Origin of the sequence: Bariatricus sp. TF06-38A, assembly GCF_027690675.1 — a bacterium.
In the GTDB taxonomy this organism is placed as follows: Bacteria; Bacillota; Clostridia; order Lachnospirales; family Lachnospiraceae; genus Allocoprococcus; species Allocoprococcus comes.
This window is the reverse complement of record NZ_JAQFCE010000001.1, coordinates 213,307-328,649: the sequence shown is the minus strand read 5'-3', so window position 1 is coordinate 328,649 and position 115,343 is coordinate 213,307. Positions and strand designations below refer to the sequence as shown.

The 115,343-nt window shown below is 44.0% G+C and carries 125 protein-coding genes, 1 riboswitch and 1 other annotated feature (1 of these 127 running past the window's edge); of the genes, 12 read left to right on the top strand and 113 right to left on the bottom strand.

All coding sequences use genetic code 11. The features are described 5' to 3' along the window. Positions 1-29: the start of a radical SAM protein gene (locus PG418_RS01585; RefSeq protein ID WP_498836964.1), read on the bottom strand. It extends 865 nt beyond the left edge of the window; only the first 29 of its 894 coding nucleotides appear in the window; it begins with the start codon at positions 27-29; its stop codon lies off the left edge, out of view. Positions 30-196: 167 nt separating this feature from the next. Between PG418_RS01585 and PG418_RS01580 the strand changes: the two genes are divergently transcribed. Beyond that, a complete protein-coding gene (locus tag PG418_RS01580) occupies positions 197-643 on the top strand; it encodes a GatB/YqeY domain-containing protein (RefSeq protein WP_008369771.1) in 447 nt (148 codons plus the stop codon). A gap of 44 nt (positions 644-687) precedes the next feature. Here PG418_RS01580 and PG418_RS01575 read toward each other — a convergent pair whose 3' ends face one another. Then, on the bottom strand, positions 688-987 hold the full coding sequence (locus tag PG418_RS01575) for a type II toxin-antitoxin system PemK/MazF family toxin (RefSeq protein ID WP_055158410.1): 300 nt from the start codon (positions 985-987) through the stop codon (positions 688-690). Between the two features lie 3 nt (positions 988-990). Then, complete coding sequence (locus PG418_RS01570; protein WP_044998617.1) at positions 991-1,233, bottom strand: AbrB/MazE/SpoVT family DNA-binding domain-containing protein; 243 nt, start codon at positions 1,231-1,233, stop codon at positions 991-993. A gap of 160 nt (positions 1,234-1,393) precedes the next feature. Here PG418_RS01570 and PG418_RS01565 point away from each other — a divergent pair, with 160 nt between their 5' ends. Beyond that, on the top strand, positions 1,394-2,608 hold the full coding sequence (locus tag PG418_RS01565) for a DUF4317 domain-containing protein (protein WP_270246906.1): 1,215 nt from the start codon (positions 1,394-1,396) through the stop codon (positions 2,606-2,608). A 181-nt stretch (positions 2,609-2,789) separates the two neighbouring features. Here the strand turns inward: PG418_RS01565 and PG418_RS01560 are convergent, their stop codons facing one another. From PG418_RS01560 to PG418_RS01540, 5 genes are all read right to left on the bottom strand, one after another. After that, positions 2,790-3,488 carry a site-2 protease family protein gene (locus tag PG418_RS01560; protein ID WP_270246905.1) on the bottom strand — a complete coding sequence of 233 codons (699 nt, stop codon included), beginning with the start codon at positions 3,486-3,488 and terminating at the stop codon, positions 2,790-2,792. Positions 3,489-3,628: 140 nt separating this feature from the next. Then, the gene (locus PG418_RS01555) at positions 3,629-4,333 is read right to left on the bottom strand and encodes a TVP38/TMEM64 family protein (protein ID WP_055158415.1); all 705 of its coding nucleotides are present in this window, start codon (positions 4,331-4,333) and stop codon (positions 3,629-3,631) included. A 12-nt stretch (positions 4,334-4,345) separates the two neighbouring features. After that, entirely contained in the window at positions 4,346-5,032 is a 687-nt protein-coding gene (locus PG418_RS01550; protein ID WP_055158438.1) for a TVP38/TMEM64 family protein, read from the bottom strand. 164 nt (positions 5,033-5,196) lie between these two features. Then, a complete protein-coding gene (locus PG418_RS01545; RefSeq protein WP_082421164.1) occupies positions 5,197-5,481 on the bottom strand; it encodes an RpiB/LacA/LacB family sugar-phosphate isomerase in 285 nt (94 codons plus the stop codon). Between the two features lie 20 nt (positions 5,482-5,501). Next, positions 5,502-6,290: an SseB family protein gene (locus PG418_RS01540; RefSeq protein WP_211133978.1), complete on the bottom strand. Its 789-nt coding sequence runs from the start codon at positions 6,288-6,290 to the stop codon at positions 5,502-5,504. 180 nt (positions 6,291-6,470) lie between these two features. On the opposite strand from PG418_RS01540, the gene PG418_RS01535 reads away from it, so the two are divergent. After that, positions 6,471-7,859, top strand: a complete 1,389-nt coding sequence (locus PG418_RS01535; RefSeq protein WP_173685119.1) for an MATE family efflux transporter — start codon at positions 6,471-6,473, stop codon at positions 7,857-7,859. Between the two features lie 81 nt (positions 7,860-7,940). On the opposite strand, the gene PG418_RS01530 is transcribed toward PG418_RS01535, so the two are convergent. From PG418_RS01530 to PG418_RS01500, 7 genes are all read right to left on the bottom strand, one after another. Continuing rightward, a complete protein-coding gene (locus tag PG418_RS01530; protein WP_243269661.1) occupies positions 7,941-8,408 on the bottom strand; it encodes a 2'-5' RNA ligase family protein in 468 nt (155 codons plus the stop codon). Between the two features lie 58 nt (positions 8,409-8,466). Then, entirely contained in the window at positions 8,467-8,760 is a 294-nt protein-coding gene (locus PG418_RS01525; RefSeq protein WP_055249520.1) for a fatty acid kinase subunit FakA-related protein, read from the bottom strand. 400 nt (positions 8,761-9,160) lie between these two features. Continuing rightward, positions 9,161-11,587, bottom strand: a complete 2,427-nt coding sequence (leuS, locus tag PG418_RS01520; RefSeq protein ID WP_498836963.1) for a leucine--tRNA ligase — start codon at positions 11,585-11,587, stop codon at positions 9,161-9,163. A 118-nt stretch (positions 11,588-11,705) separates the two neighbouring features. Then, positions 11,706-11,943: a binding site (T-box leader), on the bottom strand. Positions 11,944-12,030: 87 nt separating this feature from the next. Beyond that, positions 12,031-12,573: a M48 family metallopeptidase gene (locus PG418_RS01515; protein WP_498836962.1), complete on the bottom strand. Its 543-nt coding sequence runs from the start codon at positions 12,571-12,573 to the stop codon at positions 12,031-12,033. Beyond that, entirely contained in the window at positions 12,564-14,399 is a 1,836-nt protein-coding gene (gene recQ / locus PG418_RS01510; RefSeq protein ID WP_498836961.1) for a DNA helicase RecQ, read from the bottom strand. Before recQ ends, PG418_RS01515 begins: the two co-directional genes overlap by 10 nt. After that, on the bottom strand, positions 14,392-15,333 hold the full coding sequence (locus tag PG418_RS01505) for a TIGR03943 family putative permease subunit (protein ID WP_008369798.1): 942 nt from the start codon (positions 15,331-15,333) through the stop codon (positions 14,392-14,394). Before PG418_RS01505 ends, recQ begins: the two co-directional genes overlap by 8 nt. A 15-nt stretch (positions 15,334-15,348) precedes the next feature. After that, a complete protein-coding gene (locus PG418_RS01500) occupies positions 15,349-16,611 on the bottom strand; it encodes a CobW family GTP-binding protein (protein ID WP_498836960.1) in 1,263 nt (420 codons plus the stop codon). Between the two features lie 201 nt (positions 16,612-16,812). On the opposite strand from PG418_RS01500, the gene PG418_RS01495 reads away from it, so the two are divergent. Further along, positions 16,813-17,235: a DsrE family protein gene (locus tag PG418_RS01495; RefSeq protein ID WP_008369803.1), complete on the top strand. Its 423-nt coding sequence runs from the start codon at positions 16,813-16,815 to the stop codon at positions 17,233-17,235. 122 nt (positions 17,236-17,357) lie between these two features. On the opposite strand, the gene PG418_RS01490 is transcribed toward PG418_RS01495, so the two are convergent. The 4 genes from PG418_RS01490 to PG418_RS01475 form a co-directional block, all read right to left on the bottom strand. Continuing rightward, positions 17,358-18,968, bottom strand: coding sequence for a hypothetical protein (locus PG418_RS01490; RefSeq protein WP_008371728.1), 1,611 nt, complete (start codon positions 18,966-18,968; stop codon positions 17,358-17,360). Positions 18,969-19,007: 39 nt separating this feature from the next. Beyond that, positions 19,008-20,453, bottom strand: coding sequence for a TrkH family potassium uptake protein (locus PG418_RS01485; protein ID WP_008371730.1), 1,446 nt, complete (start codon positions 20,451-20,453; stop codon positions 19,008-19,010). Between the two features lie 12 nt (positions 20,454-20,465). Further along, complete coding sequence (gene trkA, locus PG418_RS01480) at positions 20,466-21,827, bottom strand: Trk system potassium transporter TrkA (protein WP_022220724.1); 1,362 nt, start codon at positions 21,825-21,827, stop codon at positions 20,466-20,468. Positions 21,828-21,992: 165 nt separating this feature from the next. After that, on the bottom strand, positions 21,993-24,068 hold the full coding sequence (locus PG418_RS01475; RefSeq protein WP_022220725.1) for an elongation factor G: 2,076 nt from the start codon (positions 24,066-24,068) through the stop codon (positions 21,993-21,995). Positions 24,069-24,252: 184 nt separating this feature from the next. Between PG418_RS01475 and PG418_RS01470 the strand changes: the two genes are divergently transcribed. Beyond that, the gene (locus tag PG418_RS01470; RefSeq protein ID WP_022220726.1) at positions 24,253-25,350 is read left to right on the top strand and encodes a prephenate dehydrogenase; all 1,098 of its coding nucleotides are present in this window, start codon (positions 24,253-24,255) and stop codon (positions 25,348-25,350) included. Positions 25,351-25,529: 179 nt separating this feature from the next. Beyond that, positions 25,530-26,843, top strand: coding sequence for a 3-phosphoshikimate 1-carboxyvinyltransferase (aroA, locus tag PG418_RS01465; RefSeq protein ID WP_173686686.1), 1,314 nt, complete (start codon positions 25,530-25,532; stop codon positions 26,841-26,843). 75 nt (positions 26,844-26,918) lie between these two features. On the opposite strand, the gene PG418_RS01460 is transcribed toward aroA, so the two are convergent. Then, positions 26,919-28,271, bottom strand: a complete 1,353-nt coding sequence (locus tag PG418_RS01460; RefSeq protein WP_055246566.1) for an MATE family efflux transporter — start codon at positions 28,269-28,271, stop codon at positions 26,919-26,921. A gap of 231 nt (positions 28,272-28,502) precedes the next feature. On the opposite strand from PG418_RS01460, the gene PG418_RS01455 reads away from it, so the two are divergent. Continuing rightward, positions 28,503-29,522: a M42 family metallopeptidase gene (locus tag PG418_RS01455; protein WP_498836959.1), complete on the top strand. Its 1,020-nt coding sequence runs from the start codon at positions 28,503-28,505 to the stop codon at positions 29,520-29,522. Between the two features lie 140 nt (positions 29,523-29,662). On the opposite strand, the gene PG418_RS01450 is transcribed toward PG418_RS01455, so the two are convergent. The 35 genes from PG418_RS01450 to PG418_RS01280 all read right to left on the bottom strand — a co-directional run bounded on the left by PG418_RS01450 (position 29,663) and on the right by PG418_RS01280 (position 67,112). After that, complete coding sequence (locus PG418_RS01450) at positions 29,663-30,931, bottom strand: L-cysteine desulfidase family protein (RefSeq protein WP_008371747.1); 1,269 nt, start codon at positions 30,929-30,931, stop codon at positions 29,663-29,665. A 272-nt stretch (positions 30,932-31,203) separates the two neighbouring features. Further along, complete coding sequence (locus PG418_RS01445) at positions 31,204-32,400, bottom strand: glycine C-acetyltransferase (protein WP_022220729.1); 1,197 nt, start codon at positions 32,398-32,400, stop codon at positions 31,204-31,206. 26 nt (positions 32,401-32,426) lie between these two features. Then, on the bottom strand, positions 32,427-33,479 hold the full coding sequence (gene tdh / locus PG418_RS01440; RefSeq protein WP_022220730.1) for an L-threonine 3-dehydrogenase: 1,053 nt from the start codon (positions 33,477-33,479) through the stop codon (positions 32,427-32,429). Between the two features lie 271 nt (positions 33,480-33,750). After that, positions 33,751-35,133 carry an MATE family efflux transporter gene (locus PG418_RS01435; RefSeq protein WP_055246562.1) on the bottom strand — a complete coding sequence of 461 codons (1,383 nt, stop codon included), beginning with the start codon at positions 35,131-35,133 and terminating at the stop codon, positions 33,751-33,753. Then, entirely contained in the window at positions 35,114-35,614 is a 501-nt protein-coding gene (locus tag PG418_RS01430) for a GNAT family N-acetyltransferase (RefSeq protein ID WP_055246559.1), read from the bottom strand. Before PG418_RS01430 ends, PG418_RS01435 begins: the two co-directional genes overlap by 20 nt. 2 nt (positions 35,615-35,616) lie before the next feature. Further along, complete coding sequence (locus PG418_RS01425; protein WP_008371759.1) at positions 35,617-36,288, bottom strand: HAD family hydrolase; 672 nt, start codon at positions 36,286-36,288, stop codon at positions 35,617-35,619. Between the two features lie 226 nt (positions 36,289-36,514). After that, positions 36,515-37,315 carry an SDR family NAD(P)-dependent oxidoreductase gene (locus PG418_RS01420; protein ID WP_044998928.1) on the bottom strand — a complete coding sequence of 267 codons (801 nt, stop codon included), beginning with the start codon at positions 37,313-37,315 and terminating at the stop codon, positions 36,515-36,517. A gap of 274 nt (positions 37,316-37,589) precedes the next feature. Then, entirely contained in the window at positions 37,590-38,219 is a 630-nt protein-coding gene (locus PG418_RS01415; protein WP_022220732.1) for a precorrin-8X methylmutase, read from the bottom strand. After that, complete coding sequence (locus PG418_RS01410) at positions 38,216-38,617, bottom strand: bifunctional adenosylcobinamide kinase/adenosylcobinamide-phosphate guanylyltransferase (RefSeq protein WP_008371768.1); 402 nt, start codon at positions 38,615-38,617, stop codon at positions 38,216-38,218. Before PG418_RS01410 ends, PG418_RS01415 begins: the two co-directional genes overlap by 4 nt. Then, positions 38,614-39,165, bottom strand: a complete 552-nt coding sequence (locus PG418_RS01405) for a bifunctional adenosylcobinamide kinase/adenosylcobinamide-phosphate guanylyltransferase (RefSeq protein ID WP_008371769.1) — start codon at positions 39,163-39,165, stop codon at positions 38,614-38,616. The genes PG418_RS01410 and PG418_RS01405 overlap by 4 nt, the downstream gene beginning before the upstream one ends. Continuing rightward, positions 39,153-40,691: a cobyric acid synthase gene (locus PG418_RS01400; protein WP_173686689.1), complete on the bottom strand. Its 1,539-nt coding sequence runs from the start codon at positions 40,689-40,691 to the stop codon at positions 39,153-39,155. The genes PG418_RS01405 and PG418_RS01400 overlap by 13 nt, the downstream gene beginning before the upstream one ends. A gap of 1 nt (position 40,692) precedes the next feature. Next, the gene (locus PG418_RS01395; RefSeq protein WP_008371775.1) at positions 40,693-41,748 is read right to left on the bottom strand and encodes a pyridoxal phosphate-dependent aminotransferase; all 1,056 of its coding nucleotides are present in this window, start codon (positions 41,746-41,748) and stop codon (positions 40,693-40,695) included. A gap of 15 nt (positions 41,749-41,763) precedes the next feature. Then, on the bottom strand, positions 41,764-42,726 hold the full coding sequence (gene cbiB / locus PG418_RS01390; RefSeq protein ID WP_055157977.1) for an adenosylcobinamide-phosphate synthase CbiB: 963 nt from the start codon (positions 42,724-42,726) through the stop codon (positions 41,764-41,766). Continuing rightward, positions 42,723-43,328 (bottom strand): histidine phosphatase family protein, encoded by a 606-nt coding sequence (locus PG418_RS01385; RefSeq protein WP_022220734.1) that lies wholly within the window; start codon positions 43,326-43,328, stop codon positions 42,723-42,725. Before PG418_RS01385 ends, cbiB begins: the two co-directional genes overlap by 4 nt. Before the next feature lie 52 nt (positions 43,329-43,380). Beyond that, entirely contained in the window at positions 43,381-44,157 is a 777-nt protein-coding gene (locus PG418_RS01380; RefSeq protein WP_195508750.1) for an adenosylcobinamide-GDP ribazoletransferase, read from the bottom strand. After that, a complete protein-coding gene (gene cobT / locus PG418_RS01375) occupies positions 44,154-45,227 on the bottom strand; it encodes a nicotinate-nucleotide--dimethylbenzimidazole phosphoribosyltransferase (RefSeq protein WP_498836958.1) in 1,074 nt (357 codons plus the stop codon). The genes PG418_RS01380 and cobT overlap by 4 nt, the downstream gene beginning before the upstream one ends. A gap of 46 nt (positions 45,228-45,273) precedes the next feature. Next, positions 45,274-46,656, bottom strand: a complete 1,383-nt coding sequence (locus PG418_RS01370) for a cobyrinic acid a,c-diamide synthase CobB (RefSeq protein ID WP_498836957.1) — start codon at positions 46,654-46,656, stop codon at positions 45,274-45,276. Continuing rightward, positions 46,653-47,873: a precorrin-6y C5,15-methyltransferase (decarboxylating) subunit CbiE gene (gene cbiE, locus PG418_RS01365; protein ID WP_498836956.1), complete on the bottom strand. Its 1,221-nt coding sequence runs from the start codon at positions 47,871-47,873 to the stop codon at positions 46,653-46,655. The genes PG418_RS01370 and cbiE overlap by 4 nt, the downstream gene beginning before the upstream one ends. A 2-nt stretch (positions 47,874-47,875) precedes the next feature. Further along, positions 47,876-48,610, bottom strand: coding sequence for a precorrin-3B C(17)-methyltransferase (gene cobJ, locus PG418_RS01360; RefSeq protein WP_055157995.1), 735 nt, complete (start codon positions 48,608-48,610; stop codon positions 47,876-47,878). A gap of 1 nt (position 48,611) precedes the next feature. Next, complete coding sequence (gene cobM / locus PG418_RS01355; RefSeq protein WP_173686691.1) at positions 48,612-49,388, bottom strand: precorrin-4 C(11)-methyltransferase; 777 nt, start codon at positions 49,386-49,388, stop codon at positions 48,612-48,614. Continuing rightward, a complete protein-coding gene (locus PG418_RS01350; protein ID WP_498836955.1) occupies positions 49,385-50,122 on the bottom strand; it encodes a precorrin-2 C(20)-methyltransferase in 738 nt (245 codons plus the stop codon). The genes cobM and PG418_RS01350 overlap by 4 nt, the downstream gene beginning before the upstream one ends. A gap of 20 nt (positions 50,123-50,142) precedes the next feature. After that, positions 50,143-51,279, bottom strand: coding sequence for a cobalt-precorrin-5B (C(1))-methyltransferase CbiD (gene cbiD / locus PG418_RS01345; RefSeq protein WP_118217530.1), 1,137 nt, complete (start codon positions 51,277-51,279; stop codon positions 50,143-50,145). Positions 51,280-51,288: 9 nt separating this feature from the next. Beyond that, positions 51,289-51,816 carry a cob(I)yrinic acid a,c-diamide adenosyltransferase gene (locus PG418_RS01340; protein ID WP_270222886.1) on the bottom strand — a complete coding sequence of 176 codons (528 nt, stop codon included), beginning with the start codon at positions 51,814-51,816 and terminating at the stop codon, positions 51,289-51,291. Then, entirely contained in the window at positions 51,806-52,912 is a 1,107-nt protein-coding gene (locus tag PG418_RS01335; RefSeq protein WP_173699452.1) for an ABC transporter ATP-binding protein, read from the bottom strand. The genes PG418_RS01340 and PG418_RS01335 overlap by 11 nt, the downstream gene beginning before the upstream one ends. Before the next feature lie 2 nt (positions 52,913-52,914). Next, the gene (locus PG418_RS01330; RefSeq protein WP_008371797.1) at positions 52,915-53,952 is read right to left on the bottom strand and encodes a FecCD family ABC transporter permease; all 1,038 of its coding nucleotides are present in this window, start codon (positions 53,950-53,952) and stop codon (positions 52,915-52,917) included. 15 nt (positions 53,953-53,967) lie between these two features. Beyond that, positions 53,968-55,173, bottom strand: coding sequence for an ABC transporter substrate-binding protein (locus PG418_RS01325; protein WP_022220739.1), 1,206 nt, complete (start codon positions 55,171-55,173; stop codon positions 53,968-53,970). A gap of 31 nt (positions 55,174-55,204) precedes the next feature. Next, a complete protein-coding gene (locus tag PG418_RS01320) occupies positions 55,205-58,051 on the bottom strand; it encodes a putative sodium/potassium/calcium exchanger (protein WP_173689979.1) in 2,847 nt (948 codons plus the stop codon). A 276-nt stretch (positions 58,052-58,327) separates the two neighbouring features. Beyond that, positions 58,328-58,522, bottom strand: a riboswitch (cobalamin riboswitch). Between the two features lie 295 nt (positions 58,523-58,817). Then, positions 58,818-60,518: a [FeFe] hydrogenase, group A gene (locus tag PG418_RS01315; protein ID WP_173685205.1), complete on the bottom strand. Its 1,701-nt coding sequence runs from the start codon at positions 60,516-60,518 to the stop codon at positions 58,818-58,820. A 12-nt stretch (positions 60,519-60,530) separates the two neighbouring features. Further along, positions 60,531-62,399: an NADH-quinone oxidoreductase subunit NuoF gene (locus PG418_RS01310; protein ID WP_008371805.1), complete on the bottom strand. Its 1,869-nt coding sequence runs from the start codon at positions 62,397-62,399 to the stop codon at positions 60,531-60,533. Beyond that, positions 62,389-62,874: a complex I 24 kDa subunit family protein gene (locus tag PG418_RS01305; protein WP_022220742.1), complete on the bottom strand. Its 486-nt coding sequence runs from the start codon at positions 62,872-62,874 to the stop codon at positions 62,389-62,391. The genes PG418_RS01310 and PG418_RS01305 overlap by 11 nt, the downstream gene beginning before the upstream one ends. Positions 62,875-63,127: 253 nt before the next feature. Then, the gene (locus PG418_RS01300) at positions 63,128-64,051 is read right to left on the bottom strand and encodes a LysR family transcriptional regulator (RefSeq protein WP_055157991.1); all 924 of its coding nucleotides are present in this window, start codon (positions 64,049-64,051) and stop codon (positions 63,128-63,130) included. A gap of 62 nt (positions 64,052-64,113) precedes the next feature. Continuing rightward, the gene (gene cobK / locus PG418_RS01295) at positions 64,114-64,875 is read right to left on the bottom strand and encodes a precorrin-6A reductase (RefSeq protein WP_055246534.1); all 762 of its coding nucleotides are present in this window, start codon (positions 64,873-64,875) and stop codon (positions 64,114-64,116) included. Next, positions 64,872-65,930: a cobalt-precorrin 5A hydrolase gene (locus PG418_RS01290; RefSeq protein WP_055261344.1), complete on the bottom strand. Its 1,059-nt coding sequence runs from the start codon at positions 65,928-65,930 to the stop codon at positions 64,872-64,874. The genes cobK and PG418_RS01290 overlap by 4 nt, the downstream gene beginning before the upstream one ends. A 5-nt stretch (positions 65,931-65,935) precedes the next feature. Further along, positions 65,936-66,274 carry a cyclic-di-AMP receptor gene (locus PG418_RS01285; RefSeq protein WP_008371815.1) on the bottom strand — a complete coding sequence of 113 codons (339 nt, stop codon included), beginning with the start codon at positions 66,272-66,274 and terminating at the stop codon, positions 65,936-65,938. A 151-nt stretch (positions 66,275-66,425) separates the two neighbouring features. After that, the gene (locus tag PG418_RS01280; protein ID WP_270202818.1) at positions 66,426-67,112 is read right to left on the bottom strand and encodes an ABC transporter ATP-binding protein; all 687 of its coding nucleotides are present in this window, start codon (positions 67,110-67,112) and stop codon (positions 66,426-66,428) included. A 218-nt stretch (positions 67,113-67,330) separates the two neighbouring features. On the opposite strand from PG418_RS01280, the gene PG418_RS01275 reads away from it, so the two are divergent. Beyond that, a complete protein-coding gene (locus PG418_RS01275; RefSeq protein WP_055246529.1) occupies positions 67,331-68,485 on the top strand; it encodes a double-cubane-cluster-containing anaerobic reductase in 1,155 nt (384 codons plus the stop codon). Positions 68,486-68,549: 64 nt separating this feature from the next. On the opposite strand, the gene PG418_RS01270 is transcribed toward PG418_RS01275, so the two are convergent. The 7 genes from PG418_RS01270 to PG418_RS01240 form a co-directional block, all read right to left on the bottom strand. Beyond that, positions 68,550-69,941 carry a peptide MFS transporter gene (locus PG418_RS01270; protein WP_055157953.1) on the bottom strand — a complete coding sequence of 464 codons (1,392 nt, stop codon included), beginning with the start codon at positions 69,939-69,941 and terminating at the stop codon, positions 68,550-68,552. A gap of 230 nt (positions 69,942-70,171) precedes the next feature. Beyond that, positions 70,172-70,861 (bottom strand): GntR family transcriptional regulator, encoded by a 690-nt coding sequence (locus tag PG418_RS01265; RefSeq protein ID WP_008371822.1) that lies wholly within the window; start codon positions 70,859-70,861, stop codon positions 70,172-70,174. A gap of 206 nt (positions 70,862-71,067) precedes the next feature. Next, positions 71,068-72,384, bottom strand: coding sequence for a M18 family aminopeptidase (locus tag PG418_RS01260; protein ID WP_008371823.1), 1,317 nt, complete (start codon positions 72,382-72,384; stop codon positions 71,068-71,070). A 27-nt stretch (positions 72,385-72,411) separates the two neighbouring features. Beyond that, the gene (locus PG418_RS01255; protein ID WP_022220746.1) at positions 72,412-72,561 is read right to left on the bottom strand and encodes a hypothetical protein; all 150 of its coding nucleotides are present in this window, start codon (positions 72,559-72,561) and stop codon (positions 72,412-72,414) included. A 107-nt stretch (positions 72,562-72,668) separates the two neighbouring features. After that, complete coding sequence (pepT, locus tag PG418_RS01250) at positions 72,669-73,886, bottom strand: peptidase T (RefSeq protein WP_008371827.1); 1,218 nt, start codon at positions 73,884-73,886, stop codon at positions 72,669-72,671. A gap of 203 nt (positions 73,887-74,089) precedes the next feature. Next, entirely contained in the window at positions 74,090-74,635 is a 546-nt protein-coding gene (gene yfcE, locus PG418_RS01245) for a phosphodiesterase (protein ID WP_022220747.1), read from the bottom strand. A 114-nt stretch (positions 74,636-74,749) separates the two neighbouring features. Beyond that, positions 74,750-76,987, bottom strand: a complete 2,238-nt coding sequence (locus PG418_RS01240) for an ATP-binding cassette domain-containing protein (RefSeq protein WP_498836954.1) — start codon at positions 76,985-76,987, stop codon at positions 74,750-74,752. 164 nt (positions 76,988-77,151) lie between these two features. Here PG418_RS01240 and PG418_RS01235 point away from each other — a divergent pair, with 164 nt between their 5' ends. The 4 genes from PG418_RS01235 (at position 77,152) to PG418_RS01220 (ending at position 81,111) form a co-directional block, all read left to right on the top strand. Further along, positions 77,152-77,973, top strand: a complete 822-nt coding sequence (locus PG418_RS01235; protein WP_173688577.1) for a transporter substrate-binding domain-containing protein — start codon at positions 77,152-77,154, stop codon at positions 77,971-77,973. A gap of 21 nt (positions 77,974-77,994) precedes the next feature. After that, positions 77,995-78,681 (top strand): amino acid ABC transporter permease, encoded by a 687-nt coding sequence (locus tag PG418_RS01230; protein WP_270475555.1) that lies wholly within the window; start codon positions 77,995-77,997, stop codon positions 78,679-78,681. 15 nt (positions 78,682-78,696) lie between these two features. Next, on the top strand, positions 78,697-79,482 hold the full coding sequence (locus PG418_RS01225) for an amino acid ABC transporter ATP-binding protein (RefSeq protein ID WP_022220749.1): 786 nt from the start codon (positions 78,697-78,699) through the stop codon (positions 79,480-79,482). Positions 79,483-79,764: 282 nt separating this feature from the next. Continuing rightward, positions 79,765-81,111: an MATE family efflux transporter gene (locus PG418_RS01220; protein ID WP_195412622.1), complete on the top strand. Its 1,347-nt coding sequence runs from the start codon at positions 79,765-79,767 to the stop codon at positions 81,109-81,111. A gap of 149 nt (positions 81,112-81,260) precedes the next feature. Here PG418_RS01220 and PG418_RS01215 read toward each other — a convergent pair whose 3' ends face one another. From PG418_RS01215 to PG418_RS00965, 51 genes are all read right to left on the bottom strand, one after another. Continuing rightward, positions 81,261-81,923: a Crp/Fnr family transcriptional regulator gene (locus PG418_RS01215; protein ID WP_055157412.1), complete on the bottom strand. Its 663-nt coding sequence runs from the start codon at positions 81,921-81,923 to the stop codon at positions 81,261-81,263. Between the two features lie 551 nt (positions 81,924-82,474). Then, positions 82,475-83,041: a hypothetical protein gene (locus PG418_RS01210; RefSeq protein ID WP_147324620.1), complete on the bottom strand. Its 567-nt coding sequence runs from the start codon at positions 83,039-83,041 to the stop codon at positions 82,475-82,477. 32 nt (positions 83,042-83,073) lie between these two features. Beyond that, positions 83,074-83,754: a hypothetical protein gene (locus tag PG418_RS01205; protein ID WP_117636105.1), complete on the bottom strand. Its 681-nt coding sequence runs from the start codon at positions 83,752-83,754 to the stop codon at positions 83,074-83,076. Further along, positions 83,738-84,208: a DUF1653 domain-containing protein gene (locus tag PG418_RS01200; protein ID WP_117636106.1), complete on the bottom strand. Its 471-nt coding sequence runs from the start codon at positions 84,206-84,208 to the stop codon at positions 83,738-83,740. The genes PG418_RS01205 and PG418_RS01200 overlap by 17 nt, the downstream gene beginning before the upstream one ends. 117 nt (positions 84,209-84,325) lie before the next feature. Continuing rightward, the gene (locus PG418_RS01195; protein WP_117636107.1) at positions 84,326-84,748 is read right to left on the bottom strand and encodes a YopX family protein; all 423 of its coding nucleotides are present in this window, start codon (positions 84,746-84,748) and stop codon (positions 84,326-84,328) included. Next, positions 84,748-85,512, bottom strand: a complete 765-nt coding sequence (locus tag PG418_RS01190; RefSeq protein WP_117636108.1) for a hypothetical protein — start codon at positions 85,510-85,512, stop codon at positions 84,748-84,750. The genes PG418_RS01195 and PG418_RS01190 overlap by 1 nt, the downstream gene beginning before the upstream one ends. A gap of 1 nt (position 85,513) precedes the next feature. Then, on the bottom strand, positions 85,514-85,717 hold the full coding sequence (locus PG418_RS01185) for a hypothetical protein (RefSeq protein ID WP_117636109.1): 204 nt from the start codon (positions 85,715-85,717) through the stop codon (positions 85,514-85,516). A 1-nt stretch (position 85,718) separates the two neighbouring features. After that, on the bottom strand, positions 85,719-86,060 hold the full coding sequence (locus PG418_RS01180; protein ID WP_207658712.1) for an ASCH domain-containing protein: 342 nt from the start codon (positions 86,058-86,060) through the stop codon (positions 85,719-85,721). Then, positions 86,026-86,244, bottom strand: coding sequence for a hypothetical protein (locus tag PG418_RS01175; protein WP_117636110.1), 219 nt, complete (start codon positions 86,242-86,244; stop codon positions 86,026-86,028). The genes PG418_RS01180 and PG418_RS01175 overlap by 35 nt, the downstream gene beginning before the upstream one ends. A gap of 16 nt (positions 86,245-86,260) precedes the next feature. Beyond that, a complete protein-coding gene (locus PG418_RS01170) occupies positions 86,261-86,797 on the bottom strand; it encodes a type II toxin-antitoxin system PemK/MazF family toxin (RefSeq protein WP_181974001.1) in 537 nt (178 codons plus the stop codon). A gap of 47 nt (positions 86,798-86,844) precedes the next feature. Then, the gene (locus PG418_RS01165; RefSeq protein ID WP_118515371.1) at positions 86,845-87,438 is read right to left on the bottom strand and encodes a hypothetical protein; all 594 of its coding nucleotides are present in this window, start codon (positions 87,436-87,438) and stop codon (positions 86,845-86,847) included. Beyond that, positions 87,395-87,670: a glutathione peroxidase gene (locus PG418_RS01160; RefSeq protein ID WP_117636112.1), complete on the bottom strand. Its 276-nt coding sequence runs from the start codon at positions 87,668-87,670 to the stop codon at positions 87,395-87,397. The genes PG418_RS01165 and PG418_RS01160 overlap by 44 nt, the downstream gene beginning before the upstream one ends. 2 nt (positions 87,671-87,672) lie before the next feature. Further along, positions 87,673-87,876, bottom strand: a complete 204-nt coding sequence (locus tag PG418_RS01155; protein ID WP_117636113.1) for a hypothetical protein — start codon at positions 87,874-87,876, stop codon at positions 87,673-87,675. Continuing rightward, a complete protein-coding gene (locus tag PG418_RS01150) occupies positions 87,873-88,796 on the bottom strand; it encodes a DUF8626 domain-containing protein (protein ID WP_117636114.1) in 924 nt (307 codons plus the stop codon). The genes PG418_RS01155 and PG418_RS01150 overlap by 4 nt, the downstream gene beginning before the upstream one ends. 3 nt (positions 88,797-88,799) lie before the next feature. Then, the gene (locus tag PG418_RS01145) at positions 88,800-89,327 is read right to left on the bottom strand and encodes a hypothetical protein (protein ID WP_117636115.1); all 528 of its coding nucleotides are present in this window, start codon (positions 89,325-89,327) and stop codon (positions 88,800-88,802) included. Positions 89,328-89,329: 2 nt separating this feature from the next. Then, on the bottom strand, positions 89,330-89,503 hold the full coding sequence (locus PG418_RS01140; protein ID WP_181974002.1) for a hypothetical protein: 174 nt from the start codon (positions 89,501-89,503) through the stop codon (positions 89,330-89,332). Next, complete coding sequence (locus tag PG418_RS01135) at positions 89,500-89,919, bottom strand: hypothetical protein (protein ID WP_117636116.1); 420 nt, start codon at positions 89,917-89,919, stop codon at positions 89,500-89,502. Before PG418_RS01135 ends, PG418_RS01140 begins: the two co-directional genes overlap by 4 nt. Further along, positions 89,906-90,178: a hypothetical protein gene (locus tag PG418_RS01130; protein WP_117636117.1), complete on the bottom strand. Its 273-nt coding sequence runs from the start codon at positions 90,176-90,178 to the stop codon at positions 89,906-89,908. The genes PG418_RS01135 and PG418_RS01130 overlap by 14 nt, the downstream gene beginning before the upstream one ends. Before the next feature lie 12 nt (positions 90,179-90,190). Continuing rightward, on the bottom strand, positions 90,191-90,493 hold the full coding sequence (locus PG418_RS01125; RefSeq protein ID WP_117636118.1) for a hypothetical protein: 303 nt from the start codon (positions 90,491-90,493) through the stop codon (positions 90,191-90,193). Positions 90,494-90,650: 157 nt separating this feature from the next. Beyond that, positions 90,651-91,016, bottom strand: coding sequence for a helix-turn-helix domain-containing protein (locus PG418_RS01120; protein WP_427565889.1), 366 nt, complete (start codon positions 91,014-91,016; stop codon positions 90,651-90,653). An 8-nt stretch (positions 91,017-91,024) separates the two neighbouring features. Further along, complete coding sequence (locus tag PG418_RS01115; protein WP_117636120.1) at positions 91,025-91,369, bottom strand: hypothetical protein; 345 nt, start codon at positions 91,367-91,369, stop codon at positions 91,025-91,027. After that, on the bottom strand, positions 91,366-91,635 hold the full coding sequence (locus PG418_RS01110; protein WP_117636121.1) for a LexA family protein: 270 nt from the start codon (positions 91,633-91,635) through the stop codon (positions 91,366-91,368). Before PG418_RS01110 ends, PG418_RS01115 begins: the two co-directional genes overlap by 4 nt. Further along, positions 91,629-91,919, bottom strand: coding sequence for a hypothetical protein (locus PG418_RS01105; protein WP_117636122.1), 291 nt, complete (start codon positions 91,917-91,919; stop codon positions 91,629-91,631). Before PG418_RS01105 ends, PG418_RS01110 begins: the two co-directional genes overlap by 7 nt. 2 nt (positions 91,920-91,921) lie before the next feature. Continuing rightward, on the bottom strand, positions 91,922-92,710 hold the full coding sequence (locus PG418_RS01100; RefSeq protein WP_117636123.1) for a hypothetical protein: 789 nt from the start codon (positions 92,708-92,710) through the stop codon (positions 91,922-91,924). Between the two features lie 11 nt (positions 92,711-92,721). Beyond that, on the bottom strand, positions 92,722-92,877 hold the full coding sequence (locus PG418_RS01095) for a hypothetical protein (protein ID WP_181980263.1): 156 nt from the start codon (positions 92,875-92,877) through the stop codon (positions 92,722-92,724). Positions 92,878-92,925: 48 nt separating this feature from the next. Further along, positions 92,926-93,438 carry a hypothetical protein gene (locus PG418_RS01090; protein WP_117636124.1) on the bottom strand — a complete coding sequence of 171 codons (513 nt, stop codon included), beginning with the start codon at positions 93,436-93,438 and terminating at the stop codon, positions 92,926-92,928. An 18-nt stretch (positions 93,439-93,456) separates the two neighbouring features. Continuing rightward, complete coding sequence (locus PG418_RS01085) at positions 93,457-93,972, bottom strand: hypothetical protein (RefSeq protein WP_181974003.1); 516 nt, start codon at positions 93,970-93,972, stop codon at positions 93,457-93,459. 10 nt (positions 93,973-93,982) lie between these two features. Continuing rightward, positions 93,983-94,192 carry a hypothetical protein gene (locus PG418_RS01080; protein WP_117636125.1) on the bottom strand — a complete coding sequence of 70 codons (210 nt, stop codon included), beginning with the start codon at positions 94,190-94,192 and terminating at the stop codon, positions 93,983-93,985. A 907-nt stretch (positions 94,193-95,099) separates the two neighbouring features. Then, on the bottom strand, positions 95,100-96,686 hold the full coding sequence (locus PG418_RS01075; RefSeq protein ID WP_117636126.1) for a phage tail tip lysozyme: 1,587 nt from the start codon (positions 96,684-96,686) through the stop codon (positions 95,100-95,102). A 43-nt stretch (positions 96,687-96,729) separates the two neighbouring features. Further along, a complete protein-coding gene (locus PG418_RS01070) occupies positions 96,730-97,050 on the bottom strand; it encodes a hypothetical protein (RefSeq protein ID WP_117636127.1) in 321 nt (106 codons plus the stop codon). Between the two features lie 24 nt (positions 97,051-97,074). Next, a complete protein-coding gene (locus tag PG418_RS01065) occupies positions 97,075-97,425 on the bottom strand; it encodes a hypothetical protein (protein WP_117636128.1) in 351 nt (116 codons plus the stop codon). Positions 97,426-97,554: 129 nt separating this feature from the next. Beyond that, positions 97,555-97,905, bottom strand: a complete 351-nt coding sequence (locus PG418_RS01060) for a serine/threonine protein kinase (RefSeq protein WP_117636129.1) — start codon at positions 97,903-97,905, stop codon at positions 97,555-97,557. A 43-nt stretch (positions 97,906-97,948) separates the two neighbouring features. Further along, positions 97,949-98,173: a hypothetical protein gene (locus PG418_RS01055; RefSeq protein WP_117636130.1), complete on the bottom strand. Its 225-nt coding sequence runs from the start codon at positions 98,171-98,173 to the stop codon at positions 97,949-97,951. After that, positions 98,170-98,604: a putative ABC transporter permease gene (locus PG418_RS01050; RefSeq protein ID WP_117636131.1), complete on the bottom strand. Its 435-nt coding sequence runs from the start codon at positions 98,602-98,604 to the stop codon at positions 98,170-98,172. The genes PG418_RS01055 and PG418_RS01050 overlap by 4 nt, the downstream gene beginning before the upstream one ends. Then, entirely contained in the window at positions 98,604-99,302 is a 699-nt protein-coding gene (locus PG418_RS01045; protein ID WP_117636132.1) for a DUF4376 domain-containing protein, read from the bottom strand. Before PG418_RS01045 ends, PG418_RS01050 begins: the two co-directional genes overlap by 1 nt. Then, on the bottom strand, positions 99,262-100,518 hold the full coding sequence (locus tag PG418_RS01040) for a Reverse transcriptase (RNA-dependent DNA polymerase) (protein WP_117636133.1): 1,257 nt from the start codon (positions 100,516-100,518) through the stop codon (positions 99,262-99,264). The genes PG418_RS01045 and PG418_RS01040 overlap by 41 nt, the downstream gene beginning before the upstream one ends. A gap of 383 nt (positions 100,519-100,901) precedes the next feature. After that, a complete protein-coding gene (locus PG418_RS01035; RefSeq protein ID WP_498836953.1) occupies positions 100,902-102,581 on the bottom strand; it encodes a hypothetical protein in 1,680 nt (559 codons plus the stop codon). Positions 102,582-102,593: 12 nt separating this feature from the next. Next, positions 102,594-103,448 (bottom strand): hypothetical protein, encoded by an 855-nt coding sequence (locus PG418_RS01030; RefSeq protein WP_117636135.1) that lies wholly within the window; start codon positions 103,446-103,448, stop codon positions 102,594-102,596. Continuing rightward, positions 103,449-103,865 carry a hypothetical protein gene (locus PG418_RS01025; RefSeq protein ID WP_117636136.1) on the bottom strand — a complete coding sequence of 139 codons (417 nt, stop codon included), beginning with the start codon at positions 103,863-103,865 and terminating at the stop codon, positions 103,449-103,451. After that, positions 103,831-103,962 carry a hypothetical protein gene (locus tag PG418_RS01020; RefSeq protein WP_276688758.1) on the bottom strand — a complete coding sequence of 44 codons (132 nt, stop codon included), beginning with the start codon at positions 103,960-103,962 and terminating at the stop codon, positions 103,831-103,833. The genes PG418_RS01025 and PG418_RS01020 overlap by 35 nt, the downstream gene beginning before the upstream one ends. An 11-nt stretch (positions 103,963-103,973) precedes the next feature. After that, on the bottom strand, positions 103,974-107,186 hold the full coding sequence (locus PG418_RS01015) for a phage tail spike protein (protein WP_117636137.1): 3,213 nt from the start codon (positions 107,184-107,186) through the stop codon (positions 103,974-103,976). Beyond that, the gene (locus PG418_RS01010; RefSeq protein WP_117636138.1) at positions 107,187-107,906 is read right to left on the bottom strand and encodes a hypothetical protein; all 720 of its coding nucleotides are present in this window, start codon (positions 107,904-107,906) and stop codon (positions 107,187-107,189) included. Between the two features lie 3 nt (positions 107,907-107,909). Further along, positions 107,910-111,398, bottom strand: a complete 3,489-nt coding sequence (locus PG418_RS01005) for a phage tail tape measure protein (RefSeq protein ID WP_242987417.1) — start codon at positions 111,396-111,398, stop codon at positions 107,910-107,912. Between the two features lie 243 nt (positions 111,399-111,641). Continuing rightward, complete coding sequence (locus PG418_RS01000) at positions 111,642-112,241, bottom strand: bacteriophage Gp15 family protein (RefSeq protein ID WP_498836952.1); 600 nt, start codon at positions 112,239-112,241, stop codon at positions 111,642-111,644. Next, on the bottom strand, positions 112,234-112,665 hold the full coding sequence (locus PG418_RS00995; RefSeq protein WP_117636141.1) for a DUF6673 family protein: 432 nt from the start codon (positions 112,663-112,665) through the stop codon (positions 112,234-112,236). The genes PG418_RS01000 and PG418_RS00995 overlap by 8 nt, the downstream gene beginning before the upstream one ends. Positions 112,666-112,701: 36 nt before the next feature. After that, positions 112,702-113,193 (bottom strand): hypothetical protein, encoded by a 492-nt coding sequence (locus PG418_RS00990; RefSeq protein ID WP_117636142.1) that lies wholly within the window; start codon positions 113,191-113,193, stop codon positions 112,702-112,704. Then, a complete protein-coding gene (locus PG418_RS00985; protein WP_117636143.1) occupies positions 113,172-113,624 on the bottom strand; it encodes a hypothetical protein in 453 nt (150 codons plus the stop codon). Before PG418_RS00985 ends, PG418_RS00990 begins: the two co-directional genes overlap by 22 nt. Position 113,625: 1 nt before the next feature. Continuing rightward, a complete protein-coding gene (locus tag PG418_RS00980) occupies positions 113,626-114,009 on the bottom strand; it encodes a minor capsid protein (RefSeq protein ID WP_117636144.1) in 384 nt (127 codons plus the stop codon). Continuing rightward, on the bottom strand, positions 114,009-114,491 hold the full coding sequence (locus tag PG418_RS00975) for a DUF6751 family protein (protein ID WP_117636145.1): 483 nt from the start codon (positions 114,489-114,491) through the stop codon (positions 114,009-114,011). The genes PG418_RS00980 and PG418_RS00975 overlap by 1 nt, the downstream gene beginning before the upstream one ends. Beyond that, the gene (locus PG418_RS00970) at positions 114,460-114,873 is read right to left on the bottom strand and encodes a head-tail connector protein (RefSeq protein ID WP_117636146.1); all 414 of its coding nucleotides are present in this window, start codon (positions 114,871-114,873) and stop codon (positions 114,460-114,462) included. The genes PG418_RS00975 and PG418_RS00970 overlap by 32 nt, the downstream gene beginning before the upstream one ends. A gap of 55 nt (positions 114,874-114,928) precedes the next feature. Beyond that, entirely contained in the window at positions 114,929-115,309 is a 381-nt protein-coding gene (locus PG418_RS00965; RefSeq protein WP_118110284.1) for a hypothetical protein, read from the bottom strand. Between the last annotated feature and the right edge of the window lie 34 nt (positions 115,310-115,343).

The following is a 115,343-nucleotide window of genomic DNA, read 5'->3' as shown; positions in this document are numbered from 1 at the left end:
ATCCGCGGACATAATGTACAGCCACTCATCCTATCGCGTAACCTCTCATCTATCCCTAATTCATTCCTATCAGTATACCGCACTTTTTGAAAAATAGCCACCCAAGTTTTCCTCTTCCAGAGATTGAAAATTCTTTTCCCATCTGCTACAATAAAGTGCAGACAGGCATTTTGCCTCAAGTTTGGAGGAATATACAATGAGTAAAATTGATGAAGTAAGAAGCGCTATGGTCGCAGCCATGAAAGCAAAGGATAAGGACACAAAAGAGACATTATCTGCTCTTCTTGCAGCCCTTAAGAACAAAGCCATCGACAAACGTGCCGATCTTACCGAAGAAGAAGAAGTTCAGGTTATCTTAAAAGAGATCAAACAGACAAAAGAAACTCTGGAGATGACTCCTGCTGATCGTACGGACATTATTGAAGAATGCGAGAAACGTATCGCTGTTCTTGAACAGTATGCTCCGAAGATGATGGACGAAGCTGAGATCAAAGAAGTGATCGCAGGTGTCCTTTCCGGTCTTGGAATTGATGCTCCGACACCAAAGGATAAAGGACGTATCATGAAAGAACTGATGCCGAAAGTAAAAGGAAAAGCTGACGGAAAGCTTGTGAATGATATTCTCACAGGAATGATGGCTTAATAACAGATATTATGAATGCAGGGTTCCGGATTGGTTCCCTGCATTTATATATAGTCGAATATACTCTGTATTGCGTCTGTTACATTAATTACATCTGCCATTTTTACACGATCTATTATTTTATACCCCCTGACTCTCAAGTCTAACATTTTCATTTGTTCACATTGGATATAACCTTTATTTTCATCCATTTCAACATAAATGTGAAGTGGGCTTTCTGTACTCTCTCCTAATATTGGACAGCCAATTATTTCTCCCGACTGATTAAAAAAATTTTTACTTGCAACAAATACAGGATCCTTAATTTTTTCCACTTTTAAAACATCCCCCTGCTGTATCTCCATTTTCTACCACACCTCTCTTCCTTCCGGCTTATCCCATTCATATTCTCCATCAAGATTTAACTTACCACCAAACTTTTCAGCTCTTTCTTCTAATTTTTGATGCCTGAAGGTCTTAACAAGCATAATCATACCATCCGATACTTTTACTTCCAGCATATCATTTATTTCTACATTGGCCTCTTGTAAAATATCTTTTGGAAGTCTGATTCCCTGACTATTTCCCCATGCTTTTACCTGTGTTTGCATAAAATTCACCTCCATATAATGTATATACTTAGTATATACATTGTTCTGGAAATAATCAAATATTTTTCTCTCCTAATCACACTCTTCCTCAAAATATGTTATAATTCATAAGCATCAGTCTTTTACAAAATCACAATTACCAAAAGGGGATTTACTTACTATGAATAAAAAAGAAGTTACTGAAATCAAAAAGCAGTTCACACCATCCAACTGTGCGATCACCCGTATCTGCGGATGCTATGTAGATGGTGAAAAAGAGAAAAAAACGGAGATGAAAGATGCTTTCCTTTCTCTTCCGGAAGAGGAAATGTTCAAGTATTTTGACATTTTCAGAAAGTCCTTGTCCGGTACGATCGGAAAAAATCTTCTGAATATGGAATTTCCTCTGGAGACCGAATCGGAAGGTGGTACACAGGAATTTCTTCTCAAATTAAGAAACAGCCGGCTTACTGACGACGCTCTTCTGGAAGAATTCTATAATCGCGTCATCGATTCCTATGATTATGCCGAGAACTATCTGATCCTGCTCATCCATGCAGCCTACGATATTCCGGGAAAATCAACGGACGGAAGTGAAATGTTCGATGCATCCGATGAAGTCTATGATTACATCATGTGTACCTTCTGTCCGGTCAAGCTTTCCAAGCCAGGACTCAGTTATCACGCAGAAGAAAACAGCTTCCATGAGCGTATCCGTGACTGGATCGTAGAGATGCCGGATGCCGGTTTCCTCTTCCCTGCTTTTAATGACCGCAGCACCGATATTCACAATCTGCTTTATTATTCAAAAAATGCAGAGAATCTCGGAAACGGTCTGACCGATCTGCTTCTTGGATGTGTTCCGCCACTCACCGCCGGAGATCAGAAGGATACTTTCCGTACACTAATCGAAGAAACGCTCGGTGATGACTGCGACTACGATACGGTCAAAAATATCCACGAAAACTTAAATGAAATGATTGAACAGAATTCTGAAAATCCGGAACCACTTGCCCTTGACAAAGCAGAAGTTAAATACCTCCTTGCCAAAAGCGGTGTCGAAGAAGAAAAGTTGGAAACATTCGATGAGCAGTACGATTCTGCTGCCGGAGAGCACAGTACACTCCTTGCCTCCAATATTGCAAACCTCAAAAAATTCGAGATCAAAACTCCGGACATCACCATTCAGGTAAACCCGGAATGCGCGGATCTTGTAGAAACACGTATTATCGATGGTCAGAAATGCCTGGTCATTGTCGTTGACGACCGCGTTGAGATCAACGGAATCAGTGCAAAGACTGCCGTATCCGGAGGACTTCCAAAGTCTTCCACCCCTGATGCGTCTGATGAATCCAAAAGCGATACATCCGAAAATGAAATGGATGTTCCATTCTAAATGCCTTACATATTATACGAAAGACATTTTTATTGAATGTCTTTCGTAATATTTCCTTATTTCTTTTCAGTTTTACAATGTATACAAAAAATGCAGGTAATCCTCTCGACTACCTGCATTTTCCTATACGCAATTTTCTATTTTCACTTACACCGTTTCCCGGCTCTTTTTCACCTTTCTCTTAAATCACCGTTCCTCCACCGGTCGTCACAAATCCAACTCTCAGAATTGCTTTCACAAAACTCCACATTCCATTGATTACTACAGAATTCAGCAGACTGATCGGCACATCCAGAATTCCTGTTCCAAGTAACAGAAGCAGAATCCACATACTATACGGTCGGATCTTCCAGTAAAACTCTGCTACCCTCGGAAAAATCTCAGCAAGAATATTCGATCCGTCAAGGGGCGGAATCGGAATCAGATTGAACACACCAAGTCCAATATTCAGCACTGCTCCATAATAAGTAAGCACATAAAGATAATTCAGAATCAACCCACTCGATCCATACTTATACAAAAGCCCGTGCAGAATCATACAGACAAACGCAAGCAGGAAATTCATGACTACTCCCGCTGCTGCCACAAGAATTGTATCTCTTTTTTTATTCTTATAATTCCTGGTATTGATCCTTACCGGCTTTGCCCATCCCACATGAAAGACAAGCAGACATAACGTTCCCCACACATCCAGATGCTTAAATGGATTCAAGGTCAGTCTTCCGTCATATTTTGGTGTCATATCCCCGAGTTTATATGACACATATCCATGTGCAAATTCATGCAGCGAAACAGCAAATAGTGTGGCAGGGGCAACGTAAATGAGTGTCTGAAAAAACTGATACATCGCCCTGGTCAGTCCTGTATTTTGAAACAGCATAGCATCCTCCAAATTTCCTTAATAACGTCCATTATAGTACCTGATGAAATGGGATTCAAGAAAGATTGTGTAAATTTTTTCTAAAGATTGTACAGAAAAAGTCATTATCCTATCCATAGATAATGACTTTTTTATATCATTTATTTTGCTTTTTTATTCTGTCTGTCCATGTAGATCTTTCTCCCCATAAAAATCAGTGCCGACAGAGCAAACAGGATCAGCAGTCCTGTCACCAGAAGCTTCGCTCCTCCTGTCAGCATTCCTCCAACATAAGAATATACAATCGTTGCCGGAAGCTGTCCTACACCAGTTGCCACAAAAAAAGATATAAACGACATCGAAGTAAGTCCTGCTGCATAACTTACAATATCAAACGAAACAAACGGAAGCAAACGACAGATCAGAACTGTATTCTTTCCATATTTTTCAAAAAATGTATCTATCTGCTGCATTCCAGCTTTACTCGTAAGCTTTTCTGCCACATCACGTCCAAGTATTCTTGCAATGAAAAAGCATACCGCTGCTCCTGCCATCGCACTGCTCCATGACAGAATAGCTCCCTGCCACCATCCAAAAAGATTCGCATTTGCAAATGTAATCAGAAATGCCGGAAGTGGCGCTGCAATCGACTGAAAAATCATAAGCAAAAATGAAATCAATGCCGCATATGCCCCATAAGATGCTACAAAGTCTCTGACCACTGCAAAGTCTCCACTAGCAAACATCTTAAATACCTGATTCATCACATGTTTTACGGACGGAAATACATAATAACTTCCGATTGATACAATAATCAAAACGATCACTACTATTTTCCCCACCCAAATATTTTTCTTTTTTTCCATACTTTTTACTCCTTATTCCTTATTTTCTTCCAGGTCATCTTTCAGGTAACATTTTTTCAGGATTATCCCGATTATCGTGACTACAACTGCCAGCACTACTGCTATTCCAATATAAAGCAACCTATTCTCCTTATCCGCAAGGCCTGCTGTACCAACCGTATACATCGCTGTACCAGGTAGCATAAATATCAACGAACCAATTGCATACGTACTAAAACGGATATCTGTAATACCATACGCAAAATTCTGCAGATTAAATGGAAATACCGGAACCAGACGTGTAATCATAAGAACAAATAATTCATTACAGCCAGTATCGTCAAACAACCATTTTTTCAAGATACGGTTTTTTGCAACCACTGGTCCAATACTGTCTTTCAAGAAAAAACGTCCTGCAATAAATGCAAGAACCGCCCCGATCGTTGTTGCCAGAGAACAACAAATCGTACCGATTACTGGTCCAAAGAGAAGTCCTGCCAGTATCGCAAACGTCACTCCCGGAAGCGCAAGCACCACACACCCAACAACTGTCAATACCATATACAATAGAATTGCCAGAGGAAGATTATTCTGCACTATCCGCTTCATAAATTCAAGATTTTCTGCAGTACTTATGTAAGAAGACCAGTCAAAAATATGATTCAGGATCACAATCAAAAGGATGATTCCCCCAAATATCCATAGCTTCTTGTTTTTCATCTCTTTTTCCTTTTCCCCTTTTTGAATTTTGCTATCTAATGTTATCACATTTTCCCTTCTATCTCAAATACATTTATACTATAATTGTATATCCTTATCGTGTTTTTCTATAGCAAAAAGCAGCCCTTGATGGACTGCCCTTTACGCTTTCTGAATAACTCAGATTATTTACCTTCTTTTTCGTATTCTGTAATTCTTGCCACCTTTGGCATAGAACGGGATTCCGGATCGAAAGTTACGCTTAAGTACTCTTTTACGAGGCATTTTGCGAGCTCAATTCCTGTAACCTGTGCACCAAGTGTGATAATGTTGGCATTATTACTGAGCTGTGCTCTCTGAGCCTGATATACATTGTTAACCAGTGCTGCATAAGCTCCCGGAACTTTGTTGGCAGCAATGCTTACCCCGATACCTGTTCCGCAGATCAGGATTCCTCTTGCAATTTTCATTTTTTCTTTTTTATTTTCGATTATTCTTGTGTTTTGTTTTCGTTTTCTTTCGTTTTCGCCGGTTTTCTGTTTATCTGCAACTGCAGGTTCACCCCAAACGGATTGACTGCAACGCCAAATGCTTCCGGTGAAAGAATTTCCGGAATCTTACTTCCTTCTACAACAGCAGTTTTCAATGTCACACCCTTGTTCAGGTTCTGGAATTTCTTAACTTCCTGCACATCCGTAAAGATTGGCTGATACACTTTCCCATCTTTCTGTTTCAGAATCGGAATTCCTTTGTCCTCCTGAACAGTCACAATATAACGCCCCTCCTGATAATGGGCAAGCATTTCTTCGTTCAGTTCTTTTAACTCATCCGTCATCTCCGGTTTATCCGGCTTTCTCATCTGTTGCATAAAATACGCTGCAGTCAGCACCAGTTCCGGATTCTCTACACGTATTTTTCCTTCTGGCAGTTCTTCATCCTTCGGTCTCGTGATCAATTCGTCAAGCTGCACAGTAATCTGTCCGTCCAAACCTTTGTCCACCAGAATACAGTTGACTCCCATTGGAAACAACCCGGTAAAAAATGACAGGCGGGAATTTTCATCCACCTTGACAAGCTGCATTGGATTTCCCTCCTTCTGAAGCTTCATAGCCTCTTCTTTCGCTTCCGCTTCTGTGTAGTAAAGAAGGATCTCATCATCAAATGTCTCCGGATCGCAGACCACATATGGCATTCTTGTACAGGATGACATCAGTACATAAATTGCCTCTACAGTACGCAGTTTATTTAAAGTTTCGATTTTCTGATTTGTATTACTCATTCTAGTATATCCCTTTCCTATTTCTCCATATAACAAGAATTATACCCGTCTGTCCAAAAGAAGTCAATTTATACTCTCTTATTCCACTTGATTATCTTCGTATTTTCCTATATCATATGTGTTTAGTGGCTGTTTTTACAATATTTTTACTCTTTTATCAGAACAGAAAGGAATAAGAAAATGAATCAGGAAAATACATCTGCACCTGCAGAAAACAAAATGGGTACCATGCCCATCGGAAAACTATTATTTAATATGTCTCTGCCTATGATGATTTCTATGCTGGTACAGGCTTTGTACAACATCGTAGACAGTATTTTTGTCGCTAAATTATCGGAAAATGCACTGACCGCCGTTTCACTTGCCTTTCCACTCCAGACACTGCTTATTGCAGTTGGAACCGGAACCGGTGTCGGCATGAATGCACTCCTTTCCAAATCACTTGGAGAGAAAAATTTCAAAAAAGCAAATGCAACTGCAAGCAACGCTGCCGTTTTATATTTTTTCAGCTATCTCGTATTTTTCATTCTTGGCTTTACGATTGTCCGTCCTTTTTACGCAAGTCAGATTGGAAATGCTGACCAGGAGATCATGGAACTCGGAATTGAGTACTTAAGCACCGTCATGATTTTTTCTTTCGGGCTGCTTGCACAGGTCTTCTTTGAGCGTCTTCTTACTTCAACCGGAAGAACCATCTTCAGTATGACTTCCCAGCTGACAGGGGCAATCACTAACATCATTCTTGATCCAATCCTGATCTTCGGACTTCTCGGAGCTCCGAAAATGGGTGTGACCGGAGCTGCTGTTGCAACCGTGATCGGACAATGCGTTGCCGCACTTGTCGCCGGATTTTGTAACCACCGGTACAATCATGATGTGAAACTGAAGTTTCATGGATTCAGACTCGATTTCCATATTATCGGCACCATTTATGCAGTTGGAATTCCAACGATTATTATGCAGTCCATCGGATCGGTTATGACTTACTGCATGAACCGCATCCTGATCGAGTTTTCATCAACCGCAACTGCTGTATTCGGCGTTTACTTTAAGCTACAGAGTTTCTTCTTCATGCCGGTATTCGGTCTCAACAATGGGATTACTCCGATCATTGCCTACAATTATGGTGCCGGTCAGAGAAAACGTATGCTCAAGACGATCAAGCTCAGTATGCTGGTTGCCTTCTGCCTCACCTTCATCGGATTCCTCTGCTTTGAAGGAATCCCACAGATACTTTTGGGTATGTTCAATGCATCGGACGAGATGCTCACCATCGGAGTTCCTGCCCTTCGGATCATCGGAATCCACTATCTGATCGCATGGTTCTGTATTGTATCAGGAACAGTATTTCAGGCTCTTGGAAAAGCATTTTTCAGTATGATCGTCTCCATTATGCGTCAGTTATTTGTACTGATTCCTGCCGCATATATCCTTGCAAAGCTTGGCGGTCTTCATGTAGTGTGGTGGTCATTCCCGATTGCGGAGGTCATTTCACTTATGGTATCCTCCTTCTTCCTGGTACGGATCAACCGGACGATCATTTCCAGGGTTCCAGAGGGAAAACTTTAGTAGAACTGTACTCGGATAGTTCCTCTGATAGCGAAAAAGAAGATTTTCACGTATCGATTCAGATCCGCGAAAATCTTCTTTTTATTTTAACTTTATCTTACATAAATCCCTGTATGGATTCGTCCTCGCAAGCCCAATCTCAACCGCTTCACCTGTAAACGGTGCAAACTGGTTCTGCATCACAACAAATGCCTCCCGCATTTCCGCCTGGTTCAGTCTTTTTCCCAGTGTTGTATGCGGGAACCAGGAAAACGGCTGGTATCTGATCTGGATCCGTACCTCCTCCAGATATCTGATCTTTGAGAAAACAGACTCTGACAGCTTTTGCAGATATGCATTTAAAACCGGTGACAAATAAATTGTATGTGGCAGAAACATCCCTACCGAGCACCAGAAAATCTGTCCTTTTTCAAATTCCTGTTCCATTGCCATAAAGCCGGCGATTGCTTTCTCTTCTTCTGCCATATCAAATGCCGACAAGGTAATATGTGGCGGAACCTTTCCGTCAATCATCGCCATATTGCCCGTTCTTTGCGCAATCTGTTCCATATATAACTGGATCTTCTTGTTTGTCCCTTCGTCAAAATAAAGCGATATGAGGTACATGCTATCCTTTCAGTCCCGCTGACTGCCGGATCATATCTTCCACTACAATATCGTAGATCTCGCCGATACTGTTACAATATTCCAGAATCTTCCATGGCTCGTTTGTATGGAAATGAATTTTGATCAGGTCTTCATCTCCTACCGCGATCAGGCAGTTTCCCTCAAAATGTTCGGATATATATTCTGCAATCTCATCTTCATCCAGATCTTCATCTCTTCTGTCAATCAAAAGCTGCGTATCATAACGGTATGCAAACTGATCCTCTTCTACGTCTATACTGTGTACATTTTCCATCTGTTTGTTCCTCCTTACTCAAAGTTCAAGAACAGTATAGCATATTTTTATTTGTTATCAAATGTAATATTTCTGACCATATTCCGGTTGATCAGCTGTATTCCCTTTTTCCCTGCATCCACTTTTGGAATCCGTAAAGGATTACCGGAAAATTGACGGACTTATACTTGAATGATTTACTTTGTCGCAGAATTACGGCAGTGCTCCAATCTTACGAACAAGTTCGTTCGATTGACGGGCGTACGCCTTGAATGGATTACTTTTGTCGCAAATTTACGGCAGTGCACAATCTCACGAACATAGTTCGTTCGATTGACGGGCGTACGCCCTATAAATAACTCAAGCCGAGGTCAAATTCCTGCTAGCAGGATTTGACCTCGGCTTTCCTTATTTGCACTGCCTATTTTTGCACAATGTTTATGATCTTCTTCGGAACGTAGATTTCTTTTACGATATTTCCTGTAAGTTTATCTGCGATTGCTTCTTTTCCGGCAGCGATTGCTTCTTCTTTTGTAGCCTCTACGGAAATCTTGATGACTGCTCTTGTTTTTCCATTGATCTGTACCGGAATTTCGATTTCATCATCTTTCATGGCTTCTGTATCGTATTTTGGCCATCCGGCACGGAATACGCTTTCTTTGTTGCCAAGTTCTTCCCAGATTTCTTCTGCCATATGTGGTGCAAATGGTGCCAGTAATACAGCAAGGGTATCCAGAGTATCTCTGTCTACTCCGCCTTCCTTCTTAGCGATCGCAACCAGTGTATTTGTATGCTCCATGAATGCAGAAATAACGGTATTCAGGCTGAAGCTTTCCAGACGGGTTGTGATATCATAAACCAGTTTATGACGTACTTTGATCATCTCTTTGGTTGGTTTAATATCTTTATCTTTGCTGTCCATAAGCAGGTTCCAGAGTTTCTTAAGGAAACGGTATACACCATCGATTCCTCTGTCATCCCACTCTGCATCCAGTTCCGGTGGTCCTACGAAGAGTTCATACATTCTTAAAGAATCGCATCCATAATCTCTTACAAGATCATCCGGAGACACGACATTTCCTTTTGACTTACTCATCTTGATACCATTCTTACCTGTGATCATTCCCTGGTTGAACAGTTTGACAAACGGCTCATCAAAATCGATCACACCGATATCGCAAAGGAATTTAGTATAGAATCTTGAATACAGAAGGTGAAGTACTGCATGTTCTACACCACCGATATACATATCTACCGGAAGCATTGCATCTGCTTTTTCTCTGGATACAAGTTCTTCGTTGTTGTGATTATCTACATAACGCAGGAAATACCATGAAGATCCAGCCCACTGCGGCATGGTATTTGTCTCACGTTTTGCCGGTTTTCCACAAACAGGACAGGTTGTATTTACCCATTCATCGATTCCCGCAAGTGGAGATTCTCCTGTTCCTGTCGGTTCATAAGATTCTACATCCGGCAGTCTCAGCGGAAGCTGATCCTCCGGTACCGGTACAGCGCCACATTCCGGACAGTGTACAATCGGAATTGGTTCTCCCCAGTATCTCTGACGGGAGAATACCCAGTCACGCAGCTTGTAGTTTACAGTTGCACGTCCGATTCCTCTTTCTTCGATGATATGTGGAGCTTCTTTCTTAAGGACAGAGCTTTCCATGCCATTCCATTCTCCGGAATTGATCATCGTTCCGGAAGCCTCTGTGTAAGCTTCTGTCATATTTTCGATTTCTTTACCGTCTTTTGCAATAACCTGGACGATCGGGATGTTGAACTTGGTTGCAAATTCAAAGTCACGGTCGTCATGAGCCGGTACACACATGATGGCTCCTGTACCATAATCAGCCAGTACATAATCAGAAAGCCAGATCGGTACCTTTGCTCCGTTCAGAGGGTTGATCGCGTAAGTTCCTGTAAATACACCTGTTTTTTCTTTGTCCTGCAGACGGTCTACATTAGACTTCATAGAAGAATCGAAGATATATTTTTCTACTTCTTCTTTGTGTTCCGGTGTTGCAAGCTCTGCTGCAAGCTTATGTTCCGGTGCAAGTACCATGAAGGTTGCTCCATGAAGCGTATCTGGTCTTGTTGTGTATACAGTGATCTTATCTTCTCTTCCTTCAACCGGGAAATCTACTTCTGCACCGTAAGATTTACCGATCCAGTCTGTCTGCATCTTTTTAACTTTTTCCGGCCAGTCAAGCTTATCCAGGTCATTTAACAGACGGTCTGCATATTTTGTGATACGCAGCATCCACTGACGAAGGTTCTTCTTTGTAACTTCAGCACCGCAGCGTTCGCATTTTCCGCCTACAACCTCTTCGTTTGCAAGACCTGTCTTACAAGACGGGCACCAGTTGATCGGGAATTCTTTTTCGTATGCAAGTCCTTCTTTGAACATCTTTACAAAGATCCACTGTGTCCATTTGTAGAAATCAGGATCTGTTGTATTAACTTCCATATCCCAGTCATAAAGCGCTGAGATCTCATTGATCTGACGTTTGATATTCGCGATGTTTGCTGCTGTCGATTTTGCAGGATGAGTTCCCATCTTGATCGCATAGTTTTCAGCCGGAAGGCCGAATGCATCCCATCCCATCGGATGAATAATGTAATATCCCTGAAGCAGTTTGTAACGGCTCCACACATCGGAGATAACATAGCCTCTCCAGTGTCCTACATGAAGACCGTTTCCTGACGGATACGGGAACATGTCCAGACAATAATATTTCTTTTTCGGGTTGCCGTTTTCATCCACTTTCGGATTAACCGGATTCTCAGCCCATTTTTCTTTCCATTTCTTTTCGATTGCCTTATGATTGTAAGGTACTGCCATTTTTCTTTCCTCCTGGTATTGTTTCAGTATGAAAAAAAGTGTCTTAACCTTTTATTTAACAGGAAATTCCATCAGGATTTCCTGTTAAATAAAAATCTTTCGCCTCTTTTGATAAATTCAAAGAGACGAAAGATTAAATTCCGTGGTACCACTCTTCTTCGCCGCATCCCGGTAACATAACTTACGGTGCAGCGCACTTGTGATTCTATAACGGGAATTCCCGCTTCTGCCTATCTGAAAACCGTTCAGCAGAAGAACTCAAAGGCGAGTTCAAAGATTTGATCTGCTGCCTTGCACCGCCCGGCAGTTCTCTGTACAGACTCTAATCTTTTACTGATCCTTATCCTTGTTTTTTTCATATACCTTGTTATTATAAAAATAAATACAAGTTCCGTCAAGAGATTCTTGATTGTTTTTTACGAATTCTTGATTATTTTTACCATTTAAAATTGATTTCCGTTATCTCTCAGCCATTTTCTATATTTTTTATAGTCCGGCATCCACGTCGCCACGACCTTCCAGAATGCAGCGGAATGATTCATTTCTCTACGATGTGCCAGCTCATGCACCACAACATAATCCAGAACTCCCGGCGGCATCAACACCAGCTTCCAGTTGTAATTGAGATTCCCTACGCTGCTGCAGCTTCCCCACCTGGTCTTCTGCTCCCGGATGGAAATACGCCCATAGGTCACACCCATTTTCCGGGCATAGTATCCGGTCCTTGCACCTAATACTTCTCTTGCAAGATTCCGGTAATATTTCTTTTCTGCTTCCGGCATCTCTCTCTTTTCCTGCCGCTTCATTGCATTTTCCTTCTGAAGCTTTACCTTCTGTCGGATCCAGTTCTCTTTTTCCAGAAGAAACCGGTCAATCCACTTTTTCTCACAGGAATAGGGTGCACGGACCGTCACCTTTCCTTCCCGGTCAACTTCGATTCCAATACTGCGCCTGTCTGACCGGATCAGATGATATTCTATGTCCACGACCGGATCACCTCCAGAAAGCGTTCTCCATATTTTTCAAACTTGAACTCTCCCACACCGGAAACTTTCAGCATAGCATTCTTATTTGTCGGTTTTTCGATACACATCTGCACAAGGGTCTTATCGGAAAATACAATATAAGGCGGAACTTTTTCTTCTCTCGCTATCTCTGCCCGCAGAGCGCGCAGGATTTCAAAAGACTCTTCCTGCTCTTTATTCAGAACCAGTCCGGCCGTTTTCTTCACTTTTTTCTTCGGTGTTGTCTTCGCCTCTTTCTCCGGTTCTTTTGCCATCTTCATTGTAAATGTCTCCTGCCCTGCAATCAGTGCTTCCGACTTTTCAGTCAGCTTCACAATCATATAAGAATCCGGCGTGGTCTTCAGATATCCTTCTGCCAGAAGCTGGTTGAATATCTGCCTGAGCTTCCACGATGGCGTCTTAGAAAGTACCCCGTAAGCCGGACTGGCACCCATGCCATACTGCCGGATCTTCGCATTATTTGCTCCATGCACCGTATCCAGAATCACATTAATTCCATAACGCTGATGACTTTCTTTTACACACATGGTAAGTATCCTTGCCTCTGCCGTCATATCCACGGTATCAAACTGCGTCTTACAGTTTGAACAGTTCCCACAGTAATTGCTTCCGTATTCCCCAAAATACCGCAGAATATAATCACGCAGACATTCCTTTGTAAAACAATAATAAGTCATCTTTTTCAAGCGCTCCTGATCCCGCTCTATCACGATCCGGCGCGTCAGTTCATCCAGTTCCTGATTGTCGCGGTTGTTCTCAATGAACATCTGGTTTGTGATCACATCCTGTCCGCTATATAAAAGCAGGCACTCCCCCGGCTCACCGTCTCGGGCGCAGCGTCCCACTTCCTGATAATAGGATTCCAAATTCTTCGGCATATTGTAATGTACGACAAAGCGGACATTGGATTTATCAATTCCCATCCCGAATGCATTCGTCGCCACCATGATCTGTTTCCGGTCATAAATGAAATCATCCTGATTATCACGCCGCTCCCGGTCTGTCAGTCCCGCATGATACCTGGTTACGGAAAACCCATCCATTTCCAGGAGTGCGCAATTTTCCTCCACCTGCTTTCTGGTCAGGCAGTAGACGATCCCGCATTGATCCGGATGCTCCTCAATAAATGCTTTGAGTGCGGCATATTTATTCTTTGGGAACTGTACCGCAAGGAACAGATTCGGTCTGTCGTAACCTGTCATTACTACTTCCGGATCCTCCAGCATCAGGATATCGATCATATCCTCTCTTACTTCTTTCGTCGCTGTTGCAGTAAATGCACTCACAACCGGCCGCTTTGGAAGATACTCTACAAACTCTGTGATCTTTAAATAACTTGGCCGGAAATCCTGTCCCCACTGGGAAACACAGTGTGCTTCATCGACTGCGATCATAGAAATATCCACGCTCATAGCAAAATCCATAAACTCTGCAGTTTCCAGCCGCTCCGGTGCCACATAGATAATCTTATATCTTCCTTCTTTTGCAAAAGCAAGTGCCTTCCGGTACTGCCCCATAGTCAGGGAACTGTTCAGATAGGCTGCATGAACCCCTGCCTGGTTGAGGGATGCCACCTGATCCTTCATAAGAGAAATAAGGGGAGATATCACAAGTGTAATACCTCCCATCATCAGCGCCGGAATCTGAAAACAGATGGACTTTCCGGCTCCCGTTGGCAGTATGCCGAGTACATCCCGGCCGGACAGGATCGCATCGATCAGTTTCTCCTGTCCCGGTCGGAATCCGTCATAGCCAAAAAATTGCTTTAATACTTGAAATTTATCCAAGATATACTACCTCTTCTTCCGGTTTTTCTGCGGATTCCATCTCCAGCATATAAAGAACCGGCTGCTTTGGAACCATCGGACGGTACGCTTCGTACTCGAACTTGACGGTTACTTTTTTCCAGCTTCTCTGTGTAATCTGCGCTGCCCTTCCAAGATTACATGGATATCCATAGAAACGGATATCATCTGCGCAGCAGGTCATGATCTGTCTTCCCGGAATCAGCATATTTGCCGGCATTCCCTTCGGACGGAAAAGCTGTGCAAGGAAGGTGATCTTCTTGTGCTCGTAGCGCTCCGGATGCTCATATGCATCCACATACCAGGTACCAAAGTCCACATCATCAATGAAGATATGGTCTGCTTTCAGATCATATGGCAGATCCTCTTCTGTCTGCGGGATAATATTGCCATCCACGCCTTCAAAGATCAGCTGTGCCTGTGGGTTCTGGATCTTAAGGGCACGTCTGAACGCACTTCGGTCTGTATTTTCCCCACAACGGTTGATGATGATCAACTCAGATTCTGTAAGCTGGTTCATCAGCATATTCCGCATATTCTTCAGGTACATGTCCAGCGTCTCACCGCTAACCGTTGAGTACACACCCTGAATCTCCCAGTTGCGTGGAAAATCTTCATCCAGGATTTCCTGGAGATCCCAGGTTCCATTGTACTCAATGATCACCTGGACCGGATGATAGATCTTCTCACAGTTTTCAAAGAAAGTTTTATTTAACTTTTCTCTTTCTTCTATATTGAAGAGGAACAGTCCGTTCTCATCCAGATATTTTTCCGAGTACTCTTCCTCTCCCTCTTCACACTGCAAAAGCAATGTCGGACCTTCTTCGATCCATTCCTGCTTCATCAGTGTGTCCTTGATAAATGTTGTTTTTCCACTGTCCAGAAATCCTGTACAGATATATACCGGTGTTGTCATCGCCGCTTGCTCCTCCTAGATATGGAATAACTTAATCAGATCCTCTTCTTTGAGATCTGTTCCGATCACGCATACACGTCCTGTGTAATCAGCCTGTCCCTCACGGACTTCATATTCTTCCGGAACCATATCAAACTGCTTCCAGGAACCGTCTGCCATCTGGATAATTCCTTTGGAACGAAGTACGGTTCCGTAAGCATCTGTCTCAGATAATGCTTTCAGCAGGTAATCCAGTTCTTCTTCTGTATACTTATGAGCAGTCTCCTTGCCCCAGCTTGTAAATACTTCATCTGCATGATGATGTCCTTCGTGTCCGTGGTGATGGTCATGGCATCCGCAGGTGCAGTTCTCATCATGTTCATGATGATGCTCATGCTCTTCATGGTCGTGATCATGATGGTGTTCATGGTCATGATCGTGGCATCCGCAGGTGCAGTTCTCATCATGTTCATGATGATGCTCATGCTCTTCATGGTCGTGATCATGATGGTGTTCATGGTCATGATCGTGGCATCCGCAGGTGCAGTTCTCATCATGTTCATGATGATGCTCATGCTCTTCGTGATCGTGATGATGGTCGTGATCATGATCATGACCGCAGCCACATTCGTCATCATGATGATGGTGATGTTCGTGGTCGTCATGCTCATGTGCATGTTCTTCCAGGATACCTTCGATCTCAGCACCATGCTGCAGGGCATGCAAAACGGCATCTTTTCCAAGTTCTTCCCAAGGTGTGGAAATAATGGTTGCCTCTGCATTTTTCTCACGCAGCATATGCACGCACTCTTCTACCTTTTCATCTGTCATCATCTGGGTACGGCTGATAACAATCGTAGATGCATGCTCTACCTGGTTATTGAAGAATTCTCCGAAGTTCTTGAGATAGATCTTTGCTTTCTTACCGTCAACAACTGTGATTCTTCCGTCAATCTCAATATCTGCCTCATCTTTGACACCCTCGATTGCTTTTACAACATCAGAAAGCTTTCCAACTCCTGAAGGTTCGATGATGACACGATCCGGTGTATAATCTACAAGTACTTTCTGAAGTGCTTTGCTAAAATCCCCCACCAGTGTACAGCAGATACATCCTGAGTTCATCTCTGTGATCTCAACGCCGGCATCTTTTAAGAATCCGCCATCAATACCGATCTCCCCAAATTCGTTCTCGATCAGGACCAGTCTTTCTCCCGGAAATACATCCTCGATCAGTTTCTTGATGAATGTTGTCTTTCCTGCTCCCAGGAAACCAGAAATAATATCAACTTTCGTCATTTTTCGTTCCTCTTTTCTTATTATTATAATTTCATAAATTAGCCTTTTCTAACTGCAAATTGTTTCCGAGCTATATCGTATCACATTTCTTTAAAAGATGCAAATAAATAGCTTGTTAATGCATTGTGATTAGTGTATAATAGTTTTATAAAATCTCGTACTTTTTTAGTACAAATTCATAAACAAAGGAGACTTGATAATATGGTTAATTTATTGACAGGCCCAAAAGGAAGCGGAAAAACCCAGCAAATGATCGAACGTGCTAACGAAGCTGTAAAGACATGTGAAGGAAACGTATTCTTCATCAAGAAGAGCCACAGAGATACATACAGCTTATCTTTCAACATCAGAGCGATCTGCATGGATGACTATGATGTAATCACCAATACCGATGAATATCTTGGATTTATTTACGGTATGTTAAGCGCAGACCATGATATCAAAGCAATCTTTATCGACGGTATTTTAAAGCACGCCGACATCACACTTGAGAACATTCCTTCTTTCATCGAAACACTGAAAAAGATCTCCAAAGAAAATGATGTAGATTTTTATGTCAGCATCAGTGCAACGAATGAACAGCTTGGTAATGTAGATTTTGAAGATTGTACACTCCTTAACTAAGATAGACATTATCCAAAAGGAGGGATGAAGATTTTCTGTAAATCTTCATCCCTCCTTTTATGGTTTTCCAAATGTGACAGAGCACATTCTTTTTATGCTATGATACCAGGGTCAAAAACATGCTATTTCAAAGACAAAACCGTATTTGCCTTATCCCCTTTTGCATACTCCAGTTTTACATCATCTCCCACATTGTACTTGATGATCTCAATAAAATCGACTACCGATACATCAAAAATCTCATCTGATCCTTCCAGCATAATGTAGTAATGAGAATCTCCATCTATAACGCCCTGGGCGATTTTCGTGATCTTTCCTTCGATCGTGCCGGTATCCATCTTCACTTCTTCTTTTTCCTTGATTCCATTGGTAAGAAGCAGATTATTGTAGGATTCTTCACATACACTTACCGTATCCCCGATCGCAACAACCTGGTACTTCTGGACATTGACCATTGCATACTTTTTCACAAGTCCTGCATCATCCTTAAGTGCCATAAAGTAAGTCGGCTCCCCGGAAATGTTAAGCAGCAGCGGGAAAGTCGCCCGATACTTCAGGTTCTGTACCTGTCCTTCTGCCGATGCCATCGCAGAATCCTCGATCGCACCTGCCACCGGATAATACTTTGTCTCCATAGTTCTCTGGTTCATCAGCACAAATCCCACATTGGACTGGTCACTGTTTACAGAAGTTACTCCCGTGTACACCCATACATCATCATCAATCGCCAGATAATTATATCCGTTTGTTGTCTTCAGACAATCTTTCTGGCTGAGTACACTGTTAAAATACCCATGCTTTAACGTGCCATAATAATCATAAAGCTGTACCAGAAGATCTGCCGAATAGGCTCGGTCGATCCATTCCGGGACTTCATCGATCCTGTAGTCCTGCATTTCGCCGGTGATCGCATTGCAGAGCACCACATGCCCTACCGTTTCTCCTCCGAAAAGACCGATATTATACTTTTTGACCGGTGCTACCCAGTATGGAACACCATTATCATCAATTTCAAAACTAAGGTCTCCGTAAATATAAGTCGGATGCGCAAAACGAAGATGACGGTAAATATTTCTTCCAAAATGCTCGCTGGTCGAATACTTCATTCCCTGCTCCAGCTTTACCATCTCCGTTGTCTGACTTGCCATATCGATCCGGATATATGCAGGAAGTCCATCTTTCCGATTGGTAAACCATTTGATTAGATTCGCATATTTCAAAGGTGACACACGGACCGGACGATCCTTGTAGTTGATCTGACTGTAGATATCGTCCACCTCAAACTGGGATACCATGTCTGACATGCTTCCCATCTTCCGGTCTCCTAAAAGCTGCGCAGACTCCTTATCCAGAAGCGGGATCTGGTCAAAGGAAAGCTCCTCGATATCTTTTGTGAATTCGCCCTCTTCTACCTTCAGAAGCTGTTGGTATTTCTTCGCATTCACAATCGGTGAAGAAAGAATGGTTCCAGCCAGATAAATCACTAACAAAAGAATAAAAAGACGGACACACCATTTGAAACCTTTGGATTCTTTCATCTCCTTCAGATCAATCGCTCCGTATCGCAAGCCTTTTTTTCCTGCAAGCACAAGACCGACCGCAAGCACCAGAACAAGCACAAAATACCACACTCCGGAAGAATGGATATTAAAAGCCGGCAGTGATACATAATACCAGATTCCTGCTGCCACTAAAAGCAGCAGAAAACTGATCGCTATATTTTTCTTTTTCATAAATTCTCCTTTTCATCGTTTTGCCTTACCAAAGCTGTCTTAGAATTTTCTACTCCAAAGTGACGGCGAGAACAGCATCAGGAACGGGAAGATCTCCAGTCGTCCGATCAGCATATCCACGCAGAACACAATCTTCGAGAAGTCTGAGAACTTCGCAAAATTTTCCACCGGTCCTACCAGATTCAGTCCCGGTCCTACATTATTAAGTGTAGTAAGCACTCCGGTAAATGAAGTAGTAAAATCAAAGTTATTGATCGAGATCAGAAGCACGGATACGATCAGGATTAGTATATACGCAATAAAGTATATATATACCCCCCGCATCGTCTCTTCTTTCACTTTTTTACCATTTACTTTTACGATATTGACTGCTTTCGGATGGATCATAGTTTTCAGCTCCCGGCGGATGCTTTTTACCAGGATCAGAAGTCTTGATACTTTGATACCACCGCCTGTTGAACCGGCAGAAGCACCGATTACCATCACAAGAAGCAGAACACATTTGGAAAGCTCCGGCCACTTGTTGAAATCTGCCGTCACAAATCCAGTTGTCGTGATCACGGATGCCACCTGGAACGCCGCATAGCGGAATGCCTTTAAAAGAGAATGATAACCTCCGGCGATATTGCAGGTGATCACAACGGTTGCTCCTGCAATGATTCCCAGGTAAGCACGCAGCTCCTCATTCTTAAATACACTCTTAAATTCTTTCAAAAGCAGAAAGAAATACAGGTTAAAATTGATACCAAACAGGATCATAAATACGGTGATCACACCATCAATATAGGCACTGTTGAAGTGTGCCACACTTGCATTGTAGCCGGAAAATCCTCCGGTACCGGCAGTACTGAATGCATGTGTCACTGCGTCAAACAGGTTCATCCCTCCTGCCAGAAGAAAAACTACCTCAATTGTAGTCAGTGCAAAATACATTCCATACAGAATCCTTGCGGTTCCTCTTGCCTTTGGAACCAGTTTATCTGCCTCTGGCCCCGGAACTTCCGCACGCATAAGATGCATGGAATTCTTCTCATCCAGAGAGGTAAGTACCATAACAAATACCAGCACTCCCATTCCACCAACCCAATGTGTCAGGGAACGCCAGAAAAGAATTCCTTTCGGAAGTCCTTCAATCTCAGTCAGGATCGTAGAACCTGTCGTCGTAAATCCGGATACTGTTTCAAAAAAAGCATCCACATAGCTTGGAATACTTTTACTGAGTACAAATGGAAGTGCACCTGCAAGTGACCAGAAAATCCAGGCCGTTGCAACAATGATCAGACCTTCTTTGGCATAAATCGTCATGTTCTCCGGGCATTTTCTGCCAAACAGCAGATAAATTGCCGTCAGGATCGCAGCTGTAATCAGAAAATAAACCGATGTGTGCTCGCCATAAATAATTCCAACCATCATCGGAAGCAGCATCAGCAGTCCCTCTGCTCCCATCATCTTACTGATGATATAGCGTATCATTTTCACATTCATTTCTTTTCACCCCTATTGCTCAGCCAGAATATCTGTGATATCCTTAACTTTCTTCTGGGTCGTAACGATTACAACACTGTCGCCCACCTGAATGGATTCATCCCCGTCCGGAATAATGATCTGCCGTTTTCTTCCGATACATGCGATCAGATTGTTCGGCTTCAGTTCCAGATCCTTAAACGGGATATCTGTATATTCTGTTTTTTCTTTGATAATAAATTCCAGTGCTTCTACTCTTCCGCCAACCAGCTGATACATAGATTCAACATTGACATTCTTGAGAGAATTCTGGCGTGCACGCACATAACTCATAATCGCATCTGCTGTTGCAGTCTTTGCCGATACGATCAGATCGATCCCAAGTTCCTCGACAAGCTGGGCACGTCCGTCTTCGTTGACCTTTGCCACGATCTTGTCCACACCTTTTGTCTTTGCAAAAAGTGCAAGGATAATATTCTCCTCATCCATACCGGTCAGGCTGACCAGGGCATCTGCCTGTTCAATTCCTTCTTCGATCAGAAGATCATGGTCTGCGGCATTCCCACAGATGATCGTCGCTTTCGGAAGCTGGTCGCAGAGATCTTCGCATTTCTTCCAGTCCTGCTCAATGATCTTAACCTGCATACCAAGTCCTAAAAGCTGTTTTGCCAGATAATATCCGACTTTTCCCCCACCACAAACCAGAATATTCTTCGGCTCTTTCCGCTTTCCGATCAGATGGAAAAATTCTTCAATATATTTGTGGGATGCAACAATATGAAGCCGGTCTCCATCATGGATGACAAAATCACCATTCGGGATGATCACTTCCGATCCACGTCTTACAGCACATACCAGAACTTTGATCTGGAACTTGCGGTAAAGCTCAGCAAGCGATACTCCGCCCAGATGGCTTCTTTCTTTGACAATGAATTCTACCATTTCGACTTTTCCCTTCATAAAAGTCTCTACCTTTGCAGTATCCGGAAGAAGGATCGATCTGGAAATCTCAAATGCAGCCGCAAGTTCCGGGTTGACAGCCATACTCAGTCTTAAGTCCTCTTTCAAAAGATCGATCTGCTGATAATAGATCGGATTCCTTACACGGGCGATCGTGTGCTTTGCCCCCAGTCTCTTTGCGAGCAGGCAGCTCAGCATATTCAGTTCGTCTGTCGATGCACATGCCACAACAAGATCAGCACCCGGCACTCCTGCTTCTTTCTGCACTTTCGCATCTGCACCATCTCCGGTAATGCAGAGAATATCAAGCTGATTCAGTGCTTCTTTTAATTTCCCCTCATTCTGGTCAATCAAAACCACATCGTAATTTTCTTCGGATAACTGTATGGTCAGTTTATGACCAACCTTCCCGTCCCCAATAATTACAATTTTCATTTTTCTTTTCCTCTACTTTTGCTCTTAATACTAAGCCTTTAATACTAAAATTGTATAAAATACCAATGGGACAGCCGAAGCTGCCACCATCATAATATGTATACCACTTTTAGTACGAAAGTACAATAGAAAAAACCGGGATTTTCTCCCGGCTTTTCCTTATTCTTATTCTTCAGCTGCACGCTTTTCAATTTCTTTTTCCTGTACATCTGCCGGAGCCTGTTCATAACGGGCAAATTCATACGAATAGCTTCCTCGTCCACCTGTCATAGAACGAAGTGTTGTGCAATATCCAAACATGCCTGTCATCGGTACATCCGCTTCAATTACCTGATATCCGCCTGACTGTGGATTCATTCCAAGAACACGGCCACGTCTCTTGTTCAGATCTCCCATAACGTCTCCGGTATAATCATCCGGAACGGTTACTTTCACAGATGCGATTGGCTCAAGAAGAACCGGTCCTGCTTCCATAAATCCTTTCTTAAATGCCTGGATCGTCGCAGTCTTAAATGCCATTTCAGAAGAATCTACCGGATGGTAAGATCCATCATACAGAGTTGCTTTCACACCAACTACCGGATATCCGGCGAGAGGTCCTTTTAATACAGATTCCTGCAATCCTTTTTCAACCGCCGGGAAGTAGTTCTTCGGAACAGCACCTCCGACTACTTCTTCCTGGAATACATACGGTGTATCCAGATCTCCGGATGGTTCAAAACGCATCTTAACATGTCCATACTGTCCATGTCCTCCGGACTGTTTCTTATACTTGGTATCTACATCCGAGTTCTTGCGGATCGTCTCACGGAACGCAACTTTTGGTGTCTCCAGTCTGATTCCGACTTTGTAACGCTCTGCCAGCTTGCTTGCTGTCACTTCCAGATGCTGGTCACCCATTCCATAAATCAGTGACTGGCGGTTCTCACTGTCATTTACCACTTTCAGTGTCACATCCTCTGCCATCATCTTCGCAAGAGCCTGTGATACCTTGTCCTCATCACCTTTGTTATTCACTACATACTTCATATATGTATACGGTTTGGAGTATTCGGTTCTTCCATAAGATACCGGTGTATTTTTTGTTGAAAGGGTATCCCCTGTCTTTGTACTTGTCAGTTTTGCAATCGCTCCGATATCACCTGCAAACAGTTCCTGAACTTCTACCGGTTTGTTGCCGGATAAGGTGTAGATCTTGCCGATCTTTGCTTCTGCATCTGACTCCGGATTGTAAAGGACATCATCCCCCTTTAATACACCGGAACATACTTTTACGAAAGAATATTTTCCGATAAACGGATCTACCATGGTCTTGAATACATATGCGGTCTTTGCGGCTGCAAAATCATGATGTGCTTCAAAGATCTCATTGGTCTTACGGTTGATGCCTACGCATTCACGGTATTCCGGACTCGGGAAAAATCTTACGATATCAGACAGTAAGTTTGCAACACCCTGTGCCTGAACATTGGATCCCATTGCTACCGGAACGATATCTCCGTCCATAACTTCTGTTCTCATGGCAGAGCGGATCTCTTCAACCGAGAATTCATCTCCCTCAAAATAACGTTCCATAAATGCTTCACTGGTCTCTGCCACTGCTTCAAGAAGCTTCTCTCTGTAAATCTGCAGGTTCGGCAGACAGTAATCCGGAATCTCACACTCTTCTCTCTGTCCAAGTCCGGTGTATCTTCTACCTGCATTCTTGATAACATTGACATAACCTACTAATTTCTCGTTCTCACGGATCGGTTGGAAATGTGGTGCAATCACTTTACCGTATCTTGCGGTCAGATCTTCAACAACCTGACGGAAGCTGGCATCATCCACATCCATCTCAGTAACATAGATCATACGCGGAAGATTATACTTATCACAGAGCTCCCATGCTTTCTCAGTTCCTACCTGCACACCGGCTTTTCCGGAAACAACGATAACAGCTGCATCGGCTGCGCTGACTGCTTCTTCCACTTCTCCGACAAAATCAAAATATCCAGGTGTATCAAGGATATTAATCTTTGCTTTTTCCCATTCAATCGGAATCAGACTTGTGCTAAGTGAGAATTTACGTTTCTGTTCTTCTTTATCAAAATCACTGATCGTATTACCGTTCTCAACAGATCCCATACGATTTGTTGCTCCAGATACATAAGCCATCGCTTCTGCCAGACTGGTCTTTCCGCTTCCCCCATGTCCTAAAAGGACCACGTTTCTAATTTCATCCGTTCTGTAAACCTTCATGCTTGCTGCCTCCTTGCTAAAGTTTCTCATGGATATATTGTACTAAACTTTCTATAAAAACACAACTATTTTATAGAATTTCAACAAAAACTTTCGCTTTTGCACTTTAAAGTATTGCTTTATTGACAGATAGCCTGTTTTCCTATATTATGAAAGGTAGACTATCACGAAAGGACGAAAAATTATGAAACAGAAAAAAATCGGATTTATCGGACTCGGACTCATTGGGGGCTCTATTGCAAAGGCGATCCGGCGATATTATCCGGATTATGAGATTGTCGCTTTCGACAAGAATAGAGAAACTCTGGCACTTGCCACACAAGAATCCATCATCAATGTGGCCTGTACCTCAATCGATGATAATTTCCGAGGTTGCAACTACATCTTCTTATGTGCCCCGGTTGCTTTCAATACTGCATATTTAAAGCAGATGATGCCTTACCTGCATGATGATATGATCCTGACTGACGTCGGAAGTGTCAAAACTCCGATCCATGACGAGATCATCCGGCTGGGACTGGAGGATTACTTTATCGGAGGACACCCGATGGCCGGTTCCGAAAAGAGTGGTTTTGCCAATTCCAAACCAATCCTGATTGAGAACGCTTACTTTGTTCTCACCCCTTCCGCCAAAGTAGCGAAAAAAAAGGTTGATGCATACGCATCCTTCGTAGAATCCTTGCGTGCACTTCCAATCGTACTGGATTATCATGAACACGACATCGTCACCGGCACGATCAGCCACTTGCCACATATCATTGCCGCAAGTCTGGTCAACTTTGTCAGAGACACCGACACCAAGGATGAGCTGATGAAAACCCTCGCCGCCGGCGGCTTTAAGGACATTACGCGAATCGCCTCTTCCTCACCGACCATGTGGGAACATATCTGTGCACAGAATCAGAGTAATATTTCCCAGATCCTTGGAAATTATATCGAAACATTAAATGAAGCGAAAAAACTGGTTGATGCCGGAGACTCCCAGGGAATCTACGATATGTTCGACCATTCCCGGAACTACCGCAATTCCATGCCAAACGGTTCTGCCGGCCCGATCAAGCGTGCATTCGAGATCTACTGTGACATCCCGGATGAAGCCGGTGTGATCGCCACCATTGCGACCATCCTCGCTTCTAATGCACTCAGCATTAAGAACATCGGAATTGTTCATAACCGTGAATTTGAAGAAGGCGTACTCCGCATCGAATTCTATGACAGCATCTCCTGCGAGAAGGCAGTAGCCCTTTTGCAGAAGCATCGTTATATTGTTTATGAGCGTTAATAATTAAATGATGATACCAGGGTCAAAAGGTCAGAAATCCGATGCAAGCTTGCTTGCAAGAGGACTTTTGACACTCACATCATTAAATGCAAGACAGTCCAAAAAATCTTTTCAGAACTTTGTGTAAATTGGTCACAATGCTTGAAAATAGAATTTTACGAATGAGAGGTTACTATATTATGCAAATCCAACCTGTTAAACAGCTTCGCGGGGAAGTATCTGTTCCCGGCGATAAATCCATCTCCCACCGTTCTATTATGTTCGGTGCACTGGCAAAAGGAACTACTGAGATCACACATTTTCTTCACGGTGCCGACTGCCTCTCTACCATCGGCTGCTTTCGTGCCATGGGAATCAATATCGAAGACACACCTGACCGTATCCTGGTTCACGGCAAAGGCCTTCACGGACTTTCCGAACCTTCTTCTTTTTTAGATGTAGGGAACAGCGGAACCACTACAAGACTGATTTCCGGTATTCTTTCCGGTCAGCCGTTTGCCACCACTCTTTCCGGCGATGCTTCTCTGAACTCCCGCCCGATGAAGAGGATCATGGAGCCTCTTGGGATGATGGGCGCTGATATTTTAAGCCAGAATGGGAACGGGTGCGCACCACTTTTGATCAACAGCCTGCTTCCTGCCGGTCAGAATCCATCCCTGCACGCAATCCACTATCACTCAAAAGTAGCTTCTGCTCAGGTTAAATCTTCCGTACTCCTGGCAGGACTTTATGCAGACGGATTAACCCTGGTTACAGAACCTGTACTTTCCCGTAATCATACAGAACTGATGCTGAATGGCTTCGGTGCCAACGTACAGACAGAAGTACATTCTGATGGCAGTGCAACTGCATCTATTCTCCCATGTGAGGAATTATACGGACAGAAGATCCTGGTTCCCGGAGATATTTCTTCTGCTGCTTACTTCATCGCTGCTGCCCTTCTGGTTCCAGGTTCTGAACTTCTGATAAAGAATGTAGGTACCAACCCGACCCGTGCCGGAATCCTTGAAGTATGCAGGGCAATGGGGGCAGACATTACCTATCTAAATGAAAATTGTGACAGTGGTGAACCAACTGCCGATCTTCTTGTACGTACAAGCACTCTTCACGGAACCACCGTAGAAGGTGCAATCATCCCTACACTGATCGATGAGATTCCGATGATTGCAGTGATGGCTGCTTTCGCCGAAGGAACTACGATCATCAGGGATGCTGCCGAATTGAAGGTCAAAGAGACTGACCGTATCAAAACAACTACAGAAGGACTTCTTGCCATGGGCGTTGATGTAACACCAACCGACGACGGCATGATCATCCGTGGCGGTAATCCGGTTCATGGAGGACAGATCAACAGTTATCTGGATCACCGGATCGCAATGGCCTTTTCCATCGCAGCCCTTGCCGCCGAGGGAAATACTGAAATCCAGGATAGTCAGTGTGTAGATGTATCTTATCCTTCATTTTTTACGGAACTTCATTCTCTTTCCCTGTAATTTCAGGAAAAAATACAAAAAAAGAAAGCCGCACACTACATAAGCAGTGTACAGCTTTCTTTTTTATGCGCCCTGTCACTGTTTCTCTAATCCGTGAATCCAGTCTGTCTTAAGAAACAGAATCAAAAATATCACCGAACTGATAAACCAGGTAAGTGGATATGCCCAGTAGATTACATTGATCACCGGAATAATCCTGATAACAATACTAATATAGGTTACCCGGACTCCGCACCATACAATCATCATAACAAACATCGGAACAATACTTCTTCCCGCCCCTCTCTGAATTGCTGCCATACAATGCGAAAACGCAAGCAGACAATAGAAAAGAGCGATCGTATGTGCCTCTGCAATTCCATATTCAATTGCTTTTTGATCTCCTCCAAACGCAGCGATCAGGTATGGTGAAAAGAAAAAAACTGCTATTCCGATCACTTCTGCTATCCCGATTCCACAAATGGTTCCAAACAATGCCCCTTTTTTTGTCCGGTCATACTCTTTTGCTCCCAGATTCTGTCCAATAAACGTCGTGAGTGCCTGTGAGAAGCAGGTAACCGGAATAAATCCAAATCCTTCAATTTTGGAATATGACCCACACCCGGCCATTGCCAGAGCCCCAAACTGATTAATATTCGACTGTACAAATACATTTGCAACCGCAATAATGGAATTCTGGATTCCTGCCGGTATTCCGTTTACCACGATCAGCCGCAGCATATTCCCATCCATCCGAAGTTCACGAAAAGATAACCGGAACGCCTCTGGTTCCCTGCGCAGTTTTCTGATACACAGAACCGCACTTAATATCTGTGAAACAATCGTTGCAAAAGCTGCTGCACCTACACCAAATCCTAAACCTCCGATCAGCACCAGATCCAGAATCACATTCAGACACGCTGAAATGATCAGATAGATGACCGGACTCTTACTGTCACCAAGTGACTGCAAAATCCCCATTCCAAAGTTATAAATTACAAATCCAAGTGAACCTGCAAAATACACCCTGAAATAAACCAGTGATTTCGGCAGTACCTCTTCCGGCGTACCAATCAGTTTTAAAATCTGCGGTGCAAGGATCAACGCGGCAACCGTAAGAAAAATTCCACATACGCCACCAAATGCCAGTGCCGTATGGATTGCTTTTTTCAGCTTCTCATATTCTCCGGCTCCAAAATACCTCGCAATGACAACACCGGCTCCCACGCCAATTCCCCCAAAAAATCCTACCATCAGGAATATCAGATTCCCTGATGAGCTGACAGCTGCAAGTGCATTATTCCCAAGAAAATTTCCCACGATCAGCGAATCCGCCACATTATACAACTGCTGGAATAAATTCCCCCATAGAAGCGGAATCGCAAACATAATAATCTTTTTCGGAATAGATCCCGTTGTCAGTAGATTAGCGTTTGATGTTTCCCCCATAATTAAACTTGTCCTCCTATAATATTTTAAGTCTATTATACTCCTGATACGGTTAATTCACCAGCAAATATATCGGAAACAATATTTGATTCTTTTTTAATAAATCATAAATCTATTTTTTCATCAATTATTATAACCTTTTTAAATTATCCTTCAATGTATATTGCATTTTCCATCCTCTTCTATTAAACTATTATGATATATACTATAAATTTTTTGGGGGAATTTTCTATGCAAAATTATCTTGAATTTATCGGAAACGAACTGAAAGCTTTAACTTCTATTCCAAGCCCATCCGGTTATACCAAAGATGTGGCTGCATACCTGATGAAGACTTTATCAGATATGGGATATGAACCACAGCTTTCTAACAAAGGCAACGTATTCGTAACGATCGGCGGAGAGGGGAATCCGCTGGTACTTGCAGCACACGTTGATACCCTCGGTGCCATGGTGCGTTCTGTCAAAGCAAATGGAAGACTGCGTCCGACTACTCTCGGTGGACACCAGTGGAGTACCGCTGATGGGGAAAACTGCACGATCCACACACGCGACGGACGCGTTTATACCGGTGTAGTACTAAATACTGAACCTTCTGTTCATGTTGCAGATTCTGCTGTTGAGACAAAAGAAGAAAATATGGAAATCCTTCTGGATGAAAATGTGGACACTAAAGAAGGAACTCTTTCACTTGGCGTACAGCCTGGAGATATCATCGCCATGGACCCGCGTACCCAGATCACACCGAGCGGTTATATCAAAAGCCGTTTCTTAGATGACAAGCTTTCTGCTTCCATCCTTCTCGGTCTGGCAAAATGCGTAAAAGATGAATCTATTGCGCTTTCCCGCAAAGTTTCTCTTCTTTTCACTGTATATGAAGAAGTCGGACACGGCGGAAGTTTTGTTGCCGAAGATACAACAGAGATGATTTCTGTTGACATGGGCTGCGTCGGATCCGATCTCGGATGTACCGAACGCATGGTATCTATTTGCGCAAAAGATTCCGGCGGTCCTTACAACTACGACGTAACATCTGCTCTTGCCGAAACTGCAAAAGAAGAAAGATTGGATTATGCGATCGATGTGTATCCGCATTACGGTTCTGATGTAGAGGCAACTCTTCGGGCAGGATATGATATCCGCCATGGTCTGGTTGGTCCTGGGGTGTATGCATCACATAACTATGAAAGATCCCATATGGATGGGGTAAAGAATACGCTTTTGTTGTTGAAGAAGTATATTCAAAAATAAAAAGTATAAATAGCTAACGTTCAAAAATAAAACATCTGCGATATGCATACCGCAGATGTTTTATTTTTTCAATATTAGTCATATTTTTCTTAAGTCCGTTAAATGCAAGTGCCTCTTCTACCAGTTCTTTTCTCTTTTTCTTATCTTGTCATGATCTGGATGATCGTTTTATCCGTCTCACGCATTCCCTTCTTTGCAAGCTCTCCAATATTACGGATCGTGTTTTCTACACCTTTTTCTACAAGTCCGTCTCCGCCATAGAACTGCTTTCCATTTTTCTGCATCTGAAGTCCCAGAAGCCCTGCTTCTACAGCTGATGCGATTTTTGCCGCGCAGCTTGCCTTCGCTCCATCACACACAACACCTGAGTTAATGGCAACTGCATTTACAATTACATGAGAAATCTCATATGCACGTCCGCCATACAGATAACAGATTCCTGCACCTGCACCACATCCTGCACTGATCGCGCCGCAATATGCAGACAGTCTTCCGATTCCTGTCTTCATATGGATTGTGATCAGATTTGACACAACCAGCGCGCGGAGCATCATCTCTTTTGAGACATTCAGCTCTTTTGCATAGACGATCACCGGAAGAGAAGTTGTCATTCCCTGGTTACCGCTTCCCGAATTGATGACAACCGGAAGTTCACATCCGTTCATTCTTGCATCCGATCCGGCCGCTGCCATCGCTTTCGCACGGTTATGTACACTGTTTCCATATGCTTCCATCAAAGTCTTTCCAATGGCAGCCCCCCAGTTTCCTGTCATGCCCTCTTCGGCAATTGCCCAGTTATAATCAATCTGTCTCTGCAGAACTTCCTCTACGTCTGCAACGTCTACGCAGTCTGCGAATTCAATGATCTTCTCCACAGTCAGAAGAGAACGGTCCGTCGCACAGCTGGATCCCTGCTCTTCATATGCCTTTTCTCTGATGATCTCATCATCTTTCTTTACACAGATCACATTAGTGTGAAAACCTGCGATCTCTACGTATCCGCTGTGTCCGCCTGCACATGCCTTGATCTGGATGTCGAAAATATATTCTTTATCGGATTCCCGGATTGTCATCGGCATAGTATCCAGCATCTTTTTCATTTCTACTTTCTGTTCCCCTGTGATCTCTTCCAGAATTTCCAGTTCTTTTTCCGGACATCCGGCTACAATTCCTGCACAGACTGCTGCACCGATTCCGCGAAGTCCTCCTGTGCACGGTACAACGACACTTTTTACATTCTTAATAATATTTGCACTGACATTTACTTCTACAGATTCCGGCTTTTCCCCAAGAGCCTGAACTGCAACTGCTGCCGCGTAAGCTACTGCAATCGGCTCTGTACATCCCATCGCCGGAAGCAACTCTTCCTTTAAAATTTCCACATATTCATTGTATATTTTTTGTTCCATCTTTTCTCTCCTCTGTCAGATGACACCCCATTCATCTTTTTATTGTTCCCTGTTTATTTTATAGTATTCCTGCCTTTCCCACAAGCTTTTCTCTCCATTTTTTCAGGGTTTACATAATTACCATGATTACATTCCAAAAATATTCTTTTATTTTTATTTAACGCCTCCGAAAATTTTCCTGTAACATTTTTTAGTCAAATTTCTCTGTTATATCATCACAAAATGCCGGGCAACATTTTGTACTGTCCGGCATTTTTCTATCCTGTAGCAATTTATTTTCCAATCTCTTCTCTAGTCTCTTTAAAACATTTGATAATGAAATCAATATCTTCTTTTGTATGGCTCGCGCATACCTGTGTGCGGATTCTTGCTTTTCCTTTCGGTACAACCGGATAAGAGAATGCAACCACATATACCCCTTTTTCCATCATTTTCTTTGCATATTCTCCGGCAAGTCTTTCATCATAAAGCATAACCGGTACACATGGATGGGTTCCTTCGATGATATCAAATCCATTTTCTACCAGCTGCTTGCGGTAGTATGCGGTTACTTCTTCCAGATGGTCACGAAGCTCGGTGCTTTCTTCCAGCATATTGAACATCTCAATACTTGCTCCTGCGATTGCCGGTGCAAGAGAGTTGGAGAACAGGTACGGACGACTTCTCTGACGAAGCAGATCGATGATCTCTTTTCTTCCGGATGTATATCCACCGGAAGCCCCACCGAGTGCTTTTCCGAGTGTTCCTGTAATGATATCCACTCTTCCTTCTACGCCACAGTATTCGGAAGTTCCTCTGCCGTGTGCTCCTACAAATCCAACTGCATGGCTGTCATCCACCATAACCAGTGCGTTGTATTTATCAGCAAGATCACAGACACCTTTTAAGTTACAGATGATTCCATCCATTGAAAATACACCGTCTGTAGCGATCAGTTTGACTCTTGCTCCTGCTGCATCTGCAGCCTGAAGCTGTGCTTCCAGATCTTCCATGTTGTTATTTTTGTAGCGGTATCTTTTTGCCTTACAGAGACGAACTCCGTCAATGATGGAAGCATGGTTCAGTTCATCACTGATCACTGCATCCTCCGCAGTCAGGATTGTTTCAAACAGTCCACCATTTGCATCAAAGCAAGAAGAATATAAAATCGTATCATCTGTTCCCAGAAATCCGGAAATCTTCTTTTCCAGTTTTTTGTGAATGTCCTGTGTTCCGCAGATAAATCTGACAGAAGCAACCCCATATCCTTTTTCATCATAAGTTCTCTTCGCTGCATCGATCAGTCTCTGATTGTCCCCAAGTCCAAGATAGTTATTGGCACACATATTAAGAAGCTCTCTTCCGTCTTCCATTACAACCTTTGCGCCCTGCGGAGATACGAACGGTGCTTCCCCTTTGAAAAGACCATCTGCTTTGATCTGTTCTACTTCTTTTGTATAAATACTTAAAATATCATTTTTTCTTGCCATTTTATTCTCTCCTTCTTCTGCTTTTCCTAATCGTTAATATGTGCCCAGTCAAGGATCACCTTTCCTGACTGTCCTGAGATCATTGCCTCAAATCCTTTTTCATAATCGCGGATATCAAAATGGTGTGTGATGATCGGTGAAATATCAAGTCCCGCCTGGATCATCGTAGACATCTTGTACCAGGTATCCCATACTTTTCTTCCATAAATTCCGCGGATATTCAGCCCATTGAAGATCACTGTCTCAAGATCTACGGTTGCATCCTGTCTCTGCAATCCGAGAAGTGCGATCTTTCCACCATGTTTCATGTTATGGATCATATCAGAAAGTCCCGGCTGGCTTCCGGACATTTCAAGTCCGATATCAAAGCCTTCTGTCATTCCGATCTCATGCATCACATCCGTCAGTTTTTCCTGTGTCAGATTAACACATCTGGTCGCACCCATTTTTGCTGCCAGATCCAGACGGTACTGGTTCATATCCGTGATTACCACATGTCTTGCTCCTGCAAATTTTGCGATCGCCGCTGCCATGATCCCAATCGGCCCTGCACCTGTGATCAGCACATCTTCACCAAGCATGTCGTAAGATAATGCAGTATGGGTTGCATTTCCAAATGGATCAAAGATCGCATATAATTCTTCATCAATTGCCGGATTGCACGGCCATACATTTGAAGCGGGAATAACCAGATATTCTGCAAACGCACCGTTCCGGTTTACCCCAACGCCTTTGGCATCTTTGCAGTTCTCTTTGTGCCCTTCCAGACAGTTTCTGCATTTTCCACAAGTGATATGTCCTTCACCGGATACCAGATCGCCCACCTTGAATCCCTGTACACCTGCACCGACTTCTACAACTTCCCCGACATATTCATGTCCTGCGGTCAGTCCGATCGGAATAGTATGTTGTGCCCATTCATTCCACTGGTAAATATGTACATCGGTACCACAGATTGCATTTTTATGGATCTTGATCTTTACGTCATTTGGTCCTACTTCCGGAATCTGTACTCTTTTCAGCCAGAGTCCCTGTTCCGGTTTTTCCTTTACTAACGCCCACATTTTATTATCATTCATCTTCATTACCTCCGCATGACACATATGTCCGTTTAACGCGGACTTTTTATTATTTTTGTCTTTCTATACTTAGGATACCCTATTTTTCTTCTCTTTTCAATCTACTTTTCCGTGATGCACAAACATTTTACATATTCATGTTTTTGTAGCGGATACAAACACATGTGTCTTTCTATTGCAAGCACATTTATTATATATATACAAAAACAGACAGATAAATCTGTCTGTTTTTCACAATGCCCTACTGTCGATTTTCACAATTTCGTTCTGTTTATAACAATCTTTTTTCTTTCTGATGTACCCTTTTTCTCACAAAATAGAAGCACATAACCTGAAGTACAATAGTAAGGATCCATGACACCGGATAGGATACAAAAAGTACGGATAAAGATCTGTGGTTCGGAAAAATTCCAAATACCCACACAATTCTTGTTCCCACCGTTCCGATCACTGAAAGCACCATCGGGACTGCTGAATATCCCATTCCACGAAGCGCACCCGGAAACAAATCCATGATCCCACACAGAAAATAAGTGATCGATGTATACGCCAGGATTTCCATTCCGCAGTTGATAACCTTTGGATCTGAAGTATAAACTGTCAGAATCTGCGGTCCGAAGCTATAGGCAAGACCACCAAGCACTGCCGCGATCGATATAGACAGAATCGCACAGTCACGCAGCACCTTATCCATTCGTTTCAGCTTACCCACACCATAATTCTGACTGGTAAAACTCATACATGCCTGGGTGATCGAATTCACTGACATATAAAGGAACCCAAGTATATTGTTCGCTGCTGTATAGCCTGCCATCGCAATCGATCCAAATGAATTAACCGAAGACTGCAACAGTGCATTTGACAAATTGATGACCGTACTCTGGATTCCCGCCGGAACTCCCACCTGGAAAATCTGTTCCATGTAGGCACCATTGATCTTCAGTTTGGAGAAACGAAGCTGATAACTTCCTTCCGACCGGTACAGACAGGTCAGTACCAGCACACAGGAAATCAGCTGTGAAATAATTGTTCCAATTGCAACCCCGGCAACTCCCATATGAAAAAGAATAACCAGTATCATGTTCAGCGCGGCATTTGCAATTCCGGAAATGATCAGGAAGATCAATGGCCTTTTTGTATCACCGATCGCCCTTAAAATGGCCGCCCCATAGTTATATAACATAAAAAATGGCATTCCCATAAAATAGATCCGCATATATAAGGCAGACTGCCCGATCACATCATCCGGCGTTCCCATAATTTCAAGTGCCCACTTTGCAAGAAGCACCCCGATAACTGCCATCATAATTCCACTGATCAGCGCAAGTGTGATCGAAGTATGTACTGTTTCCGACATCTCCCGGTCTTTGCCCGCTGCATAAAATCTGGCTGCAAGAACATTGGCACCAAGTGAAATTCCGATAAACAGGTTCGTAAACACATTAATCAGTGCTGTTGTGGAGCCGACTGCAGCAAGTGCCTGACTCCCGGAGAATCTTCCTACCACGATGATATCCACTGCATTAAACGCAAGCTGCAGAATTCCGGAAACCATAAGCGGCAGTGAAAAAGAGATCAGCTTGTCCATGATGGAGCCGTTGCACATATCAATTTCAAACTTATTTTTTTTCACATTATTCACCCAGCCCTTCATCAAATGTAAGTCTCATCTGATTCCAGACCACGTTTCCATGTACTGATTCTGAGACACCTTCATTTTTGAATCCAAACCTGGCATAATAAGATAGCAGCCGGTCCTTGCAGGTAAGGACAAGTCCCTTTCTTCCCTGCTCTTTTGCATCTGTAATCGCTCTTTTGATCAATTCTCCTGCATATCCATGTTTCCGGTAAGACGGCAGCGTATTTACACCAAAAATCATCTGCCAGTCACCTTTTTCATCATGCATTTCCGCTTTTTCATACATTTCGTCTGTCAGATCTTCCTGATTCGTCACCATACCGTCCACGAAGGCGATCAACTTCTCTTCTTCAAACATCAGCCAGAAATGATCTTTATAAAAAGTAAGTCTCTTTTCAAATTCTTCTTCTGTTGCCGCTTCTGCTGCCGGGAAACACGCTGCCTCCACACGGGCAATTTCTTTCAGATCACTCAGATCTGCTGTTCTTATTCTCATCTTTACTCTCCCTCTTTTCCTAATATTTTCAGCATTTTTTCTACATTTTCGCTGGTCCATGCCGGAAATTCCAGTACCGCATCCGGGATATCCTGCCTTCCGGAATCCGGGTTGTGGAACCAGATACATTTCATACCGGCTGCTCTGGCAGCTCCTCCACCGTTAGTCGAATCCTCTACTACCAGACAGTCCTCCGGCTCCATTCCCAGTTTCTCTGCCGTTACAAGGAAAGTATCCGGTGCCGGTTTTGGATGCTCTACATAATCTCCACTCATGACCACTGTAAAATATTTCTCCATATCCAGAGACTTTAATGCATCTTTGATCGCATAAGCCGGAGAGGAAGACGCTACTGCAAGCAGATATCCTTCGTCTTTTAACTGCTTCAATGCTTCTTTAATTCCCGGCATCTCCGGAAATCCTTCTGCCTCTGTAATCTGCGCTTTTTTCTCTTTCATGAGCGCATTCATCTTATCCACATCATCAAAAACCGGCCCATAATTCTCATTGATCAAATCCATGAAGAATCCACGGGTAGAACCGATACACGGAAGGTAAACCTCATAGTCAAGATCGATTCCGTTCTTCTCTTTTAAAATTTCTTTCCAGCAACGATAGTGTAATGGTTCTGTGTTGATCAGAACACCGTCCATATCAAAAATAACTGCTTTCATACCTTTTTAGCCTCGATTAAATGATTTAAATTTTCTTTCCGTTCTTATTTTGAATGACGTTTTTAAAGATGTCAAGACGGAGAAGCTAAAAAGAGTGCGCATCTCCGGCACGTAGTGCCTTTTATTTCATAGGAAGTTTCTTCGGAATTCCCTATGAAATAAAAAGAGAGCGACTGTACGATTCAAAAAACGCACAGGCACTCCCTTTGGCTTTTATGGATTTTTCTTAAGGTCTCTGTCCCATTCCACCTTCTAAGGTGATCGTCTCTCCGTTCATATATTTGAAATCCGGTGATGCAAGCTGTACGCATGCACGTCCGATTTCTTTTTCTACATCTCCGTAATGTCCAGCCGGCGGCATCTTTACATTTGCCTTGAATGCTTCCGGATAAGCTTTCTGGAAATTCTCAAGCTGTGCTGTCCATGCGAGCGGGCATACGATATTGACATTGATTCCATCTGGTCCCCACTCTGTTGCAGCTACTCTGGAAAGTCCACGGATTCCTTCTTTTGCCGCTGCATATGCGCACTGTCCGTAATTTCCGAAAAGTCCGGCACCTGAAGCAAAGTTGATAACAGATCCCTTTGTCTCTTTCAGATACGGATAACATGCCTGCATATAATAGAATACCGCATATACGCCGGAATACATTGCCAGATTGAACTGGTCTGTTGTATGATCTGCGATCGTAACACCAGATGCGGATGCCTGTGCATTATTGATCAGGACATCAATTCTTCCGAATGTATCAATTGCCTGCTTTACTACGTTCTGTACTGTTGCTTCATTATCAGCCCCCGCGCTGACATCAGCCTGTACAGGTAATACTTTGATACCATAGAGTCTCTCCAGTTCTTCTTTGGCATCTTCGAGTTTCTTTACATTACGCCCGGTAATTACCAGATTCGCTCCTTCTTTTGCGTAAGCTGTTGCAATTCCATATCCAATAGATCCGCAGCTTCCATCACTTAATACAGCTCTTCCGCCGCCTGTGATAATTGCAGTCTTTCCTGTTAAAAATCCCATAATCAATTTCTCCTTCCTGCTGTCCTTCAACTAGCATACGATTATAATAGCAGAGTACAGGTCAGAATTCAATACTGAATTGTGTCTATTTTCTGACAATATAGTTAATTTTTTGATTATCGCAAAGACAGTTAGAATGCAAAAACCTCATTAAATAAGGGTTGTTTATTATATAGATACCAGGGGCAAAAGGTCAGAAAACCGATGCAAAACGCACGTAGCAATCTGGTATCAAAGGGGGCAAAATACCTTTTGACCCCAACATCTTATCTATCTACAACATATACAATAGTGCATTGCAGATACATGCAGCAATATTGCTGCCACCTTTTCTGCCTCTTGCCACGATATATGGTGTGTCTTTCAGTGAAAGGATTAACTCTTTAGACTGGACAACATTTACAAATCCTACAGGAACTCCGATGATGAGTTCTGGGGTTAATTTGCCATCCTGGATCAGTTCATAGAGTCTTACAAGGGCTGTCGGGGCATTTCCGATGGCAAAGATGATTTTTTTATCGAGGGTGGCTGCTTTTTCCATGCTTGCAACGGCACGCGTGGTTCCGTTCTTTTTGGCAGTTTCTGCTACATCTTCATCGGACATGAAGCAAAGAACTTCGCTTCCGTATTCTGCAAGCTTCCGTTTGTTGATACCTGCTTTTCCCATCTGGGTATCGGTTACAATGACTGCACCATTTCGGATAGCATCCAGCGCTTTTTCTACTGCACCTTCTGAAAACATCAGGTTCTTGGCATAATCAAAATCTGCGCTTGTATGGATACAGCGTTTGACGATCGGTTCTGTTCCGGGGATCAGATGCGTATCACCCAGTTCTTCTGTTATGATCTCAAAACTGCGTTTTTCTATTTCTGCAGGTTTTACATTTTCCAGTTCTATCTTCACTTGATATTTCCTCCTTTGATCGTCACACCGATCCCGCATACTACCCGGTCTACCTGATCTGAATTTGCCGCAAGTACGGTACAGATCCTTCCGGTCAGTTCCCTGTATCTGCGATCAAATGCGTCTACCGGAACCAGACCATAGCCGATCTCCTGTGTCACAATTACAATATCCGGACACTTTTTTGTTAGTTTCGATGCGAAATCAATTGCTTCTTTTTCCGACCAGTTTTCTTTTTTTATCATGCTCTGGATATATTTTTCAAAATGAAAGACTCCTTCTGCCTCAAAAATATTATCTCCTTCACATAGTTCCCCATCCGTCCAATGAATGTATGGGTTCTGCTTTTTTGCATACGCAAGCTTCCCCTGATATGCACCGCCGATTATCATTTTCATTTTTTTATATCTTTCCTTTCAACCGGAATTCCGTACACAACTTCTGTCACCAGATCTGCCCTCTCTCCCATCCGAAGATTTAGCTTTCCGAGAAGCTTCAGATATTCTTCCATCTCCGGATTATCTGTCATGCTGTCTGAAAATACTTCATTTGTAACAACTACCAGATCATCACTGACCTTCTGCAGCTTATGGATCCCCGCCAGAATGGACTCTTCTGCATTTTCACCTGCTCCTGACGGATCATACATTTCATTTGCCACAAGATTGGACATACATTCCAGGAGAACACTTCCTGTCTCTTTTGTCTGCAGGATTTCTGCAGCTTTTTTAAGATCCGTATAGCATTCGATTGTTTCAAACCCTTTGCCCGCACGAAGTTTTCTGTGACGTGCAATTTTCTCTTCCGTTTCCTTCCCGAAAGGTATCATAGTTGCTATATAGTAGCGTTTTTTGTTTCTTTTTGAATGGCTGGCATATTCCATAAGCTTCTGCTCTGCATATTCGGATTTACCACTTCCACTGCCACCTGTGATCAGATGAAACATTCTGCTGCATTTCCCTTCTCGATAATCTCATATATTTTCTTCATATCCATATTCTCACGAACTGCATTTGCAAGAATCTGATACTGCTTCTCTTTGTAAGCATGGTAGTCCATGGAGTGCATGGCTTCCTCGCCGTATCCTTTTTCTTCCAGAAGTGCCCCGATCAGTGCATCCGCTACTTCCCGGTCATCAAAAATCCCATGTACATAGCAGCCGTACACATTCTTCTTCTGCGCTCCGTCCCACCGGCTCTCACCTGTCACCTGATCACAGATCTGTACCATCATCTTATGATCTGCAGCATCTTTATCAGAAAAAATAGTTTTCCCCATATGGATCTCATATCCATCCAGCTTTGCACCGGACATTGCTTTTAAGATTCCGTTAACTTCTCCGAACCTTCCGGTAACACGGGTTCTTCTCTTGGTATTTTCAAATACAGTAACTGCAGGAAGCAGTCCCATTGCTTTTATGGTTCCACCACGTTCTACCCCTTCCGGATCAAGGATCTCTTCTCCAAGCATCTGGTAACCGCCACAGATACCAAATACCGGTTTCCCTGATGAGGCATGGCGCAGCACTTTCCCTTCCAGTCCGCTCTGACGAAGCCACAACAGGTCTTCCATCGTATTTTTACTTCCCGGCAGAATTACCAGATCTGGATTCCCGAAATCTCCTGCCTTTGACACATACCGAAGCGAAACTTCTTCCCTGCATTCCAGTACCGCAAAATCTGTGAAATTGGAAATACGCGGCAGACGGATCACTGCAATATCCAGAAGTGCCGCCTTTTCTTTCCGCTCAAACCTTTCTGACAGACTATCCTCATCATCAATATCCGCATAAATATATGGCATCACGCCACATACCGGTATCTTTGTCCGCTCCTCCAGCATCCTGATACCTGGCTCCAGAATTTTCACATCCCCGCGGAACTTATTGATCACCGTACCTTTGATCCTTGCCCGCTCTTTTTCTTCCAACAGCATAACCGTCCCGACGATCTGCGCAAACACACCACCACGGTCAATGTCTCCGGCAAGAAGAACCGGTGCATCCACCAGCTCAGCAAGTCCCATGTTGACAATATCATTCTGCTTAAGGTTTATTTCTGCCGGACTTCCCGCGCCTTCAATGACGATCACATCATACTTTTCTTCCAGTTTATGATAAGCTTCTAAAATAGCCGGAATATATTCTTTCTTTTTACGGAAATATTCCATCGCCGGCATGACTCCCGCAACTTCTCCGTTTACAATTACCTGACTTCCTACATCGGAGGTCGGTTTTAAAAGAATCGGGTTCATATAAACTTCCGGCCGGATCATAGCAGCTTCTGCCTGCATAACCTGTGCGCGTCCCATTTCCAGACCATCTGCCGTGATAAAAGAATTGAGTGCCATGTTCTGTGACTTAAATGGTGCAACCTTGATTCCATCTTCCTTTAAAACACGACAGAGCCCTCCCGCAAGAAGGCTCTTTCCGACATTTGACATGGTTCCCTGAATCATAATCGACTTTGCCATATTAAAATTCTCCCTGACCTGCATAGAGAATTTCTCCCAGCGCATCGATCAGTTTCTGGTTGTCTCCTCTCTGCCGCATACAAACACGATAATATCCTTCTCCGAGACCTTTGTAATTGCTGCAATCCCGAACCAGGATCTTCTGTTTTTTCAGTTTCTCATATAAATTTATACCGCTTCGCATCAGAATGAAATTGGCATCTGACGGATAATGGGTAATTCCAAGCTTGTCTAATTCATTTTCCATCCAGATTCTTTCACGGTTCGTAAAATCACAGGTCCGTTTCACACGCATCCGCTCTTTTAAAGATGCCATGCCTGCCGCCTGTGCCGGTATCGATACGCTCCATGGCTGTCTGGACTGTTCCATCTTCTCCAGAAATTCCATATCCGAAGTAACGGCATACCCGATACGGATTCCCGGAATCGCGTGCATCTTAGTCAGTGAACGGAGGATAAATAACGTTCTCCATCTCTTAGTATCTGCAAGAATGGATGCCGTAGCTGCATTTTCCGCGAAATCAATAAAACATTCATCCAATACCATCCGGATTCCGTAAGTCTCGCATCTTGCAAGAATCTTCCAAAGCATACTCCGGTCGATCAGCTTTCCGGTCGGATTATCCGGTGAACACAAAAATACCATATCAATATCTTCATTCAGAAGATCCAGAAAATCTTCTTCCAGTTGAAAACCAGTCGCTTCTCTTTTCTTATAATAACAGATCTCGCACCCGGTCGCACGCAGTGCCTGTTCATATTCCGCAAATGCAGGAACCGGTATCAGCGCTTTCCTTGGGCAGTCCGCAAGTACTGCCGTAAAAATCAGATCTGCCGCCCCATTTCCACAGATAATATGCTCAGCCGGAACTTCCAGTCTTTTCGCCAGAGCACTTTTCAGTTTCCTGCAGCTGGCATCCGGATAATTTCCAATTTGGTCTATTGACTTTCTTGCCGCTTCCACTACAGCTCTTCCAGGTCCGAACGGATTCAGATTCACAGAAAAATCTGTCATTCCTTTGTGTGTATAAATATCTCCACCATGTACATATTCCATAACCTTTTATTCCCCTTACATCAGTATCATACAATATTTCAGTAATCCAAAGACAAGAAGTGTCAGAAGTGCTGTTCCGTCCATCAGATTACCGGCTCTTAAAATATCTTCCGGCTCGATAGGACGCACATCATCTCCGATTGTCTCTTTCGGATATAATTTTCCAAAATAATAGGCATCTCCCGCAAGCTGCACCTGAAGTGCACCTGCACATACCGCTTCTGTCTGCGCGGAATTCGGGCTGGCATGCTTTCGCCTGTCTCTTTTCCAGACTGCCCACGCCCTTTTATAATCCATCCGGAAGATCCATGCACTTGCGATCATCAGAAGTGCTGATATCCTGGACGGAATATAATTCCATACATCATCCATTTTAGCCGCAAACCGACCAAAATGTAAATACTTTTCATTCTTATATCCTACCATAGAATCCATTGTATTAACAGCCTTATAAAAAAAACCAAGTGGTGCCCCACCGATCAACATAAAAATGAGCGGTGCGATCACTCCGTCCGATGTATTTTCGGCTACCGTTTCTACCGCTGCCTTTGTCACTCCGGCCTCAGAAAGATTTCCGGTATCTCTCCCCACGATCATCGATACCGCATGTCTTGCCCCCTCCAGATTGTGGTTTACGAGCCGTACATAAACCTTCCTGCTTTCATCTTTCAGGCATTTTCCGGCAAGAAGCTGATAACACCAGAAAGTTTCCAGTGCAAATTGAAGCCAGAAGCTGACCTTTCCGGCAAGATACAAAAGTCCCCACGGAATTCCGACCGATGCGATCACCACACAAAACCATAAAACACATCCTGCGATTCTTTCTTTTTTCTCATCATTTTTACAAAATACGCGCAGCCACTTTTCCAGTATCGAAATCCAGTTTCCAATGATCCGTACCGGGTGGTAAAGCCATACCGGATCCCCGAAAATCGCATCCAGCGCCATTCCTGCTATACATGCCATCAAAGAACTCATATTTCCTCAATCTCCTCAAACTGTCTCTTTCCCTGCTGCCATTTTTCTTCCTCAATTTGAAAATGAAAACCTTTTCCGTTTTTCACCTGCCAGTGATAAAATTCTTTCTTTTCCGGATCAAATGCTTCCATCACCGACATGATCGTCCCCCCATGAACCACAAAGGCAATCTTCTTTCTTTTTCCCTTTATCATCTTTTCCATCATCTGTTCAAATCCGCAGACACACCGTTTCCGGAACTCCATCGGATCTTCTCCTCCCGGAAATGCCTTTGTACCTCCAGAATCAATCCAGCTCTGATACTTTGGATTCCCAGTCAGCTCCTGATAATTCTTCCCCTCAAAAAGGCCAAAATCACATTCCCGCATCTGCTCACAGACAACCTGCTCTGCTCCCGGAAAAAGAATCTCTGCCGTCTGCCTGCACCTCCTGAGCGGACTGACAATCACAAGCTCCGGCTTCCACTCCTCACGTCCATTTTCTTCTTTTTTCAGAGTATGCTCCAGAACGAACTCTGCCTTTATTTCTTCATCTGTCACCCCAATATACCGCTTCTCCAAATTCCCTTCCGTCGCAAAATGCCGAATCAGCTCGATTTCCATCTTCTATACATCTCCTCTTCCTTTCTCTGCTTTTCATTTGATTCCCTGCTTTTCATTTGATTCCCTGCACAATCAATCCCCCAACTAATAATGCCAGCTCACAAATCTGCAGAAAGTATCCCGCCAGATCCCCGGTAACACCTCCAAACTGTTTCCTGCTCATCCGGTAATAATATCCAAATACTACTCCTGCAATTATAAGAAGTACCACCATACCAACCGGCGAACAGAAATACAAATATACTGCCGCCAGGACCAGGTATACAATCATTGTGATCCTTACTGCCTTTTTCTGTGCTCCATCCTGGAAAGTCTTTACAAGACCGCTTCCTCTTGCTGCCGGAAATGTCACTACAGCAATCCCACTGAGCGCTCTTGAAATTACATATCCTGCTGCTACTACCGGAAGCATCTCCGTCCGGATTTCACTCCATACGCCAAGGCTTACGGTAAAATAACAGCAGATTCCGATGACCGCAAAAGCACCGTTATGCGAATCTTTCAGGATTTCCAGTTTCTTTTCTTTATCTCCCCAGGATCCAAGTGCATCCATCGTATCCATAAATCCATCCAGATGGATCCCTCCACTTACAAAAACCGGTATCAATGTCATAACCGCAGCAAACATCAGTCTTCCACTGTTTACTTTCGGAAAAATATTTCCATCAAGAAACATTCCTGCCAGATAAATGAGTACTCCGGTCACAACACCGATCAGCGGAAAGAAACACATCGTATATTTCATATTTTCCTTGTTCCACTCAATGCGCGGCATCGGTATTTTTGAATACATAGAAAACGCAACGATCATCGGTTCTAAAAATTTCATCTTTCGTCCTTCCCATCCAGTACTTCATACTGCTCTACGTGAATATCATCAAAAGTTCCCATTTTACGGTACACCTGAAGTCCCATCTCAAGAAGCGGCATCGCTGCCACTGCTCCTGTTCCTTCCCCCAGACACATGCCACATGTAAGAAATGGTTTTTTTTCTAAAGCATCTAAAATCTTTCTTGACGCAGGTTCATCAGACAAATGGGATGGTAAAATATATCCTGCACATTCCGGAACCATCCGTACCGCCACAAGTGCAGCCACTGCAGAAATAAAGCCATCTATCAGCACCGGAATCCGGTAGATTGCCCCACCAAGATATACACCTGCAAGTCCTGCTATGTCAAGTCCTCCAACCTTGGAAAGTACATCGATCGCATCTGTCTTATCCGGCTGCATCCGCTCAACCGCTTCCCGGATGACCTGTACCTTCTTTCGCAGACCTTTTTTCGTCAGACCTGCCCCCTTTCCTGTCATGACCTTCGGATCCTCTCCGAGCAATACAGAGGCAACCGCACTGCTGGTCGTTGTATTTCCAATCCCCATTTCACCTGTCGCAAGAATTTCGTATCCCGCTTCGGCACACTTCTTTACCATCTGAATTCCAACTTCTATCGCCTCAACTGCCTCTTCTCTTGTCATCGCCGCTTCTTTTGCAAAATTGTGTGTGCCATACATCACTTTGTATTCTTTCTTTGTCACAGACGGCACATCTGTTGCCATTCCTACATCCACCGGGAAAAGATCTACCTTTGCCTCTTCTGCCATGATGCAGACGCTTGTCTCTCCTCTTGTAAAATTATCCGCCACGATTGCCGTTACTTCCTGGCCGGTCTGTGTCACGCCTTTTTCTACCACACCGTTGTCCGCGCACATAATGATCAGCCCGCGCTTTCGCAGTTCAAAATCTGAAGTCCCCTTAATCCCGGCAATCTGGATCACCGCATCCTCCAGACTTCCCAGACTAAACAGCGGCTTCCCTACCGTCATCCAGTGAGCCCGCGCCTCTTCCATTGCATTTTCATCAAGTGGTTTTATTTTCTCTTTCCATCTGGTCTCTTCCATCTGTAAGTCTAATCTCCTGTCTTTTCGATTTGTCTTTGTCAGCTTTTTACTTGCTTCTGTAGGTTCTACACGCTTCTACAAAGCGTTTGGCCACTTTAGGGTTGGAATAAAAGTATAAATGCGGAAATCCCGCAAACAGATTCCCCTTCATATGAACAGCCTGCCATTTTCTCACACCATCCGGCTTTACGGCAAGTGTATCTTCTCCGTTTTCCGTAGAATCCCAATAATGGAACTCATGCGCCCGGATCTTCTCTCCCTTTTTCATATACACTCCGTTCATTTCCGCAGTCAGCTCAATGTATCCGAATCTGGTAAGTCGCCCTTTTTTGATCCCTTTTCCCGGAAGTGCCCCCACCATCGGATAGTGCTTTCCATCTTCCCCTTCCAGCTCTTCTGTCAAATATAGAAATCCTCCACATTCCGCAATACATGGAATTCCATTTTCAATCTTCTTTCTTACATCTTTTCGCATAGCTCTGTTTTCTGCCAGATGTTTCGCACAAAGTTCCGGATATCCACCACCAAATAAAAGTCCGTCTAAATGTTCCGGAAGCCTTGTATCCTCCAAAGGACTAAACGGAATGATCTCACATCCAAGCTCTTTTAAAAGCTCCATATTATCCTTATAATAGAAACAAAAGGCCAAGTCACGCGCTACGCCGATACGCACTTTTCGTCCGGCTGCTTCCTGTTTTGCCTTCACCGGATGATACTCCATTTCTTTTGCTTCCCAGGCAATTTTCAGCACCGATTCCATATCAAGTGTCTCTGTCAGAATCTCTGCTGCCCGGTCAATCTGTTTTTTCAGGTTCCCTATTTCCTCCGGAAGCATCAGTCCCAGATGCCGACTCTCCAGATGAAAAGCATCCTCCTCCGGCACATAACCAACCACCTGAACCTGGAATCCCATTGTCTGCAATCCCTCTTCGATCATCTTCTTCATCTTCGGATACAGCATCGGGGAAATCCGGTTCAGAATGATTCCCCGGATATTACTGTCATTCCGGTATTCAATCATTCCCTTCAATACTGCCAGGATTGTCGATGCCATACCTCTTGCCGGAACAACCAGGATTACCGGAAGTCCCAGGGTTCTCGCAACGTCATAAGTACTTGCCTGATCCGAATCCAGACTGATCCCGTCATAGTACCCCATCACACCTTCTGTCACCACAAGCTCCGCACCTTCCGCATGATGCATAAACCGCTCTTTCAAGCGCTCCCGGTCACAAAAATACAGATCCAGGTTCTCGGAATCAATTCCCAGCACCTCCCGGTGAAACATAGGATCAATATAATCCGGTCCGCATTTGCAGGCGCGTACCTTCTTTCCGGCATTTTTAAATGCTTTCATCATTGCCATTGTCACCGCTGTCTTTCCACTCCCACTGGCAGATGCCGCGATTACAATTCCGGGAATTTTCATTCTGTATCTCCTCCGTCTGAAATAATATAAATCGGATTTAACCCGGTCATCATGTGATATCTTCCAAGTTTCTTTGACTTTGCCACATTCAGTTGTATGATTTCCGGATCTGCAAGCAGTCCTTCCTCCATCGCCTCCATCGCTTCCTTCACGGTTTCCAGCGAAATTGCATTGATCACGATACGGACGTCCGGATTTTTTTTCTTTATGCACTGAATAATTTCTTTTAACTGTCCTGTACTGCCTCCGATAAAAGCATGGGTCGGCATTTCCAGTGCTTCCAGTGCTTCCGGTGCAACTCCTTCTATAACCTGAATCTGGTCTGCCCGGAATTTCTGCATATTCTTCCTGATCAGTTCTGCACCCTCCGGATTCTTCTCTATTGCATAAACGCGGAGATTCTCTCCCTGAAGAGCAGCCTCTATAGACACTGAACCGGTTCCGGCCCCCACATCATATATTACTGCATTCTTTGTAAGCTTCAATTTTGCAATGCTGACTGTCCGCACTTCCTCCTTCGTCATCGGAACACTTCCACGGATCAGCTCCTCATCTGCAAGATGAATTCCTGTTCTCTTTTCCGGCTTTGGATTCTCGATCAGAATAGTGGTAAGATCACCAAAATCTTCTGCCTGAAGCTCGTTTCCTTTTTTGATTACAATCTCTTCATCCGGATAAGACAAATGATTTCCAACCGAAACGGTTACTTGTTCCAGATGATAATATTTCAGTTTTTCGCAGATCTCTTTTCCCGCACTTTTCCCAAGGATCAGAAATGTCTTTTCATGGTTTGCAACTACATGGATAAAATTCTGACTTCTTCCATGCATGCTGAGAATCTTCGCATCCTCCCAGCTTTTTCCAAGCTTTGCCGCAAGATAGATTACAGATGAAATCCCCGGAAAAATCCGTACTTCATATCCGTCTTTTTTCAGAATATCCGCCAGCTTTTTTGCCCCGCTGTAAAATCCGGTATCCCCGGAAAACAGCACCGTACATCTGGTCTTTTCCTCCTGCTCATCCAGGATTGCTCTGATTTTTTCCGGCAGATACTCTGCATAGCAGCATTTCTTTTTTTCCCGGAATCCTTCCAGCATCCGCGTAGCTCCGATCAGCACATCACTTTCCGCAATGATCTTTCTGACCTCTTCCGTAAGCGTTCCTTTGCTTCCCATCCCGATCCCGGCAAGATTTACCTGGCATTTTCGGTTTTCCACAGTTATTCCTCCAATCGATAGCCTCTCGGTGTCACCATTTTCCCATCCACATTTCTCGTCTGGCTGTTGCCGATATAAACGGTTGTAAACATATCGACCTCCGTATCCTTCAGCTCAGAAAGTGTCAGAATATGTGCATCTTCGCCTTCACGTCCGATGTTCCGCACATAACCGCAGACTGTATCCGGGCTCTGGTACTCCAGGATATACTCGCATGCCTTTTTCAGGTAATCTGCCCGTTTCCGGCTGGACGGATTATACAGACAGATCACAAAATCCGCCATCGCAGCTCCGCGAATCCTCTTTTCAATCTTCTCCCACGGTGTCAGAAGATCACTCAGACTGATCACTGCAAAATCATGCATCAGAGGTGCACCAAGAACTGCCGCACCGCCATTTGCCGCCGTGATCCCCGGCACGACCTCCAGCTCCACCTCCGGGTAGCCCTGTCCCATCTCATAGAGCAGACCTGCCATTCCGTAAATTCCGGCATCCCCACTGCATACCATAGCTACCGTACTTCCTTTCATCGCCTCATCCATTGCCATCTCACAGCGGATCACTTCCTGCCGCATTGGTGTGGAAAGGTACTTTTTATCCGGAAACCTTTCCCGTATCAGTCCCGTATATACGGTATACCCGATAATAACCTCACTTTTTTCCAGTGCCGTGGACGCCTGGTATGTCATTTCTTTCTCAGCACCCGGTCCAAGACCGATTACATAGACTTTTCCAATTTTACACATTTCCTGCACCTTCTTTTCCTTTGCCCTGCCTGAACTCTGTTGTAAACTCCGGATGATATAAAAGTGACCGTTCATACTCTCCGCCAAGCACCTCACCAACCACGATCAGTGCTGTCTTTGTAATTCCATTCTCCTTTGCTGTCACCGCAAGATCTTTCACCTTACATCTGCACACCTTTTCATCCTCCCAGGTTGCCTTGTAGACGATCGCTGCCGGAGTCTCCGGCTGATAACCGCCTTCGATCAGACGCTTCGACAGTTCTTCCAGCATCCCGGTACTTAAAAAGATTACCATCGTTGCCTGGTGCGCAGCGAAACTTTCAATGGATTCTTTTTCCGGAACCGGTGTTCTTCCTGCCATCCGTGTGATCACCACAGACTGTGAAATCCCGGGAAGAGTATATTCTGCATTCAGTGCAGATGCCGCTCCGCAAAAGGAGCTGACTCCCGGGCACACTTTATAAGAAATATTCTCCTTTTCCAGCAGATCCATCTGCTCTTTGATCGCACCATACAGACACGGATCACCCGTATGCAGCCGGACAACTTTTTTCTCCTGCTTCTCTCCGGAAATCATCACTTCCATCACTTCTTCCAGCGTCATCTTCGCACTGTTGTAGATCTGACAGTCCTTCTGACAATTCTTAAGAAGCTCCGGATTTACCAGTGAACCGGCATACACCACTATATCTGCTTCCTCCAAAAGCTTCTGCCCCCGTACTGTGATCAGATCCACAGCACCGCTTCCTGCTCCAACAAAATGAATCATTTTTCTTTCTCCTTTGCTATTACAATCGAAAAATATCCCACATCTTCCGGTATTTCTTCTGTGCATTTGTAAATTTTTTCTCCATCCATTCCGCAGTTCATTACCATTTTCGCCTGCTGTCCTTCCTCTTTCAGAACAGCTTTGACCTGCGCCATTTTTTTCCCGGTCTTCATAAGAACCTTCGTCCCCGGAAGCTTCAACTTTTCTTCAATTCCATAGGACACCGGAAGAACATGCAGCTCGTGCCGGTTCTCCACAAGCGAGATCTCCAGCCTTGCTGCCGCAGCACAAAAAGACGGAATCCCGGAAAAAATCTCCCCCTGATATCCCATCTTTTTCAGTCTTTTATAAATATAAATTCCTGTCGAATACACGGTCGGATCTCCAATCGTCAGAAAAACCAGATTCTTTCCTTTCTCCAGAAGCTCTGACGCCTTTCTTGCACCTGCATCGTGTATCTCTTTCAGCAGCTTTTTTCCCTTGATCATTGGCATGGGAAGATACAGCCGCAGCTTCTTTTTCGTCTCCGGCTCTGCCTCACACGCAATCCGATATGCCAGACATTCTTTTGCAAATGTCTCTTCTTCCCCCTCTTCCAGTTCCGGTTTCTTTAACTCCGGACTGCCAATTGGAAGTACCAATACCTGACACGCCTTAATCGCACGAATTGTCTTTATCGTCATCAGTTCCGGATCTCCCGGACCTACACCCGCAAGGTCAAATCTTCCTGCCATTTTTTGTCATACCTTTCTACCTATCCGATCTTTTCCCTCAGTTTGTCCACAAGAGATGTCTTCCCAAGAACCCCGAGTTCATCCGAAAACATCAGCGCCCCGACCTTCATCTTCTCGCCGGCACGCTTCGCCAAATGATACTCGATCTTCTCCATCACGGTCCGCATCGTCTCTTCCAAAAGTCCTCTTTCTTCCAGAATGTCCAATGCTTCCTTCGTCGTAAAACACTTCATCAGAGCACAGACTGTCTCACGGTCTGCCCCTGCCATTGCCGCATGGACGGCAAGCACTTCCATTCTTGCATCTGCCTGTCTGGAATGGGTATTCATTACACCTGCAGCGATCTTGACCAGCTTTCCGATATGTCCTACAAGCAGCAGTCCGTCCATCTTCAGCCGCACGCCGTCATCAATCGCATCCCCGATATAATTGCTGCATTTCACCGCAAGCTCCTGGTCGTACCCAAGTGTCTGCCTTAAAAAATCATTTCCATAATTTCCCGGTGTCAAATAACAATACCGGTGACCTTCATCACGAAGCATCTTCATTTCCAGGAAAATAGTCTGCGTCAGTGCCTGTTCACTCATCGGTTCTACGATTCCTGAGGTTCCGAGTACCGAAATCCCACCTTCGATCCCAAGTCTTGGATTAAACGTTTTCTTCGCGATCTCCACGCCCTGCGGAACATAGATCAGAACGTCCGCGCCACCATCCCAGTCATATTTCTCAATCTGGCTTTGCACCGCTTCCCGGATCATCTGCCGCGGAACCTTATTGATCGCCGCTTCCCCGGCTTCCTGCTCCAGCACCTTCCGGGTGAACCGCCCTACTCCGATCCCACCATCTAAGGTCATTCCTTTTTCCCTTTTTTTCGTGACCTTGGCGTAAACGAAGATCCCGTTCGTCACATCCGGGTCATCTCCGCTGTCCTTCTGAATGGCACAGCTGACAGATTCATTTTCTCTTTGGATCTTTTCTACTTCCAGATACAGTTCGATCCCTTTCGGCGTCATAAGAGATACCTGGCGGATTTCCTCCCCGGAAAAGAGCATTGCCGCTGCCGCCTTTGCTGCTGCCGCAGCACAGCTTCCTGTTGTGTATCCACACCGCAGTTCTTTTTGATTTTTCCACACGACCTGCATCTTGTCCATTTCCATTTCGTCTCCTTAGTATTCGATGCCTTTCCTTGCCCGGATTCCTTTTTCAAAAGGATGCCGTACCATCTTTACTTCCGAAATATAATCTGCCAGCTCCAGAAGCTCATCTGACGGATCCCGTCCGGTCAGAACCACTTCCAGATTGTCCGGTCTGTCTTTTAAGAACTGCACCGCCTCTTTATTCGGGATCAGTCCATACCGGTATGCCGCCATAAATTCATCAATCACAAGCATATCATAATCCCCTGTACTGATTTTCCCCCGGATCGTATTCCACAGCCTGCCATACATCTCTCGGACTTCTTCCTGTTCCTTTTCGGAAAGTGTCTTAAAAAATCCATAGCTTTTTTTCAGATGAAGTACCTCGATCTCCGGGATCCGATCCAGGATCTTCAATTCTCCCGAAAATTCATTTTTTAAAAAACGGGCAAACAGAACCCGCATACCACTTCCAGCTGCGCGAACTGCAAGCCCCGTTGCCGCCGTCGTCTTTCCTTTTCCATCTCCACAGTAAATGTGCAAAAGTCTATTTTTCATATGATTCCAGCTTTCCCATTTCTTCTGCAAATACAAGCAGTTCTTTTATCTTCTGGTTGGTTGTCCCAATCACAATTCCTGCATTTATCACCTTTTTACACTGCCTGATCATCTGCTTTGCCCGTTCAAATGCACGGTCGCTTACCGGTTCAAATGGCTCTTCTTCGATTACACTGACTGCCAGATGTTCTGCCAGATGATAGTCAATATCATTAGTATACAGGATTCCTGCCGAAAATGGAATCTTTGCTTTCTGAAGGTTCCGGTAAACAGGGATTCCACTGCCTCCGGAAGAGATCACAAATACTTCTGCCTCTCCCTCTGCCTTTGCAAGCTCCACACTTCCGAACACAGGATCAAAATGCCCGTTGTCGATCTCATAAAGTTTCTGGATAAAATCTTCTTTAAAAATCGCCTCCGGCTCTCCATAACCGAAAATTGTATCTCCTTTAACGCACAGGATCTTATCCGAGATCTTCTGCGCCAGATCGATCTCATGAAGTGACATAATGACCGTGATCTGCTTTTCTTTCGCCATATTTTTCAAAATAGTAAGCAACTCCAGCTTATAACGGATATCCAGAAAAGAAGTGGGTTCATCCAGGATCAGTACCTCCGGTTCCTGGCAGATCGCTCTTGCCAGAAGGATCCGCTGTCTCTGCCCGTCACTGATCGCCTCAAAACTTTTTTCTGCGTATTCTGTTGCATGGACAATTTCCAGTGCTTCCTGTGTCTTTTTCTCATCTTCTCGCGTTAATATCCCGAGCCGTCCTGTATAAGGATACCGCCCTGCTGCTACGACCTCATAGCAGGTCATCAGCTCCGGCTTTGCCCGCTGTGTCAGCACCACTGCCATCTTCGTTGCAAGCTCTTTGTAAGATAAGTCTTTCAGATTCTTTTCACCGATCGTCACCTTACCTCCAATGAGCGTAAGCTGTTTGGTAATACTTTTTAAAATCGTAGATTTCCCGGAACCGTTTGGTCCAATCAGTGTCAATATCTCACCTTTTTTAATCTCTGTACAGATATCATGGATCAGTACATTTCCATGATATCCGACAGAAAGATCTTTCATCTGAAAATAGTTCTCACTCATATTTATTTCCCTTTTCTTCCTTTTATCATCATGAAAATTACGATCGGTGCACCAAAGATCGAAGTCACAGTACTGATATTCAGCTCCAGTGGTGCAAATGCCATACGCGCGATCAGATCACATCCCATACAGAACACCGCCCCGCCAAGGAATGTTGCCGGTATCACAACCAGCGGTTTTGCCGTCCCGAGAAGATGCTTGATCAAGTACGGAACTGCGATTCCAACGAATGAAATCGGTCCTGCAAATGCGGTCACACATGCGGAAAATACACTGGAAAGCAGAATCAGAAGCACCCGGAACACACGGATATTGACCCCCATACTCTGCGCATACATTTCTCCCAGCTGATACGCTCCGATCGGCTTTGACAGGAAAAAGGTAAGGATCAGTGTGATTCCTACCATAAGCGCTGCTACCTTTACATTGCTCCAGCTCATACCGGAAAAGCTTCCCTGTGACCAGCCATGCAGATTCACGATATCTGAATCCTCCGCAAAAGTCACTACAAAATCAGTTACTGCCGAGCAGATATAACCGATCATGATTCCGCCAACCAGAAGAGTTGCCATATTCCGGATTTTTCTTGCAAGAAGCAGGATAAATCCAATTGAAAGCATAGATCCGATAAATGCTGCAATGATCAGTATATAAGATGATACCAAAGTGTAATATTTTAAAAAGATGATCATCGCCAGAGCGACCATCATCTTTGCACCCGAAGAAATCCCCAGTACATACGGTCCTGCGATCGGGTTGGAAAAAAATGTCTGCAATAAAAATCCGGAAAGGGCAAGTGCCCCTCCCAGAATCCCTGCCATCAGGACACGCGGAAGACGGATTTTCCAGATAATATTCATCTGCACCTGTGTTCCTTTTTTCAGAAACAGGATCCGTAAAATCTCAGGAACCGAGATCTGTACATTTCCGGTATTGATGTTCAGCACTACGATCATGCAAAAAACTGCTGCCAGCACCGCAAAGACTCCCATATATCTTGTATTCCTTTTCCAGTTATTTTTCATTCCTGCCTGTCCCATTTTCTTCTCCGTTTTCTATTTTACATGGTATAAAAATGTCATCTTGCTTTCATCGCCGCCTGTCAGCATCAGATTCATATCCGTGATCAGTTCCCCAACGATATCGGTTGCCTGATACAGATATTTACCGGTACACCATACATTTCCTTCTTTGACTGCTTTGAAATCAGAAAAAAGTGCATCTTTTTCTTCCAGATCTTTTACACTGTTGATTGGATTATCGATACTTGAATTATAAATCAGATAATCTGCATCCGCCGCCTGTGCGTAAAATTCTTCCATTGTAAGTTTTACTGCTGAAGTATTACTGTCATCGCCAGTCAGATCATCGAATACATATCTTCCACCGGAAAGTTCGATCATTTTCGGAATATAATCATCACTTCTTCTTACTACCACCGTTCCGTCACTGCTTACATAGAAAAATGCAACTGTCTTCTCGGTATTCTTAAAATCTTTGAGCGCATCGACATTTTCCACCTGCTTTTCAAAAAATGCATCCGCTGCATCTTCTTTATTCAGCATTGCTGCATAAAGTTTGATCCATTCAGTTCTTCCTAGAGGATGCGATTCATAGCTGGACCGGTCGATCATCACCGGGATATCCAGAGATTCAATCATCTCCTGTACCTTCGGTGTGTGAAGGATCATGGTCGATTCGATGGCAAGATCACAGTCTTCGTCCACCAGCATCTCATAATCCGGTTCACTGTATTTCCCTGCAAATTTTATTTTCCCGTCATCCATCGCTTTGACTGCATTTTCAATATACCATCCGGAAGCCTGGGTACCTGTCATTGTGATATTATCCAGAGAATCGATCGCATTAAAAAGTGCCATTGCAGATGTCGCCGCAAGATAAATATGATCCAGCGGCTGCTGAAGGATCACGTAATCCTCCTCGGCTCCATCCGGCACATCCTGATTTTCCGGGACGACCAGAAATTTTGCATCGTCTTTGATATCGATCATCTTATAGCCGTCTTTGTAGTAATATACCTGAAAACCTTCGGCATATTCCAGATCCATCGCGGATTCATAAGTGAGTCCGTCAATCTCCGGACCTTTTTTTTCTTTGGCACTTTCTTTCGTACTGCTGCTTTCTGTTTTTTTTGTATCTGTTGTATTCTTTTTCGTCTGCCCGCATCCGGTCAGTGCTGCCGTCCCAAGCAGCACTGTACTCAAAAGAATGCACCCCAGACGCATCGTTCTCTTTTTCATTTTCTACCTCTGTATCCAAAAAAGAATCTACCTAGTTTTTTGCAGAAGAATCTGTACTGTCTGTCTGCGCGAAAATTGCCTCGTAAACCTTGCTCCACTCTGCTTTTGCATCATCCTTTTCCTCATCTGCTGACCGGTCAACGATCATCGGAACATCCAGAAGAACAAATTTTTCTGCCAGCTCTTCGTATCTCTTCTGCTGATCTTCTACCGACATTTTCTTCTCATTCTTTTCATCCGGAAGAATTTTATTGGAAAGGATTGCAAGATCACACTTACTCTTCATCAGTTTTTTATTTTCCGGTTTCTTATAGGTTCCTGCATAAATGATCTTCTTAGCTTTCATTGCTTTTGCAATGCCTTCTACCTTACAGTTCTTCTGTTTTACCCCTACTGATGTAATCTGGTCTGTTGCATTCAGCTTATCCAGGATTTCCAGTACTTCCTCTGAACCTACATATGCAGACTTCTTTGGCTTCTGGATCACGATCATTTCTTTATCCAGACCTGCCGGAATTTCTGCGTCTTCCGGAACGATCAGATAACGGACGATCTTTGCTTTGTAAAGCGCAAGCTTTTCTTCCTGTGCCGGTGTCAGTCCGGAATCTGTATCTTCTTTTGTATCCTTTGTCTTGGTCTCTTTTGTATCCTCATCTTTTCTCTGATCGATTTCTAAAAGAGTGATTCCCTGATCATAATGATAGATCTTGAAGTACTTAGCATGCTCTACCTTTGTCTCAGACTGATAAGAAAGTCCCATGATTTCCGGCGCTTTCTCATCCAGTGTATCTGCACTTAAATTGGTCTCCCCACTTACTGTAGTTCCGTCTGCTTTTGCTGCAGCACTTAGGTAAATGAAAATCGAATAGCTGATTTCATGCGCTGTTGACATCTTGGTTGTCATACCAATGATCGTATTGTTCTTGTTCAGTTCTACCGGAATGACAAATGTAGACGTACTTCCGGTTGTTGTCGGATAATAGGTATTTCCATTCGCCTTTACATAGCCATAAGAACCACTGCTAAATACAATGGTAGCATATGCCTGACCGCCTGTCACGGTAATCTTGGTACAACTGATACTGACCTTTCCGGTTCCGCCTGACCAAGAAAATTTATCCGGTGTATAGACACCATCTGCAAGTGTTGTTGCACTGTTTACACGGGCAGTTCCACCATTTAAATCTGCCTCATATTTGGATTCTTTGTCCGGGGTCTGGTTTGTGCCTGTGTTGCCGGAAGTGGTGCCAGTTCCAAAGTTGGTGTTCTGGCTGGTGTTATTTCCCTGGTTGGTGTTGCCATTATTTCCAGTAGTTCCATTTGTGGAATTGCTATTGTTCAGATTCTTCATGCCTGCTGAGGCGAATGTCAAGGTACGGTCATACCATACTTGCTTTTTATGAGAAAATGCTGCCACTGAAATTCCTGTGTCTAATAAAGAAACCGGAATCGTATAGGTATACATACCATTTTTGTCCACAACATAAGGAATCCACTTGGACTTATCTGCAAGTGCTGCTTCTGCACTTGTTCCTACATACAGATAATCATATCCTGTACCACTGAGTGTAATTTTTGCAGTCATCTCCCCATTTTTTGATGTTAAGATGCAATCCGTAACTTTAAACATGGATGAACTTGAAGTTACGTTTGCTTTATAAGAGCCATCACTTACCTGAACATATTTGGTCATTCCTTCTGTCTTGAATATTAATGTACGATCATACCAGTTACCACTATTGAATCCATGTGCTGCAATCTGGACTCCGGTATCCATACTTTCTACTGGCACTGTAAATACATATTTTCCTTCTGCATTTACAGAATACCCAATCAGTTGATCTTCCGAAGCACTTGCCGCAGCTTCCTTACTTCCCATATATAACTTATCGTATCCCGTTCCACTAAGTGTAATATCTGCCTGCATCTTGCCACCAACAGATGTCAGCACGCAATTTACTACACGAAACATTCCACTAGCTGAAGCTGCATCAACATCTACTACATACTTTCCAGTATCCAGTACGTTCTTGTCCTCATTTTCCGGTTTCTGGTTTTCGCCACTTCCGGTACCCGGTTTGCTCTCTCCTGAATTGCCTCCCTGTTCAGGATTTTCTGTGTCGTCTTTTTTATTTTCTGCTGACGATGAGATATGAAGCGTGTAATCTCCGTCTGCTTTCCTACTCTCCCAGCCGTTCTCTTGGCTATGTGGTACAAAGGCAACATCCGTTCCATCTGCTGACAGTGGAAGTTCAAACGTAAATAAATACCCTTTGCTTGTTCCCGTTCCAACTATCGCCTTTTCTTCTTTCCGTTCAACTGTATCAGCTTTACTTCCAATATAAATTTTATTGTAAGTTTTACTCTCTGTTTTTATCGAAACTTTCAGGTGATCATTTTCTTTTACAACAGAAGACGATCCAACCTTAAACATTGCAAAATCACTGGTAACATTTTTCGCTTCCTGCGTCTTCACTTCCCCGGCATTTTCCGCCGTTTCTTCCGACTTAACCTTCTGCTCCTCTGCAGCCTTCTCTTCGCTCTTTCCGTCTTCGCCCGCTTCTTTTTTCTCTGCCTCAGTTACATTCCCTGTTACCGCATTTTCTTCTGCTTTCGGCTCTTCCTGACTCTTCTGATTCTCGTCCGTTCCCTGTCCGGCAGTCGTTTCTTCTTCCTGTCCAGTCACTTCTTCAGCCGGCTGACCTGCTGCGTCTGCCGCACCGATTTTTCCGTCTGTTACTTCTACGGTCTGCTGACCTGATTCTGTATTTTCTACTCCTGCCACTGCACTGTCCTCAGCGTAAGCATAAGAAACCGGTGTAACCGACATTGCAACTGCCATGAAAAGTGCAAGAAACTGTTTTGAATTCCTCTTCATAATCCAACTCTTCCTCCTGATGTCCTGATCTTTTGTCGCTTGACAGCTCGATGATGTACATTCGCCAAATTCAGTTCCTCGTGCAAGCATAAATCTGCACTTGGCTCATCGTATGCAAAAAAAATCTGCTTCCTTTTTCCTGAAAGCAGACTTCACCTACATCCTCTGCCACAGGAACTCTTTTCCGTATATATGGCAGCACAAAAATCTTGCTTTCATACTCAGTATGAAGCAAGATATCATTTCTTTGTGTATGTAAACGCGCTTTCATCGGAAGCAATTTACTCTCTTTCAGCAGGTCTCCTGGCTTATGGATCTTAACAAAGCTGCACCTTCTCACATTTTTATGCAATGGCTTGCCGCCGCTTTGCTCCTCATTTACAGTGACCGGATCGCTCAGGACTTTCACCTGATTCCCTTTTAAGCCGACCAGAAATTCTTCTGCCTAGCACTGAAAAAGTTTCTTTATTTATTCTTACTCACTATAACAGATATGTTTCTTCTTGACAAGAGTCATCTTTCCTGGTTTATTTCCCTATTTTTTCCAAACTCTCCATTAAAAATCCCGGAAGTTTTTGTTTCAAAATCGACACCTTAATGACTATATGTTTATCATAATTTCATGACCTACTTCATTTATATATAGAAAGCGAAGGGGATCGAAATGAGAAAAAAGTGCCAGTGAATGTATGGAAATACTCTGAAATAAGACAATGCAGCCGCCAGATCGACGACTGCATTGTCTTATACTCTTTTTCGTACAATTTTATTTTTTCGCTGCCTCAAAATTACGATGAAGTAATTCGTGGGTCTTTCCTTTCAGAAGTTCATCATATAATGACAGGATCAGCGGATTCTCATTCGACTTCTTAATCTGCGTATTGATATCGGTATCATACAGGCCTTTGCTTCTGGCTATCCTGCTTCTCGGACCTGCCGGGACTGGCTGTCCGCCACCCATGATACATCCGCGCCTGCATGCCATAACCTCAACAAAGTCGTAATGTACCTCGCCCTTCTGGATCTTCTTCATCAGCGCATCTGCATTTCCAAGTCCACTGACAACAGCTGCATGGATAGTACGTCCGTTGTAATCAAACTCTACTTCTTTCAGTCCTTCTTCTCCACGTACTCCACTGAATTTGATCTTATCCATTTCCACACGGTTATGTCCTTCACGAAGGCGCCTGAGTACGGCTTCTGTCACACCACCGGTTACTCCGAAGATCACACCTGCACCAGATCCGATACCAAACGGCATATCGGATGCTTCGATCTCCAGATTTTCAAAGCGGATACCGGATTTCCGGATCATTGTAATCAGCTCTGTTGTAGTCAGTACATAATCAATATCCTGTCTTCCATTCGTGGAAGATTCCGGTCTTAAAATCTCTTCTTTCTTTGCAGTACACGGCATGATCGATACAGAAACGATTCTCTTTCCACCATTCTTTTCCGGATCCTTATAGTATTCACGGATCACAGCACCAAACATCTGCTGCGGTGAACGGCAGGTTGACAGATTTTTTGCCAGATCCGGATAACGGTTCTCACAGAATTTTACCCATGCCGGACAGCAGGATGTAAATAATGGGAGATTTTCTCCGGATGCAAGTCGTTCAAGAAGCTCTTCAGATTCCTCGATCACCGTAAGGTCTGCACCATAAGAAGTATCATAAACTTCATCAAATCCAAGGCGGTGCAACACATTGACGAGTTTTCCCATCACATTTTCCCCTCTTGGAAGGCCGAACTGATCGCCGACTGCGACCCGGACTGCCGGTGCGATCTGTGCGATCACCTTTGTATTCTTATCTGCAAGAAAATCCCAGATCACTTCGATATTGGTATTGATACTGATCGCACCTGTAGGACAGACAACCCTGCACTGTCCACAGTTTACGCAGTCTGTCTCTGCAATCTTTTTGTTAAATGCCGGTGTTACCAGAGCCTTTGTTCCCCGGTATGCAAAATCAATCGCATTAACAGACTGTACATTGTCGCACATACGGACACAGTCACCACAGAGAATACATTTATTCGGGTCACGCACGATTGACGGTGAACTGAAATCCAGTGGATACTGTTCTTTTGTATTTTCAAATCGGACGGTTGTGACGCCCATACGGTGTGCCAGCGCCTGAAGCTGACATTCTCCACTCTTGATACAGGTTGTACAGTCTCTGCAATGTGCAGCAAGTAAAAGCTCCAGAATCATCTTACGATATTTCATAAGACGCGGAGTATTCGTGTAAATGACCATCCCATCTCTTGGCGGTTCTGAACAGGATGCAAACGTCTTTCCTCTCTCATCTTCTACGGTACACAAACGACAGGCTCCATACACAGACAGTTCTGAATGGTAGCAGAGTGTCGGTATATCTATATCTGCATTACGGATGACAGAAAGTACATTCGGCTCATCTGTAAACTCTACCTTCCTTCCATCTATTGTCATATATCCCATGACTCATTCCTCCTATTTTTCGATATGAATTGCTTTAAACGGACACTGTTCCATGCAGGCTCCGCACTTGATACATTTCTCCTGATTGATATGATAAGGAGATTTCAGCACGCCTTCAATTGCACCTGCCGGACAGTTTCTTGCACACTTCGAGCAGCCCTTGCATATCTCCGGATCGATCTGGAATTTACGCAGATTTGAACAGACACCTGTCCGGCAGCGTTTCTCGTTGATATGTTCCAGATATTCCTCTTCAAATGCATTCATGGTACTGATAACCGGTTTCGGTGCGCTCTTTCCAAGTCCGCAAAGCGCCGTACTCTCAATCATATCTGCCAGTTCACGAAGCTCGTCCATATCGGACGGTTTTCCGTTTCCTGCTACAATACGCTCCAGGATTTCAAGCATTCTCTTTGTACCTTCACGGCAAGGAACACATTTTCCACAGCTTTCTCTCTGTGTAAAACTCATGAAGAATCTGGCAACCTCTACCATACAGGTATCCTCGTCCATGATAACCAGACCGCCCGAACCGATCATTGCCCCGATCTTCGCCAGTGAATCAAAGTCCATCTTACTGTCCAGCTGATCCTCGGTCAGACATCCACCGGACGGACCACCGATCTGTACTGCTTTGAATTTCTTGTCATTCTGGATTCCACCGCCGATGTCATAAATAACTTCGCGCAATGTAATTCCCATTGGTACTTCGATCAGTCCTGTATTTCTTACATTACCGGTCAGTGCAAATGCTTTCGTTCCGGGACTCTCTGGTGTACCGATTCCTTTGAACCAGTCTGCACCATTTGTTACGATCATCGGAACATTGGCATAGGTTTCTACGTTATTAAGAACAGTTGGTCTTGCCCATAATCCCTGCTCTACTGTACGTGGCGGTTTTACTCTCGGCATTCCACGTTTTCCTTCAATGGATGCCGTCAGTGCGCTGCCTTCTCCACAGACGAATGCACCTGCACCACGGTTGATATGTAAATGGAAACTGAAATTGGTCCCAAGAATGTTGTCTCCTAAAAGTCCGATTGCCTCTGCCTGGCTGATCGCTGTCTTCAGTCTTTCAATCGCAAGCGGATATTCTGCACGTACATAGATATAGCCTTCCTGTGCCTGTACTGCATATGCTGCGATCATCATGCCCTCGATCATACGGTGCGGATCACCTTCCATGATACTTCGATCCATAAATGCACCCGGATCACCTTCATCACCATTGCAGACCACATAGCGGATCTTTTCTTTCTGGGAAGCAACCTGCTGCCACTTTCTGCCGGTGCGGAATCCAGCACCTCCACGTCCACGCAGATTCGAATCATAGATTGTCTGGATCACTGCTTCCGGTGTCATCTCAAAGAGTGCCTTTTCGATTCCGGCATAAGCACCGACTGCAAGTGCACCCCCAATATGCTCTGCGTCGATATGTCCGCAATTCTTCAGTACCAGTCTGGTCTGCTTTGCGTAGAACGGAATCTCTTCCTGTGACGGATAGGTCACTCCATCCATCTTGTAGAGAAGTCGCTCTACCGGTCTGCCGCCCAGGATTGTTTCGTTATAAATCTCTTCGCAGTCTTCCAGTTTTACTTTAATATATAAATAATTATATGGCTCAATTCTTACCAGAGGTCCCATCTCGCAGAAGCCATGACATCCACTCTTCATAACCTTTGTATGTGCGATTTCTTCCCCGATCTTTACTTCTACCCCTGTATGATCTTTTGTCAGTTCTTTTAACTTTTCATAAATCTTGCCTGATCCACTTGCCAGACATCCGGTTCCCCCGCAAACCAGTACTCTGCAGTCAGCCGATTGTTTTTTCTGACATTCAATACGATATTCCTTCAGTTCCGTTCTGTTTTCAATTTTCATTTTCTTCACCTCTCAGTTCTTCAAGAAGTTTGATTACCTTCTCCGGTGACATCTTCGGATGTACTTCATCATTAACTGTGATCGCAGGTGCAAGTCCACAGGCTCCAAGACAGGATACAGTCTCTACTGTAAAAAGCATATCGTCTGATGTATGCTTGTGCTCATTTAACCCCAGCTCTTTATACAGCGCTTCCAGGATAGGAATGGATTTACGCACATGACAGGCTGTTCCGTCACAGACCTTGATCACATACTTTCCTTTCGGTTCAAATGAAAAATTCTCATAAAAGCTTGCCACACTGTACGCTTTTGCCTCTGTAATCCCGATCTGTTTTGCTACATAGGTAAGCAGTTCCGGTGGAAGATAACGGTATTCCTCCTGAATATCCTGAATGATTGGTATCAATGAGCGTTCCTCCCTTGTATGCATGGCAATGATCTCATCCGTTTTCTGATAATAAGATGCATCTAACATTCCATTTCCTCCTTCGTCATATTGTACATTTCCTTCTTATTATTCTATTATTTTTATGACATTATAACATATATCTATAGTTTTCGTTTATACGTTTCATATATGATAGCTATATATTTTCCAATATATAATAATACAAGAATCAAAAGTATTAGTATTTATGAATAGACGGATAAATGTGTACCCAGCTCATCAAATACACAAAAAGAGCAGAATGGATATATCTTGGTCCGATATATCATTCTGCTCTCATTTACATCATTTCACGGATTGTTTCTTTTAAATGCCCAATAAATTCTCTTTCGTACAATTTTTTCTGATAACCCTTTTTGTAGATCAGCACATCCCGGATCATCTGTCTGGAAAATCCGGCATGCTTCTGCACCAGATTGTAGTTTTTCCTTAATTTTTCCGGTACTGGCGATACCCACATATAACTGTTTTTTACTTCCCGCAAAATATCAAACTGGCTTCCCCTTTCAAAAATATAAATTTTATTATGTGGATGAAGCGACTCTCCATTCTCACTCAGCTCGGTGTATTCTCCGGTCGGAAGTTTCCAGTCCCCATGCAGGATTTCCACACCATCTTCCAGTTCTTCTCTTATCTTTAACTCCCTCTTTGCAAGATCTCCATCCGCAGAAGTTAAGATCACATACGGAAGCTCTGCCAGAAGTTCTGCATCCAGCCCTTTCAGATCAAGAAGCGACTGAAAATAAGGTTCATTCTCGCACAGATACCGGATGATTCCCATGGAATACCCGTTCTGCAACACATTTTCAATGGCATGCATAGAACTGCTTTCCTGAAATTCTGCTTTGATCGCCGTTTCCTTGCTCTGCATTCCGATAAACTCTGCAAATGCACTGGAAATGTAACTTGCCCTCGGAACAGTAATCTTAAATGAGAGATTTTCTTTCCCCAGATCACTGCAGTCCCTTTTCATTTCCTCTATTTCGTAAATGATCCTTTTGGCATACTCCAGAAATTTCTGTCCTTCTCTTGTCGCCTTAACTCCCTTTGACGACCGCTCAAAGATAGAAATTCCAAATTCCCGCTCCAGATGCTTGATCGCTTTACTAAGATTTGGCTGCGCCACATAAAGTTCCTTCGCCGCCTTTGAGATTGATCCACTCTTATCGATTTCAACTACATAATGCAAATCTGTCAGATTCATCTTCCCCATCTGCCTTTCTGATCTCTGACTTTATCTCCCCATAACTATTTTCTGAACTTTTATTACAGATTCTTTTCCAGCCATTTACAGACTTCTGAAAATGTTCTCCCTGTTTCTTTTGGTCTTCCTACCGCAACAAGAACTGCCCCTGTTTCCTTTGCTGCCTGTACCTTTTCTCCAAAGCCTCCGGCTTTTCCCGATTCTTTGGTCACAAAATATTTTGCGCCTGTCTGATGGATCGTAGCCACGTTCATCTCCTTTGAAAATGGTCCCTGCATTGCAATGAGATGCTTTCCTTCAAAGCCAAGCGCGACCGACTCCATAACCGCCTGCTCCGTAGAGAGGACTCGCGCAAAGCAGCGCTCTTTATACTCCGTAAGCTTTGTATATTTTATCAGTTCCTTGCTTCCGGTGGTAATCAGGATCTTTCCTTCTGTATTTTGCAGATATTCCACCGCATCTTCAACCGACTGCGCCCAGATCACCCGATCCGCTTCATCCGGCACTGCTTCCATCTTCTCCCGCAGGCAACGCAGATACTGCACACCGGAGATTTCGCAGGCTCTCCTTATCTCCCCAGTCACAAGCTGTGCGAATGGATGGGTTGCATCGATCACCAGATCGATCTGCTTTTCCTTTATCATCTCTGTCATCTGCTTCTGATCCATACGCCCAAAAAAGACTTCCGCATTCTCATGCTCTCCGGTACATTCTTTTCCATATTCGGTTGCGGCACTGACATAAACTTTTACATTTCTTCCATCCAGAAATTCCGTAATCCGCCTTCCCTCTGTTGTCCCTGAAAATATTAAAATCCGCTTCATATTCTGATCCTTACCTTCTTTTCTGCCACTGCTATTGTCACCCGATTCATGCACTGCTTCGGCATCAGAAGCCTGCCATCCTCTCCGGCTGCAAGGATCGCCGCCCGCTCACATACATTGTCCACACCCGTGACCTTCCTGACAAACTCCGAATGGGAGCTGACACATTTAACCTTTCCCAACTCTTCTGCTGAAAACGTGTAAAATGGAAGCTTCCACTTTGCCGCATAAGAAAGTAATCCCTCCTCTTCTTTTTTCAGATCAATACTGTCGATCTCAATGACTTCCTTTTCTGTAAATCCAAGGATCTTTTTTGCCTCATTGACCGCGCTTTGGATTTCTTCTTCGGAAATCCCTTTGCGACATCCGATTCCCAGCACCAAGTTCTTCGGCGGAAGATCCAGAATCGTCTCTTCTTCCCGCCTTTCACCACTTCTTCCTGCAATCCGGATTCCATATGGATAGTTTCTGAGAAACTCTTCTGTTTCACATAGCTTTAATTCCTCCGGAAACTTTCCTTCTATTGGAAATACACTGTAAAGTCCAATCTTATTCCCATCCAGAACCACAGCTGAGATCTCCTTTGCTTTTTTCCGGTCTGTCAGTACCAGACCATTGCTTTTTGCAAATACATCTACTGCAAACTTTTGTTCTACATCCGTTGCTGTAGTAAGTACTGCCTGCGCATTTATTTTCTCCGCAATTTCCTTTGCAAGCTCTACAGCTCCGCCCACATGTCCCGACAGGAGCGGAATCACATAGCTTCCTTTTTCATCCATCACCAGAACCGGCGAATCGGTAAATTTGTCCTTCACGTGAGGGGCGATCATCCGCACTGCGATTCCTGCCGCCCCGATAAAAAACAAAGCCTTCTCTCCCCAGAGGCTGCCTATCCAGCTTTTCTTATCTTCCGGAAAAGCATGAAATCCGTATAATCTGCAAAACCGTGTCAAAGTATACACTTTGACACGGTATCCGCTTTGTATGAAATTCTCTCTGACTTTACAGGCCATCTGACAACCTGCATCTGTAAAACTCAAGATTACAATTTCCATAAACTTTAGTATTTCTCCATCTGCTCCACGTTCAGTACAAAAATCGTACTTCCGCCTACCTGCACATTGATCGGAACGGACGGTGCTGCGCTCATGCTGCTCTGTCCTGAGATCAATGCCGGGTTTGCATAAGTGATCGTCTTTCTTTCGCCAGAATTCTTCTTGATGATCTTCAGTGCCTCTGCTACCTTCTCATCATCCACTACAACCATGATCGTGGTACTCTTTTTCTTCAGAAATCCACCAGTTGTAGCCAGCTTTGTTACCATGTATCCGGCAATATTCAGTTCCTCTATCGTCTCCAGTTCATCATCCTTATGCAGGATCGCCATAATCATCTTCATACAAAAACCCTCCTGTCTTATCTGGCTTTTGATGCCAGATTCCTTTTTCTTTTATTTTACCGCATTTACCTGGAAAGGTAAACGAAAATGTTGCATTTTAAAAGATTTTAAAAGATTAGTTGAAATCCAAAACGAACTTTAACTTTGTGCATTACCTATTACAATAATCTTCTTCAATCCTGCCATCCAGTATCCGGATCACCCGGTGTGCCTGACTGGCAATCTCTTCATCATGTGTGATGATAATAACCGTTCTTCCTGACCTGTGCAGTTCTTTCAGGATTTCCATGATCTCCTGTGTTGATTTTGTATCCAGATTGCCGGTCGGTTCATCGGCAAGAATGATCGGCGGTTTTGCGGCAACCGCTCTTGCCACCGCAACTCTCTGCTGCTGTCCTCCGGACATTTCATTCGGCTTATGCTTCATCCGGTCTTCCAGACCGACACTTTTCAGGGCTTCCATCGCAAGTTGCTTTCTCTCATTTTTTGACACCCCGCGGTATACCAGCGGAAGCTCTACGTTTCCAACTGCATCCAGATTACTGATCAGGTTGAATCCCTGGAAAATGAAACCGATCTCTTTATTCCGCACATCTGCAAGCTGATTATCTGTCATACTCGCCACATCCTGCCCGTCCAGAACATACTTGCCTGAAGTCGGTGTATCCAGACAGCCGAGCATATTCATCAGCGTTGATTTTCCCGAGCCCGAATGTCCCACAATCGCAACCAGGTCTCCTTTTTCGATATCCAGATCGATCCCGTCAAGTGCACGGACTTCATTCTCACCCGGATTGTAGATTTTCTTCATATTTTCTATATGAATCAATGCCCCCATAAATGTTCTCCTTTTCTTTTCGCTCTACTTTACGTTCCTGTTTTCAATATACCTTATTTTGAATCCAATCACAATGCTATCCTCCTGGCATCATGAATTCTTAAGAATTTCTATTGAAAACATCTTTAAATTTCCTTCTTTATAAAAAATATCAATTATACATCTCGTTTAAAAACACTTATGATAAAACTATCATTTATAAAAAAGGAGATCTGAAAATGACCAATTTAAAATTACCGGAAGATTTTGAAACCTATCCGGAAGCAAGAAAGAATGCTTTTCTGAAAATGAAAGAGCTGAAGGAGTCCGGGCGCAGAATTGTCGGAGTTTTCTGTACCTACACCCCATGGGAACTGATTGAAGCTGCAGACGCAGCTGCAGTTGTACTTTGCGGGATCGGAGATGACAATATCCCGATCGCAGAGACCAGACTGCCACAGAACCTTTGTCCTCTGATCAAGGCAAGCTACGGTGCCGCCCTCGCTGACCGCTGTCCATTCTTCTATTTTTCGGACATGGTACTCGCAGAGACAACCTGCGATGGAAAAAAGAAAATGTATGAACTGATGTCCGAGCTTAAGCACTGCCATATTATGCAGCTTCCGCCAGGAAAAACAGGCCGCGGTGCGCTGGAATTCTGGAAACAGGAGGTAATCAGCGTCAAAGAAGATCTGGAGGATTTCTATCACATAAGGATCACAGATGAGCAGATCCGCAAAGCAATCCATCTTCGCAACCGGGAACGCAAGGCCGTCCTTGACTTCTTTGAGATTGGACGCTTAAAACCGACTCCGATTACCGGTTATGAGATCAACACGGTTATTTCCTCGAACGAATTCACGGTTGATCTGGAAGAAAAAATCAAATACCTGGAACACCGTACCGCTGAGCTTAAAGAGCTTTATGAAAAGGAATATAAAGGCAAACCATCCCGTCCGAGAGTTCTCATTACCGGATGTCCGACCACCGGCGTGATCGACAAAATTGTACGCCAGATTGAAGAACTCGGAGCAGATGTTGTCGGCTTTGAGAACTGTTGCGGTCCACGTGAGAAAAAAGATCCGATTGATGAGACAAAGGATCCAATCACTGCAATCGCCGAAAAATATCTTCGTGTAAACTGTTCGGTCATGAGTCCGAACCCGGGACGTCTCGAGGCGCTTGATGCCCAGATTGATGAATATCAGGTAGATGGTGTCGTTGAGGTCCTTCTGCAGGCATGTCATACCTTTGCCATTGAGTCCGATGCGATCCGCACCTTTGTCACCAAAGAAAAAGGACTTCCGTATATTGCAATCAATACAGACTATTCTTCTGGTGACCAGGCACAGATCAATACAAGACTCGGGGCATTTATCGAAATGCTCGGTTAAAAGAAAATCCGGTGATCTTTCCTTCGATCACCGGACTTCTTTTTTCTCTTTTTGGCAGAATCATTTAAGCTTCTTCTTTCCCTTCAACAAGGCTGTTCAGCTTCTTGTTAGCCAAGAAGATAAGTGCTGTAAATACTAACATAATGACTGTGATTCCAACAAATACAGGGAACACATCAAATTTTTCAATAAATGCCTGTACAAACGGGCTTAACTTGTTTGCGCCAAATGTAGAAATTGCGATAACCCCCATCAAAAGTGAGAGATATTTCTTCGGCGCATACTTACTTACAAATGCATTACGCAGCGGTGAGAAACACATCTCTCCGATTGTAATAACCGTTACAAACAGGAATGGCCAGAAAACGCTTGCTTTTACAGAAGCATCTACGCCAACTCCGCGAACCAGTTCACAAACAACCATTACTCCAAACGCAAGTCCTACAAAAAGGAAGCCAAGTGCTACTTTCTTAAACATATTCATATCGCCCTGCGGACGCTCGGCAAGTTTCTTCCAGATGGCTGCCATCACACCACCAAGAACGACACACAAAAGTCCGTTCCATGTAGTAGTAACCCATGACGGCGGAATGTCAAAAGAGCCAATACTCATCTTCACATAATCGGTCATATAAATGACAAGCGCAAGATCCTGCTGATAGTAGAACAGCCAGAAGATAACAGAGAGTGCCGATACAAGAATGATCGCTATCATACGGTTTCTTTCCAATTTTGTAAGCGGCTGCTTGTCGTTCTTCCCATCTTCTTTCTTTTCGTTAGACCCGATCACATTTCCATTCTCATCCGTAAGATACTTGAATGGTTTCACACCCTGTCCCTGAAGGTTTTTCCAGTTCAGCACAAACCATGCCAGACCAACGATGCACCAGATCGATGCCACAAAGAAGCACTGACGGAATCCAAGCACATCGCCTTTTTTAAATAAGTGGAGATACAAAAATCCGGTAAGCAGTGAACCTACGAAAGCCCCAACATTTACATAAGAATACTGAATGGAAAATGCAGCATCCAGAAGCTCTTTGTTCTGATATTGTCTTCCGATCAGAGCGTTTAAGTTTCCTTTGAAAAGACCGGTTCCAATCGATACAAGAATGATCATCAGATTGACCATTCCCGGACCTGTTGCCTTCCAGCCTACCAGATATCCGATTGCCATGATAATATATCCCAGAGAGATCGCATATCTCGCTCCCAGCCATCTGTCAGAGATAATTCCTCCGATCAGCGGTGCCATATAGGTGTACGCTGTCAGATTCGCTGCCATGACTGCCGCATCTGTTCGCTCAATACCAAGACCACCCTGTAAAGTTGCAGTGATCAGGAATAGAAGCAAGATTGGCTTTGCTCCGTAAAATGCCAGGCGTTCAAACATAAATGTGATACAACAGGCATAAAAGCCTTTTGGATGTTTTTCATTAGTCTGTGCTTTTCCCATTACTTTTTATTTCCTTTCTGTTTTGGCGACTGTCGACAATCGTCATCCTTTATAAGTAATATAGCATAACTTCACCACTTTTTCAATACAGCTCATGTCTTACACTCTTTTTTTGTTATAATTCAACAAAACACAGCAAAAAAAGATGTGGAATATTACTATCCACATCTCTTCATTATTAATATTTATCCATTTACTACTATCTAAAGACTGTAACCTCTCTCTGTATCCTAGACAAGAAAATCAAATGAAAATCCGGAATCCTCTTCCGACAATCCCTGCTCTTTCAAAAGCCTTCGGATCGTTCTCATGTAATGTTCGGAAAGAACGTGACAGATTTTCTCCTTGTTCTTTTCCCTGCAGGCATCCACCAGTTCTTTATGAATCGGATACTGTCTTTCTAACACACGCTTTTTATCCGTGCTCAGGCTGAAGCCCGTAACAATATTTCCATAATTCAGCTCTTTCCATGCTTTATAGAGCCTTGTCATACCAGTCATCTCTACAAGCAGTCCATGCATCTGGTTATCATAGACAAAAACCTGGTCAAACTGCTCTTCATCCAGTTTTTTCATTTTTTCCAGCACTTCTTCCATCCGGCAAATGGTATCCTCTGGAACGTTTCCTCCCATCAGCTTCACTGCCATGGTTTCGTAATTCGCCCGCATAAGGTAAATTTCAAATGATTCTTCCAGTGTAATTTCTTTTACAGAGCATCCTGCATTTCTTACATATTCTATAAGTCCTTCATTTTCCAGCTGTCTAAGTGCCTCACGAATCGGAGCCCTGCTTGTCTTAAATTCCTTTGCCAGATCCTGTTCCACAATCTTCTGTCCCGGCTCCAGCTCCTGGTAAATGATCCTCTTCCGGATAATATCTGCAATATTTTCTCTTAGTGTTCGATATATTAATTCTGCCATTCCTTTTACCCAACCTTGTTACTCATTCTCTGCCATTTCGGTGCTCTGACACCATAATTATTATAACAGGACAGTTTCTTTCCTGTCTATAAAAAAATTAGAATGCACTCTGAATTTTATTTTTCTATCGTTCCTCGAAATACGCCTTCTTCCAGATTCGGAAAAACTTGCAGAGAGTTCTTCCGGAACTCTCTGCAAATACTTCTTTATGCAATTTCAAACAAACCATCGCCTGCTGCCTTGATATGACAGCTGTAAAATTCTTTGGATGCCTCGATCAGATAACCGGTATCCTTTACACCGGAAGTCTCATAAGCCGAATGCATTGCGAGCTGCGGAAGTCCGATATCCACGGTATTCATGGATACCTGCGCCATTGCAATATTTCCCAGTGTACTTCCACCTGCCGCATCCGAACGGTTGGCAAAAAACTGCACCGGTACACCTGCCTTTTCACAGATTGCCTTGAAAATCGCAATACTTACTGCATCACTGGTATATTTCTGACCGGCATGAGATTTGATCACGATTCCTTCGTTCATATAGTTACAGTTATTTACATCTGTCTTCTGCTGATAATTCGGGTGTACTGCATGTGCATTATCACAGCTCAGCATAAAACTTCCGGCAACTGCACGATAGAAATCTTCCTCATCCTTTCCCAGTGCCTTGTTGATCCGCCAAAGCACATCCGACAACAGTGTCGATGCTGCTCCCTGCTTGGTTCCTGATCCAACCTCTTCATTGTCAAAGCAGGCAAAAACATTGATATTCTTTGCATTTTCTCCTGCAAGGAAACCATTCAGCGACGCAAACGCACACTGCAGATCATCCAGCTGTGGACAGGATAAGAATTCATTCTCTCTTCCCCATACAGATGGCTCCATTCGGTTATACAGGAACAGATCCATACCATAAATCTTCTCTTCTTCTACGCCAATCTCTTCTGCGATCAGTTTTTTCATCTCACCCGGTTCTTTTGCCGATCCAGCAAAAACCGGAAGCATGTCTACCTGTTTGTTGATCGCACGGCCTTCATTGACTGCGCGGTCCATATGGATTGCAAGACTTGGAATCATCAGAAGATCTCTTTCTACCTTGACCAGTCTGGTCTCCATTCCACTGTCCGTCTTTACAATTACGCGCCCTGCTACCGATAACGGACGGTCAAACCAGGTAGAGCAGATCATTCCGCCATAGCCTTCTGTATTCAGAACCGTGTATTTTTTCTTCACCTCAATCTCTGCATTCTCTTTGATCTTAAAGGTCGGTGAATCACTGTGGGACGCAGTTACATGAAAGCTGTACTCATCCAGTTGGTTTCCGACTTTAAATGCAAGAATGCTGGAATGGTTGCGGGTCACATAATATTTTCCGCCTTTTTCTATTTTCCATTTTTCCGATTCTTTCAGCTCCTGAAATCCTTCTTTTGTAAGAATATCCCGGATTGATTTTACTGCATGAAAAGCAGTCGGCGAGTTCTTTATAAATGATGTGAGTTCTTTAATTGTCTGGTTCTCCATAATGTTCCTCCTGGCATTTCAGCCCCTTTATTTTCCAGATTCTTTTGCACGTTCACACTCGGCAAGCTTCAGCATGATAATTCCAAGTGCAGTCAGCACTACCGGTGTGATCACATTCATTGCAAAGGTAAATGGATTTTTGTTATACATTCCCATTATACAACAGATCAGTGTCACAAAAAACACCATCCTCCAAAAAAGTATGCGATCTTCTGATTTTTCACAAAACGGTATTCTGCCGGAATCCGGTCAATACATTTCCTTTAATTCTACTAAATTCCCCTTTATTCTGCAAACTGTCTAATGATGTCTTTTACAATAAGGACTGCTTTATCCATTCCTTCTACCGTGATATGCTCAAATACGCCATGGAATGCATGTCCGCCCGTTCCAAGATTCGGACACGGAAGTCCTTTGAAGCTGAGTCTTGCACCGTCTGTTCCCCCACGGACCGGTGACACGATTGGTGTAATACCTGCATGCTCAATCGCTGCTTTTGCGTAATCGATCAGCTGCATGCACGGTTCAATCTTTTCGCGCATGTTGTAATAAGATTCTACAATCTCAACTTTCACTTTTCCTTCGCCGTACTTTTTATTCATCTCTTCTGCGATATCACGAAGTTTCTGTGCTCTTGCGTCAAAAGATCTGCGATCAAAATCACGGATAAAGTATTTCATCTTAGTCGTTGTCACATTTCCCTGCACGCTGACCAGATGATAGAATCCTTCATATCCTTCGGTTGTCTCCGGTCTTTCATTTACCGGAAGCATCTGGTGGATCTCGGTTGCAATGGTCTGTGAATTAACCATCACGTCTTTTGCTGATCCCGTATGTACGCTGACACCGTGAATGGTGATAAATGCAGTCGATGCATTGAAATTCTCGAACTGAATCTCGCCTTCCTCATCACCGTCCAAAGTGTAAGCATAGTCAGCACCAAAACCTTCCACATCAAAATGCTTTGCTCCTCTTGCAATCTCTTCATCCGGTGTAAATCCGATGCAGATCTTTCCATGCGGAAGTCCTTCTTTGATGATCTCTTCTGCCACGGTAAGAATCTCTGCGATTCCCGCCTTGTCATCTGCCCCAAGAAGTGTGGTTCCGTCAGTTGTAATCAGAGTTCTGCCCTTTAATTCTGCAAGGTACGGGAACTCATCTACTTTCAGAATATCTCCGGAACCTTTCAGGACAACGTCCTTCCCGTCATAATTCTCAATGATCTGTGGCTTTATATTTTCCCCTGATGCATCTGCCACAGTGTCCATATGCGCAACCAGACCAAGCGACGGCTTGTCTTCGCATCCAGGAGTTGCAGGGATGTGTCCATATACATATCCCTTGTCGTCCACTCTTGCATCTGCGATTCCAAGACCTTTCATCTCTTCTACAAGCATTCTTGCCAGTACCAGCTCTCTGTCTGCTGACGGGACAGTATCGCTTGTCTCATCACTGGTTGTCCATACCGGAACGTAGTTTAAAAATCTTTCGTAAGCTCTCATATTGTTAGGTTCTCCTTTGCTTTTCTTAGTTTCATTTTATTACATAAATTGTCGGATGTACATTGGCGAATGTCGACAATTTATGGGGTTTTATTTTGTTCAAAATTTTCGCCAAGATAAAAGTTTTTCACTTTTTCAGGTGTTGTATGTTTCCATTTGTGATAGTTTTTCGGTTCTACTTTTTCTTAATATTGTAGATTTTTCTACAGCATAAGTTCGTGGTAAACTTCGCCGTATAGGTTTTTCCATTTGGCGAGACCATCTTCCAGGATCATGTAGCTGTGGGCGCTGTTTTCTTTTGGGATGGAAACGGAGCCTGGATTTAAGTAGAGGTTCTCGTTTCCGAATGGTTCCCAGGCCGGTACGTGGGTGTGACCGTGTAGGAGAATATCGCCTGGCTGCATTGGGATTGGGGTCATGACGTTATGATGGTGTCCGTGGGTGGCGTAAATGATCCTGTTGCCGCACGGGATCACTGCATAATCTGCCATGATTGGAAAATCCAGTACCATCTGGTCTACCTCTGTGTCACAGTTTCCGCGTACACAGAATAATTTCTCTTTGACTTCATTTAACATTTTGATTACCTTTTTGGGTTCGTATTCCAGCGGAAGATCATTTCTTGGTCCATGATACAGGATGTCGCCCAGAAGTAACAGTCTGTCCGGACATTCTTTTTTCATCGCATCCAGCATTTCCAGACAATAATATGCGGATCCGTGAATATCTGATGCAATCATTAGTTTCATAACGTTCGTCTCCTTTTCTTCTATCTTTTTGGTAAATATTTCTGTTTCTGTAAATCTTTCATAATTATAAATAGGGGGATTGCGTAGCAATGGAAATGGAGCAATCTGGTATCATCATAAATATTCTGCCGTGACAGATTTCTCACTCATTTTCATCTCAGACGGTGTACCGGCAAACAGCAGTCTTCCTCCGGCATCTCCTCCTTCTGGTCCTAATTCTACCACATAATCAGCGGATTTGATAAATTCTATGTTATGTTCGATAACAAAAATGGAATTCCCTTCATCCACCATCTGGTTCAGAAGCTTTAACAGACTCCGGACATTCTTGATATGCAATCCGTTTGTCGGCTCATCAAGAATGAAAATACGGTCTTTACTTCCGAGATAAGAAGCAAACTTCATTCGCTGCAACTCTCCGCCGGATAAAGTAGAAAGTGCCTGATTCAGGTGCAGATAAGAAAGTCCTACTTTTTCCAGAGGCTCCAGCGCTTCGCTGATCTTTGTTCCTCTGAAAAATTCCCCTGCCTGTGCAACAGTCAGATCCATCACTTCCGCAATATTCTTTCCATCTACTTCGTATTGCAAAACTTCTTTTGAATACCGAAGTCCTTTACACACATCACAGGTCGTCTCGATGTCATCCATAAATGCCATATCCGATACGATCACTCCTTTTCCCTTACATGCCGGACACTTTCCTGCGCCGTTAAAAGAAAACAAAGATGCCTTCTGACCGCACCGCTTTGCAAATATTTTCCGGATTTCATCTGCGACTCCCAGATAGGTCGCCGGAGTGGATCTGAGACTTGCGCCTGCAGCGCGCTGGCTTACAAACACTACATCCTCTCCCATACTGCGGTAAAAGCTTTCCATCAGAGAACTTTTTCCGGATCCGGCAACACCAGCGATCACAACCAGATTTCCTATTGGAAATTCGATGGTAATGTCCTTCAGATTGTGAAGATTGATATGCTCCATCCGCCATATTCCTTTCGCTTCCCTTGCTTTTGCTTTTAGAGAAGTAGTAAGCCGCATCTCTTCTCCGGTCGGCGTATCACTCTTTAAAAGTTCCTTATAACTGCCTTCAAATAAAACTCTTCCACCGGCCATTCCCGGTTCCGGACCCATTTCCACAATGTGATCGGCCATCTCGATCATTTTCCGGTGATGCTCCACCAGAACAACCGTATTTCCACCATCTCTCAATTTTTCCAGTGCACGGCGCATCCGCTCAATATCATGATTATGAAGCCCTGCACTCGGTTCATCCAGAATATACAACAAATCAGAAAGCGAGGAATTCAGGCATTTTGCAATCTTGCATCTCTGGATTTCTCCACCAGATAAAGTAGATAACCCTCTGTCCAGAGACAGATATCCCAGTCCGATATCTATAAGTGCAGACAGTTTGGTATGCAGTGTATCCTGAATATCTTTTGCAAGCGGATCTTCTATTTGGTCAATCCACGCACACAGCTCGGATAATGGAAGTTTTATTACATCAGCAATATTTTTCCCGTCAATTTTGCAGGACAACACCTTCTGATTCAATCTTGCCCCATTACACTCCGGACAAACTCCATGACTGGTGATCGGATCCAATAATTCCCTGTGAAGTTTTCCTTCTTCCGAATTTAGGACACTGCGGTACATCCGATGCACAAGACCTTCGTATTTCGCAGTTTTCGGCCATCCTTCCGGTGGATTCTTAAGACGTATCTGCGGTGAATACAAAAACAGTTCCAATTCTTCTTCGGAATAGTCTTTAATCTTCTTATTCAGATCAAACAATCCACTGTTTGCATAGCGGATCCATCTCCACTGCCCCGGCTCAAATGCCACATAATGGATCACCCCGTCATCATTCAGACATTTATCAAAATCCACCAGCTTATGCACATCCAGATCTGTCACTTCTCCAAGTCCGTTACACCGCAGGCAGCATCCCTGTGGATGATTGAATGAAAAGCTGTCCGAATAACCGACAAAAGGCTGTCCCACTCTGGAAAATAAAAGCCTCAGAAGGGTATAGGTATCCGTATAAGTTCCAACCGTCGACCGCTGATTCGGCGACGGCTTTTTCTGATTGATTACAATTGCTGCCGGTAGATTCTCAATCCGTTCTACATGCGGTCTTCCGTATTTTGGAAGATATTGCTGCACAAAACTCGGGAAAGTATCATTTAATTCCCTGCGTGACTGCGCCGCAAGAGTATCCAGAACCAGCGAAGATTTCCCGGAACCTGATACTCCGGTAAATACTGTGATCTGATGCTTTGGTATCCGGATGGATACATTTTTCAGGTTATTCTCCATCGCATGGTGAACAATAATCTCATTTGTTTCCATATATTTATATTCCTCTGTTTTACTCTTTCTACAGTAATTTCTGTATTTCTTATTGTATCTTTATCAAAAAAGAAAGTAAATAGCAAGTTTTGGTTGACTTTAGTATGGTAGATTGATAATATAGTGACGTGACATTTTTTGAAATTATATGAGGAGAGATTATTATGAAAAAAATAACAGCACTTGCACTTACTTCAGCAATGGTATTATCCCTTGCAGCATGCGGAGGTTCATCTTCCGATACAAAAACTTCAGATGATTCAAAAAAAGCATCCAAAAGCGATGTAGAATACGTTCAGGACAAAGGAACCCTGGTAGTTGGAATCACTGATTTTGAACCAATGGATTACAAAGATGATAACGATGAATGGATCGGTTTTGATGCTGATATGGCAAAAGCATTTGCAAAAAGCCTTGGCGTAGATGCTGAATTTGTCGAGATCGACTGGGACAATAAAGTCATGGAGCTGGATGGAAAAACCATCGACTGCGTATGGAATGGTATGACACTTACTGATGAAGTAACCAGCGCAATGGCATGCACCTCCGCTTACTGTAACAATGCGCAAGTAGTGGTTGTTCCTTCTGATAAAGCAGACAAATATCAGGACAAAGACAGTCTGAAGGATCTTTCTTTTGCAGTTGAATCCGGAAGTGCCGGAGAAGAAGCTGTAAGCGGAGAAGGATATGACTACACTGCGGTTTCTTCACAGTCTGATGCCCTGATGGAAGTTGCAGCCGGAACCTCTGATGCAGCAGTCATCGACCTTCTGATGGCCGGTGCTATGGTCGGAAAAGGTACCGGATACGAAAATCTGACTCATACAGTTGAGCTTACTACCGAAAAATATGGAGTTGGATTCCGCAAAGGTTCCGACCTTGCAGACAAACTGAACGAATTCTTCAAGACAAGCTACAATGATGGTTCTATGAAGAAATGCGCTGAAACCTATGGGGTTCAGGATGCCATCATTGAGCAGAAATAATATTTAAGGCAGGAATTTTTTATGGATCTGATTATGAAACAAATGCCGGTCGTAGTGTCCGCACTGAATGTCGGCTTTTTACAAACTTTAAAATTATTTATTGTGACGCTGATCGGTGCCCTTCCTCTCGGACTGGTCATTGCCTTTGGCTCTATGTCTCATTTCAAGCCTCTTAGCTGGCTTGCGAGACTGATCGTCTGGGTGATCCGTGGTACCCCGCTGATGATCCAGCTTCTGATCATCTACTATTTCCCCGGGCTGGTCTTACATAACCCGATCTGGGGTGGTGGTGAAACAGGACGATTCCTTGCAGCAGCCGTATCTTTTATCATCAATTACGCCTGTTATTTTTCAGAAATCTACCGCGGTGGAATCCAGGGTGTTCCGGAAGGTCAGAAAGAAGCCGGTCTTGTACTTGGCATGACAAAGCATCAGATCTTTTTCAAGATCACACTCCTTCAGATGATCAAACGCATTGTACCACCGATGTCAAATGAGATCATCACCCTGGTAAAAGATACTTCTCTTGCACGTATTATCGCGCTGCAGGAGATCATCTGGGCAGGACAGGCATTTATGAAAGGCTCACATGGCATCTCCGGTGCCATCTGGCCGCTGTTCTTTACCGCTGTTTATTATCTTATTTTCAATGGTATCCTGACCGTTCTTCTCGGACGCCTTGAAAAGAAACTGGAATATTTCAGATAAGGAGAATTCATATTTATGCCAATCTTAGAAGTAGAACATATCAGTAAATCTTTTAATAAAACTCCTGTCTTAAAAGACGTTGGATTTAACCTGGAAAAAGGACAGGCTGTTTCCATCATCGGATCTTCCGGAAGTGGAAAGACAACGCTTCTCCGCTGCCTGAACTTTCTGGAACATCCGGATAACGGAATTATCCGGGTAAATGGCGAAACACTTTTTGATGCCTCTGTCCCGGCAACCACTCAGGAATCCGTGATCCGTAAAAAACGACTGCATTTTGGTCTGGTGTTCCAAAACTTTAATCTGTTTCCGCAGTATACCGCTCTGGAAAATGTAATGCTTGCCAAAAAGCTTCTCGCCGCAGAGCAGCCGGATTTTAAAGAAAGAAAGCGTGAAATCCTGACCGCCATCGAGGTACAGGCAAAGGTTCTTCTGACACAGATGGGGTTGGATAACCGGATGGACAATTATCCGCATCAACTTTCCGGCGGACAATGCCAGCGAGTTGCTATTGCAAGGGCACTTGCCCTGCAACCGGACATCCTCTGTTTTGATGAGCCGACTTCTGCACTGGATCCGGAACTGACCGGAGAAGTATTAAAAGTTATCCGCGAGCTTGCCGACCAGAATACGACGATGATCATTGTAACCCATGAGATGGCATTTGCACGCGACGTTGCCGATCATGTGATCTTTATGGACGACGGACGCATCGTTGAACAGGGTGATCCGCGTCAGGTGTTTGAAAATCCAAGTGAAGAGAGAACAAAACAGTTTCTTTCGCGGTTTCATGAAGGATAAGCTGTTAGATGAAGAAGAGGACTTGTAAGGTTTTAGTCTTACAAGTCCTCTTGAAATTTTATCTATTACATTTTTCCATTTGTGGATAGCATTCTTTCGCAAACTTTTTGTTATCCCAATAGCATGGTTTTTGAGGTGTCTTATAAAGATCGCATTCACTACATCTGTTTATTGTCTTTTTGTCCTTTTCCTAACTTCACCTGCTTTCCCATTTTCATTGACTTTCCCTTTGCCGCACCTTATACTTAAAAGTAATGACTTAAGAAACGGGGGAAATATTCTATGTCAAAATCTTCAGCCAAACTGATGACCGAAGGCTCCATCTGGAAGCGTATCGTTGCTTTTGCGATCCCGCTTTTCTGGGGAAACCTTTTTCAGCAGCTATATAACACCGCCGACTCTCTGATCGTTGGAAATTTTCTTGGAAGCTCTGCACTTGCCGCTGTCAGCTCTTCCGGTAATCTGATCTTTCTTATGGTCGGTCTTTTTAATGGAATCGCCATCGGATCCGGTGTCATCGTTGCCAAATATTACGGTGCCAGAGACATTGCGAATTTACAGAAATCCATCCATACAACCGTTGGTTTCGGACTGATCTGCGGCGTGATCCTTACCATTGTCGGTATCATTGCCGCACCACAGATCCTGGTACTTATGGGAACACCGGAGGCGGTACTTCCAAACTCGATTACTTATTTCCGGATCTACTTTACCGGCTCACTTGCCTTTGTCATGTACAACTTCTTTGTCGGCATTCTGCAGTCCGTCGGTGACAGTACCCATCCTCTGATCTACTTAATCGTTTCTTCGGTAACGAATATCATTCTTGACCTTGTACTGATCGCAGGTCTTGGATTTGGTGTAGGTGCTGCCGCTTTTGCAACTGTCATCTCACAGTTTTTAAGTGCTATTCTCTGTATGGTACAGCTGCTTCACAGTCCGGAGGAGTTTCGGCTTCATCTGAACCGGATCAATCTGGATTCCTATATGCTCCGCCAGATCATTTCTTATGGTCTGCCCGCAGGACTCCAGAACTCGATCATTTCTCTGGCAAATGTATTCGTCCAGGCAAATATCAACCAGTTTGGGGAAATGGCGGTTGCCGGATGTGGTTCTTATATGAAGATCCAGGGATTTGGATTCCTTCCGATCACCTGTTTTGCACTGGCACTTACTACTTTTATCAGTCAGAATCTGGGAGCAAAAGAATATGAGCGTGCTAAAAAGGGCGCTGTATTCGGTGTGATCTGTTCCCTTACGATCTCTGAGCTGATCGGTATCTGCGTGCATTTTACCGCTCCACAGCTTCTATCTGCTTTCAGTTCCACCGCAGAGGTTATCCGCTACGGAGCCATGCAGGCTCATACGGATACCTTTTTCTACTTCCTGCTTGCTTTTTCACACTGTATGGCAGGAATCATGCGCGGAGCCGGTAAATCCACAGTCCCGATGTATGTTATGCTGGTATGCTGGTGTCTGATCCGCGTTTCTTATATCGTGATCATTTTAAAATTCATCCCGTCCATTCAGATGATCTTCTGGGCTTACCCGATGACCTGGGCGCTCAGTTCCATTGCTTTTCTGATTTATTTCCTAAAGTCAGACTGGATACACGGACTGGAAAGATAAATTCCACAAATTTATACTTGACTCATCGTATACAAAAAACCATTACAGGATCTGATGAAATCACATCTCTCCTGCAATGGTTTTCTTTTATCCTAACCCACATACAGTTTCTCACTGCTGTATCCGTTTTATTTCCATTATTTATCCATTCATATTTCCGTTTCGTCAAGAATACGGAAATGTTTCCTGTCTACTTCGATCAGCCTATCTTTCTGCATCTTCCCAAGCTCATTTGACATCGCGGACCTGTCTACATTCAGATAATCTGCAAGCTGCTGCCGGTTGAACGGGATGTCAAATTCTTTCTTCCCGTTTTCCATAGCCTGATAAGACAAATACGACAGCAGTCTTCCCCGGATCGATTTTGATGAAATATGAAAAATCCGTTTCGACAGACGGAGATTCTTCTCTGCGGAAAGCTTCAGCAGATTTTCAATTAACGTATGATGAAACACACACGAATTGGAACAGACTTTCAGTATCCTTCCCACATCAAGAAACAAAATTCTTGCCTCTTCTGCCGCAACTACATTGACCATCAGCTTCTGCCCAGGAATCGCTGCATATGTTTCTGCAAAAATCTCGCCTCTTCCAGCCCGGTCCAGAATGCTGTGATTCCCCCAGATATCATCATTCTCAATGAACACGCTGCCGGAAAGAACCACGCCCATTGAAGTAACCTCATCCCCGGCATGGTAAATGATTTCATCTTTTTTATAAGTCTTTTCTACCGGATTCAGACAGTTCAGCATCTGTCTGGCGTCCTCCTTCGTGACGCCCCGGAAAATTGCTGCCTCCTCAAATATGCCCATTTCTGCTACTCCTCAATTCTCAATGCATTTCTGTCCGCTTTTTAACCAAATCAAACAGCAAAACAAATTACGAATATCCACCTGACTTTATTTCCCAAAGTTATTTTTTCGTTTCTTTCTCTGATATATTCTGCTTAGTCCATCCTCTGTTTCCTTTTGCAATCTTGTTTTTATAGCCTTTTTCGTCTTAGTATGTGCCCGGATTGCTCCATTATTATATAATTCATACTTTTGACGATTACATCATCTTACTATATTTTTGCAAAATCGACAAAGCTGTACCGTTTATCTCCGCCAGATAAAACAACATTCTCTATAGACATTCATTCAATAAGATTTTTAAACTCAATCGTTTCCAACCTATACAAAAAACGGAGAACAAGATTTTTCAAAGTTGTACATGACTTGAACAATCCTGTTCTCCGGTTAATATCTTATGATTTCCTGCTCCCTGACATAACCTCACATTTGTCAGATTCTGCGTCTATTCTATAAACATCGCATCCCGTATGATTACGGGTGTACCACCATTTCTAACATTTGTTAGATTTTTACTGATTCTCAGAATGCTCATATGTATTCTCTCCAGTCATTATTACGGTTCCTTTTGATTCTTCGATGCACTCCTCATTATCAAGTGTACCGTAGGTTGCTACTGCTGGTGTACTTCCCTGGAACTGCAATCCGGATCCGTTACCAAAGTCGATCGTTACCCAGTTGTAACCGCTATCCTGGACTTTCTGATCGCAAAATTCATCGTACTGTTCCATCGTGACTTTTTTCATTGTCTCCAATGGAACTGTGATATAGGCGTATTCGCCCAACTTCTTTGTCTTAGTTCCGTTCATTACATCGCATACGATTACCTCTGCATCCAGAAGTGGATTTCCGGTCTTGCTTTCTTCTGATTCTAAAACGTTTTCCCGGCTTTCGGTATCATTTTTATCCGTTTCGGTCACGTTTTTATCCTTTTTGCTATCATTTTTATCAGAATCGTTTATGCTTTCCTGGTTCTGAGCATCCTTCATACCGTCTTTCGCTCCATCCGAAAAACCGCATCCGGTCATTCCTGCAACCAGTATACATGATAACATTGCTGCTAAGATTCTTTTACTCATTTTCTTTCCTTTCCGGTGCATCCTGACTGAAATTATACCACCTTGATCTCTGGGTTGTCTACCACATTTCCCAACAAAAGTGCGTATTCCTTTGTCGGACCGAGCGGCATTGCATCGTCTGTGGTGTTCGACACCATATAAAAGCCGACAGTTTCCATGTATTCCTCATCGTTCGGGCAATATGCGGCGTATTTGCCGTAGCAGATCTCCATTCGGACTGTTCTATGCTCCGGATTGTAGATCACATCACCCTCAAACAGCCTTTCCCCGGTCATATCTTCCACACAAGCGAATCTCTGGATCGTTTCTGGGATCACTTCCATCGCCCTGAGAATCAGATACCCGTTTTCCTCCGAATAGCCATCCTGCATCAGCATGAATGATTTGCCATTTTCCACGCACACTACGTTTCCAATGTGCCACGTTCCAGACATATCTCCCATAAGTTTTGCCCGGCAGATTCCGGAAGATCCATTGTAATTGTATTCATGTAGAACTTTATTCTCCCATAATGCCTCTTTGAGCTTCCTTCTTGCCTCTGTGAGCCTTTTTCGCTCGCTGTCCATTCTTCCGTTCACATGTCCGATGAAATCTGCCATCATCCGCATTGTGTCCTTGCAGAACTCCTCATTGATGATATATTCTTCATGTGTATACTCATGGAGGAAGGCGTCGATACGCCTCCTCAGCTCATTTTTATTCCTGATGTCCATTCTGCACCTCCTCGAATCTGTACTCCTGGTCTGCATCCGGGTATTTCTTCCGGTCTACCTTACCAACAAACATTCCATAAGGTCTACTCCAGATAGCTCCGTCCTCGCATTTATAGACCACGTAGTATTGTCCTGGAGATTCCGTGTCCTGGCTGATCGCTATCACTTCAACGATTTTCCCTTTGAAATATCTGTAGGTTTTCCCGGTTTCCACGCTTCGATCTTCTCGCACTGGATATTTGTCATGGAAATACTTCTCGCACTCTGCCAGGTCGCAATTTTCATAGTTCAGCGGATTTTCATCTGTCCAGTCCGGTATATCAGCCTCTTTGACGTGTACATGCTGTCCGAACGTGTCATTCAAATGCCTCAATTCCTCCCATATCCAGGCTGCTTCATTTTCTCCATTCGGATCTACCAGGTAACCACTTATCTTGAAAATTTTTCCGTCCATAATTTCCTACCTTTCTTGCAAATTCTCTTGATCGCACTTTCTTCTTTTACTCTTCCTGAGCGTTTTTTCTTCCATTCTCTCAGGTATTCCAACTGTTCTTGATCCTCTTTTTCTCTTTCATTCATCACTTATGTTACCTATAACCTCCATTTCCGAGTTTTCTATATCATGTGCTGTAAGTGGCACGGCTCCGGTTGCATTGTCCGGATATCTTTCATAGAACCATCCAGATACCTTGTCAACTTCTTCCTCGCAAATATTGTCGTATATTGGCCTCTCTGCGAAAATTATCCTATTGAGCATGCTATCTTTTCCAAGGATCCGCACAACGTCATTTTCAAAGATCTTCTTTCCAGTTACGTCCGTAAATCCCGTATACTGGCATAAAGTTTTCGGTTCAATCGAAAACACCTCAAATGATCCAGGAGCGTAGCTTACCATCTTTGTAACGGATCCGTCCGTGCTGCAATAGTTCGGCAGCCCCTCCTCCCACTTTCCGGTGTCCGTCGATTTGGCTTTAAACAGAATTTTTCTCTGCATTATCGTACCTTCTTCCTTCTCTTTTTTTCTTTGATATATTCTTTTATGTTTTCACCTTCAAATGTATACAAATAATTCCCAAGCCCATCGTTAAGCCTGTCGCATACCTCCTGGCACTTTTCTTCCTGGTCAAACAGTATCTCTCTCACCTTGTCACTAAGTGTTCTTATTGCTTCTTTCTTATCCTCTTCTGTGGAGCTATCGCAAATTGTGCATGTATATCTTTCGTAATATACATCATCCCCATGTGAGCTTCTTTCTTCTGTGTAGTGGGCTACTATCTCTCCGCATCTGTATCTGTCGGTAAACTCGCTTAGAACATACATCTTTGGGTAATAATAATACTTGCTCTTTGTTTTACACTCGCACTCGTCCTCTGCAATTCTTCCAGATGGCAGTCTCACTTCTATTGATCTGTTTGAATTACACTTGCAGCATTTCGGACCGTATACGAGTTCTCTATCAACTTTCCACTTTACAACCTTGTGGTCTTTCATCAATTCGGAAAGTCTCATTTTTTTGGCGTTGTACTCGGCATTACGAATAATCCGGTCGCACTCGTCTTTCTTTTTCTCGTAATCCTTTTTTACTTCCTCAAAATGTTCCTTGACGCCCTGGAGCTTTTCGTTTTCTGCTCTTAATCTGTTCATTTCTTCCAGAATCTCTGATTTTACTGAGCTTTTGATGGCTTCTTTCAGGGCGTCTATTTGCTCCTGATACTCGCTTTCTGGGTAAAACTCCTCTTCTGGGTAATCGTAATACATACTATTTACACCTCTTTCTCATTTCTCTGCATATAGTTTCTATTGTATCTTCTGTAACGATAAGCCTTGTCCTACCGTCTATAGTTTCTGTTCTGCTATTTCGGATTAAGTTATCTTGCATATCGTCAATAGCAGCTCTATAGCCTGTGTCGAATAAAAGTTCCTTTTTCCTTCTCCCTAGCGGATCTCCGTACTGGAAAATCATGCTATTCCCTCCTCACGTTTTTCATTTTCAGAATATAATATTCTGTCCCAGGAACAGCTCCCCACTCCGGTTTTCCTTCCCCGACTGTCAATTTGCAATCCGCCAGGAAACACGAGGCATCCGTGGTATAGCCATTCCGGAACTTCACGGTTCCGATATCCTGATCCACTGTTGCAGCCAGGTTCCGGAACTCGGAAACGCTTGCCTGATATTCCTGATTTTTCAGCATAGCGGCATTTCTAAATCTGGAATCATAGTACCGTTTCAATTCTCGGTACTCCTCTGTCTTTTCTCCACTCAGGATCATATCAAACCACTTTTTTTCGATCGTCAATGTCAGCAACTTTCCCACCTCCCTTCGTTTGTGCTCTATTTGGTGCGTACATCCAGATCATTACCAGGGTGCAGATCCAGCACATCGCATACTGCCAGCGGCTGATTTCCCCGTCTACCAGGATCTGTATTCCCACAATGAACCAGGGAATACAGTTAAAATGCTTAAATATCATGCGCTTGATTCTTTTCATATCCTTTACCTCACATTTAACTGATTGCTAACTGCTCTTTATACAGTTTCTGGAATACATCACGCTCTGCTTCCGCTCGGATCAAATCTTTTTCCAGCTCTTTGATCCTCTCTTTGTCAAAAAGGCGTTCCGGCATCTGGATCGGAACTGGTTTCGCTGTTTCCAGGATCTGCATCGCTTTTTCTTCGATCGGATCCGGATCCGGCTCTTTGAATGCCTCCGCCCACTCTCTCACGTATTCGGACATCTTCATATTTCCACCAAGCCCGATGCTGACAGCAAGTGCCTTGTCAATCCGCTTCATTTCATCCATCGTGGCTTTTGCAAGATATTTTCCGATCCGCTTTTTATATACCGTCTCGATCTGCTCACATAGCGCTATGGAAGGGATCGGACTGCTCTTGATCCTAACGTGTGTCGGCATCAGTTTTTTCTCCCTGGATGTCAGGTACACTACTTCCACGATCGGAGCATGTTTGTTTCCAACGTCATTACTTACTATGATTCCAGGTCTCGCCCCCCCCCTGTTCGCTTCCGGAGTTTTCGCCCTCATTGATAAAAAAGATCTCTCCTCTGTGATACTCATTTTCTGTGTGCATACTATTGTCCTCCTATAAAATCCCATATTGTCAGCTGTCCTTCCCGGAGCTCCGGTTCCAAAATTGGCGATCCTAGGATTTCGTCCAACTTTTTCCGACTTTCTCTCAAATATTTGACGTAATATTCCGGATCCTGGCATCTTCGCATTACCACCAGATCGTCCCTCCGGATCGCATCTTCCATTCCCAGGACATAGCGTACTGGGTTCATACACTGACTGGTTTCTTTGTCCAGGTCTCCGCTGAGCTTACTTCTTAGGTACTGGAAGTCCTGATTCTCTTTCAGAACCTCCAGTGCAGCTGTTGACCTGCTCCGGATCCCGTCCGGATCTGCCATATAATGGACGCTTACCTCAGCTGGAATTTCCAGGAAATACTCCTCCGGATAATTTTCCGGATCCAGCTCTGTCTCCACTTGCTTCCGGAAGTACATGACGTGACTCCTGCATAAATTCATGTTTACCCCATCCGACCAGAAGGGATCGGATCCACCGTGTACTCTCAGATCTTCATACCTCTTCCGGCTGTCCTGGATCTCTTTTCCTAACTGTTTACTCCGTTTCTTTTGATCCGGCGTTTTCATCGAATTTTTCATTGATTGCCTCCATGATCTTACCGATCCGAACCTCTCCGATCCCTTTTACGGATCTGATTACCGCCTCAATGTCTTTTACATCCAAGGCATTCACAGACGCCTTTCCGTCCTCCCATCCGCTTTTATAAATATCGGTGCAAAAGTTCTCAAACTGCTGATGATCGTACTTTTTTACAGCCTTGTAAACTGCTCTGTTTACCAGATATCTCTTATTCTGAATTTTCTTTGCCATAATCACACTGCCTCCACATATGTAACTGTATTTATCTTGAATCCGTTCTCTTTGCAAAAGTCCCGGAAGAGATCCGACAGCTCTTTGAGCGTTTTCACGCTCTCGAACTGTGTTTCGTCCTCCATTCCATCGCTATTGATGAAGCCTATGTTGTACTTCTGGTTGTATCTGGAATAGCTTCCCTTTGCCGCTTTTCTTACCGTCATGACGCCTGCACCTCAGCTCCTAGTTCTTCGATAACTTTTCTCAGGGCATACTTCCCATTGGATGTGAGCTGTCTCTGCCATGCTCCCTGAGACGGGGCCCATCGGAAACCATTTGATTTCAGAGTGCTTCTGATTGCCTCATCTGGCTTTCCATCGAACACGATCTGTATTCGCATCAGTTCTATATTCTCAATTACCTTGAAATCGCCATAATCCGCCTCAGAGGTGCCTTTCTCTTTTGTCTTTTTCAGTTCATCAACTCTCTGCTGGCATCTCTTGATATTTGCCAGATTGTTTTGTAAAGCCCAGCTCGGATATGGAGATCTGTCATACCCGAACTGATCCATGGATCCCTGGAGCTTCTGGAGCTGTTTTTCTGTCAGGAGATCGCATCCCTCCAGCGTATGATGCTTGCGGTAATACTTGTTGATCTCCTTCATGTTTTCCTGAACTTCCCTCAAACTGTCAATTTTCTCCTCCAGGGCTTCAATAGCGTTTTCGTCATCACTCTTGATAACCTCTTTTGAGTACAGAAGGTTATTCAGCTTTCCTCGGATCGACTGGCAGTAATTGTAGAACTCATGGTTTTTATCCCAGGCTTTGACCTGTTTCTCTTTCTTCTTTACCGGGAAGTTTCCGGCTCCAGAGATCATCACAGACGGACACATGCAGCCGATTCTTGCCTCCTCATTGAAATATTTCCCCAGGTTCTTTGCATATCTGGTTGCCAGCCTCCAGGCTCTTTCTCGGTATTCTTCTCCTCTTCTGGCAACTACTTCTTCTGCCAGATCATATACTTCGTTGACGTCCTCCTGGTATTCTTTGGTTCTGGATCCCAGCTGATACTCATTAAAAGACATCATATTCTGGGCTGTTCTTGCAGCCTCTTCATTGATTACTACAAATTCTCTTTCGCTCATGGTTTACTCCTCCTCGATCTCTTCTCTTACTTCGCATCTTATTTCCGGTTTTGATTCATGGTTCAATCTGGAAAGGCTCCACCCCTCAGATACATTACTCATGGAGATGTAGCCATTCGGTGTGATGTAGATATACGCTCCGTCTGTCTGGATCTCTCTTTCATCCCCGAACTTTTTCAAGATATCCGCTACGATCGCAAGATGCGGAAAGCACTCAGCGTACATCTGTTTAAAATCCTCTTTTTCTGCCTCCAGGCGTTCCATTTTTGACATTGTAATTTCCTGCATTTCTGCTTCCTCCTTATATTCCAGTGACACATGCCACCAATTATCTGTTAATTTGATATCTCTGATAATGGACTTCCGGATCTGTTCCATTGTTTTCATGCTTACGATCTCCCTGGAAGTAAATTCCAGTTTTTCACTCAAGTCTCCGGTCATCATTTCGTAATGGATCTCTCGCTCGTCATCCGGATCGGACTTACAGAAGTCCAGGAACTTCCTGCCGATCCATTTCTTTAGATCTTCCACTCTCACTCCTCCTCATAATCTTCATACTCGATCCCGGCGATCTCGCAGATGCTTTCATAGTCGGAACCATTTTCGTACATGTTCCGGATCGTTTGCCCGTGGATCGTGCCATCCCACATCCGGATCATATTTTCGATTGCCTCATTCAGTCTCTGATTGCTTCTGTCTGCCATCATTTCTCTACCTCCTCAATAATCTCTGATGCAAGCTCTTCGCCGTATTTTGTTGCCAGGAACATTCTTGCGTATCCCCATTCTTCCGGAGTGTTGGACTTGTCAAACATTCCTACTGCATCTCTCCGACACTGTTCTTCTGTCAGATCTCCACTGGCTACCGTCTCAATTCTCCTCCGGATCTCCTCCATGCGTCTCATTGCTTGCCGTCTTTCTTTGTCCAGATCCATCATAATGTTTGCAGCCTCCAGCATGCTCTTGATCAGTGGCATGCCTCCGGTTTCGTATAAAGTAGCGATCTGATCTTTTCCACCGACTTCGTTAATTGCCGGGTGCCAGGTGTATACTGTTTCAATGATCTCGTAATTCTGATCGGAGATCTCGCCTCCAACTCTTTCCTCAAATTCATGCTTCATCATAGCTTTTGTCCTCCTCAACTTTCTTGTAATCTTCCAGGATTCCCATAAGCGTTGCTTTCCCGATCCGGAACTTCTGTTTATGTCCACATCTGGTCCCCATATAATTGACAACTGTTCTTTCCGGAAGCTCATGCTTTATGTACTGGATCATGTAGTAATGACCGTCTCCATGGTGAACCACATCTATAAATTTGTGCTCATTCCGGATATTCCGGAAGGTTGCTCTTTCTGTTCTGTTTGCTCTGGATCTCTTAATCATATCCGCTTCCTCCTATTCCTCAACCTTTTTGATATAGATGTATCTCTCGCCGTTTTCATCCTCGTAGATGCCGTTGTACATGTTCCAGACTTTATCAGCTCCAACCTCTGTGTAGTGCTGTCCCCCAAACATTACGTTGTCGTTCTCGTCAACGATGATGTAATTCTCTTTGCTGGCTGCCTCTTTTCTCAGTCTGTCGATCGTCAGGATCAGGCTCTGTTTTGAGGTTCCATATAACTTCTTTCTGTCAGCTCCCAGTTCTGCAGCCAGGTCTCTAAGTTCATTTGTGTTCATTTTTGATAAGCTCTTTTTCATATCTTTCTATCTCCATTTCCGTTCGTGTCGTTCATTTGTTTTCTGTTGATGCTTGAAGTATAACTCACTGTAGTGCGTTATGTCAAGGCGTGTTCTGCATTTTTTTGTAAAAAAATTAGAGGCATGCGTTTATGCCTCTAAAACAGTGCGTTTTTCTTTATTTTCTCACATATTGAAATTCATATCCCATAGCCTCCAGGATCGCTTTCAGTTTTCCGAATCCAGGTGCTTCCCGTTCAAAAACAGCGTACAGTGAGTTTTTATCAATATCCAACTCACCTCCATCTTTTTTCCTGATGTCTATATCACGATCTAGTGCGTTGAATATTCTTCTCACGGTGTTAAAGTTTGGATTTGCCCTAGTCAGGACATCAAACACCGATTGTCTCGTTAATCCTGTTCTTCGTCCTAACTCCATCTGAGTAACGCCCTCTTCTTTCATTGTCTGCTTAATATATTCAATCACTTCCATGGCTTTCCCTCCGTTTGCTATAGCATACTCCAGGAAGGATCGGCTTGTCAAGGCGTATATTACATTTCGGAGCAAATATCCAATCGTGCGTCATAATCGCACCTAGATCCGGACTTGTCGCACATCTGGCACAGCATTACTCTAGCTCCGCAACGGGGGCAATAGGAAACCAACCCCCACTCCGGATCCCAGGAAAACATGTTGTGTGTCTCACAGTACTGGCAAAACCCAGTTGTCAGAGAACCTTTGATGTCCTCCAACTCCTGGGCTGTCCTTCTCATGTTATTCTTTATGTTCCGGTTCTCTGTCTCTCGCCTCCTGATGCGTTCATTCTGCCTTTTTAGCTTTTCCGATCGCTTTCGCAATCTTTTCTTCAAGATTATATTTTCTGCTTTCTGAATCATGCCTCAGTGCCTCCTTCCAGGTCATCATCAAATACATACTTCGCCCCCGGAAGTGTAAACGCTCTCGGAGAAAACTCCGGGCCAGAAATAATCAGCCCCATTTCACGCATTTCCTGCATGTAATGACACGTTGAGCTGGTGGACTTTAATCCGATCCCGTCCCCGATCTCACGGACACTCGGTGGAAATCCCTTCTCGCTCATGTATCGCTTACAAAAATTCAAAATATCTTTGTGACGTCTTTTTATTACCTTTTTCTCTACCATATATTGTACCTCCAATCCGGATCCACTTTGTAAAATATTGCTATAAATGCTGGATCGTATTCTGCCGACATCGGATATTCGCCACGGATCCGGAATACTATTTCCTCGATGTCCGGCTCGTTCAGATCTTCCAACTTGCAACCATATTCTTTTTCCAGATCATCTAGCTCGTCATCCAGGCTCAGGATCTGCCGCTCTGGTTCCGGTTTCCAGTCCTTTGGAACTCTCTCATACTCTTCACGTCTCCGCTCCCAGTATTCATCCTCATTCGGTATGCTCCACATTTTTACTCCTTCCAAACTTCATTAGCTTCTTTCTTGCAATCTCGCTCCGTGTAATAATCATACAAGAACTCTTTCTGTGCTTTTGTCATGTCTCTAACCAGGCTTCCGGTCGCAAATGCGATCCCCTGCGATGGATTGTGAAGCAGTACCCAGCCCCGATCTGTAAGCCAGCCTCCAGCGTCAAATATATCTTCGCTCTGATCCGGGTAATTCTCTTCCACGTATTTATTCGCCCAGTCTTGGTGTTCTCCCCACTCAACTTCATGGAAAGTTCCATTCGGCTCCAACCACCCGAAATCTCCGGTTGTATGCTCTTTTTCATCCATCATACGGGTTATGAAGCTGTCAAGTCTCGCCTGCTCTCTATCTTCGTTCGTTTCCTCTCCTAGCTCTTTTCTTACTGCTCTTTGTTCGCCTTCCGAAAGATGTTCCATTGCCACATTGAACCTTTCTGTCATTCTATCCAGATCACTTTTCAAGGCTTTTTTCGACTGAGGTATCTTCCAGACATTCATACCACTTGGTAGCTCTTCCTCTTCTCCTGGCTCATATGTTTCCAGGTGGTACGTTCCGTCAGCAGTATTGCCTTTCAGTGCTGCTCTTCCCATCAGGATATCTTCTGCATACCTCCGGATCTGAGCTTTCGGTGTGTCTGTTCCGGTCATACTGTCCACCAGGATTTCCATGATTTTCTCAATACTCTTTTCCCCAGAGTAAAACCACTCCCTAGCGATCTGAGTAATAAACTCTCCCGTGATTCCAAACGAAAGTGTTCTTTTTTCTCCTCCCATCTCCGTACCTCCTACTCTTGATTGCAATAATCAATAAATGCCGTGATTGTCTCGTCTGCCTCGCAACGTGTATAAAGTCTCTTTTTGCGGTTTTTCTTTCTCCATAGCGGTAACCCGTGCATTTTCCGCTGGTTATTTGTCAGCAACATCGGTTTCATGTTTTCCATGCTCTCTCCATCTCCGGAGGTCTGCCGCCTCCGGTCGGCACTATGTAATCAATCCAGAAGCAACTCCTGGCTGATTGTGTACTGTTCCTGGAGCTTTTCAAAAGCTCTTTCGGTTACTGTGTATTCAAACCATCCAGCCATGTACTGATAATTTGGTCTGAGGTTCTTCGCCTCTTTCACACCATCTTTTTTGATCCCTCTGCCTTTCAGCTCCAGCGGAGTGTTGATGTGGTAATGTCTGCCGTAATAGCTCCGCTCTGCTTCGATCTGACACTTTGGCTTCTGTTCTCCCATTTCTGGAGTGTAGCAGTACAGCCCCGGTTTCTCCGGAATCACTGCTGGCTTTTCTTCCGGTCTTGCATTTTCCAGGCGTCTTGTCCGGATCTGTTCCTGGAGCGTTTCAATCTCTCCAGGTTTGAAATCGCCCTCCTCATGGCAAACTGCCATGATCTCTGCATACTCCTCTACTACCTGGTTGTCAGATGCCAGATTGATAAGCTGTGTCAGGTTCAAAAAGATGTTGCTGTGTGTCTGTGGAAACTGAATAATTGTTGCTGCCATAATGTCTCTACCTCCCGATTATGCGTAAATGAATTTTCTGAGATCTTCGTCTCTGCAATCACTGTCTAACCATTTGTCGAACTGATCCGGAAATCTTTTCTCCAGCTCGTCCATGAACCATCCTCTCAGCGTGGATGTGTTTGGATCTGTCATGGTGGTTGTCATTTCCCACTGATCCAGAAGCTGTGATGTTGCCAGGGATCCGATCAGGTTTCTTGCTCTCTGCTCCGGTGCCGGTTTGCTTTCCTCTTCGTCTATCAGCTCGATTTTATCCATCAAAGTTCTCCAGTAAAACACTCTGCCATCGCTTGTTACAAGAAATTCTTTGTGAAGATTGCTGTTTTCTTCTTTCAGGTCATATGCTTTACATTCAACCACTTTTCCGTCAATGTATTCGTGTGTGGTATCTTCAAATTCCGCTTTTTCTTCCAGGTATGAAATAAATTCTCTGACTGTGAGCTTGTCCATGAGCTTTTCTGTAGCAATCATAAAATTTACTCTGTATCTGTTAGCGTCCTCGTTTTTATATCTCATGGTGTTCCTCCTATCTTTCTTCGACTGATCCGATCTCCAGATCATATGACCTTGTTTCTGTGCCCTTCATGTATCTTTCAAGTGATTTTCTCAATTTTGAAATAGCATCGTCTTCATCCTTGCCAGCGATTACTCTTGAATCAAGATCGCCCTTGATTTCCTCGTAATCGTTAATCATCAGGTACTCGTTTATTCTGAAATAGATTTTATATTTTTTCATTTCGTTTTCCTCTTTTCCGTTCGTGTGTTTGTTTTTCTTGATGCTTGAAGTATAACTCACTGTAGTGCGTTATGTCAAGGCGTGTTCTGCAAATAATTAAAAATATTTTTCCGGATGGGTTTTGTGATGCTCACTGTAGCGTCACGAAAGAGAAAAGAAAGAAGCAAAGAAAAGAGAAAAATAATATTTATATATAATAAATAATATATATGTGATAAAAAATCACTGTAGCGTATACAGTGATAGTCACTGTGATAATCACTGTAGCAATCACTGTGATAATCACGGGCTGCTTGCATTATATAAGGAAGAAACACCTAACACTTGTTGAGAATACCTTTTTACCGGGATCAGGAAAATGCTCTTGCCGAGGATCCGGATCTGATGCTTTTTGTCACTTGTGAAATGTCACTGTGACATCACTGTGATAGTCACTGTATATGCTACAGTGAACGTCACATAACGCACTATGGTACTTTTCCACACTTTCCACAGTGCGTTGTGGATAATGTACGTTTTCTGAACCTGTTTTTGTGCATTTCAACCATGCCGGGCTTCTGATCCGGATTTTGACCTTTTTCAGGAACAAACTCGCTCGCCTGGATGTGCCTAAAATGCCTCAGATCGCCTTTTTCTTCACGGGCAATAATCAGATCCTAAAATTTATTTTCGTGCGAAATCAAAATTTTGCACAACTGGAGCTTTGCTGATTTGTGGAAAAACCACATTGACAAAAAGACTGTTTGCTGTATAGCCTTTTTCAGAATTTTACTAGATTTTCAGACAATAAAAAATGCCCCAGGCATCCGGAGATACCCAGGGCGTGTGTGACATATTATTTCCTCGACCAAAAGGTTTGCTGTTACTTATGCGTTACAGACTTGGTTTGCTAGTTAAAAAATTACTCTTAGTTGAAAAGTGCGTACCAGGTATTGGCTCCGCACCATCCGTCAGCATCCAGACCATTCGCTTTCTGGAATGCTGTGATCGCCTCTACCAGCTTGCTTCCGCAGCTGGCATCCATGGCTCCGGTGTAATATCCCTTTGCGGATAAAATGAACTGAGCTATGAATGTGAATGTACCGACCGTTCCACTGTGAACTCCGGCTTTTCCGGCTACTTCCTTGCATGAACCATAGAAATTCTCGTTTGTCGGAGTGAGCTTTGTTCCATACTTACGGTTCATAAGATCTTTCCAGATCGCAAGGGCTCCCCATCTGGAAGCTGGACCGTAGGATCCATCTACCTCCAGTTTAGCTCCGCAGAACTGGATCAGCTTATCGCCGTAATTACTATTCAACCATTGCTGACCGTTCTTGATGTTTGCTGTCTTACTGTTGCCTCCGGAAATTGTTCCGGATCCGCTGTTTGTTGATCCTGAGCCAGATGTTCCGGCTCCTCCAGACTTAGAACCATCCTGGACATTTGTTGCCGTATGATGGCTGTCGTTCAAAAGGATATCTCCGGCTAAAAGATAATCGGGACCAGTAAGATACTTCGATTCTGTTAATACCTGGAATCCAGCCGCCTTTGCTCCGGATCTCAGATTACCCGTATATGTGGCGTTAATGTTTTTCAGTGCATCAATCCCCAGAAGATAACCAGCCGCTTTAATATTAGCGATCACTCCGGCAGAACAATCCCCCTCGCAAGCGATTGTGATCTGTGAAGGATCGAAATTACTTGCTTTCAGGTGCTCCCAGTATGTACCTCTCTGTCCCTGATCGTAACCGACCAAATCATTTTTAGCAGCTTTGATCCCAAGCTCTGCCAGCTTTGCTCTAACTTTTGCATCCGGATGTCTCAGAACGCACTTCCAAGGTCTGTTATACCATGGAATCAAAGCCCATTCTGTCCCGGTCTGATCTCCAGCTTTTCCTCCTGAATACTTTCCGCTTTCATCATGTCCGCTGTTTGAAATTAAACTCATGTTTGTTTCCTCCTTTTCGATGTCTTTATAGATTTTCAGGTACTGCTCCCCGTAGGAAGCTCTTGTCTTTTTGACTTCTGATCCGGTATTTGCCGGAACCTCGAATTTTACCAGGAAGATATCTGACGCCTCCTGGACTGAGGTTGCCGTTTTTAATACCTGCAGAACACTCTTGTAGCTCTGCTGCAATTCTTTCAGCATGAACTCAACCTGAGTGTCCGGATCTCCGATCGACACGCCTTTTGATTTAACCAGATCGTACAGTCCTGCTTTTCTTCCGGCGGACGTCCACTGGCAAAAACCATAACCGTATTGTCTGGAATCTCCCAACGGATGCAAGAAAAGATCTCTTGAGATCTCTCCGCTGTCTACTGCTGTTGTGTACGTGTCATCGGTGTATTTGTAATTCAGCCTCTTCTCGCAGAGGTTCTCCAGATTACGGGGATTTGCCCCGGATTCTGCGTAAATATTCCCCATGGCTCCGCATGCTCCGTATATTGTGCATCCAGCAGCCATCAAACCATTAAATAATGCGTCTGTATAGGTGTTTCGTATAATTGCCATAACTTCCTCCAACGTAAAAGAGTGGGGATTTCTCCCCACCCAGTTATAAGTACGTGTCCTCTTCCGGATCCAGCTCTTCGTCCTCTTCCGGATCCAACTGCCCCATTTTGTCCATCAGGATAAATGTAAGTGGTAAAAATATTGCAAATAAAATTACAAGCGGCCAGAAGATCCCTGCCAAAACCAAGAGTACAATTACCAACGGGTAGTTCGGTTCTCTTGGTTCGTAGTACAGACCGTTATCTTGGCAATAGAGTTCTTCGTCCTCATCCTCCATTTTACATAACGTCCCGATCGCCCAGATGTATACTGGCTGACTTAATAAGATCCCTAAAAGGTACACGAATAGGATTACATCCCACATAGCACTCCCTCCCTTCTCTGAGAGTTATTTCTGGGAGCCATTTACTCTTCCATCATCCAGAAGATCTTTTACCCCCTCAAACCATTTATCAATAACCTTCATCATTGCTTCCTCGGTAACGAATATCTGGAGCCACTTAGGTAACAATCCTCTTGCCTGGCTTACAACATACTTTAATTTCTGTTTGCCCTGACCAGATTCATTGTAGATGTGCTCTGCTTTCAAGATCAGCTGATATACATCCTGACGGATTCCGTCCAGCCCCTGCATCTTTGCATACTGGTAAGCTAAAACAATCGTGATGATCGCTAAGATCAGAAGAGCCACTGCAATTACTGGCAATGGGATCTGAGATAATACGTTTACTAATTCCATTCTTGTTTCCTCCATTTCTTTTCATGCCCTCTCAGGCTTCCGTACAGCCTCATGGGGCTTTGTTAATTGGTTACATGGTAATTTCCTTGCATAAGCTACTATCATGCGGATTTGAGCCGATTAGTGCTTTTAGTTTCCGGTTATATGATTTACTCCCTGACGTGTCAGGAAATTTTCCAGATCGTGTTTCGCTTCCTGCTCATAATCCAGGGCTTTGTGCATGTCTCCGTTGCACTTGGCGTCCGGGATTCTCTGCATAGCTTTTGCTGTAGCTTCTGACAATGCAAGAGCTCCGTCCAGGGCTTTTACTGTCATGTACTGGAGTTTTTCCCTGTTTTCTTCTTTGGCGTCCTGCTCTCTCTGTCGGTTTAGCCTTTCCTCTTTCTCAGCTTCTGCTCTTGCCTGGATTTTTCTTTCGATCAGCCAAAAACAAAAAGCTGTGATCGCTGATGGAACTCCGGCAGCTATCAATAAGTCCATTGGATCTGTGTCTCCTTTCTCCTATTACTTCGGAACTTTTGAGCTAATTCGTTTTCCGGGCTGCGCTCGTATCTGCATATGCAACACCTCCTTCGCTGCTAATTGATATCTCATCATCATCGCAATCTGCATACCTCCGGCATGCGTACTCGATAACGTCAAGATCTGCTTCGATCTCCTCCAGACTTTTAGTTGGCGTCCCTTTTATCAGGAAGATTAGATCATAGATTGCCGACCATAATTTGGAGATAATCTGTAACTTTGTCATTTATCGCCCTTCCTTTTCCTGAAAAGATGATAGTGAGGTTTCTCTTCGCCAAATAAAAGCCACCGGATCAGATCGTCCAGGAAGATCCCGAATGCTGATAAAAAGAACCACAGCAGCGTAAATTGCGGACATATCTGACCGAGTATATTTCCGGGCATGTTACTGTAATCCCACATATTCAGTCCCAACCATACATTCAGGATCAACCCGGAAATGAACTCAATCACTGTGATCCCGGATGCAGCTATCAACTGCTGGAGAACCAACGGCATACATCGTGATCTCTCGTTAATCACTCCGCAAATGATGAAGCATAAGCCTCCGCACACTGCCATTGCCGGAAATGAATATCCCCGGAAGATCACTTCCAGGGAATAATAAAAAACTCCTCCGATCAGGAAGAGTGTCAGGTACTTTATGATTTTTTTCACTATGCAATACCTCCGGATGCAATGGTTTTCATGTAATCTTTCAGAACTTCATTCTGGAACTCTTCCGGAACTTTTGCTCCCCACTGGATCTGATCCAGATCTCCAGGCTTCGTTACCGACTTGATCCACATATTCAGGGCATTGCAATATGTCGTGTAGTATGATACATGGAACATTGCTTTATTGACGATGTTCTGCATGTCCTCAGCCGAGAAATACTTGCAAGGATGTCCGTCCTCATGGTACTCCAGCTTTTCCTCTCCAGCTAACAACTGCATTTTCTTTCCGAAAAGATTCAACTGATCTTTTTCTGTCAAGCTGAAATGTTCCACTCCGGAAGATGTGCTCACATCTACTCCGGCGTAAATCGTCTGCTCACATGCTGATGCGATTTCCTGGTATTTCGCTTTTCTGGCATCCTCCAGGCTCAGATCTTCCACGCTGGAAGGATCCGGAACCTCCTCCGCTTTTGCGTACCAGTAATCAAAATCAGATTCGATCTCTTCCTGGCTTACTTTGCCCTGGTAATGGAACTGGACCTCCTCGCACTCCCACACCTTGTACTTATTCTTCTTTCCATCCTGGATGTCCTCTTTATCCACCAGCTCAATGTTTTTACGCATGATAACATCTGTTCCGGAAAATACCGGATAGACCTCAACTGCTGAGGGCTGCGATAAGTAAGATTCTCTTCTCATTTTCTACTTCCTTTCCGTGCTTACTTGCACTGTATGAACACATTTTGAATAGCTTATCAAAACAATACTCCATCCGGAATTTCAAACTGTTGCTATGCTTTATCCAGCCTTTGTATGCTGCAATCCGGCAGGCTCTCCACCATGGGATAAATCCTTTCGCCTTGAAATCTTCCCAGGCTCTGAGCACTTGCCTCCGGATTCTCCGAAATACTCTCCCACGGATGATCGTGTATTTCCTCCGGACTACATAGCCCATCATATCAACTCCGGGCGTCCTTTTCTTGCTGCCTTTTCTTCGCTCTTCCAGGTTCTCCCGTTCTTCATCAAACGAAGCTATCTGGTAGAATTGCCAGATATCCTTAATCTTCAATCCAAACTTGTCATGAGCCCAGATCGTGGCTTTCTTCATTGCCTTTTTCAGCTTTGAAACATCGCCATAGATCGTGAAATCATCTGCATAGCATACAATCGCATATACAAGCCTATTCCGCTTTCCTCTGCGTATCTGAGCTTGCTCATAGATATATCTCAATACATAAGACATCACGTAATTGAATAGCCATGCCGGAAGATATCCGCCTATGCAAAGATGGTTCCCAGGATAATTGCTCATAAGAGCACCCAGGAACCATAGCAGCACTTTATTCTTGCCTATGTCTCTCCTCAGCATCTCCATGACGATTGGAACCGTCACTGAGGGATAAGCCTTTGTTACATCTCCTTTCAAGGCAACTACCTTGCCGTGAAATTTCTTCCGGAGCAGTCTTTCGATCTTCCGCTTTCCGGCTACGCCTCCCTTATTCGGGATGCTCCCGTACTGGATCGGTAAAATCTTCGCTCTGAAAAGAGGTTTCAACGCATATACTCCGATATATTCAAATACCTGCTGTTCTGGAGATTCCTGGCAGATATCACGGAGCTTCTGCGTCAGTCCGTCAATTCTTTGAAATTGGCGAATCGGTTTTAATTGTAAATCTCGGTTGATTATACGTTGCGTCAGCATCTTTGCTACTTCTGATTCAGCTTCCAGGGTTCGTTTAAAATCCTTATTCAACTGATCCTCTACGATCTCACGCTTTGTTATTTTCCCGGTCTTGCATAGCAGTCGTTGGAAATCTTTTCTGCTCCGCTTATTCCGGAAGCATTCCACAACGGCAAGTTCATTAAATTTCCAGTCCTCAATATTGACCGTTGCTGGTTTGCAATATGTTTTCACACATCAACCTCCTTAATATTCATCTGGTTACTTCCGTGGCTTTCCCCGTAGGTACTAGCCTCGTTGGTTTCAAGTTATTTTCGCACATAAGCGAGGATTATACGATGCAATGATTTTTTAATACTCTTTTCAAAATTGTACCAGTTGCTCCGAGAGAGCCGTTCCAGTTAGCGTTAGACACCCCATTGTTCGAGTTACGGCAAGGAACGCCAGCATTACCACCGTTGTTCAAGTTACCAAAGCACCAAGCCGCACGAACACCAGACGCCGCAGGTTCGCAATTGAAGCCAGCTCCCAGACACCGTATAACCCTAAAATTATTTTATTTGCAAATAAGACAATAAAGGGGCTTACTGCCCCTCTGCTTCGCATTCACCCCGTTTTTAACCCTCAAGACCAGGTGCTCCGAGAGAGCCGTACCAGCTAGCGGCAGACACCCCATAGTACGAGTAACGGCAAGGAACGCCAGCATTACCACCGCTGTTCAAGGTACCAAAGCACCAAGCCGCACGAACACCAGACGCCGCAGGGCCGCAAAAGAAGCCAGCTCCCACTCCAACGCCGCTTCCGCTTGCGTTGGTTGCCTCTGGCCAGAGAACATCATCATTGATTGCATTATCAGTAATATACTTCCATGTCCAGGCAGCCGTATCTTTCGGAAATACCAATGTTGGAACATTTACTTTTTCGTAGTTCTCATTGATTGCAGAGCCTACTTTTGACTGATCGTAACATTTGTAGCAATCAAAACAATAATTCTCATTCGCATCTTGGCTCCACTGCCATAATTCATCGGAGACAATCAGATAGGATCCGTTCATAAACTCAACACCCTGGATCATTCCCGGTTCTTTTCCGGAAGTTGGACTGTATCGGCTACCATCTCTGCCAAGAACATTATCATTCCATCCGGAATAATACGGGCTTGTAGAAAGATATGTGCTTCCGGCTGTTGTGTCAAAAGTCTTTCCTCCGTTGTCCACATAGACTGCTGAATATTCTTTTGCTTCAATAGTCACTGTTTCGATGGCTGTAATCAGTTTTCCATCGAAGATAGAATAGTTACTTGCTGTGTTTCTGTCAGATCCGCTCTGAATGCCAAGCATAACAGCCGAGCCAACCAGAAGGTTTGCAGCCTGCTCCTTTGTCAGAATTACCCTTTCTACTCCAGTCTCACTCACTGCAACTGTGTACTGGTAGTTGTAATTTGTGCAACCTTCAATCTTTCCGGAATTTCCTTTACGTCCATATTTCAAACGCATCATAGCATCCAGGAATTTAACAAGAGATCCGGAAGCTCCGGAATACTGTGCTCCTCTGCCTCTCCATCTGGTTACGCCTGTCTGGTGGGAAGTTCGGTTGGCTGGCTTCAATCCGGTTCCGCATGTGATACCCCCGTCTGCATCAATTCCGGCATAGTACTTCGGGTGTGCCATATACTCATGCACTTTTCCGGTTCGATCGGTTCCCTCTTTCCATCTCTTATACCCCGGTGCCGGTGTGCATCTGGTTTTCAGATATTTATAATCTTTATCCTGCCACTCTCTCTTGTAGGTATTCTTCTGGAGAACCCAGCACAGGTGTTCTCCGCCTCTGACCTTTGCAGTATCGTCAATATGCTCCACATAAAAAATCTCATGGGAACCATCTGCTTTTTTCTCTGCCGCAACCTCAAGACACCAGAACTGTGGAAGGTGTGCAAAAGGATCGGATCCGGCTGTTGATTCTGTGGACGGTGTGCATGTTAATCCGGCAGAATCATCCGTTAGCTCTCCGATCATGGACGTGCTCTTGGAATATCTTGGTGTGGTTGCTCCGTGAACTCTTGTATCAACCAGAACATTTCCGAACCATCTCTCCAGCATTTCAGACTTCGTGTAAAGATCCGGATTGTACTGAATCTTCCACCATTCAGCAAAAAGGGCGTCCACCTCTGCTTTAGAAGTAGCCGCCGCAACTTTCTCTTTGTATTTCAGATCCATCTCTCCAGCGATCTGATCTCTGTGTACTTTCACAAGTAACTGCATTGTCGTGTCTCTTGGAATGTTTATAGTTTCACTCACTTAACTTACCTCCTATGCACTTAAAATAACAACGTCAAGACCACTATCGCCCTCGTTGATCCGGAACGCAATGGTATTGGCTTGGTTGACAAGTAACTCTGTGGCTTCTTTCGCCTTGGCAATGGCATCTGCTGTATCTGCCTGCCTTTTCTCTTCATTCTGATTTCTGGTAGTTTCCGAATTAGCACGGGCAGTCTCGGCATTGGTGCGAGCTGTCTCAGCCTGGGATCTTGCCTCCTCCGCCCTCACTCTGGAGCTTTCAGCATTGGCACGTGCTTTCTCAGCTTCATTCGCCGCTTTCGTAGCTTTATCTGCATTTCCGGCAGCCGTATTTGCTGTAGATGCGGCCTGGTTCGCAGATCCAGCTGCTGTAGAAGCAAGGGAAGTTGCCTGGTTTGCATTTGCAGCCGCAGCGTTCGCAGCACTTACTGATGTCTGGATCGCAGAATCAATCTGTTTCGCATTGTCTACAACTTTCTGTAATGCCGTTTCCTGGCTTTTTCCGTTCTTTGTGGCAGTCTCGGTCGCAGTCTGCTGGGTTTTTGCCGATTTCGTGACGTTTTCAAGGTTTGTCTGCTGGGTTTTCCCGTTCTTTGTGGCGGTCTCAAGAGCTGTCTGCTGGGTTTTCCCGTTCGAGATAGCAGTTGTCAGATCCTGCAATGCTTTCTGAACTTCTGCAGACTTCGTGTCGATCGCCTCCACCTGCTGTTTCATGGTAGCAGCTGATTTTGCAACTTCGGTCTTGATGTTGTTGTAACTCTCGTTTTCTTCATGTATCTTTTCCATGCAGGAAATAAAGGCACTTCGTACTTCTTCCCCGTATTCAGCGTTTCTCAGCTGTTCAACCTCTTGAGAGATATCTGCCATTTAGTCCACCTCCTCGATTTCAGTCTCCTCTTCAATGCACTGTTTCTCTTCCGTGGTCTGTGGTTCTGGATCCGGATCCGGTTCTGCACTGGGAGCTTCTCCAGGATCCTCCGGATCGACCGGATTTTCAAAAGCCTGGATCAGGTCAGCTTTCTCTTTTTCAAAAGTCTCTTGCATCTCTTTAGTCTGGGCTTCGTAATACTCCTTTAGTTCTTCCTCATACCTTGCGGTATCGTCTGCCAACTCATTTCCGGCATTAGTTCGGATCTCAGCCAGGATCCCACTTAGGATTCCTTCTGCCATAAAAATAGGCAGCCCGTAAGCCGCCATTGTATTTCCAATCTGCCTTGTCAGAGCTTGTTTTGCATCTGCATAAATCACACTAAACGGTCTGGTTGGTTTCTTTCTCTCTTCCATCTTTTTCTACCTCCTGCTCTCTTTTGATGGTTCCTACAGCTACACTGTTTTTTGCTGTTTTTTTAGGTTCTTCACCTTTCGGAAAAATAAGTTCCATGCTCTCACCTCCTAATTCCAGTAGCCGACAATAATTCCGTTGTATACTCTCAAATGAGAATACGTCCAGCTATTGCCATTGTTTGTTATCTCGCACACAATCGGTATCGCTCCGCTAAAAGCCGTATATCCTCCTGCTGATATGCTTCCAATTTTGAAATTTTTTAATGTATACCAGTTTCCAATCAAATTGCATCCCAGATTCACTCCGTATTCATCGTAAATACTGTTTGCACGGCTAAAACACAACATAGTAGTGTAGGAAGTAGCTGAGGAACTTGCTTTTTGAGCAAATGCCATATACTTTCCTTGTGGTTCCAAATCGAACACTAATCCCTTATGAGCATTGTTCCCTGCCCACTGGTTTGTGCCGATCGCTCCGACATAATACCCATCTCTGTAAAAGTGATTACCCGTTTCATCGAATACAGCACGTTTCTTAGAGTTCTCTACTCCGTAATTGTAAATAGCAATTTCTCCTGGGTTGATCTGCACGTATTTTGAGTTTTTATTGAAAGCTATAATCACGTTGTTGTAATACTGTGTGATGTAAGATCCCATTTCTCCTTTGCTTACCTTTGAGGTAATAGCTGTGGCGTTTTGCTTGATCGACGAAGAAAGTTTTTCTTCTCCGGCGGTAGCTCTTGACACCTCGGATTCGATAGAATCTTTCAGCACTTGAAGCTGGCTTTCCGAATATCCTGAGATATACCCCAGGATCTCAATATCCGTGATATAAACTTTTGTTCCGGAAGTATAGTTGTAAACATAGAAGTACCAAGAATTGGCAGTTACATTATTGAACTCTAGCTCAAAAGTTTTATACGTTTCTGTTACGCTTCCGGCATCTGTGTACTTATTGGTTCCGGCAAAATAGATCCGGATCCGTGATGTCTGACCTTCTCCGCACTTTGCCTTGAATCTCACTGTAAATGGGCCTGCTTTTGGAACTTTTACAATTTGTCTCAGGTAATAGCTGGATGTCTGTGTCTCTCGATCCAACAACGCCCAGTTCTTCGATCCATCCTGAACTTTCGTGATGTAGGTTGTATTTGATCTGTACCAGTTTTTGAAAGCGTCCTCAGAATCAGAAAAACTGCCGTTCTGGCAGTAATCGTGTTGAACATTGGTATATACTTCTTTGACCGATGCAGCTACTTTCCCAACTTCGACCTCCAGTTTGGCGTCTATGTCATCCAGAAGCTCTTGCATATCCCTGAGACAGCGAATGTCTGTTATGTACAGTACAGATCCGGAATATCCGTATACTGTCACTGCCACAGATTTTGACGCCCTGGTAATCAGTACTTCCTTGCTAAAAGCATTAAATTCATCCGGATTATATCCACTCAGGTACGAGGTGGCTTTGTTCTCCGAAAATCCATACTGGATGTAGGAAGGGCGGTACTTCGATCCTTCCGGATATGCTGCTTCAACAGCAATCTTATATTTTCCAGCTTCCAGGATCCCTAGATTTTGTGTCAGTGTTACTGATCCGGATCCGGTAAATGTCAGCTTAAATGCTTTTGTATTCCGGAACTCTGATTTTTCAACCTTGCAGTTTCCGGTTGCTCCAGATAACGTAAATTTGCCGATATCAAGCGTTTCCTGCTCTCCTCCGGCAATGTAGTTCTTTCTGGCAACTGTTTCTTTCACACTTCTTACGGACAGTGCAATTTTGTTCTCCATGTTGGTTATGGAGTTCTCTATCTCCTCACGGGCTACTCTTACGGATTTGTCTGCATGATCTTTCGCAGCCGTTTCACTTTCAAAAATCTTCTTCTCTACGGAAGTTCGGTAGCCTGCATCTATGGATTCTGCCACGATGCTGTTTGCCATAACCATCTTTCCGTTGATCTTACCATCCATCGTGAGTGCTACTCCGTCAGCCGGACCGTCATATCCATTACTGTAGTGAGCAAGTCCGCCCAGCCCCCATCTCCAGAGGTTCTTTGCGTTGGCTACTCCTGGAGTATCTGAGACAATGAACTCATTTTTTGTGTGGATCGCATTACCATTCTGGTTCATGTCGTTTAATAGGTTCGTAGCGTCCCGTAACGCCTCCTGGAGGATTTCTCCTTTGCTCGGTATAGAATTTATAGTCTTTTCTATTTCCTCGGCTGTATGGCTATTTGAGGATGTGTAGGTGTTGCTCTGTTTTTCCGTGCCTAATGTAATGGTATTCTTAGCAAAATTGCTAATATATACTTTCAGGCTTGACAATGGCAATTTTGAATCAAGCCCATGTGGAGGAGAAACACAACGAATCAGATCTCCGACCTCGAACTCCTGGATATCATCATCCGTCAGATTCAGATCAATAGCTTTCAATTCAAGGACCATATTCTCAAACTGTACGCTTTTCAGATATTCCCGTCCTTTTTTCATCAGGTTTGATGCTACTTTTACATCATCCCACGTAACGGTCTTGTAGATCCTTCCGTAAGCTGCTACTGCACTGTCATCAGAGACGTAATCAACGCCCCCGTTCACTTCTTTGATTGTCAGTCTCTCTTCCAGACCTTCAATGCTGGATTCCTCCAATTTCGCCCCCAGAGGGATAACACACGTTACTAGGTCAGAAGCGTCCATGTTTTTAGAATAATCAAGCAAATTCTTTCCGAACCTGATCTCCTGGCTGTTCTTGGTATAAAATTCATCATCGTTCAGATAATCCAGGTAGCGGATGCCATCCTCTTTCCGGATTACAAGATGCCCTCCCAGTCTGTCTACCAGCTTATCTTTTAGGGTTTCTCTGGTAGTCTCCCAGTTAGCGTACCGATATAGGGAATCGTTCGGATCCGTAACCGATACACGTCCCAGTGTGAATTGCTTTCGCTCCTCAACTTGGGAATTGTGATTGTCAATTACTGTTTTCAGGTAATTCTTGACCGAAATATTATGATACACTGTCGGTCTCTGAATGCTGTCGCAAAAATAGGCAAGTTCTCCTTCGACGAATACTTTCTTAACACCCTTGGAATCTTCGTCATCATAGAGAACTCGCCCAGCAAATTTTTCTACTCCATCTTTGTAGAAAACAATGTCAGTAGTGAGCTTTTTCACGTACTGGTAATACGGGTGTGTCGGGTAGACTGAAAACTCAGCCTGCCCGTTCACATTATCTCCCTTCTGGTAGTAGGGATCCCCGACTATTAGTGCCTTAACCCGTGGGTTATGGATCATGTACTCTTTCCCATCCACAAAAGCCTTAATTGTATACATTTACAACATACCTCCTCTGTGAACGATTGTTATTTTTCCTTTACCTTGGAAGTACAGCTTATTCTCTCCCTCGTAAAGTTCAATGTCATACATGATATTTTCTCCGGCGTATATATCATACGTTCCGTTTCTGTATTTTACTTTCATTGAGGCGTTTGAAATAATTTTCAGCGTATCGTTATACGGATATCCGTCCAGGATTATCTCTTTCCAGGATGTCAGACTGTTGATGTCAATGTCTGAAGTATTCCGGATCACTCCATCTATAAAGCTGAACGTGTCCCATTTCCACGGTTCATTGGAAGATGTGACATCCAGCTTATAAGGATCGCACGTACATTCAATACTGATTTCCGCAAGCTCCTCATTAGTTTTCTTAGTGTCAATATGACACCGTCCGGTATAATAATAGCCGGAATCGACATCCAGGATGATCCGCCTTTCCTTCCCCTCGATCGCTCTCGCAATTCTGCTGATTAGTCCAGTCCAGCGGATGTAGCTACAATCTCTGGCGTCAAATGTAAATTTCAGTGTTCGCATTTCATACACTACGCCACCATTTTGAGCTTCTGTCAGATCCAGGGATCCATTCATGCCATTTACACTAACGTATACCGTCTTTGCTTTCGGAACTCCGATAGACACGCTTTTCAGCTTCAATCCCCAGTCATTATATGAATGGGCGCCATCGAAAGACACGCCCGTTACTTTTACTGGCATTCATTAACCCCCTCTCTTTTTATGGGTGTCTATTCTACCCATATCTTTATCTACGATAGGTGTTGTTGCGTGGCCTATCTCCTTTTCGTCCAGGTCAACGTGTACATGCGTCTCCCCTTCGATTACAACCTCAGTTTTGCTTTCAACGAATGATTGTCCGTTTTCCTGTTCAACTTTGTATGTCTGGCTTGTATTCTTATCCAGTGTAATCTTTCCGGTTTCGACATTTACTGCAGCCTGCATCCGATCCGCAAGGGCCTCCATTTCTTTGTCCGTCTGTTTCTCCAGATCCGGCATGGAATCTTCGATACCAACACCAACGCCAGGTGGGATCCATCGTCCAACTTCTTTTGCGAATACTCTTGATGGAGAATGTATTCCGAGAGCGCCTTTTACTCCGTCAACAATTCCAGAGAAGAAGCTCCTAACCTGACTTCTGAACCATCCAGCCGCATTGCAGATTCCGTTCCATACACCTGTTACGATATTTCGTCCGACCGACATCATCTGTGACGGTAAGTTTCTTACTCCGTTCAGGACAGCATTTACCAGCTTATTAGCCGCTTCACGTCCCTTGGACATCAGATCTGATCCCCAGGAAACTACTTTTGATGCTGTATTGCACAGCCATGTCCAGATCTTACCTGGAAGCTGAGAGAAAAAGTTCACGATTGTAGCGATCGTGTTGCTTGCAGCTGTTCTGGCATTGCTCAGCATATTAGATCCCCATGTAATGAGGTTCTGGAGCGTGTTATGGAGCCATTGCTGTACCTTTCCTGGTAATTCGGAGAAGAATGTCACAACTGTATCAATTACGTTCTGTGCCGCTTCTCGTGCTTTCTGGAGCATGTTGCTTCCCCAGGTAACAAAATTGTTATAGGTATTCGTGAGCCATGTCCAGATCTTGCCTGGCAATTCACTGAAAAATGTAACAATGTTATCAATGATGATCGGAACATTCGTTTTTACCCAGTTGACCGCATTTATACCAAATTCAATCAGCTTCCCGATGACAAATCCCAGGGCGTAGCCGATCTTGTATGGAAGATCTGTAAAAAATTGCACGATCGCATCAATCGCAGCGCTTACCACTTGTGATGCAGATTCCAGTAAATTAGATCCCCACTCCTGGATTCCCGAAATAACCTGAGATAGGAACTCAGAAATACGTCCAGGTAAAGCCTCAAACCAGGCAACCACGGCATCTACAATTTCACCGATTTTTGATGGGATTTGCTGAATAAATTCAACGATCTGATCCCAATGTTCCTTTATCACGATAACCAGATTTGCAACCGCAAATACAATTCCTGCAATCGCAGCCGCTACCAGTGCAGGTGCTCCCAGGATTACTGCTCCAACCGCAGCCAGGGCAATTCCAACTCCCATCAGGATATCTTTTATTATGCTGAATCCGTTCTTGAACATGTCAATGAAATTTGTGACCGCAAGTATCGCACCAGCTATGATAGATCCTACCCCGGCAATGACTGTTCCGAAGGTAGCAAAAAACTCTCCGATCGTAGAGACCGCAGAGCCGATAAATGATCCGATCTTTGTCATCACGGATCCTGCTGTTGTAGCAAGTCCGCTGAGTTTTGTTCCAAAGGCAGCCAGTTTAGGGAACTCTAATGCAATTACTTCTCCCAGGGTTCCTGCTCCGCCCTTCCAGAGGGCAAACCCTTCAACCGCTTTTCCTACTACTCCGACAATTCCGGAAACTCCACCCTTGAACGTTTTCAGGATAGAGAAAAGACTGCTTACTGATCCTACAACATCTTTAGCAACTTTCAGTGCCGCAATAGACGCTGCAATGGTTCCGATCGCTTTTCCGATCGCTTCCATGGTAGCCGGATCCTGGCTGTCGATCACGGAGAAAATATCTCCAATCAGATCTACGACACCTTGTACAATTTCCCCGGCAGTATCTAAAAATCCCTGGAAGAATCCATCCAGCAAAGCAGAAACACCAGGAAACTCTTCACTCAGCCCCTGGCAGAATCCGGCAACAAAATCTTTTGCCGCCTGGATAATCAATGGCAAGTTTGTTTGAACAACCTCGCCAATTTTACTTATCATTTCACCGAAGGACTGTCCCATTTCTTCTGAATGGTCTGTCATCGCCTGGAGAAATTCCGTAAACAGATAAATTCCAGCCGACCACATGTCCCCGGCAACATCCGTGATCGCACGTACCAGTTCCGCAACCATCGTTGCTCCGGCAGCTGCAAATTCGCTCTTGTGATCTACGATTCCCTGGATAAAGGAACCTACGAGGTTTTCAGCAGTTCCGATCAGTTTCGGTGCCGCTTGTGCAACCTCGGTTACGATCTGAGCCATAACTTCCCCGGCTTTTGTTACCAGGGAATCGAGTCCACCGTCATTGAATGCCTCTTGCAGTCCCTGGACCATCGTCTGGGCTTCTTTGACAATATCTTTTAATGGTGTCTGCATCTCCTCGTACAAGGAAATAGCAAGACCTTCTAAACCTGATTTCAGGATCGTAATTTGTCCACTCAGGTTGTCGTTCATGGTTTCCGCCATATCAGCGGCAGCACCATCGCAGTTTGCGATAGAATCCGATAGCTTGTTAAAATCATCATCGGAAGCATTTACGATTGCGAGCAATCCAGACATTGCTTCCTGTCCGCCTAAAGCGGCAGCCATTTGAGCTTTCTGATCTTGTGTCAGTCCGGAGAAACCTTTTCTCAGATCCACCATGATCTCATTCAGAGATTTCATAGATCCGTCACTCTTTGTCAGAGATATTCCAAGGGCATCCATAGCTCCCTGGACTTCCTTAGTCGGTTTCGCCATTCTGGTAAAGATGCTTCGCAGAGAAGTACCTGCCTGGCTCGCCTTAATTCCGGAGTTAGCCATCAGTCCGATTGCTGTAGCACAATCCTCCGCAGAGAACCCAAGAGCTCCGGCAACTGGTGCAACATACTTAAATGTCTCTCCCATCATGCCTACGTTGGTGTTGGCATTGGATGATGCTTTTGCCAGGATATCTGCAAAATGCGTAGAATCCGATGCGGATAGCCCAAAAGCCGTCAAAGCATCGGTAACAATATCACTGGTTGTTGCCAGATCCTCTCCGGAAGCAGCCGCCAGGTTCATAATACCTTCAATACCGTCTAGCATGTCGGCAGTTTTCCATCCAGCCATCGCCATGTAAGAAAAGGCATCCGCCGATTCAGAAGCACTAAATTTCGTTTTAGCACCCATCTCTTTTGCTTTATCCGTCAGGCTTTTCAATTCATCCCCGGTAGCTCCGGATATTGCTGCCACATTGGACATAGACGATTCAAAGTTTGCTCCGGTTTTGATCGCCGCAGTTCCGATCCCCACTACAGCTGTTGCTGCTCCTCCGATGATCGCAGTTGTAGCTTTTAATGCAGTGGAAGCACAGGAACCAATTTTACTGATACCGTCCTGGAATCCAGAAGAATCTATGGAGGTATCAAATTTTAGTGTGCCATCATAGCCCAATGTTTTCACCTCACTTTAAGGGCAAACAATGGATTATCGGCTCATAATGGCACTACTTAATCTGTTGTCCGTATTTAATTTTCACTTCAAAAACATTAGAGCACTTTCGCCCTTTACAAGCTACTTGCACTCCCTTACACTCTGCCTCCTCAGTAAAGAAAAGAGGCATCCGATACCCACATGCAGGACAAACCACCTGGGTATACTTCTTTCTGTCTATTTTCAAACTATGCAGCCACCTCCTTATACCAATCCGGTAAGATCTCCGCCATGTAGCAGAGCTTCTGTCAGGAGTTCATTTGCCTCTCTTTCGGCATCCGGGATAGGAAGGGCGTGTACAGTCTGCATTTTCTTGTAGAACTCTCTCTGTTCCTTAGACATCGTGGAGGTTATGTTGATACTTCTATACCCCATGATCTTTACAAACTCCGTGTCCTCTTCCAGTGCCTTAAATAAAGCCCTGAACTTCCACCAGTGAAGATCCTCCACATCTTGTAAATCAATACCGTATTGCTCCAGGAAAGCCGCATAGATATAGTCATCGTCATATTCAAATGAGTATACTTGCTTTGATCCGCTTCCTCCGGATCCTGAGCGATCATTCTCGGTTTCTCTGCCGCATCTGTAAAACCAGATCATTTTTTCGACCGCTTCTGTCATGTTCTGTGGAATCTCCGGGTAATAAAGTTTTAACCCCTGAATAAGTTTCTGACGTTTTCCCACCTCATCGTCCTGCATGAGTAATTCAAACAGAATAGAAATGCGGAAATCGGAATTGATCCGATACTCCGCACCGTCTATTTCTACTGTTTCAGGAAGCACGTCCAGAATGATGTTAGCCATTGTTTACGGCATTAAAATTGTTTCTGTTCTGGTGCTTGTTTTTGCCACCTTTTCTCTGTTCAGCTCTTCTCTGCTGTCTGTTCTGTACTCTTCCAGATCCGTATTTTGCCGAAAGATCATCCATAAAGGTTTTCGCCTCTCCAGACAATGCAGTTACCTGGGCGAATCCCTCCATACGGATTCCCAGGTTATTGTTCTTGTGGAACACCTTCTCGGCTGTTCCGGCTCCAAACAGTTCATCGAAGTATTCATTTACGCAGGCACACTGATATCTCATTCCATCAGCCGTTGATAAGCCTTCATACGCATTAGGATCCTGGATCTTTTTCACGATCCATTTATTCAGATCCTCAAATTTTTCTACTACGTCTGCATCCATCAGATCCAGTTCAAGATCTACTCCGTTAATGGTAACTTTACTCATTTTTCTTTACCTCCTGAATTAAAAATCAGCAGCTCCCTACTCGGTAGCCGCTGTGAATGTTTTTGTCTCAGTATTAAATGTACCAAGGATCGGATCCCCAACTGCATTCAGGTTTCCTTTGACAACCTGCTTATTCTCTCCGGAATAATCAGATACCTCGCATGAAACGAGGAATTTTCTTGCTTCAAACTCGTTTGTTCCGGTTCCTTTGTTCCAAAGTTCAACTCTTACATATTCAAACTCTGCATCGGATCCGGTATAATGATTTCTTCCAACCATGTAAAGAGCGTCAACAGCTTTCTCCTCCTGGATGTGATCAGCTTCAAAAGGAAAGCTGGTTTCATATCCGGTCACGGAAGAAGAAGAACTCTTCTCGTTGACGTATTTCACAGATTCCGTCTGTGCTCCTGGGCTTTCGTCCAGGGTAGTAAATCCGGTTCCCATGAGTGCATACTCCGCTTTTTCAGTAGTGCCTACATTCAGGTAATCGGCAATCATGTGACGCATTACCGCTGTTCGTTTTGACATTCTTGTGCTACCTCCTTCTGGTAAATCAATCTTAACTGTATCTGGTATCTGGCGTTTCTCATGGATCCATCAAACATGTACCCATTGGAAAGCACTTCTATCTTCTCCGCATAGCAATTTTCCGGAAGATCCGGAAAAATCTCTTTACGGTTCTGATCCTCGATCCAATTTGCGAATTTCTCATAAAATGCGCTGTTCTGGATATTCTGGATCCGATCCATGGAGTAATACTCTCTGCTCCCAAAATTAAATTGATACTGCTTCACTTCGTCCCCATTGACGTAACGTTTGATAACAGGATCAAATACTCCGGTTTCGATCGTGTACTCCACGGCCTGATCCCCCAGGGCATCCACACGGAATACCCCATCTTGCAAAAGAGGGCATGTCGCAATATGTTCGACAATGCCCTCCAGGATTGAATCAGCCATGCTATCCTCCTATTTTCCTTGCACCTTCCAGGATCTCGGCTTTCTCAGCCACCTTCATTCGTTCAAACCACTTAGCTCCTCTATTCGGATCATAATCTCTCGTTTCGGAAGTGTCCCAGTATTGTTTTCTGGCGTATGGTGCAATATACTCCACAATTCCGCTTCCTACTGTGGTTCCCAGTTTTCCGGATTTCTCCAACGTTCCAGTTTGAAAAGGTACTCTGGGACTGCATCTCCGCAGCACCTCAGAATCAACGAATTTCTGCATCCGGGTAAACTTCTGGTTCGTTTTTGGAACAAATGAAGGATCCCACTTTAGTTCTGCTTTTCCGTTCTTTCCCTGGATGATAACGCCTTTCGGTGTCGTGATCTCCTTAAAAGCCACTAAGCACCACCTACCCTCCAGTGTTTTACGGCATCGGATCCCCTCAGGGTGTTGTCTGCATACTCAGTAACATGAACGATATCACGGTCATACTTAAAAAGATCCAGGAAGTCCCGGATCCGTGACGATGTGATAACTCCACTGCTGAAATCAAAATCATCAAACTTCCATTCTCCATTGTAGAAAATGGTTCCGGTAATGATGTAACAGCCTTTCTGTAACGTCCAATGTTTCTTAGCCTCTTCATCGTCTAGGAGCTTGTATTTGTCCTCTGAGATGTATGTCCGTGAATCCTGCACTCTGGCATTTACTGGGATCCTGATCCTAAAATGCAGATTCTCTTCACGTTCTGAGGCTGATCCTCCGGAAGATCTCGCATCCACGAATGATACCTCCGAAATGTTGGTAGGGATAAAAACCTCCCTCCGGGTTTCTTTGTCCAGACGAAGGTTAAAAATAGTGATGTCCTGGTTTGTAATCATACTTCCTTGACCTCCCTCTGTACGTTAAGCCAGTGCCGGACAGATAGATCTTCATGTCAGCGATCACTTCCTGACGCATATCTGATTCTTTCCCGGCATCGGCGTATGATACTGAATATCCATCGTTGCTCTCAGACTTCAATTCCTGGTTCCGGAGTTTTTGGTATGTGGAGTATTTCTCAACTGCACAGCATATCGCATCTTTCACGCAGTCAGGGATAACCTCCAGGCTCCTGATCCGTCCGAAGGTTATTGTATCTATCAGAGCCGTAGCCCATTTCAGATTCTGCTCAAAAGTGGTTTTGCTTGTCTCTGTACCTCTGTAGTCTTTGGAATAGTAATCATAGTCAACGTATGGCGTCCGTATAGTCTCGTCAGACATTTTTAATACACCTCCCGTAGATTTTCCCGTCTAAACAGGAAAGATCCTCTGAGGCTTATTTCTCAGCCTTAGAGGATGCCTTTGTGGATTTCTTTGATGCCGGAGCTGGTTCCGGATCCGGAGTTGTTGCCTGTTCTGCACCTGCAGAAGTGAGCTGAGCTTTCAGATCCTCGATCTCTTTCTCGGCCTCAGCGTTTTTCTTCTCCAGATCCTCGATCTTCTTATCTGCTTTTTCTGCATACTCGGAAGCCTCTTCCAGTTTTGCTTTCAGATCCTCGATCTCTTTCTCGGCCTCAGCCAGTTTTTCGCTCGGTTCTACGTGTTCATGGAGCACGTTACCGTCCATATCAGTGATCGTATACCCCAGAGCGATATATGTTTTCTTTTTTTCGTCCGGGATCTTGACCACTCTGTTTGCTTTTCTTGCTTTTAACATTGATTCTCCTTTCTACGGGAAAAGGAGCCTATTG

Coding starts and splice junctions, on each gene's coding strand:
- PG418_RS01580 (WP_008369771.1), top strand. CDS start 197: ATGAGTAAAATTGATGAAGTAAGAAGCGCTATGGTCGCAGCCATGAAA.
- PG418_RS01575 (WP_055158410.1), bottom strand. CDS start 987: ATGGAGATACAGCAGGGGGATGTTTTAAAAGTGGAAAAAATTAAGGAT.
- PG418_RS01570 (WP_044998617.1), bottom strand. CDS start 1,233: ATGCAAACACAGGTAAAAGCATGGGGAAATAGTCAGGGAATCAGACTT.
- PG418_RS01565 (WP_270246906.1), top strand. CDS start 1,394: ATGAATAAAAAAGAAGTTACTGAAATCAAAAAGCAGTTCACACCATCC.
- PG418_RS01560 (WP_270246905.1), bottom strand. CDS start 3,488: ATGCTGTTTCAAAATACAGGACTGACCAGGGCGATGTATCAGTTTTTT.
- PG418_RS01555 (WP_055158415.1), bottom strand. CDS start 4,333: ATGGAAAAAAAGAAAAATATTTGGGTGGGGAAAATAGTAGTGATCGTT.
- PG418_RS01550 (WP_055158438.1), bottom strand. CDS start 5,032: ATGAAAAACAAGAAGCTATGGATATTTGGGGGAATCATCCTTTTGATT.
- PG418_RS01545 (WP_082421164.1), bottom strand. CDS start 5,481: ATGAAAATTGCAAGAGGAATCCTGATCTGCGGAACAGGTATCGGGGTA.
- PG418_RS01540 (WP_211133978.1), bottom strand. CDS start 6,290: ATGAGTAATACAAATCAGAAAATCGAAACTTTAAATAAACTGCGTACT.
- PG418_RS01535 (WP_173685119.1), top strand. CDS start 6,471: ATGAATCAGGAAAATACATCTGCACCTGCAGAAAACAAAATGGGTACC.
- PG418_RS01530 (WP_243269661.1), bottom strand. CDS start 8,408: ATGGAACAGATTGCGCAAAGAACGGGCAATATGGCGATGATTGACGGA.
- PG418_RS01525 (WP_055249520.1), bottom strand. CDS start 8,760: ATGGAAAATGTACACAGTATAGACGTAGAAGAGGATCAGTTTGCATAC.
- leuS (WP_498836963.1), bottom strand. CDS start 11,587: ATGGCAGTACCTTACAATCATAAGGCAATCGAAAAGAAATGGAAAGAA.
- PG418_RS01505 (WP_008369798.1), bottom strand. CDS start 15,333: ATGACAACACCGGTATATATCTGTACAGGATTTCTGGACAGTGGAAAA.
- PG418_RS01500 (WP_498836960.1), bottom strand. CDS start 16,611: ATGACGAAAGTTGATATTATTTCTGGTTTCCTGGGAGCAGGAAAGACA.
- PG418_RS01495 (WP_008369803.1), top strand. CDS start 16,813: ATGGTTAATTTATTGACAGGCCCAAAAGGAAGCGGAAAAACCCAGCAA.
- PG418_RS01490 (WP_008371728.1), bottom strand. CDS start 18,968: ATGAAAAAGAAAAATATAGCGATCAGTTTTCTGCTGCTTTTAGTGGCA.
- PG418_RS01485 (WP_008371730.1), bottom strand. CDS start 20,453: ATGAATGTGAAAATGATACGCTATATCATCAGTAAGATGATGGGAGCA.
- trkA (WP_022220724.1), bottom strand. CDS start 21,827: ATGAAAATTGTAATTATTGGGGACGGGAAGGTTGGTCATAAACTGACC.
- PG418_RS01475 (WP_022220725.1), bottom strand. CDS start 24,068: ATGAAGGTTTACAGAACGGATGAAATTAGAAACGTGGTCCTTTTAGGA.
- PG418_RS01470 (WP_022220726.1), top strand. CDS start 24,253: ATGAAACAGAAAAAAATCGGATTTATCGGACTCGGACTCATTGGGGGC.
- aroA (WP_173686686.1), top strand. CDS start 25,530: ATGCAAATCCAACCTGTTAAACAGCTTCGCGGGGAAGTATCTGTTCCC.
- PG418_RS01460 (WP_055246566.1), bottom strand. CDS start 28,271: ATGGGGGAAACATCAAACGCTAATCTACTGACAACGGGATCTATTCCG.
- PG418_RS01455 (WP_498836959.1), top strand. CDS start 28,503: ATGCAAAATTATCTTGAATTTATCGGAAACGAACTGAAAGCTTTAACT.
- PG418_RS01450 (WP_008371747.1), bottom strand. CDS start 30,931: ATGGAACAAAAAATATACAATGAATATGTGGAAATTTTAAAGGAAGAG.
- PG418_RS01445 (WP_022220729.1), bottom strand. CDS start 32,400: ATGGCAAGAAAAAATGATATTTTAAGTATTTATACAAAAGAAGTAGAA.
- tdh (WP_022220730.1), bottom strand. CDS start 33,479: ATGAATGATAATAAAATGTGGGCGTTAGTAAAGGAAAAACCGGAACAG.
- PG418_RS01435 (WP_055246562.1), bottom strand. CDS start 35,133: ATGAAGGGCTGGGTGAATAATGTGAAAAAAAATAAGTTTGAAATTGAT.
- PG418_RS01430 (WP_055246559.1), bottom strand. CDS start 35,614: ATGAGAATAAGAACAGCAGATCTGAGTGATCTGAAAGAAATTGCCCGT.
- PG418_RS01425 (WP_008371759.1), bottom strand. CDS start 36,288: ATGAAAGCAGTTATTTTTGATATGGACGGTGTTCTGATCAACACAGAA.
- PG418_RS01420 (WP_044998928.1), bottom strand. CDS start 37,315: ATGGGATTTTTAACAGGAAAGACTGCAATTATCACAGGCGGCGGAAGA.
- PG418_RS01410 (WP_008371768.1), bottom strand. CDS start 38,617: ATGAAAATGATAATCGGCGGTGCATATCAGGGGAAGCTTGCGTATGCA.
- PG418_RS01405 (WP_008371769.1), bottom strand. CDS start 39,165: ATGTTTCATCTGATCACAGGTGGCAGTGGAAGTGGTAAATCCGAATAT.
- PG418_RS01400 (WP_173686689.1), bottom strand. CDS start 40,691: ATGGCAAAGTCGATTATGATTCAGGGAACCATGTCAAATGTCGGAAAG.
- PG418_RS01395 (WP_008371775.1), bottom strand. CDS start 41,748: ATGGAATATGTACATGGTGGAGATATTTATACACACAAAGGAATGACA.
- cbiB (WP_055157977.1), bottom strand. CDS start 42,726: ATGAGTTCTTTGATGGCATGTATAGCAGGAATGGCGCTGGATGCGATT.
- PG418_RS01385 (WP_022220734.1), bottom strand. CDS start 43,328: ATGGAAATCGAGCTGATTCGGCATTTTGCGACGGAAGGGAATTTGGAG.
- PG418_RS01380 (WP_195508750.1), bottom strand. CDS start 44,157: ATGAAATTTTTAGAACCGATGATCGTTGCGTTTTCTATGTATTCAAAA.
- cobT (WP_498836958.1), bottom strand. CDS start 45,227: ATGGAAGAGACCAGATGGAAAGAGAAAATAAAACCACTTGATGAAAAT.
- PG418_RS01370 (WP_498836957.1), bottom strand. CDS start 46,656: ATGAAAATTCCCGGAATTGTAATCGCGGCATCTGCCAGTGGGAGTGGA.
- cobM (WP_173686691.1), bottom strand. CDS start 49,388: ATGATTCATTTTGTTGGAGCAGGAAGCGGTGCTGTGGATCTGATCACA.
- PG418_RS01350 (WP_498836955.1), bottom strand. CDS start 50,122: ATGGCAGGAAGATTTGACCTTGCGGGTGTAGGTCCGGGAGATCCGGAA.
- cbiD (WP_118217530.1), bottom strand. CDS start 51,279: ATGGAAATGGACAAGATGCAGGTCGTGTGGAAAAATCAAAAAGAACTG.
- PG418_RS01340 (WP_270222886.1), bottom strand. CDS start 51,816: ATGAAAAATAGACTTTTGCACATTTACTGTGGAGATGGAAAAGGAAAG.
- PG418_RS01335 (WP_173699452.1), bottom strand. CDS start 52,912: ATGAGTGAGAACTATTTTCAGATGAAAGATCTTTCTGTCGGATATCAT.
- PG418_RS01330 (WP_008371797.1), bottom strand. CDS start 53,952: ATGGGACAGGCAGGAATGAAAAATAACTGGAAAAGGAATACAAGATAT.
- PG418_RS01325 (WP_022220739.1), bottom strand. CDS start 55,173: ATGAAAAAGAGAACGATGCGTCTGGGGTGCATTCTTTTGAGTACAGTG.
- PG418_RS01320 (WP_173689979.1), bottom strand. CDS start 58,051: ATGAAGAGGAATTCAAAACAGTTTCTTGCACTTTTCATGGCAGTTGCA.
- PG418_RS01315 (WP_173685205.1), bottom strand. CDS start 60,518: ATGGGATATATGACAATAGATGGAAGGAAGGTAGAGTTTACAGATGAG.
- PG418_RS01310 (WP_008371805.1), bottom strand. CDS start 62,399: ATGAAAATTGAAAACAGAACGGAACTGAAGGAATATCGTATTGAATGT.
- PG418_RS01305 (WP_022220742.1), bottom strand. CDS start 62,874: ATGTTAGATGCATCTTATTATCAGAAAACGGATGAGATCATTGCCATG.
- PG418_RS01300 (WP_055157991.1), bottom strand. CDS start 64,051: ATGAATCTGACAGATTTGCATTATGTAGTTGAAATCGATAAGAGTGGA.
- cobK (WP_055246534.1), bottom strand. CDS start 64,875: ATGAAGCGGATTTTAATATTTTCAGGGACAACAGAGGGAAGGCGGATT.
- PG418_RS01290 (WP_055261344.1), bottom strand. CDS start 65,930: ATGGAAATTGTAATCTTGAGTTTTACAGATGCAGGTTGTCAGATGGCC.
- PG418_RS01285 (WP_008371815.1), bottom strand. CDS start 66,274: ATGAAGATGATTATGGCGATCCTGCATAAGGATGATGAACTGGAGACG.
- PG418_RS01280 (WP_270202818.1), bottom strand. CDS start 67,112: ATGGGGGCATTGATTCATATAGAAAATATGAAGAAAATCTACAATCCG.
- PG418_RS01275 (WP_055246529.1), top strand. CDS start 67,331: ATGACCAATTTAAAATTACCGGAAGATTTTGAAACCTATCCGGAAGCA.
- PG418_RS01270 (WP_055157953.1), bottom strand. CDS start 69,941: ATGGGAAAAGCACAGACTAATGAAAAACATCCAAAAGGCTTTTATGCC.
- PG418_RS01265 (WP_008371822.1), bottom strand. CDS start 70,861: ATGGCAGAATTAATATATCGAACACTAAGAGAAAATATTGCAGATATT.
- PG418_RS01260 (WP_008371823.1), bottom strand. CDS start 72,384: ATGGAGAACCAGACAATTAAAGAACTCACATCATTTATAAAGAACTCG.
- pepT (WP_008371827.1), bottom strand. CDS start 73,886: ATGAGAGCTTACGAAAGATTTTTAAACTACGTTCCGGTATGGACAACC.
- yfcE (WP_022220747.1), bottom strand. CDS start 74,635: ATGAAACTAATGATTGCATCAGATATTCACGGATCCGCATATTATTGT.
- PG418_RS01240 (WP_498836954.1), bottom strand. CDS start 76,987: ATGGAAACAAATGAGATTATTGTTCACCATGCGATGGAGAATAACCTG.
- PG418_RS01235 (WP_173688577.1), top strand. CDS start 77,152: ATGAAAAAAATAACAGCACTTGCACTTACTTCAGCAATGGTATTATCC.
- PG418_RS01230 (WP_270475555.1), top strand. CDS start 77,995: ATGGATCTGATTATGAAACAAATGCCGGTCGTAGTGTCCGCACTGAAT.
- PG418_RS01225 (WP_022220749.1), top strand. CDS start 78,697: ATGCCAATCTTAGAAGTAGAACATATCAGTAAATCTTTTAATAAAACT.
- PG418_RS01220 (WP_195412622.1), top strand. CDS start 79,765: ATGTCAAAATCTTCAGCCAAACTGATGACCGAAGGCTCCATCTGGAAG.
- PG418_RS01215 (WP_055157412.1), bottom strand. CDS start 81,923: ATGGGCATATTTGAGGAGGCAGCAATTTTCCGGGGCGTCACGAAGGAG.
- PG418_RS01210 (WP_147324620.1), bottom strand. CDS start 83,041: ATGAGTAAAAGAATCTTAGCAGCAATGTTATCATGTATACTGGTTGCA.
- PG418_RS01205 (WP_117636105.1), bottom strand. CDS start 83,754: ATGGACATCAGGAATAAAAATGAGCTGAGGAGGCGTATCGACGCCTTC.
- PG418_RS01200 (WP_117636106.1), bottom strand. CDS start 84,208: ATGGACGGAAAAATTTTCAAGATAAGTGGTTACCTGGTAGATCCGAAT.
- PG418_RS01195 (WP_117636107.1), bottom strand. CDS start 84,748: ATGCAGAGAAAAATTCTGTTTAAAGCCAAATCGACGGACACCGGAAAG.
- PG418_RS01190 (WP_117636108.1), bottom strand. CDS start 85,512: ATGTATTACGATTACCCAGAAGAGGAGTTTTACCCAGAAAGCGAGTAT.
- PG418_RS01185 (WP_117636109.1), bottom strand. CDS start 85,717: ATGATTTTCCAGTACGGAGATCCGCTAGGGAGAAGGAAAAAGGAACTT.
- PG418_RS01175 (WP_117636110.1), bottom strand. CDS start 86,244: ATGAAAAGAATCAAGCGCATGATATTTAAGCATTTTAACTGTATTCCC.
- PG418_RS01170 (WP_181974001.1), bottom strand. CDS start 86,797: ATGAGGGCGAAAACTCCGGAAGCGAACAGGGGGGGGGCGAGACCTGGA.
- PG418_RS01165 (WP_118515371.1), bottom strand. CDS start 87,438: ATGAAAAATTCGATGAAAACGCCGGATCAAAAGAAACGGAGTAAACAG.
- PG418_RS01160 (WP_117636112.1), bottom strand. CDS start 87,670: ATGGCAAAGAAAATTCAGAATAAGAGATATCTGGTAAACAGAGCAGTT.
- PG418_RS01155 (WP_117636113.1), bottom strand. CDS start 87,876: ATGACGGTAAGAAAAGCGGCAAAGGGAAGCTATTCCAGATACAACCAG.
- PG418_RS01150 (WP_117636114.1), bottom strand. CDS start 88,796: ATGAGCGAAAGAGAATTTGTAGTAATCAATGAAGAGGCTGCAAGAACA.
- PG418_RS01140 (WP_181974002.1), bottom strand. CDS start 89,503: ATGATGGCAGACAGAAGCAATCAGAGACTGAATGAGGCAATCGAAAAT.
- PG418_RS01135 (WP_117636116.1), bottom strand. CDS start 89,919: ATGATGAAGCATGAATTTGAGGAAAGAGTTGGAGGCGAGATCTCCGAT.
- PG418_RS01130 (WP_117636117.1), bottom strand. CDS start 90,178: ATGATTAAGAGATCCAGAGCAAACAGAACAGAAAGAGCAACCTTCCGG.
- PG418_RS01125 (WP_117636118.1), bottom strand. CDS start 90,493: ATGAAAAAGAGCTTATCAAAAATGAACACAAATGAACTTAGAGACCTG.
- PG418_RS01115 (WP_117636120.1), bottom strand. CDS start 91,369: ATGATTCAGAAAGCAGAAAATATAATCTTGAAGAAAAGATTGCGAAAG.
- PG418_RS01110 (WP_117636121.1), bottom strand. CDS start 91,635: ATGGTAGAGAAAAAGGTAATAAAAAGACGTCACAAAGATATTTTGAAT.
- PG418_RS01105 (WP_117636122.1), bottom strand. CDS start 91,919: ATGTGGAGCATACCGAATGAGGATGAATACTGGGAGCGGAGACGTGAA.
- PG418_RS01100 (WP_117636123.1), bottom strand. CDS start 92,710: ATGGGAGGAGAAAAAAGAACACTTTCGTTTGGAATCACGGGAGAGTTT.
- PG418_RS01095 (WP_181980263.1), bottom strand. CDS start 92,877: ATGGAAAACATGAAACCGATGTTGCTGACAAATAACCAGCGGAAAATG.
- PG418_RS01090 (WP_117636124.1), bottom strand. CDS start 93,438: ATGGCAGCAACAATTATTCAGTTTCCACAGACACACAGCAACATCTTT.
- PG418_RS01085 (WP_181974003.1), bottom strand. CDS start 93,972: ATGAGATATAAAAACGAGGACGCTAACAGATACAGAGTAAATTTTATG.
- PG418_RS01080 (WP_117636125.1), bottom strand. CDS start 94,192: ATGAAAAAATATAAAATCTATTTCAGAATAAACGAGTACCTGATGATT.
- PG418_RS01075 (WP_117636126.1), bottom strand. CDS start 96,686: ATGGCAATTATACGAAACACCTATACAGACGCATTATTTAATGGTTTG.
- PG418_RS01070 (WP_117636127.1), bottom strand. CDS start 97,050: ATGTGGGATGTAATCCTATTCGTGTACCTTTTAGGGATCTTATTAAGT.
- PG418_RS01065 (WP_117636128.1), bottom strand. CDS start 97,425: ATGGAATTAGTAAACGTATTATCTCAGATCCCATTGCCAGTAATTGCA.
- PG418_RS01060 (WP_117636129.1), bottom strand. CDS start 97,905: ATGGACTTATTGATAGCTGCCGGAGTTCCATCAGCGATCACAGCTTTT.
- PG418_RS01055 (WP_117636130.1), bottom strand. CDS start 98,173: ATGACAAAGTTACAGATTATCTCCAAATTATGGTCGGCAATCTATGAT.
- PG418_RS01045 (WP_117636132.1), bottom strand. CDS start 99,302: ATGAGAAGAGAATCTTACTTATCGCAGCCCTCAGCAGTTGAGGTCTAT.
- PG418_RS01030 (WP_117636135.1), bottom strand. CDS start 103,448: ATGGCAGATATCTCTCAAGAGGTTGAACAGCTGAGAAACGCTGAATAC.
- PG418_RS01025 (WP_117636136.1), bottom strand. CDS start 103,865: ATGGAAGAGAGAAAGAAACCAACCAGACCGTTTAGTGTGATTTATGCA.
- PG418_RS01020 (WP_276688758.1), bottom strand. CDS start 103,962: ATGGAACTTATTTTTCCGAAAGGTGAAGAACCTAAAAAAACAGCAAAA.
- PG418_RS01015 (WP_117636137.1), bottom strand. CDS start 107,186: ATGTATACAATTAAGGCTTTTGTGGATGGGAAAGAGTACATGATCCAT.
- PG418_RS01010 (WP_117636138.1), bottom strand. CDS start 107,906: ATGCCAGTAAAAGTAACGGGCGTGTCTTTCGATGGCGCCCATTCATAT.
- PG418_RS01000 (WP_498836952.1), bottom strand. CDS start 112,241: ATGGCTAACATCATTCTGGACGTGCTTCCTGAAACAGTAGAAATAGAC.
- PG418_RS00995 (WP_117636141.1), bottom strand. CDS start 112,665: ATGAGTAAAGTTACCATTAACGGAGTAGATCTTGAACTGGATCTGATG.
- PG418_RS00990 (WP_117636142.1), bottom strand. CDS start 113,193: ATGTCAAAACGAACAGCGGTAATGCGTCACATGATTGCCGATTACCTG.
- PG418_RS00985 (WP_117636143.1), bottom strand. CDS start 113,624: ATGGCTGATTCAATCCTGGAGGGCATTGTCGAACATATTGCGACATGC.
- PG418_RS00975 (WP_117636145.1), bottom strand. CDS start 114,491: ATGATTACAAACCAGGACATCACTATTTTTAACCTTCGTCTGGACAAA.
- PG418_RS00970 (WP_117636146.1), bottom strand. CDS start 114,873: ATGTCTGACGAGACTATACGGACGCCATACGTTGACTATGATTACTAT.
- PG418_RS00965 (WP_118110284.1), bottom strand. CDS start 115,309: ATGTTAAAAGCAAGAAAAGCAAACAGAGTGGTCAAGATCCCGGACGAA.